The sequence below is a fragment of the Vibrio sp. SCSIO 43155 genome, assembly GCF_023716605.1.
GTDB classification, from domain to species: domain Bacteria; phylum Pseudomonadota; class Gammaproteobacteria; order Enterobacterales; family Vibrionaceae; genus Vibrio; species Vibrio harveyi.
Window position 1 is genome coordinate 2,590,529 of the sequence record NZ_CP071852.1, and the last position, 115,343, is coordinate 2,705,871.

A 115,343-nucleotide genomic window follows, 5' to 3' on the forward strand; every position below is an offset into this window, starting at 1 on the left:
GTTAGCAACACTCCAAACGATCATGATCTTTCCTACGCTAAGCCCACTTCTACCAACATGCGTTCCGCAATGCGGTCGAGAGGTAAATCTTCTGTAGAGATGCCCGCTTTCGCAACCGCTTGTGGCATACCGTAAACCACACAGCTGTCTTCATCTTGAGCCCAAATTGTTGAGCCTGCTGATTTCAACATGCGTGCGCCTTCACGACCGTCAGCCCCCATACCTGTCAGTACCATCGACAATACTTTGTCACCGTATACTTTTGCAGCAGAGCCAAACGTAACATCCACACAAGGTTTGTAGTTCATGCGGTCGCCGCCATCGATAATGCGCAGACGAGCAGCACCTGCACGACCGTCGATCATCATTTGCTTACCGCCTGGCGCCAAATAGGCAACGCCAGCTTGCAATACATCACCATCTTGAGCTTCTTTTACTTGGATCTTACAAAGCGTATTTAAACGACTTGCAAAAGCAGCAGTAAAAGTAGCTGGCATATGTTGGATCAACACGATTGGGTGCGGATAGTTTACGGGTAAACGAGTCAGAATTTTTTGCAGAGCAACAGGACCACCAGTGGAAGTACCGATAGCTGTTAACTGATATTTCTTACCTGAAGCGCGGTATTTTGCTGCCACAGGGCGACTTGCAGTTGCTGCGGCAGGCGCAGTATTGCGTGATGCTAATGGGCGAGTTGTTGAGCTCGCTGCAGTCGCAGCAGGTTTCGCCATTGGGCGACGCATAAATGCGCGCTTAGAAGCAATTTGAATGACACGTTGTTGGAGTAGCGATACCGCTTCATCACGGTTACGAGCAATATCTTCAAATTTCTTCGGTAAGAAGTCCAATGCACCAGCGTCTAGTGCGTCAAGCGTAGCCTTCGCCCCATCATGAGTCAGGGACGAAAACATTAGGATTGGCGTAGGAGACGTAGCCATAATTTCACGCACGGCAGTAATACCGTCCATGACTGGCATTTCAATATCCATAGTGATGACGTCAGGTTTTAGAGTTTTGGCTTTCTCAACCGCTTCTCTGCCATTAACCGCAACGTCTATCACTTCTAGGCGCGATTCTGAGTTGATGATTTCGCTAACGCGACGACGGAAAAAACTCGAATCATCAACGACTAGTACTTTAATCGCCATCTTATTCCTTTTTTCAACTCCAGCTTCGCTTAAATGCGCGAAGCTGCAGCGTATTGCTTAAGTAGATCTGGCACATCAAGAATCAATGCGATGTGACCGTCACTGGTAATCGTTGCACCTGCCATACCTGGCGTGCCTTGCAATAGGTTATCCAGTGGTTTGATAACCACTTCTTCTTGACCAATCAATGTATCCACCACAAAGCCGACACGTTGGCTACCAATTTGAACGATAACAACATGACCATGACCAATGCGCTCTTCTACACGTGGCGACTTAGAAGCTAACCAGTTTTGTAGGTAGAACAGTGGGATAGACTTATCACGTACGATAATGGTTAGTTGACCATCAACAACGTTGGTACGGCTAAGATCTAAGTGGAAGATTTCATTAACCGATGCAAGAGGCAGTGCGAACGGATGACCGCCAACACCAACCATTAGTGTTGGTAGGATCGCAAGCGTCAATGGTACTTTGATGGTGATCTTAGTGCCTTTACCCAATTCTGAATCGATATCGATAGAACCATTCAAGGTGTTGATCGCCGTCTTAACCACGTCCATACCTACACCACGACCAGAGATATCAGAAATCTTCTCTTTGCTCGAGAAGCCTGGTGCAAAAATGAGGTTGAAACACTCTTTATCCGATAAGCGTGCTGCTGCGTCTTCGTCCATCATGCCGCGTTTTACTGCGATACCACGGAGTTTATTTGGATCCATACCGCCGCCATCGTCAACGATAGCCAGTTCAATATGGTCACCTTCTTGCGATGCAGACAGAATCACTTTACCAGTACGAGATTTACCCGCTTTCGCGCGATCGTCTGGCATTTCGATACCATGGTCAACCGAGTTACGCACCAAGTGGATCAATGGATCTGCAAGTGCTTCTACTAGGTTTTTATCAAGATCGGTTTCTTCACCGCGCATTTCAAGCACGATGTCTTTATTTAGGTTACGCGCCAAGTCACGAACAACGCGTGGGAAGCGACCAAACACTTTCTTGATTGGCTGCATACGCGTTTTCATTACCGCACCTTGAAGGTCTGCGGTAACAACATCTAGGTTTGCTACTGCTTTCGACATTTCTTCGTCGTTGCTATTTAAACCAAGACTTAGTAGACGGTTACGCACCAATACAAGCTCACCCACCATGTTCATGATGGTGTCTAGAGTTGAAGTATCAACACGCACTGTGGCTTCTGCTTGTGGTTTCTTAACCGCAGGCGCTGCTGCTTTTGCTTCTTCTTTTACTGCAACCGGTTTTGCTTCTGGCTTAGGTGCCGGAGCTGGCGCTGGAGAAGGCGCAGCCGCTACTGGAGCAGGCTGAGGTGCTGGAGCTGCTTTTGGCGCTTCAGGCGTAATATTTTCTGATGCTGGTTTAGTCGCAAAATCTAACTCTTCGATAGATGGACCTTTACCCGAACCATGTAATTCGTCGAGAAGTTTTTCAAACTCTTCATCGGTCATCAGATCGCCGTCAGTTGATGCTGACGCAGCAGGAGCAGCCGGCTCTGGCGCTTTAGGCGTTTCTACTGGTGCCACTTCTGATGCCGATGGGCTCTTACCTACGCCATGCAGCTCGTCAAGAAGACGTTCAAATTCATCATCAGTGATATCACCACTGTCTAATGAAGGTGCACTTACTGGCGTTGGAGCCGCTGGTGCTGCTGGCGCAGATGCACCCGGAGCAGAACCTTTACCGTGTAATTCATCCAGCAGTTTCTCAAACTCGTCTTGAGTGATTTCATCAACAGAACCCACGCTAGAAGGTGCTGCTTCTACTGGCGCTGCTGGTTGTTCGATAACTGGCTCTGGAATAACTGGTTCTGGCTCAGCAACTGGCACTTCAACCGCCGCAACGACTTCGTCTTCAGACTCAGGTTTGCATAAACGATGAAGTTCTTCCAACAGTGCAGGATCGGCTGCATCCAGTGGTTCACGGTCTTGAACCGCTTGGAATTGATGGTTAACCGTATCAAGCGCTTTTAGCATGGTGTCCATCAAACTTGGCGTGACTGAACGCTGACCGTTTCGCAATACGTCGAACACGTTCTCAGCACCGTGACAAGTGTCAACCAGCTCTGCCAATGATAGGAAGCCTGCACCACCTTTTACAGTGTGAAAGCCGCGGAAAATCGCGTTTAGGAGATCTTTGTCTTCTGGATTATTTTCCAGTTCAACCAACTGCTCAGACAGCAGCTCAAGAATTTCCCCAGCCTCAATTAGAAAGTCCTGAAGAATATCTTCGTCTAAATCGTAGCTCATACGTTACCTTTAAAATCCAAGACTGGACAACAAGTCGTCGACTTCGTCCTGCGATGAAACCGCATCTTCCCTGAGTTCAGGGTGAAGAATCGGGCCTTCTGCTTCGCTTGATTGTTTAATCTTTTTATCTGACGGTTCTGGCAAAACTTGAGTCTGTTCTTCTGGTTTATTTCCAGAAAACACGGTCAAGATCTCAACCAGGCGATCTTCCACTTCATTGACAAGCGTGATCACGCGGCGAATGATTTGACCCGTTAAGTCTTGGAAGTCTTGTGCCATAAGAATTTCGGTCAACTGACCACGCAATTCAGTGCTATCACCTTCGACTTGAACTAACAGCCCATCGATACGGTGGCAAAGTGCTTTGAAATCGCTTAATTCGATGCGTCCGTGCATGAGTTCGTTCCACTGAGGGCGAACTTGTTGAAGGCACTCATGCAGGTTGTCGGCGATAGGTAAGCAGCAATCAACCGCATCCATCGTTTTATTCGCTGCCAACTCAGTTTTATCAATCACGTATTGCAGACGGTCCCTTGCGTCCGGGATTTCTGCTTTCGCAATTTCTGTCATGCGTTGATCGATGTTGAAGTGCTTAAGTGAATCATGAAGGTCGCGGGTTAATGTTCCGATTTCTTTTAGCATCGGATTCCCATCGCTTTCATATATCGAGGCAACAAGCTCATTGGCTTGGTCCTGTTCCCCGTTTTCTAGCATCTGAACGAGCGACTTCGCCTGCTCTAGTGAGATCATCCTGAATAGACCCTTTTTTACGTTTAGTTCTTTCTTATCGCTTTTTAAACGTCAAGCGAGCCACCCTTTAGTAGTAGGTATTAGAAGTGATGACTCGATTAACAAAGAGAAAGAGAGAGTTATAAACGTTCGAAAATTTTATCTAATTTTTCTTTAAGCGTTGCAGCTGTAAATGGCTTAACGATGTAGCCGTTAACGCCTGCTTGCGCTGCTTCGATGATCTGCTCACGCTTTGCTTCCGCTGTGATCATTAGCACAGGCAAGTGCTTCAGTTCAGCATCAGCACGGATGTGTTTCAGCAAGTCGATGCCTTGCATACCTGGCATGTTCCAGTCGGTTACAACAAAGTCGAAGTCACCTTTTTTCAGCATAGGTAATGCAGTTAAACCATCGTCCGCTTCTTGAGTGTTATTGAAACCCAAGTCACGAAGCAGGTTTTTAACAATACGGCGCATTGTTGAGAAATCATCAACAATAAGGATCTTCATGTTTTTATTCAAAATTGCCTCCACTGAATCGTAAAATCAGTGTGTTTAGTCATTTTGTGTCCACGCACTGAGCTTGGTGCGTAAACGTTGCATCGCTTGACTCAGTATTTGGCTTACGCGAGATTCGCTCACACCCAACACATCGCCAATCTCTTTCAAATTGAGTTCTTCGTCATAATAAAGCGAAAGTACTAAAGCTTCACGCTCTGGAAGCTGTTTTATTGATTCAACCAGTGCTTTTCTGAACGATTCATCAGCTACGCCCTTAAACGGGTTGCTGTCATCGGTCTCATCAGCCGGTGAAATCACATCATCAGAGACGCCTAAATCTTCAATTCCCACTAATTTTGAACAGTTTATATCGGTAAGAGCACTATGATATTGGTCTAGTGTCATACCAAGATGCGCTGCTACTTCAGCATCAGATGGGTCGCGATTTAGTACACCTTCCAGCTCTGCGATCGCTTGGTTAATTTCGCGATTGTTCTTATGAACAGAACGAGGTACCCAGTCGCCTTTGCGAATGTCATCTAACATTGCACCGCGAATACGGATACCCGCATACGTTTCAAAGCTCGCACCTTTAGAACCATCATAATTCTGCTGAGCTTCGATAAGACCGATCATGCCGGCCTGAATTAAATCCTCTACCTGAACACTCGGCGGTAAACGGCCTAACAGGTGGTGAGCAATACGCTTAACCAACACCGAGTAACGTTCAATGAACGCCTGCTGGCTATTAAATTTGCCATGTTGGTTATAGGTAATCGCTTTATTCACCAAAAGGGTCCTCTGCGAATTCAGTACGATTTAGCAACCTTTCCACAAAAAACTCTAGGTGTCCACTTGGTGTTTTAGGTAGTGGCCACGTTAGTGCTTTGTTCGCTAATGAGCTGATCGCTAAAGCCGCAGGAGAACGTGGGAATGCGTCCACAACGATCTTCTGTCTTTTCACGGCTTGACGTACTTTGTCATCCAATGGAATACATGCTACGAGTTCAAGGCTGACATTCAAGAAGCGCTCTGTGACTAGAGTCAACTTTGCGAATAATTCTCTGCCTTCACGGTAGCTTCTGACCATATTTGCAACAACTTTGAAGCGCTGAACCTGGTGTTCTTTACTCAACAGCTTGATTAATGCATATGCATCAGTGATTGAAGTTGGCTCATCGCAAACCACAACCACAACATCTTGAGCTGCTCGTGAAAAGCTAATCACCATGTCAGAAATGCCCGCAGCTGTATCAATCAACAGTACGTCCATTTCCTCTTCAAGACTACCAAATGCACGGATGAGTCCAGCATGTTGAGCATGAGACAGCTCGGTCATGCTTTGTGTGCCAGAAGTTGCAGGGACTATCTTTATACCATAAGGGCCTTCAACAATCGCATCTTTTAGCTCACATTCACCCGCAAGGACATGCCCTAGGTTACGTTTTGAACGAATTCCGAGCATAACGTCCACATTAGCTAGACCTAAATCTGCGTCGAGAACCATCACTTTTTTGCCTTGGCGTGCCATGCAGATCGCCAGACCCAGTGTTACGTTTGATTTACCCACACCACCTTTGCCGCCAGTAACAGCGATTACTTTAGTCAATGATGGTTGTGTTAAGCGACGGAGGCCGCTTGCTTGATCGTGTATCATATTCTCAGTCATAGTAGTCCGCCGCCCTAGAGTCCTTCGTTATCACTATTCCAAAAGTGAGGTTCGTTCTCTGTCGACTTCTCTAACAGTTCATTTGCTTTCGCAATCATGTATTTTGGTTGTGCTATCACAATGTCTTCTGGTACGCGCTGACCGTTGGCAATGTATGCCACTGGCATCGCGTTCTGAATCACCACGCTGATGAATTCGCCTAGACTTAACGACTCGTCAAGCTTAGTCAAAATACAACCCGACAGCGGAATGCGTCGGAAGTGATCCAGAGTTTCCTGCAGAACTCGACGTTGTGCAGTAGCTGGCAAAACAAGGTAGCTGTGAATCACTTCTCCGCTTTCTTGCATTAAGGTATCGAGCTGCTCAGAGAGTCTTACGTCTCGTTGCCCCATCCCTGCCGTATCGACCAAAATCAGTCTTCTGTTTCGTAGCTGATATATAACATCGGCTAACTCGTTAGAATCTTTAGCAACTCTTACAGGACAACCCATAATTCTTCCGTAAATTGAGAGCTGCTCATGTGCACCTATACGATATGTGTCCGTTGTCACAAGGGCAACATTATCGGCACCAAACTCCATTGCCGCACGTGCCGCTAACTTAGCCACCGTGGTCGTTTTACCCACTCCAGTTGGACCAAGTAATGCGACGACACCGCCACGCTTCAGAATGTCTTGTTTCGGAATGTTGATCTGATCCGCCACAAGAGACAGCAGAGCTTTCCACGCTCGCGCTGGTTTCGTATCTTCTGGAATGTAGCAAGCCATTTGGTCGGCAAGTTCAGGTGAAACACCCATACGCTCCAAACGCTTAATCAGCATTGCTCTTAATGGCTCGCGGCGTTCTACCTCTTGCCACATCAAACCCGACACTTGATGTTCCAACAAACGACGAATCGACGTCATCTCTTCACGCATGTTCTCTAGCTCATCGGCAGAGTCATCGCGTTCATCCGATGGACGGCGACGGTCATAGCGCGTTGGATCCAACTTAGGAGTTGGGCGGTCAAATCGGTTGTCTTGCGCAATCAGTTTCGCCAGTGGCGAGTCTGGTTGGTAAGGCGCAGGTTTCTCTTGGTTATAGCTTTCACGGTGCTTATTTTGGCGCTGCAGCAATGCGGACAAAGAATCTTCATTCTCTGCGACATGGTCATCTGACTCGGCTGCACCGCTGCTGTATTGCTTGAGCATGTTCGCGAAACGTTGCGTCATTGAGCCTGATTTATCTTTGTTCGCGTTTAGGCTAATTCTGTCATCATCTAAACGGCGATCTTGGAAACGCTCTGAAGCAGATGACGGCATTTGACGTTGTTCGCTATAACGATTTGATTGAGCTGCGCCACGGTTAGGAAGCGATTGCGCTTGTGAGGTTGGTGCTGCGTTAGACTCACCGTCAATCGCTGCAACGATCTCTACACCGCCCGCCACTTTCTTGTTCGACATGATCACCGCTTCTGCGCCAAGTTCTTCTTTCACTTGGAGCAACGCAGTTCGCATGTCTTTGGCAAAAAATCGTTTAATTTTCAAACTATGAATCCATTAATGATGCGAAGGGCTTAGTTGCCCACCGCTTGCACAATTCTGATCTGTTTCTCGTCCGGTATCTCTTGGTAAGACAGTACGCGGAGGTTAGGTATTGTGTTCTTAACGAACTTAGCCAGTGTTGAACGCAATACACCAGATGTCAGCAGAACCGCAGGTTCCCCTTTCAGTTCTTGCTCTTGTGTCGCTTGGCTCAGAGAGGACTGAAGTCGCTCTGCCAATCCCGGTTCGATACCGGCAGATTCGCCACCTGATGCCTGCATTGTTTGATGCAATATTTGTTCCAGTTCAGGTATAAGCGTTATCACTGGTAACTCTGGCTCTATACCATTGATTTCCTGAACAATTAGACGTTTCAAACTGATACGAACGGCAGCAGTCAAAATGTCAGGTTCTTGACTCTTGCTTGAGTACTCCGCCAAGGTTTGCACAATGGTTCGAATATCACGAATCGGAATGGCTTCGTTAAGTAAGTTTTGCAGTACTTTCACTACCACACCAAGCTGAAGTTGGTCTGGGACAAAATTCTCAACCAACTTAGGTGCACTGCGCCCTAGCATTTCCAATAGGTTCTGTACTTCTTCGTGACCAATCAATTGCGACGCGTTATTGGTAAGCAATTGGCTTAAATGCGTCGCTAGCACGGTTGAAGAGTCAACCACCGTGTAACCTAACGCTTGAGCATGTTCACGCTGCTCTTCACGAATCCAAACCGCTTCCAGACCGAATGCCGGGTCCATGGTTGGCTCACCTTCGATCATGCCGTAAACCTGTCCAGGGTTAATCGCCAGCTCTTGGTCTGGGCGAATTTCTGCCTCACCAACGGCAACTCCCATTAGGGTTATACGATAGCTATTAGGTGTCAGCTCAAGGTTGTCACGAATATGAACCGCAGGGATCAAGAAACCAAAATCTTGCGAAAGCTTCTTACGTACCCCTTTTACACGTTCTAGCAACTCACCGCCTTGGTCACGGTCAACTAAAGGAATCAAACGGTACCCAACTTCTAGACCAATGATATCGACGGGTTGCACATCATCCCAAGACAGTTCACGTTGAGAGATCGGCTCACTGCCATCTTCAGCTTTCGCTGGTAATGCTGGCTCTTTGGCTTTTTGTTTCTGTTTTTTGTCCAGCCAATAGGCACCACCACCCGCGATTGCCGCCAGTGACAAGAACGAGAAGTGCGGCATGCCCGGAACGATACCCATCACGCCAAGGATAGCAGCAGTAATCATCAATGCTTTTGGGTTGTCGAACATCTGAAAAATCAGCTGCTCACCCATATCTTCATCAGTATTTTGACGCGTTACCATCATCGCCGCAGCGATAGAAAGTAATAGCGATGGAATTTGCGCCACCAAGCCGTCACCAATGGTCAGCAAGGTATAGATTTGCATCGCTTCAGAGAAGCCCAAACCGTATTGCGCCATACCAATCGACAGACCGCCAATAATGTTGATAAACAGGATTAAGATACCTGCAATCGCATCACCTTTTACGAATTTTGACGCACCATCCATTGAACCGTAAAAGTCGGCTTCTTTGGTAACTTCAAAACGGCGTAAACGCGCTTGGTCTTGGTCAATCAAACCGGCGTTCAAGTCCGCATCGATCGCCATCTGCTTACCCGGTAAGGCATCCAAGGTAAAGCGAGCACTTACCTCAGAAATACGACCAGCACCTTTGGTAACAACCATAAAGTTAATGATCATCAAGATGAGGAAGACCACAAGACCGACGGCGTAGTTACCACCGATAACTACGTTACCAAACGCTTCGATAACGTTACCCGCAGCGTTACCCCCTTCATGACCATAAAGCAGTACCACACGAGTAGATGCAACGTTCAACGCCAGACGTAATAAGGTTGCAATAAGCAGCACCGTTGGGAAAGCCGCAAAGTCGAGTGGACGACGTGTGTAAACGGTCACTAACAACACCACCATGGCTAAGGCGATGTTAAAAGTGAAGAACAAATCCAACAGAAACGCTGGTATGGGTAGTACCACCATTGCAAGGGTGGCCAATACCATAACAGGCGCACCAATGGCAGGCATGGAGCGCTGTGGGATTCGTGGTAATTTATCTGCAAAAGGCAGGCTTAACTTCATACTGCGAGGTGTCTCAATCGGTCTGGAGCATCACGTTAGTACAAACATACTATTAGTATTACGCGACAGCTTTCGCCTAAAAGTTTAGGTATTGTTGTTGATTAGGGCGATATAAGCAATGTGTGTACCATGATTAACGCCAAAATAATGACTAGTTGCTCAAAGAAATTACAATCCTTTGATCTAATGTGAATTTTTGTCTAATCCATCAATGCAATTATTTTCATTAGTGGCGATGTTCAGGAGGGATAGGCAGGTCATAATCTTGAATCTTAGGTCGTTGACCGCCACGTTTGCGATACTGCTTAAGTTGGAACACAAACGCGAGCACTTGTGCTACGGCAGTAAACAGTCCATCTGGGATTTCTTGTTCCAACTCTGTGGTGTGGTAAAGCGCACGCGCCAAAGGTGGAGCAGGAACAATAGTAATGTCATGTTCGCACGCCACTTCTCGAATCTTCATCGCCATATGGTCGGTACCTTTGGCGATCACTACAGGCGCACGGTCGGTTTTCTGTTTATAACGCAGTGCGACGGAAAAGTGCTCCGGGTTGGTAATGATAACGTCCGCCTGAGGGACATCAGCCATCATTCGACGCTGAGCCGCTTCTCGTTGCAGCATACGAATACGACCTTTGACCTCCGGTTTACCTTCGGTCTCTTTGTATTCGTCTTTGACTTCTTGCTTGGTCATTTTTAGTTGATCGGCGTGCTGCCAAATCTGAAACGGAATATCGATCGCAACAACGATAAGCAACGAGCAACTGATCAGTAAAATAAAGTTAAGCAAGATATCCAGCGCATGGAATATGTTCTGCGGATACACGTCCATACTAAGTTGAATCAAATCCGCTTGTGAGGCTTGGATGAGGTATATCGCCATTCCCGTCACAAGTGCGACTTTTAAGATGGACTTGATAAGCTCTACCCAACTCTGCATGCCCACCATACGCTTTAAGCCGCTAAGCGGGTTCATTTTGGAGAGTTTTGGCATCGCCGCTTCAGCAGAAAAGCTAATGCCCCCCACGCCAGCCGCGCCAATCATTGCAGCAATAAACAAGGTAATGAGGATAAGAAAAAGCGGAAACAGCAGATCGCCCATCGCACCAAATGCAATGTCGAACAACTTAGCCGTATCAAAAATCTCATCGCGTTTGAGATCAAATAAGCGGCTCATAATGGAAAACAACGAGCGTGCCAAAGACTCGCCAAACCACATTAAGGCGATAGCACCAACAATCAATACCGATGCTGATGCGAGCTCTTTAGACCGAGCAACCTGCCCCTTTTCTCTAGCTTGTTGTAACCGTCGGGGCGTGGCTTCTTCGGTGCGTTCTTGACCGTCTGACTCTGCCAATCCAGCCTCCTAGCAATCTAAGCGAATGAGGTTACAAATCTGCTCCTCACCCACTGCCCAGAACAATTCATAATGACTGTACAAACCCGCCAAAATGTACCAACAAAGTAATAAACCGACCATCAAGGCAAACGCAAAACCAAGCGAGAAGATATTCAACTGAGGCGCGGCACGGGTCATTACACCAAATGATAAGTTAATCGTAAGCAGCGCGATAATGCCGGACAACGACATACTCAAAGCGGTCTTAAACATGATGCCAAGCCAGCCCGCCATTTCGCGAAAATCCACCGCATTAAGCGAGCCAGAACCTATCGGCAAGGTTTTAAAACTGAACACCACCAATTGCAGCATTTTCAAATGCCCATCGGTAGCAAGGAAGAACATGGTCGCTAAAAACATGAACAACTGACCAAGCAAAGGTGTGTTTTGGCCGTTTGCTGGGTCGACCATGGACGCAAAACCCAAGCTCGATTGCATACCCAAGATCTGACCAAGTAGAACAAAGGTTTGAATCATAAACTGGGTCACCATGCCCATCGCAACACCAATTATGATTTGTTCCGCAATGGTCATGAAACCACGAAAAGAGAGCAGCTCAATATCCTGCGGCACAGCTGGAATCGCCGGAGCAACGGCAAAAGTGATCGCTAAACCGAGGTAGAGTCGAATTCGAGGCGAGACAAAACGTGCCCCTGTCACCATCATCACCATCAACATGGCAGAGATACGTGTGTAGGGCCAGAAGTAATTCGCGATCCAGTCGAGGACTATATCGGTAGGATACTCCATATGCGCCTCTAGTAGAGCACCTGTGGAAGACGTTCAATCAGACCGAAGAAATATTCCATCAACATCTGCGTCATCCAGTGACCAAATAACATCAACGCCAATAAAGTCACAATCAAACGAGGTAAGAAACTCAACGTTTGTTCGTTGATAGAGGTTGCCGCTTGGAAAATCGCGACAACAAGGCCGATAAGCAAGCTTGGGATAATAATGGCACAGACCATGATCAGCACCATCCAAAGTGCATCACGGAAAAGCTCGACAAACATTTCAGGAGTCATGTCTTACCCTCTTCTCTCTGTGCCAATCTAAAGGGCAAAACTGCCGGCGAGTGTCGACAATATCAGGTTCCACCCATCCACCAGCACAAACAGCATCAGCTTAAATGGCAGCGATACGATCATTGGTGATAGCATCATCATACCCATTGCCATCAACACCGACGCAACAACTAGGTCGATGATCAAGAATGGTAAGAACAGCATGAAACCAATTTGGAAAGCGGTCTTAAGCTCAGAAGTAATGAAAGCAGGAATCAACACCGCCATCGACACATCTTCTGGGTTTGTCACCTCTTCGCCAGACATATTGACGAAAGTTTCCAAATCTTTGATTCGAGTCTGCTTGAGCATGAACGCTTTCATCGGCACTTGAGCCGCATCAAAGGCTTCACGCGCCGTCACTTGTTCATTCAAATAAGGCTGAACCGCTTTATCGTTGATCTCATTTAACACCGGTGACATAACAAAAAAGGTAAGAAAGAGCGCAATACCGATGATGACTTGGTTGGAAGGCGTCTGTTGCAAACCCATGGCTTGCCGTAAGATCGACATCACGACCACAATGCGAGTGAACGAGGTCATCAAGATCACCATCGCTGGCAAGAAGCCAAGCATCGTCATCAACGCAAGGATTTGTAAGGTAACCGAGTAATCTTCGCTGCCATCGGCGTTGGTGGTCATAGTGAAAGCAGGAATACCGCCCCCATTGGTCACTGACATAGTGCGACTTGAGCCTGATTCACTTTCCATCGCTTTCACGGTCACGCTGTCACCTTGAGCGAGGTTAGCAGGTAACGGCGACTCCTCTGCCTGAGCAAACGAAAGTGAAGAAAACAGCATTCCGACCATCAGCACAAACACGCTGAACATCAGGCGGATTGAATTATCCTTTGTCATGTTTTTTTATTAGCTGGCTGAACTGGCTAGCAAAAGCACCGGTGGCCAACTCTTCCTCTTTCAGTGGCGTTTCAAGTTTGGCAAGCGTTTGAATGGATTGGCTAGTAATACCAACCAAAAACTGCTCTTCTCCTACTTGAACAACCGCAATTCGTTCTTTAGTACCAACCGGTAACTGGCTAATAATACGCAGCCCTTTTTGTTGACCCAATGCTGGCACTTGCATGCGTTTTAGCATCCAAGCGAGCAGAAGAATCACACCAATAACCAGCACCAAAGAGCCCAGTGTCGTCGCCAAATCTAAGTTGCTTGGCGCGGCAGCAAATGCATAAGGAGCACTTAGCATTAAGCCAAGTGCTCCCGTGATTTGCTTCAATCGAGTTTTGATTGAACTGCTCATATTAGCGCAGCTTTTTAATGCGTTCAGTTTGGCTGATCACGTCAGTAAGACGAATACCAAACTTATCGTTGACGACCACGACTTCACCGTGAGCAATCAAAGTACCGTTAACCAATACATCGAGCGACTCACCAGCCAATCGGTCCAACTCCACAACCGAACCTTGGTTCAATTGCAATAGGTTACGGATGCTGATCTGCGAACGACCGACTTCCATCGAAATAGTCACGGGGATATCCATGATGGTGTCGAGTTTACGACGCTCATCATCAGAGATTGGGCTAGAGGTGTCTTTCAACTCTTCCAGTGGCGCTGCCAATACTTCATCAACATCAATTGAAGGCGCAGACGGGTCCTCGCCAAGAGCGGCTGCCCATTCGTCTGCTAGCTTTTGATCGTCACTCGGTTCCATTTTTCTGTCCTGTGTTAAACCTTACTTGCGCACTGTGAGCTTGCTTTGTCCCTGTTGTGTGAGTACTAGCAGCTGTTGCGACTTAGGGAGTAAGGATTTCTTAATCGTCTGTATCGTCGTCATTCTCAAGCTCAGACATAATGTCTTTACCTAAGAAGGCTAAATCGGTTTTCACTACGTGTGGGCGTTCAATTTCTTCAGAAACTTGCACCGCAAGCTTGTCGTCAGAGCGTCCCATCTTCACGCGGTAAGTCGGTAAATCTTCGATGAACATGGTCGCATGTTCTGGCATTTCAATCGGGATCACGTCGCCCGGTTGCAACTCCATCAAGTCACGTAGGGAGATGTCTTTCTCAAGCAGATTGACGCGGAAGTTAACCGGACAATCCATGATCTCTTCACGCAGTGCAGAGCTCCAACGAACGTCGGTTTCCATCTTGTCAGATTGAACACCAGCATCGAGCAACTCTCGAATAGGCTCAACCATTGAGTACGGCATCACCACATGGAAGTCACCACCGCCGCCATCCACTTCAATATGGAATGAGCTTACGACAATCACTTCAGTCGGGCTGACAATGTTCGCCATGCTTGGGTTTACTTCTGAATCAAGGTATTCAAATTCCACCCCCATGACCGGCGACCATGCTTCTTTGTAGTCTTCGAAAACAATCTTCAATAGAAGCTGGATGATGCGACGTTCAGTTGGGGTAAATTCACGACCTTCAATTTTGGCGTGGAAGCGACCATCACCGCCAAAGAAGTTTTCTACCAAGATGAAGACTAAACGCGCTTCCATGGTGATCAATGCCGTACCTTTTAGTGGACGGAAACGCACCATGTTCAAACTGGTTGGAACGTACAGAGTATTTTGGTATTCACCAAACTTCATCATCTGTACGCCGTTAATCGAGACCTCAGCGGTTTTACGTAACATGTTAAACAGGCTGATACGCATGTGTCGTGCAAAACGCTCGTTGATAAGTTCGAGCGTCGGCATTCGACCACGTACAATCCTGTCTTGAGACGAGAAATCGAAATTGACGGCACCTTCGGTGTCGTTATCTATGGGTTCATCAACGTCATCGACATCGTCAACCCCATGCAGAAGCGCATCAATCTCGTCTTGGCTTAATAGATCGGTCACGTTTTACCTATTGAATCACAAAATCTGTAAACAGTACTTTTTCAATCACTGGCTTACCAACAGCAGCATTGAGTGCAGCTTTGATATCGTCAGAAGCGCGGTCACGCAGCTCAACACGTCCCGTAGGGGAACGAAGCTGTTCAACGGTTGCCGATGCAAAAGTTGACAACAATGAACTCTCAATCAACGGAGAGTGGTAACGAGCTAATTGCTCATTTTCACTGCCACGCACCATCAATTGCGCTTTGATTTGTACCAGTCTGTCACGACGGTCGCCCGTCACATTAAAAATAAAGGGTTGTGCGATATTCACATAAGCGATCGGCTCAGCCGCTGTTTGCGCTTGTGCTTGCTCGGTCTGCTCCGCTTGCGCTGGCTCATCAGAGCCCATTAAGAAGAAAGCGGCGGCACCACCACCAACCAGCAAAACCACCACTGCGATAATGATGATCAGTAATTTACTTTTTCCTTTTGGCGCATCCGCACCTTGTAACTGTTCTTCTGCCATTACTGTCTCTTATTGTTCTGCTTTTTCTAGACCGCTATTTTATGCGTAAAAACTAATTCCATCACGCTTTGAAACGACATTCAAATCAAGATTCGTGTCGGCATCAAAGTTTTCATCTGACTGACCAGAAAATCCACGACCTTGCCCGCCTTGACCATTCTGTTCAGCATTTGCGTAACCACTTTGCTGCTGTCCACTGCTCTGCTGCTGTACAGAAGAATCCGCCAACTGCATACCTTGTTGTGCCAGCATCTCTCGAAGGCGTGGCATTGTCTGTTCGATCAAATCACGAGCCTGTGGATTCGCCACTGTAAAATGCACGTTAGCGAGATCGTTGTTCATTGTCATGCGAATTTGCATGCGCCCTAACTCAGGTGGGTCAAGACGAATATCGAGGTTTTTCAAGTTCTTCGACATCATCATTTGTACTTTTTCTGCCACCTGGTCATTAGCGAGCTCTTTGGTAAGCTGCAAAGGCAGTTGGGCTTGTTGAGCTGCATCCACTCGCGCTTGTTGCTGAGCCGTCACACCTTGTTGACCTGCTGCTGCTTGAAGTTGCCCCGCCAGTCCATGTTGTGGTTCTGGCTTATCTTGTTTACTGCTTGCTCCTTTTAGCGCACCGGCCGCAAGGCTCGCGTTCATAACTTTCTTACTTAACTCTGCGCTTGATGTTGCGTGCGCGGTCGGATTCATGCTTGCAGCAACCAAAGCTTCTGGCATAGCTGACATAGCAGCTTTATCAACATTGGTCGCCACGGCTGGCTGCGCAGTGGCTTGTGCGGCTGCGTGTTTAGCGTCCTGAGCAACAATATGATGTGCTTGCTGAGCCGCCACTGCTGATGCTGTAACACGAGCCGGAGTGTGGGCCACCTGATGCTCCACCATCGCAGCTTTAACATCACTTGGCAAGGCGACAAACTGAGCAAGATCTTGTTCTGGAATATCCGCAACCAACTCACCCGTTTTTAACCCTTCAATCACATCAATTTCTTGTTTTGAAAGTGGTTTACCTTGTGCCAGTTTGGTATCGATGATGTGTAATTCATCAAGCGTAATTCGTTTAACAGGTACCGCTTCTGCGTCACCAGATAAGCCTTGTTGTAGTGCAGCCGAAGCGGTTAGTGCTTCAGCACCAGCAAATACTTCAGAGCCTTGCATTGTTTGAGGTTGCACGCCTTGCGCAACGACTTGACCATTCACTGCGGCTTGCGTAGTTGCATTCACCGTTGCTTCCGTATGGGCAGCTTGCGCACTAGGTGAATTCCAATCAATTTGCGCAGAAGCTTGAGCACTTGTTTGTTGTTGCACTAGGTTTGAGGCTTGTTGCTCAGTCATGTCTTTAGAAGCAACGACGACAGGCTTACCATTAGCATCGAATACGACCTTCTCATTACCAGTCGAAGAAACTGCTTCCCCTTGCTGGACAGACCCAGCAGCAAGAATCGCCTGCTGCTCAGGAGTGAGTGGTACACTTTGCGCCTTATCGTTCCCTGTTTGTGTAACATTAAGTTCTGGTGGCAAGGCTTTGCCGCTATCAACTGAAGACTCAGTAGGTTTAAGAGTCTGGTTGGCCTGTTCTATACGACCAAGAAGTTGCTCACCTTCTCCCATCGCGTTTTTTACATGAGCACTTTGAGCTTGTTCTGTATCAGCAACTTTTACGTTTTGAGTTTGGCTTGTCGTTGATGATGTAGCCTGAGCCGATACAGACTCAGACCCGTCTTCACTTTTCACAACATGCCCGTCTACCGACGAATTTACCGCAGCCACTGTTGCTGCCGAGCCTGGTTTTTCTGAATTGGCAGCTTGCTCATTATCTGCCCCCTCTGACGACTTCGTTGACTGATTATGTGTCAGCAGCGCATCGGTGGACTCTGACGATGTTGTTTTTTCACCGTCTGCCACGACTTTTTCTTGGCTCTCACCTTCTGAGCTTACCGATGCTACCTTTGCAGCGTCATCTGTGGTTTCTGCCGAAGCTTCTGACGCATCAGGTTTTGCGACGGCTTTTTCTGATTTTTGTGAATCGGTAAACACCCCTGCTAAGGTTTCAAAAAAACCTTTGCTTTCAGGGTCTTCTGCAGCAACTTTATTCGAAGAATCGGAAACCGAGACCTTACTGGTTGCAGAAACATTGGATAAATTCACATTCATATAGAAACTCTCGTTATCGGCAGCGTTGAGCATGGCGCTGTCGGATTGCTCATTGGCGGCAAACTTGGGTCATGAGACCCGTTACTGTCGGTTAAATTGCAAAAATCACGCCAACCTATAGTGTGGAATTTCTGACGGAGCAAAGAAGGGATACGGATGGAACAAAGATCAAACTTGCCGTAAATCTAGTGGTTTTATTAATTTGACTGCGGAGTCGTTGAGGAGTAAATAAAAAACCTCGCTCAACCTTTAAGGAATCGCTTTGAAAGTCACAGAATTACGCCAATACAAAATCAAAACTGGCAAAACAGAGCAATGGTTAATGTGGATGAAGAACGAGTTACTTCCCTATCAACGCTCCAAAGGCATGCGCGTATTAAACACGTATGTTCATACAGGCGAAGATGGACATGACTACTTTGTTTGGCTGCGCGAATTTGACAGTGAACAAGCACGCCAATCACTTTACGCCGAAACCTACAACGAGTGGTGGATTCGAGAAATTCGACCAAAAGTGTTTGAGTTAATTGAGCAAGATTCCGTCAAAGTGACCTTGTTGGAATCGGTAGAAATGTAATCTACGCCAACATCGAGAGTAAGAACATTTAGAATCGTTGCGGTTTCCGGCTGTACAGTAAGGTAGAAAACTCATCCATCTGCTTTTGTTCGCGCTTGGCTTCCGCAATTTGCTTTTCCTTCTCGCGCTTTTCGATCATCCACTCATAAGACATACGCTCTTTACGCATGTTTAACCAGTAATCTTGGCAGTTAACCACCTGTTCTTTAAAGTGGCTTTCAGCTTGCTTTTGTTTGGAAAGCGTTTCATCAAGCTGGGTTAAAAAGCGATTCAAGTGACCGTATTGGCTCGCAGTGAGTCCTGCCATACCACGATCTACCAGTTGCTGGCAGTAATCTAAACGGTACTTTTCAATCTGCTCAACTTGGCGGTAATAATCTTCTAGCTCTGTGCGGGCTTTATTGAGCGCTAATACTGCTTGGTCTTCGCGCTCTTTTGCCTGATCAAGTAAGAACTCCATGGCGTTATTCATGCGCTATTACCCACCCAAGATGCTCTTCAACATATTGACACACATGTCATAAGGCACAGACTCTTTCATGCGTTGCTGCAAGTATTCATCCAATTTTGGCTTAAGGGTAAACGCGCCATCGATAGCAGGATCAGTACCCGGTTTGTAAGCGCCAATCGATACCAGATCTTGGTTCTTACGGCAAATCGACAACACCTGACGGACCGCTTTCGACATCAATACATGCTCTTCAGTGGTGATTTGCGGCATAACACGGCTCACCGATTTCTCTACATCAATGGCTGGATAATGACCTGCATCCGCCATTTCACGAGACAACACAATGTGACCATCTAGGATCGCACGTGATGCATCGGCGATCGGATCTTGCAGATCGTCGCCTTCGGTCAAAACAGTAAAGAAAGCGGTAATTGATCCTTGATCATCACCACCATTACCAGCGCGTTCCACCAGCGCTGGCAGTTTAGCAAATACCGAAGGCGGATAACCTTTGGTTGCAGGCGGCTCACCCACAGACAATGCAATCTCACGCTGTGCTTGAGCAAAACGCGTCAGAGAGTCCATTAGTAGGAGAACATCTAGTCCTTGGTCACGGAAGTATTCGGCAATCGTCAGTGCCGTTTGACAGCCTTTCAAACGCATCAAAGGAGAAGCATCGGCAGGTGCAGCCACCACCACAGAACGGCGGCGTCCATCTTCACCCAAAATCTCTTCGATGAATTCTTTTACTTCGCGTCCACGTTCACCAATCAGACCAACGACAACGACTTGTGCTGTCGTGCCTCGCGTCATCATACCGAGTGTGACCGATTTACCAACACCCGAACCAGCAAACAGACCGATACGTTGGCCTTTACCTACGGTCAACAAACCGTTAATGGCTTTTAAGCCGACATCAAGCGGCTCAGAAATAGGTTTACGTGCTAGGGGGTTTATTGGTTCGGCATTGAACGAAGCTCGATGCTCCGTGTAAAGAGGACCAAGACCATCAAGTGGGTTGCCCACACCATCAATCACACGCCCAAGCAGTTCCATTCCGACTGGCAAACCGGCTTCACTGGTTAACGGCGTCACTTTCGCGCCCGGTAAAATGCCCGTGATTTGCTCACTCGGCATTAAGAAAAGGTTATCACCAGAAAAGCCCACGACCTCTGCTTCCATATGACCGGACATGGTCTCGACTAGACACAAACTACCAATCGGAGCACGACAGCCTGTCGCCTCTAAGGTCAAGCCTACAACGCGAACGAGCTTGCCTGAAGCAACTGGGCGCGTGGTTAGCCCTTCGATTTTGTAGTTTTTTAAACGGTCAGCCAAGGCTTGCATGGATTACTCGCCCCCTTGATGGCGGTTTGCACCACAGAAGCTGTTCAACACACTTTTCACGCGTTCTTCCATACGATAGTTGATGCTCGATTCGCCAGCAGCAATCTGTACGTCGCCACGGTTTAATGACGGCTCAGCCACCAAAGTCCAGTTACGACAATCAAGTTCTTCTTCACCGTATGCAGAGCGAATGATCGCAACATCATCAGGGTTCAGGTGCAAGGTGATTGGGTGACCAGAAATTGGAAGTGCTTCAACTGACTGCTTTACGGTATCGAGAATAATTTGAGGGTTGGTTTGCACTTCCACGTGCACCACTTCTTTAACTAGGCATAGCACCATGTCGACCAATTGTTTTTCAACCTGAGCATTCATCAACTCCAAAGGTTGAGCGAACTGGTTTGCCAAGTTCATAAAGGTTTCCACTTGCTGCTGGATATATTCTTGTCCAGCCGTTACACCTTCGGCTTTGCCCAGTTCCAGACCTTCTGCATGACCAGCTTGAACGCCTTCTTCTTTACCTTTGTCGTAACCTTGCTTAAAACCCGCTTCTTGACCTTGATAGAGACCTTCTTGATAAGCGCCTTGCTTGATCAGTTCAATCTGTTCTTCTGTCAGTTCAAGCGCTTGTTCTTCTTCCGGCTCGTCAAAGTTTGGTACCCAACTCGGATCGTAGTTAAACGCAGTTTGCTTGGCTTGCTTTGCTTTTGGCTCGCCATAATCAGGCAAGCCCCAGCGCTGAGGTTCGATCATCGCATCGTCTTCATCAGGACGGATAAATCCACGTTTTCTATCGCCAGCCATGCTTAACCTACAATCTGTTTATGTTGAAACTTATGTTGAAAATAAAGTGCGTTATTTAAGGAAGTGCTTGCTCCTTTTCTCCCCAGCTTGAAGGAAGAAAAGGAACGAAGAAATGATTATAAGAACTCGTCCGCGCCACCAGATAGCATGATCTCGCCAGCATCTGCCATACGACGAGCAATTGCCAGGATCTCTTTTTGCGCCGCTTCTACGTCTGCTACGCGAACTGGCGGCATTGCTTCGATATCGTCGCGCATCATCTCAGCTGCACGTTTAGACATGTTCTTGAAGACTTTCTCACGTAGAGAGTCGTCGGCACCTTTAAGTGCACGCTGTAGGACATCTTGAGGAACGTCACGCAGCAACTTCTGAATGCCTTGGTCGTCCACTTCCACCAAGTTCTCGAATACGAACATAAGATCTTGAATTTGTGTCGCCATGTCTTCGTCTTGGTCGCGAATTTGCTCCATCAAGATACCTTCGACGTTGTTGTCTAGGTAGTTCATGATTTCTGCTGCTGCCTTCAGACCGCCAATCTTCGCGGCTTGCGCACCCGCTTGACCTGCGAACTGTTTCTCCATGATCTCGTTCAGCTCTGCCAGTGCCGATGGCTGAACTTCTTCTAGGTTGGCAATACGCATCATCAGATCTAGACGCACACGCTCTGGGAACTGAGAAAGAATTTCTGCAGACTGATCCGCTTCCAAGTACGAAAGCACGATGGTTTGGATTTGCGGGTGCTCGTTGACAATGATGCTTGCCACTTGGCGAGGGTCCATCCATTTAAGTGAATCCAGACCTTTCGAGCCTGTACCCAGTAGGATTTGATCAACCAAGTTGTTTGCTTTGTCTTCACCCAGAGCAGCCACCAGCGCATTACGCATAAAGTCTTCGCTGCCCATACCGATGTTGGTGTATTTCTGGATGTCTTCTAAAAACGCGCGGTGCACACCAGACACTTTGTCTTGGCTTAGATCTTTAGCACGTGCCATCGCACTACCAACACGTTGAACTTGTTTTGGTTCTAAGTGACGAATAATGCCGGCGGCATCACCTTCATTCAGGCTGAGCAGCAAGATCGCCGCTTTTTCTTCGCCTGTCATGCTAGAGACATCAAACTCTGCAGGAACGCCTGCGCCGTTTTCATCTTGAGGTACGATATCGTTAGCCATTTTCGTTCATCCAGTTTTTCACAACTTGAGCAGCAAGCTCTGGCTCATTCGCCACCAGAGCACGCACTGCTTTGAGTACATCTTCATCTTTGTGAAGGTTAGGTAAATCGATGCTTGAGCCAAACTCAAACAGTTCACCGCTTTCGATGTCGCTACCAATTAGGCTGGTTTCGCCATCCGCACCAATTGGCAAGCCATCTGGTCCGTACATTTCGTCTTCGTCGTTGTTGGCTGGGTTGAGCAGTTTCTTCATTGCTGGGCGAACCAGTACCAAGATAACCACGATGATCACCAACGCGCTTGCAAACCAACGAACCCAATCGTTGAAGTTTGGATGCTCCCAAATTGGTGGATCAACCATTTGCTCAAGCTCTGGTTCAGCAAACTTGACGCTCAGAACGTTGAGTAAGTCACCACGACTTTGATCGAAACCAACCGTGCCGATCAGAACTTGGCGAATTGCATTAATTTCAGATTCAGACAATGGTGTATAAGTCACTTCACCAGTATCAGGATTCACGGTACGGCGGTCTTTGATCGCAACAGAAACCGTTTGACGAGCCAGCGTACCGGTTTGCTTACGTTCATGACTGATCGTGGTATCAAGCTCAAAGTTACGCGTTGATTCTTTACGTACCGAACCCTGACCAGTCAATGTGCCGTCTTTCATTTGCGCCACATCTTGAGGAATAGACGCATCCGCTGGCGGCTGGTTGCTCAATGCACCAGGAATGCCCGCGACCATGTTGCCATTGTTGTAATCTTCTAGCGCGTATTCGCTACGGGTTGCCGGAGTATTCGGATCGAAATTCTTACGGGTTTGCTCAACAGTACTGAAATCCATTTGGATATCCACCTGAGCGGTGTAGTTACCGAAGCCCAAAATAGGCAGAAGCACAGAATCGATTTTCTCACGCAGGGCTTGCTCTTGGCTTCGCTCTAGCTCTTGCTCTTTACGACGAGCCGCAGACGCAGGGTCTTGAGAACCCGAGCTAAGCAGGCGACCGTGTTGATCGGTTACCGTAATACGAGAGGTCTTCATGCCCGGAACAGCACTCGCGACCATATCGACGATAGAATCCACTTCTTGCTGTTTAAGGTTCGCACCTGTGGAGAGCGTCAAAAATACCGAAGCAGACGCTTCTTGGTTGTGGCGAACAAACACACTGTGTTTTGGCAGGGCAAGCAGCACACGAGCTTTACGTACCTGCTTCATCTCTTCAATCGCTTGAGCCAGTTGGCGTTCACGGCTGAGCTTCAAACGTTCTTGTTCCAAACGCTGTGATACACCAAAGCCCATATCTTGCAACAGAATATCATCGCCCGCCGCCGTCGCTTGGTTTACACCAGCACGCACCATGCCGAGCTTGATCGAGTTATAATCACTCGCTTCTACCGAAATGGTATTACCATCTAGCTTGTAATTGATTTTTTGCTGGTCGAGGTAGTCCAGCACAGGGATCAGTTCTTCCGTTTCGTAAGCACCTAATGGGCGCATTTCCGGCTCTTTCACCCAGAAGAACAGCATCACGATCAGCGCAACACAGATAGAGATAGACAGCACTAACACGACCTGACGAAGTAAATCGAGGTCGCCTACTGCCATATCGAATTTTGACGCACTGCGCTCTTCAAGATCTGGGTTTTGGCTTTCCACATCCAGATCTGAGCCAGCAATCAGTGCACCATCTGCGCCGCCATCAGTGACGGTTAAATCTGTAGACTTGTCTGCCACACTTATTACCTAAATTACACTGGCATATTCATGAGATCCTTATAGGACTCAACGAGCTTGTTGCGGATTTGAACAGTGGCATCGAAAGCAACACTGGACTTGTTACGAGCAATCATAACGTCAGAAAGGGAAACATCGGCATCACCACGATCAAAACGCGTTTGCAGGTCACCCGATGCTTTTTGAAGTGAGTTTACGTTATTGATGGCTTTTGTTAGGAGATCACCAAAATCTGCACCAACTTTCGCGCCTGTCGCCGTAGGAGCAGTGTTACTCGCTTCCACCATCATGGCGCGCATTTCTGCCTGAATACCATCAACCTTCATTGTCACCTCTAAGCCAAAAGTTTGACTATTAACTAAAACTGATTATTGACACAGCAATTACTGTGCCATAAGACAATAGTGCCGTAGTTTACCCACACTTTCGTCTTATGGCTATTTATGTGATTACTAAGCCGGAATATCGATACCAGCGTCACGCATTTTAGCAAGTTTGTAGCGCAGAGTTCGTGGGCTAATACCCAGTTTTTCTGCCATTTCTTTACGACGTCCGTTACATTCGATCAATGTTTCCAAAATAATGGCGTATTCTTGGTCACGGAGTTCCCCGCCTAGACCTTCACCACCAGACGCTACTCGGTTGATTGGCTCAGCTTGTGCGACTGGCTTGACATCCGGTACGACCATTTCTGCATTCTGAACAACATGTTGCAGACTGTTTGCATCTTGCCAATCTACACCTTCTAGCAAAATATGTTCAGCATCTATGTCACCGTTTTCACTCAAAATCAACGCACGTTGAACCACATTATCCAGCTCACGAACGTTACCCGGCCATGGGTATTGAAGCAGCTTATCTAATGCAACTTGAGAGAACTTAGGCACAGGCATACCCATCTTGCTGCAATGGCGCTCAGCAAGATGCTGCGCAAGTGGCGAGATGTCACCTTTACGTTCGCAGAGTGCTGGCCATGCGATTGGGAAAACATTCAAACGGTAGTACAAGTCTTCACGGAAGTTTCCTTCTGAAACGTACTGTTTAAGATCGCGGTTGCTGGTTGCAAGTACGCGAACATCAAGCTTGATACTCTTACGACTGCCCAGACGCTCCACTTCACGCTCTTGTAAAACACGTAGTAACTTCGCTTGCAGACTCAAGTCCATCTCGCTGATTTCATCTAGCAAGATGGTACCGCCTTGTGCTTGTTCGAATTTGCCTGGACAAGCTTGAACTGCCCCAGTGAAGGCTCCTTTTTCGTAGCCAAACAGCGTCGCTTCAAGCATGTTATCTGGGATCGCAGCGCAGTTAATGGCAACAAATGGACCATCTTTACGGTTTGAAGCGTTGTGAATGTAACGCGACATAACCTCTTTACCAGAACCGCTAGGACCTAAGATCATAACGTTGGCATCAGTGCGCGCTACTTTGTCAGCTAGAGCAAGCAGACGCAGACTTTTCTCATCTGCAACTACCGCGTCACCATTGTCGTCACTTTTAATTGGCGCGTAGCGACTTACCATGTTGAGCAAGACTTCTGGTGCAAATGGCTTCGCCATGTAATCAATCGCACCTTCTTTCATTGCCGACACGGCGTCTTCAATGTTTGCATAAGCCGTCATAAGCAGAACGGGCATATTTGGCCAATTCTGTTTGATATTACGGAGCAGCGCTAAGCCACCCATACCTGCCATTTGTACATCTGAAACTACGATGTCTACCGCGTTCGACTTCAGTTTCACCAAAGCGTCTTCTGCACAATCGGCTTCTAACCACTCATACCCAGCCAGAGCCAGAGTATCCACTAGGGCTTCACGAAGACCTTCATCGTCTTCTACGATCAGCACTTTGCTTTGCGCCATTATGATTCTCCAGTATGTGCTTGCACTCGCTCTAGCGGAATGCACATGGTAAAGCAGGCTCCATCACCCTGCTCTGAAATGAGTTCCAATCGACCGTCATGGGCACGGCAAACCATTTGAACAACAGCAAGTCCCAACCCCGTTCCTTGAGAACGCGTGGTAAAGAAGGGCTCCATAATTTTGGCTTGTAGTTCTTTTGGTATACCCGGTCCGCTGTCTTGCACAGAAATGCGCAGTTCACCGTTTACCGGGCGGAAAAAGACATCAATTTGCGATTCTTTGCCTGACATCTGAATCGCGTTCATCACTAAGTTACTCAATGCTGAAGCAATGGCATTCGCGTTACCTAATAGCTCAGTCTGCTCTTCCTCAACTTCTAGGAAGTAATCGATGCTGTTGTTTTTCAGTGCGGTTTCCACCATGGGCTGATATTCAGCCACCAGCTGAGCAATGTTAAATGGCTTAATGACTTTATTATCACCACCTTTGGCAAAAAGCAGCATATCATTAACCTGCTTCTCCAAATCGTGCAGTCGATCCATTAATTTGCTCTGAAATCGCTCTCTTGTCGCAGGAGGGAGATTCGGCGCACCTAAATTTGATGCATATAACATCGCACTTGATAAAGGCGTTCTAACTTGATGAGCGAGCGACGCCACCATACGACCGAGTGATGACAAACGTTGTAAGTCACTCACGCGAGATTGCAGTAAGCGGGTTTCTGTTAGGTCAGTGATCAGGATAAGCTGACCCGTCGCCGAGGCAGAGATGGCCAAACGCACTTTGCGACCATTGCGCAGTGAAATTTCATGACCATCATCTTCACGCGGATCAAAAACCGCTTGGATGATGTTGAACCATTTCTCGTTGACTAATGGAATCTCAAGAATTCGATGCGCTTCCGGGTTGGCTTCACGGACCACTCCGTGCGTGTCTAACAAGATCACGCCAGCCGGCATTACGTCCAGAACCTGTTTATAACGCTCTACCTGATTCTCTACTGAGTCTAAATGGGATTGGTTAGTGTTGTTGTCCATTCACTGCCTGTCGAATTGTCGCCACTTACAAACTAAAATAGCTTGGTAAGCAATTAGCGTACCAAGCTATTTTCTATATTTATCATAGCGTTATGCGAACGACAAGAAGTTGACACTAGGAAAATGGTGCTTTCGTTATCAGAAAAGATAACCAATCACCGTTGAAAGTGTGAACTTTGGCTATCAGATAAACCTAGCGCTGTAGGTTGTATTTACGCATTTTCTCAACCAATGTCGTACGACGCATACCGAGCATATCTGCCGCTCGTGCCACTACACCGCCTTGCGCTTCTAACGCTTGGCTGATCATGTTGACCTCCATATCGGCTAGCAACTCTTTCAAGTTGACTCCTTCCGGTGGCAGTGCTTGAGGAGCATTCATGTTGTGGTCAAGATCGCTCTGCTCTTCAAAGCTGAAGTTTTCAGAGAAGATATCTTGGAATACATCACGCTCTTGCTCTTCCACTGTTGTGAATGGGTTCCCTTCAGGTTGGAACTCAGGAATATCACTGTAGCGGTATTTAGTCGGAAGATGATTCACGTCGACCAAGCTATTCGGGTATAGGATCACCATACGCTCAACAAGGTTAGCAAGTTCACGTACGTTACCTGGCCAGTTGTGTTCCATCAGCGAGTTGATAGCACGAGGAGTGAAGCAAATTGGTTGTCCGCCTTCAGCTTCAAGACGCGTCATTAGCTCTTGCAGCAGCAAAGGAATGTCTTGCTTACGCGCTTTTAGCGCAGGCATTTCAATTGGGAATACATTCAAGCGGTAAAAGAGGTCTTCACGGAACGTGCCATCGTCGATCATGGTTTCTAGATCACGGTGAGTTGCAGCTACAACACGAACGTTTACTTTGATCGTCGTATTGCCACCAACACGCTCAAAGCAGCGCTCTTGCAATACGCGCAACAGCTTCACTTGCATAGACATTGGCATATCACCAATCTCATCAAGGAAGATCGTGCCACCTTCTGCTAATTCAAAACGACCTTTACGTGCCGTTAAAGCTCCGGTAAATGCACCTTTTTCATGACCAAACAGCTCACTTTCTAAAAGCTCTGGTGGGATCGCACCACAGTTAATTGGCACAAACGGACCGTTGCGGTAAGCAGAATGATAATGGATATTGCGCGCCACCACTTCTTTACCTGTCCCTGATTCACCCAAGATCAAGACGTTTGCCTCTGTACCTGATACTTGTTCAATCAAATGACGAACTTCTTGGATACCACGGCTTTGACCAACGAGACTGCGGAAAAGAGTGTTTTTGCGAGCACTTGCAACAACGTTCACACCTTTGCGACCAAGAAAGTCTTTGCAGTGACGTAACGCTTCGCTAAGTTGCGGGTAGTTTAGAGGTTGCTCTAATTCACCGACAAAATTTGGCAAGTCATCAACAGGCAATGGGAAAGAGCCCATGACGAGAAGAGGGATATGGTACGCTTCGTTGAGTTGTGTCATTACTGCTGTCGCAGCCTGACCGGCAGAGATGTTAGCCACAATACAACCTGACCAAACACTAGACCAGTCTACATCGCCTAGCTGATCAGAACTGACAGCTTCGCAACTTTCTCCAACAAATTCCAATATATTGCTTATATTTAAACGACTTGGTGCGTCGTCATCGATTACAAGCAGCTTTGCCAAACCTTGCATAAGTAAGAATGATTGCCTTTATTATGGGGTTGTTGCGGCCAGACCTTGATTTGCGCAATTGAGTGTCAGAAAAGGTGGGACCACTCTCAATTAACGATAGACAAAATAGGAAAATCAGCAACAAAAAAAAGCCATTAGGGCCACTAATGACTTCTATTTTATTTGAATAAAAAAATAAGGCAACCAAGCAATAAAGAGGTGTGAGCTTGATTGTAACTTTGCTGAACGACTTGATGTGCAATCAGACACAATACCCTACCAAATCAGTAAGGTATTGTTTTCTTTATTAAATGCCTACTTCTGCAGCAGTTAGGTTGTGGAACTCAGTTGGGATCTGGTCCCACGCTGATTTGATCTCACGGATGATGTCGATAACGTCGTCGATCGGTTGAGGATCGTTTTGGTGGTTCGCGGCAGAAATCTGAGTGATCATAAACTCGTAAAGTGAATCTAAGTTTGAAGCAATGTCACCACCATCGTCCATTGAAAGGCAGCTGCGTAGCGCAATGATGATGTCTAACGCTTTACCTAGACGCTCGCCTTTTGCTGGAATGTTACCTGCTTGCATTGCTGCTTTACCTTGGATCAGACGCTCAATCGCACCTGCCATTAGCATTTGAATGACTTTGTGCGGAGACGCCGCACTCAGCTGGCTGTCGACTGATACCTTTTTGTATGCTTGCAAAGAACCGCGCATAGTATTCCTCTTTTATATAAATTTTTTGTACTGCTGAAGCGAACGCTTACCATAACGGAACTTATGTAGCTCTTTACCAACGTTCGTGGTTTCGTTTTGCATCAGCTCAACAATTCTTTTGGTACGAGTGAGCAAGTCTTGCCACTCTGCTTCCTGCTTCACCAACGGATTGCTCTCGACAATGGGTAGCAGGTTTTGCAATAACCGTTCCCTGATATCGACCAAGCGAAGAATTTCTTCAGCATTAAAGTCGACTTTTTCTAGTTCTTGCGCAATTAGTTGATCAATATCACTAATTTCAATGAGTTCACTTCGCATCTATTGACCCAACGCGTTCATCAATGCGCCCAACTGCCCTTGCATCTTACCCGTGGCATCTTGCATAGCGGCAAACTTAGCGTGGGTGCGTTTTTCAAGGCTATCCATACGGCGATCTAATGCCGCTTGGTCATCACCTAAACGATAGTTCTGCTCAGTTAAGCTTTTTTCACGAGTACGAATACTGCCAGTAAACCCTGTAATGCCCTGAATCGCGTCTTCCACGCGTTTGGCAAAACCGGTATTACCACCAAAGAACTTTTCCAACTCGTTAAAGTTGCTGTTCAACTGGCGATCCAGCATGTCGTAGTTAATCTCTAATGTGCCCTGGCGTGTGGTCGTGATACCGAACTCAGTCAGGGATTTTAAATCTTCTGGTGCTTTGTCAATCGCCGTTGAGAATACCGCTTTCAGCCTCGCATCGGCATTACGCACTGTACTGTCGCCCGCAAGCGGTCCTTTCTGACCAGTGGTAGGGTCAACACTCGATAGTGCTTTCGATGTTTGGTAGAACGAGTTGTAAGCAGAGACAAAGTTTTCAATGTCATTACGCACGCTGCCGCGGTCGTATTCTACGCCGATTTCAGCAGGAGGTTTACCTACTTCGGACTTGCCTTTAAGGGTCAAGTTGACACCTTCAATAGCATCTTCAATCACGTTGTTGTGACTAGATAGCTGTGCAACGCCATCAAGCATCACTTGCGAGTCTTGCCCAGCTTGTACTTCCATCATGCCCGAGTACGCTTCAAAAGACTTCTCTGCTTCTGCGATTTTGGCTTCTGCTACGTCTATTTTTTCAAGACGTTCGCGCTCCTCTGGCTCAAGCTTGGCTCGATGAATTTGTTTTGCTTGCGCTTCAGTTAGCTCACCTCGTTCAACTTTTTGGTCAAGCTCTTGTTTTTCATCCGCAATCTTTTGCTCGATTTCCGCTTTTTCTTGTTCGAGCTGTTGTTTCGCTTCTTTCGTTGTTACGTATGAATCGGTGAGTGTGCCTGAGGCGGTGTTATCCCACCCAGGAACATCTGGCGCTTTCTCAATCGCTTTCTCATCCAGTTCGAGTTCCGGTGGACGGTAAGAATCGAGAAGTGTTCCTGAAGCCGTTTCAGTCCAACCGGGAATGCTGTCTTGTGGGCGCATACTTGCACGCTTGTTAGCGGCATCAATCGCTTCTTGTCCAGCTTTCGCCGCAGCAGCGCCGGATGCAGAGATCGGTTCATCGGATGCGCCATCTTGCGCACTTTCTGCCGCTTTTTGTTCTTCAGGAGGTATAGGATTGCCGTCTGCATCCACCTGTTCTGGTTGGTCTGCATCGGTTGTTGATTCTGGTTCTTTTAGAGGTCCAAGTACGGCTTCAGCCGCTTCACGAGCTTCTTCAAGCGCGTTCACTCGGTCTTCTAGAGTTTTGTATTCGAAATGTTTCAGCGGGTTACCTGCATCGGCATCCACACTGACTTTAATTTGATGGTCCTTGCCCGATAGATTCGAAGCAAGGATCAAACGCGGCCCTTCTACGTCGTTAATAACGGAAGCACGTACGCCAGGGTTATCCTTAGCGCCGTTAATTCCACGAACGACATCAACTAGCTTAGAACTAGAACGGACATTAACGTCGAAGGTGTCATCACCAAGAGAAATCTGCAGCTTACCAGGTCCAAACTTAGCATCTTCTGGCAAAACGTCAGAAGCCACTTTATGACTCTGTGCAAGCTGCAACACATCGATAGCATACTTACCGGCTATAGCGTCTGTTGTTGCGGTCGCAGATACCACTGCATCGTCGGTAGTATCTACCGTACGAACAGCAAAAGCCTTCTCCTGACGAAAGTTCGTCATGAGATTCTTCATCGTATCCAACGATTCTCTGAGTCGCCCGTAGGCACTGATGCTGGCGTCAATTGTCGCACGCTCGTTGTCGATGCGTTGCTGCTTTGGCACACGCTCGGCATCCACAATTTTGCTGACCATGGAATTGATATCCATGCCGCCAGACATCCCCAAAGGGCCTAAACTCATCAAATCACCTCAAAAACGACTTACACCTTTTCAACTAACAAACCGCTGTTAGCTGTGTGTTCAGCTAGGCGACGCAAAACCACTAGCATTTCTTCATCAGGAATTTGACGAATAACATCACCGGTTGTGGCTTCGTATATCGTCACGACGTCTCGACCCGATTCTTCATCAACACGAAACGCCACTCCCTTATTCATGGCGTCGACAAATTCATTCATTTGCTTAACCATTTTTTCGCGTTCTTCTCTGTTCAGCTCTTGGCGGGTATCCGCCATTTCAAGTGCAGCTTGAACAGAGAGATCGCGTTCGGCATCGTTCGCTTTTACAGGCGAAGCGGTACCGTTTGAACTTGCTGTGCTAGGCGCGCCTACGCCATTTTCTTTAGCAACTTTTGTGCCACTCGGTGTGCCGTAAGGCTGGATGTTCGATGTGTAGGAGGATATTTCCATTACAATCTCCCTTCCACCTTATGGGCTAACGATAGGTCTATCGCTTTGGTGACGTAATCACTAGGCTGAGTCGACCCGATTAGCCCAACAAGCTTAGCGCTGCAGATGGTGACTGCTTCGCTTGAGCCAAGATTGAAGTACTTGCTTGTTGAAGGATTTGCGACTTAGTCATTGCCGTTGTTTCCTTCGCGTAGTCAGTATCTTTAATACGGCTGTTAGACGCATTAACGTTCTCGTTAATGTTGTCTAGGTTGCTGATAGCGTGGTTGAAACGGTTTTGGAATGCACCAAGAGACGCACGTTGGCTGTCTACTGATTTTAGTGCGCCATCAATGATAGCTACCGCTTCTTGAGAGCCTGCAACGCTTGTTACGTCGATGTCTTTAACCGTTACGTCTTTTGCGTCACCGAAGCCGATCTCACCCGCTAGGTTACCAGAGAACTCAACGTCACCCGTTACTTTTTGAGAAGAAGCAAATACTTGTAGTTTGCCATCTTCACCAACAGACGCTTTTACATCTTCGCTTTGACCGTTGATGTAAGTCGCTAGCTGCTCAATATCGTCGCCTTGTTTTGCTTGGACAGTAAGCTCTTGCTCTTCGCCTTGCTTGTTGGTGTACGTCATTTTAAGTTCAGTTTTATCGCTCACTGTCCATGACGCATCTTTACCGTCTTCTGCTGCGTAGCTCTTACCACCCATTGCAGAAGTATCAGAACGTAGGTTACCCATAGAAAGCATTACTGCTTCACCAGAGTCCGCACCGATTTGGAAAGATTGAGTACCATAAGTACCGTTTAGAAGCTTGTTACCACCGAAAGAGGTTGTTTCAGCGATACGGTTTAGCTCGTCGTTAAGCGCTGTTACTTCTTCTTGGATCGCTACACGTTCTGATTTTGAGTTCGAACCGTTCGCAGATTGAAGCGATAGGTCACGCATACGTTGTAGGATGTTGGTAGATTCATTCATTGCACCTTCAGCAACCTGTGCAATAGAAATACCGTCGTTCGCGTTTTTCACAGCCATGTCTAGACCACGGCTCTGTGCGTTCAAACGGTTAGAAATCTGTAGACCTGCAGCATCATCTTTCGCGCTATTGATTTTATAACCCGAAGACAAACGCTCCATTGATTTTTGTTGACCTTCAGCCGCTTGGTTTAGGTAACGCTGTGCGGTCATCGCAGAAACGTTAGTATTAACGTTAATCGCCATAATTGATCTCCTTAAGGCTTTAGTTGATGCACCGTCGTGTCTCTCACCTCACTTAGGTACATCTCATTTCTCTCAGTCCCTTTAACGGCGACCTATAAATATCCTTTAGGAGAAATTTTCAATTTTTTGCGATTATTTTCTTTAGCTTACTGAAGTGTGATGAATCTCTAATATTCAATGGGTTGGCTAGCTGCTGGGTTATTAGGGTCAGTTTATCTTTCGTGGTTAAATTTTGTTCGGATGGGGACACCTAGTCAAAAGCGTTTTAATCGCGGCGAGTCGATTTAAACCTAGTGGTTCTAAGTAAAATTGACTCAACAAAGAGTAAAACGCTTTTAGCCGGGGGCGCCCAGCCGAACCCTTTGGGCAGCGTTTGTAGGTGCTTTCTACTGCGTTATCGGCTTATCAGGTAGAATAGCTACATATCAAAGCCTCTGCCTTGTATAAAACACCTACAAATTGCTGCAAAAATCATCACGAAAGGTCAACAGACCCTAATCCAAAACAGGCAGAAAAAAACCCAGCCGAAGCTGGGTTTACTCGCTCATCTCTCACCACGAGCCAATGAGGTTCTTGCCTTTAGGTTAAAAATTAACCTAGTAGGCTTAGCGCTGAGTTAGGCGCTTGTTTCGCTTGCGCAAGGATTGAGCTTGACGCTTGCGATAGAATTTGTGACTTAGTCATTTGAGTCGTTTCTTTCGCGAAGTCGGTATCTTTAATACGGCTCTTCGACGCGTTCACGTTCTCGTTGATGTTGTCCAAGTTGCTGATTGCGTGGTTGAAACGGTTTTGGAAAGCACCTAGCTCTGCACGGTGGCTATCTACGTATTTCAACGCCGCATCAATGATAGCGACAGATTCTTGTGCGCCACCTACTGATGTTACGTCGATGGTATCAACCGTTACTTTCTTACCGTCGCTTAGACCTAACTCACCAGAAAGACCGCCAGAAAACTCCACTTCGCCTTCTACTTTGTTGTTACCAGCGAAAACTTGCAGTTTACCGTCTTGGTCTACTGACGCTTTCACTAGGTCTGTTTGACCGTTGATGTAAGTCGCAAGCTCTTCGATATCGTCACCCGCTTTTGCGCTGATGTTGATTTCTTGCTCTTTACCGAAGCTGTCTGTCAGACTGATTTTTAGGTCATTTTTGCCCGCTTCAACACCCCAGTCTTTATCTTTGCCTTTTTCAGCTTGGTAGCTCACGCCGCCCATCATTTGTTGTCAGAGCGCATGTCTTTTAGGTTTAGCATCACGGCTTCACCGTTATCTGCACCGATTTGGAAAGACTGAGTACCGTAAGTACCGTTAAGTAGACGGTTACCACCGAATGATGTTGTTTCAGCGATACGGTTTAGTTCGTCGTTTAGTGCCGTTACTTCTTCTTGAATCGCAACACGCTCAGATTTTGAGTTAGAACCGTTCGCTGATTGAAGAGATAGGTCACGCATACGTTGTAGGATGTTGGTTGTCTCGTTCATTGCACCTTCTGCTGTTTGTGCAATCGAGATACCGTCGTTCGCGTTACGAACAGCCACATCCAAGCCACGGCTTTGTACGTTCAAGCGGTTCGAGATTTGAAGACCCGCAGCGTCATCTTTCGCGCTGTTGATTTTGAAACCTGAAGACAAACGTTCCATTGAAGTTTGTTGTGCTGAGTTTGCGTTGTTTAGGTAACGCTGAGCGGTCATCGCTGATACGTTAGTGTTTACATTCACTGCCATGGTGATTTCTCCAATTGATTTTCCGATGTAGCGGTTTCCGACGTCTCGGAAAACCAAGTAGTTCTCTCAAAGTTACTTTTATTAACGGCGCATACCCTGATTTCTTTAGGAAAAAATTTAGATATTTTTTAAAAAATTTCATTTGGAGGGGTAATCGTGACGAAGCAGATAAAAAAGCAAAAAAACTTCAAATTATCGCTAAAGCTTCTTTTCTCGCTGTCGATACAGGCTGATTTTGTCTTGAAATTACGAAGTAGAATGCCTTAGCCAAGTAAGGTTAAAGCAAGGTTTGGGGCTTGTTTTGCTTGTGCAAGAATAGAGGTGCTTACCTGCTGCAGAATTTGTTGCTTCACCATTTGCGTGGTTTCTTTGGCGTAGTCAGTATCTTGAATGCGGCTGTTCGATGCTGCTAGGTTTTCGTGGATGTTATCCAGATTATTGATCGCATGATTAAAGCGATTTTGATACGCGCCTAGCTCTGCACGATGGCTATCAACGTACTTCATCGCAGTATCAAGGACAGCCACAGCTTGTTGAGCGCCACCGACAGACGTAATGTCAATGTTATCAACCGCATCGTACCCTTTCAGCTGTAAACCCAGCTCACTAGCTAAATCACCTGAGAACGATAAAGTTCCCGAGGTTTCTTCACCAGCCATAAACAACTGCAACTGACCCTTTTCATTCACTGACGCCGTAACTTTGTCCGTCTGACCATTGATATAAGTCGCAAGCTCCTCGATATCATCACCAGCTTTAGCATTAATTTGGATGGTTTCCGTTTCACCAAAACGATTATTAAATGACATGCTAAGTTCATTTGCACCATCTTTTACTTGCCAATCAGAACTTGCGCGTCCGTTTGCAATGTAACTAAAACCGCCCATATCAATGCCATCACTGCGCATCGACTTTAATTCAACTTGCACGGCTTCACCTGACGCAGCGCCAATTTGAAATGCCGACTTGCCAAAGCTGCCATTAAGCAGTTTACGACCCCCAAAAGAGGTAGTTTCTGCAATGCGGTTTAGCTCATCGTTAAGTGCAGAAACTTCTTCCTGCAGTGCTGTACGTTCTGCTTTGCTGTTTGAACCGTTAGCAGATTGGAGTGACAAATCACGCATGCGCTGCATGATATTGGTCACTTCATTCATCGCGCCTTCCGCTGTTTGCATGATAGAAATGCCGTCGTTCGCATTACGCACGGCAACATCTAAACCACGCATTTGCGATTGCAGACGGTTGGAGATTTGCAGACCCGCAGCGTCATCCTTTGCACTGTTAATACGCTTCCCTGAAGACAAACGCTCCATGGATTGGTTCAGCATGTCAGTTGCACTGGTCAAATGACGCTGTGCGACAAGTGCTGCCACATTGGTATTAACGGTGATCGCCACAAATATTGGTCCTGAAATTAAGGCTTTGAATACTTATCGACCAAATTAAATAAAGGTTTAGTGTTTTTTGAGAAAAGAGATGGAGAAATAAAAAGGCGGAGCGTTGTGCTGATAGGTCAGCGTAAACAATAAGCTTACGCTGACTGTGTAGGATTAGAGTGCTTCTGCCGGCTTGGCAGATTTACGCGTAAGGTCTTTTGACGTCTCTTGCGTCGTAATATGGTCGTATTTCTCGGTCAGATGGTCCTGAATTTTTTGGTGGTAAGCACCGTTGAGTTTGTAGAAGCGGAAGTACACAACCAAAGCGATAGCGAAGAAGAAAGCTGGCAGCCCAACCATGATGCATTGCATGCCAAAGACGGTTTCAGGGCTTTGTTCCATGTTCGGTACATAATCCACTGCGGTCAGTGCGATACCAATGAAGAAAGCCGCAAAAGCTGAACCTGCTTTAACCACCAGCGTTTGTACTGAGTAAGCAATACTCTCGCAGCGTGAACCTAGCTTGTACTCACCATAGTCCACTGTATCCGCCACCATAATGACGTTCAGCACCCAAAATAGCGCCGTACCGATTTGCAATAACACGCCCGCTGTAGAAATCAGCAGAATGCTTTGTTTGTCGTACATGCCTACGTAGATAAGGACTGCACTGCCTAAGATTGGGAAGCTAGACGCACATGCCCATAACACTCGACGTGAAAACATTTGCGCCAATTTAGGGAACAACACCAGTGTAATTAGGTTCGCGATACCAGCGTAAGCCATGTAGTAAGGGAAAAGTTCCTCATTTCCGACCACATACGTGAAGTAGTAAACCGCAAATGCTGTGATGATGTTGGTAGCGAGGTTGTATGACAGTGCCATACAAAGCACGCTCGTTAACTGGTCATTTTTGTAGATAAGCGAGAGGAGCTTCTTCAGTGAGACTTTTTCTTCAGGTTTCGTCACGTCAAGGTTGCTGGTTGAATAGCGCTCTTTGACGTTACGTAGCGTGATAAACGTTGAGACAAGGAAACAACCGACAAGCAAAATGGCAAACACTTGGAAGCCAAATCCTTTGTCGTCGCCACCGACATAATTGACGAACGGCATTGCGATTGCGGCGGTAACAATCCATGCAAGGCTAGCGAAGAATCGAGGGTATGGCACAAGCTCTTCACGCTCACGTTTGTCCAGAGTGAGTGTTGGAACCAGTGACCAGAAAGGAATATCCATTAAGGTGTAGGTCATGCCCCATAAAATGTAAGTCACTGCTGCATAAGCAATAAGCCATGGTCCTTCGATGTGATGCGCACTAAACAGCATGAGCAACACCACTGAGTTGGTGATGGTGCCAATTAAAATCCAAGGTTTAAATTTACCCCAACGTGTGCGGGTATTGTTCACGATCCAACCCATAATTGGGTCATTCACTGCATCCCAAATACGCGCAATTAAGAAGATGGTTCCCACCACGGCAGCCGAAATACCAACAACATCGGTGTAGTAGAACATCAAGTACATGTAAACGATGGTGATAGCGAAGTCTTTACCAAATGCGCCAAAGCCGTAGCTTAGCTTGGTATTCATAGAGATACTCATTTGTTACTCCTTACGCCCCCTCATCGAGAAGGCGCAGTATATTCACGTTATTGTCGTTTTTATTGATATTGGTTTTGTGATTCAGGATTTACTGATGCACCCACGCTGGCAACCAACCTTCGTGTGCTTCAATCAAGTCATCAACAAGGGCATAAATCTCTTCGAGTCCAAGCACTGCCGCGGTATGAGGATCAAGCATGGCAGCATGATAGATACGATCTCGGTTCTCAGTGAGGATGGCTTCCGTCAGAAGAGTCTGAACATTGATGTTGGTCTGCATTAATGCCGCTAAGTGATTTGGTAATCGACCAGCTTTGATAGGTTGAATGCCGTTTGCGTCCACCAGACAAGCCACTTCCACACAACAACCTTGTGGCAAGTTGTCAATTAACGCTTCATTCTTCACGTTGCCATAGATAACACTTGGCGTGCCTGTCCAAATCGAGTTCATGATGGTGCTCGCGTATTCATGCGACTCTTTGACGGTGATTTGATCCGCGTTTTTGAAGTCTTCGAGGTCTTTTTTCCAATCAGCAATTTGTTCTACACAACGTTTAGGATATTCATCAAGTGGCACTTTATAACGTTCAATCAGATCTGGGCGATTTGGTTTGATGAAATATGGGGTGTATTCAGAAAAATGTTCTGATGATTCCGTCACAAAGTAGCCCAACTTCTTAAACATCTCGTAGCGGACTAGGTTGGTGCAGCGACCGTTGTGATGTAAACCCGGCTTCGGCGCTTTGCCTGATTCAAATGCCTCAAGCAAATCAGGATAAATGTCGACATATTCCCCCTGCTCGTTTTTCTTTTCGAGTGTCAGGTAGTACGCCATGTGGTTGATGCCTGCACAGGTGTAACGAAGGTCTGAATATTCGATATCAAGGTCGCGAACCAGCTCCTCCGCCGTCCCTTGCACGGAATGGCACAAGCCCACTTGTTTGATGTGAGGGTATTTCTCATACATCGCCCATGTGTTCATCGCCATTGGGTTAACGTAGTTGAGCATGGTGGCATTTGGACACACTTCAGTCATGTCTTCACACACGCTCCAAAGATGAGGAATCGTGCGCAGTGAGCGCATGATGCCGCCTGGGCCTAAGGTGTCGGCGATGGTTTGCTCCAAACCGTGACGCTTACAAATCTCAAAGTCCGTTACAGTGCATGGCTCATACCCACCGATTTGGAATGCGATAACGACAAAGTCTGCGCCTTGCAATGCTTCTTTTTGGTTTAAGTGACAAGTGATCGTACCCGTCGCACCGGATGATTCCATCAACTTGCTTACTACTAGGTGTGATTCCTCCAAGCGGATTTCATCAATATCCATCAAGGCAATTTGCGCCCCTTTGAAGGCCGGCTTATGAAACACATCGCCAAGAATGTTCTTCACAAAAATCGTAGAACCCGCACCGATGAATGTGATTTTAGGGCTTTTCATAGTTGAATCCTTTTTGCTTTCATACTTTTGTTTCGATGCATTTAAGTTACACCTGTCGCAAGGCCGAATTCGTCTCAGATAAACCAATCACTCTCCCGTTTCCTAATATTTAAAATCAACCAATAAAAAATCTTAGGAAATGGGATATTTTTGTGTAAATCACGGATAAAGAAGGTGGGAAAATACGCTGAGACTAGTTATTACGGCGATTTAAGTCACATAACCAAAATCTTATAAAACAGAGTAATTGGTGTTTTTGAAGCTGTTCTGAGTTTTGTTTCAACAGATTTAGTACAAATAACTTATACAGTTTCCTAAGAGGTGGGCGATGGAGAAGGTAGAGTCCAAGGCAGAGTTAGATACATTAAAAGTGGTGATTCAAGATAAGTATTCTTCCGAAACGGTTTCTGTAAGCCCACTTTCGCTGTACTCATCCTATGAAAAAATCGATATCGAGCTTAGACCGCCCCACTCTATGCCGGGTTATCACTGGCACGGACAAGTAGAGGTCAACATTCCTTTTGGTGATGATGTCGAGTACATCATTAATGGCAGTCCAGTCGTGGTGAAAGCAGGCTCGATAGGATTGTTTTGGGCGTCAGTTCCTCATCGGCTCACCAATCCGGGCAAAAGTCATAATATGGGGATCATCAATATTCCGATTCACCACTTTATGTCTTGGACGCTAAATCGAGACTTCGTCAATCAGATCACCCATGGTTGTGTGCTGCAATCAAACGCCAGTTCATTAGTCAGTGAGTTTGAGTTAGCACGCTGGGCAGAAGAAATAAACCACTCTTCGGAAAGTCGCCAGCAATTAGCGATTGATGAAATTGGCTTGATGTTAAAAAGAATGTGTTTAGATGGCTGGCAACAACTGAGTATCAATCGACAAGAAAAATCGACCAAGAAAGGCGTCTCCAAACACTCGCAGTTTTACGTCAGTCAAATGCTGGAATACATTGCCACCCATCATAACCAGCCGGTCACGATAAAAGACATAGCAGAGCACATTGGGCTGCACACTAACTACGCGATGAACGTGTTCCAACGAACCATGCAGATGACCATCAAGCAATATATCACGGCAATGCGGATTAACCACGCCAGAGCACTGTTGAGTGATACTGACCGGACAATTTTAGATATTGCTTTAACGGTAGGTTTTAATTCTAGCAGCCGATTTTATGAGACTTTTCAGAATTATATTGGTGTAACGCCAACGCAATATCGCAAGAAGTCACGCGAAGATCATCGCTGGAGCAGTCACAGTACTAGCCCACTTTACGAACTAGAGAAAGGCGCTATTGATGGCAAAAGACCACTGACGGTCCGTTAGTCTTATCAGGCAAGAATGAGGGGAAACAAAAAAGGCAGATCACTCTGCCTTTTTAATCATTGGAGGGTTGGCGAAGAATTACTTAATCGCCAATTCCGCTAGCATTTCTTGTGAAGGAGCGAAGAAATATGCACCTGTTACTGCTTTGGTGAAACGAAGCAGTTGGTCAGTCTTACCATCGGTAACACCGTACATGCTCTCTAGCATCACTTTGATGTTGTGGATAGTGTTGCAATAAGAGATGAACAGAAGACCATGTGCGCCAGTTACTGTGCCGTACGGCAAGCTGTGACGAACGATCTTAAGACCTTTGCCTTCTTCTTTGATGTCTACACGACCTACGTGAGAAGCCGCTGGCACGTCTTCTAGCTCAATAGAATCTGGCTTAGTACGACCAATGACTTTCTCTTGTGCAGATACGTTCAAACGGTTCCATGCAGGCAAGTTGTGCTCAAAGCGTTGAACCATCACGTAGCTACCACCAGCGAAAGCGCCGTCTTTGATCAATGCAACGTCAGCACGCGCATCACCTTTCGGGTTTTCTGTGCCATCAACGAAATCCGTCATGTCACGAGCATCTAGGTAACGGTAACCGTAAGTTTCATCCACTACCGTCACATCTTCTGCAGTTTCAACTAAGAATTTACGCAGTACATAGAAGTGCAAATCGTGACGAGTTGAGTGACAGTGAATCAAGACATCCACGTCTGTTGCTGGCGCAAATACGTCACCTTCCCCCAACTCAGGGAAGTCGATCAACTCTTCTGGCATTTGCATGTTTAGGTGCTGCCAAAAAGATTTCGTGAATGCGATAGAAATCGTTAAATCAGCACCTGGTTGGTTCGCATTGAGCTCATTTACTAGCTCAGGTAGCGCTTTTAGTTTTGCCAGTACGTTTTCACGGTTTTGGTTCACTTTTAACTGAGTGTAAAGTGCAAATGGTCCTGCTTCAGGCACAATCGCCGTTTGAGCTTGTGACATTGAGATATCCTCTATACATTGCCCCATGCGGGAATTATTGTTTTTAATTTTTTGATGGCTGTTCTTCTTTGTGCTCAACTTGTGGCACGTTAAAGCAGTCTTTTACCCATCTTCCATTTAGAAGATAGATCATAAACCAAGTTAACAAGGTAATTGTGAGCGCATTCGCCCAATTGAATACACCATGTTCGAGGTAGACATGATACATGGTCTGAGCCAGTTGAATACCGCACAAGATCAAAGTCATGGCACGACCATGCTGGGTAATTTGATTCACCCACCCTCGCTCTGGATGCCGCAAGCCCATTAACCACATCAATAATAGACTTGGGATACCCATCGATAGTCCGAGGTATAACGTATTAGAATCGGGGTACACAATCGATAGTATCTTGCTACCGCTGTCTCTACTCACTCCTGCCATGGCAAACACCACCCAAGAGCGCGCTAGGAACATCCATCCTAGCCATAACATAATCGGCGCTTTTAAAAATCCATGAGCGTCATATTGATCAAATGAGTAACGCACAATCTCGTCTTCTTAGTTTCATAAAAACGCCACTTTAACCGATCGTTTCAGAGTTGCAACCTAGCAAAGCTGAGAACTAAAGTTCATTTCATCATCGTACGCAGGTAAACTAGGTTTAGATTTACAGCGACGTCGATAAGAAACATGAAAAAGAAAAACACAGTAGCACCCGTTCCTTCCCAAGAAACGCAAACTGAAGCGATGAAGATTGCAAAGTCCACTCAAAAACCCGGTCAAACGAAAGAGCAAACCAAACTGATTGCTCAGGGCATTGAGAAAGGCATCGCGCAGTATAAAAAACAGCAGAAAGAACGCAATCGACAAGCAGACAAAGCGAAGAAGAAACAACAGAGAGAAAAACAGCGTCAACGTGATGACGTCGTTGAACAAGAATCAGCAAATATTGAAGCACCAACGAGCAAACCAGCTGTATTACCTTGGGCACTATTGGTTCTGAGCTGGATTGGTTTCGCGGCTTACATCATGATGGGGAAATAATATGCAGCGTTATGTGATGATAGGAGGCATCGCATTGGCTTTGATGGGTTGTTCGTCACCATCAACGCTACCAACGGCATCAAGTGATGACGTTCAGATTCGCTTTGATAGCCAGTTCAATCCGGATCAATGCGAGTATTTAGGTGAAGTCACTGGCAGCGAAGGTCACTGGTACAGTTACTTGTTCTACACCAATGACGCCATGATGCATGGAGCCATGGTCGACCTAAAAAACAATGCAGTATTGCTCAATGCCGATACGGTTTACATGATCGCCCCACAAGACTTTGCTACTTCCTTCAGTGTGCTTGGTACTGCCTACCGCTGCCAATAAGCGTTTCCCAGACGTAAAAAAAAGCCAGCAATTGCTGGCTTATGCACGAAATCCAAGACTGCTAGCGATATCTCCCTCTCGCTCAAGAACCCATTGACTGTCAAAAGGTCCCCAATCCGAAAGTTGGTAATAGCCGTCGTTATGACGTCGACCATCTTGAACGAAGATGAGTTCGATGCCGATCCCCGGTAATGCCTTGAGTACATCTTGAATAGTACGACGAGGCCACCCCGTTCTTTCGATCAATTTTGGTACATTTGGCCTTTCTAGGTTTTCCACCAACAAGGCCAAATATAGCCGCCTTGCAAAAACAGGACTCAATTCCATTGACACCTCCTAAAATTGTGCTGATTCATTATTTCTTTTTTGCTCAGCAAGATGTTGCGTTTGATCAATAACTCGACTTTTCCGTGCTATTTAGCCAAGTTTTTTATCATTCTTATCGCTGTTTGGTGGAGGAATGAACGACTGAGCACGGTCCAATAGAGCACTGACCTGTGAAATATTCGCCGCATGATTTTGTCACAGTGGTTGCTTCTTGATAGGATGCTTGAACAGCCAAAAACAATGCAAAATCGGGCGTTCCATAGCGCAAACCGATAAGTAAAGCACAAAGAGAAAAGGAAATAATATGACGATCACCATGTTCGGCATCCCAAACTGCGACACGATTAAAAAAGCCAAGAAATGGCTAGAAGCGGAAAACGTTGCTTTTGATTTTCACGACTACCGCAAACAAGGTATCGATGCGGCAATGGTGACTGAATTTTGTAACGCGCTGGGTTGGGAACAAGTATTGAATAAACGTGGCACGACTTTCCGACAGCTGACTCAAGAACAAAAAGATTCTCTTAACGAAGAAAACGCAATCGCGCTGCTAGTAGAAAACCCAGCGATGATTAAGCGCCCAATCTTGAAAGTTGAAGACCAACTTCATATTGGTTTCAAAGCAGACCAATACGCGACCATTTTTAACTCTTAATTAAAGGAACAATCAAGGATGACAGACAGTCCAGTACTGGCACTCGCTAAAGACCTGATCAGCCGCCAGTCCGTAACGCCTGAAGATGCAGGCTGTCAGGAAGTAATGATCGAGCGATTAAAAGCGCTTGGTTTTGAAATCGAAGTGATGGTGTTTGAAGACACAACAAACTTCTGGGCTCGCCGAGGTACAGAAGCACCACTGTTTGCTTTCGCCGGACACACAGATGTCGTGCCAGCAGGCAAATTGGAGCAATGGGACACACCTCCTTTTGAACCAACCATTATCGACGGTTACCTTCACGGGCGTGGCGCAGCAGACATGAAAGGCTCTCTAGCTTGTATGGTGGTCGCGGTTGAACGCTTTATTGCAGAAAACCCAGACCATAAAGGTTCGATTGGCTTTTTGATCACTTCAGACGAGGAAGGTCCTTTCATTAATGGCACCGTTCGCGTCGTTGAAACGCTCATGGCTCGTGGCGAGAACATCGACATGTGCATCGTTGGTGAGCCTTCAAGCACTGAAGTTGTGGGAGATGTAGTTAAGAATGGTCGTCGTGGCTCAATCACGGGTGATTTAACGGTAAAAGGAACACAAGGTCACGTGGCGTACCCTCACCTTGCTAATAATCCGGTTCATCAATCACTATTAGCCATTCATGAACTTGCTACGACAGAATGGGACCAAGGCAACGATTACTTCCCACCGACAAGCTTCCAAATCCCGAATGTCTCTGCTGGTACTGGTGCATCGAATGTGATTCCTGGCGAATTTAACGTGCAGTTCAACCTGCGCTTTAGCACAGAACTCAGCAACGAAATCATTGTTGACCGCGTGACCCAAACACTCGACAAACACGATTTAAACTACGATCTGAAATGGACATTCAATGGTGACCCGTTCCTCACCGATACTGGAGCATTGCTTGACGCAGTCGTTGCTGCCGTCGATGAAGTCAACAGCACGAAGCCTGCGTTGCTCACCACTGGCGGAACGTCTGATGGTCGATTTATCGCACGCATGGGCGGTCAGGTGGTTGAGCTTGGTCCGGTGAACGCGACTATCCACAAAGTGAACGAATGTGTAAAAGTCGATGACCTTGAGAAATTAACGGACATGTACCAAAACACGTTGAAACACTTACTCGCACAATAGTGTCATAACGAAACATGCAACAATTAACGAGAGTGCCATGACGCCAGAGCAACTTACCGGAATGACCGATTCCCATCTGCAATCCACATTAGTGGGTCAAAAAGCCTTTCTGCTTCACCCTGAAGTGGCTGACGACTTACTAAACATGATTGAAGCCGCCACACAATCAGGCTTTAAGATGGAGATCGCCAGTGGGTTCCGTGACTTTAACCGTCAGAAAGCAATCTGGAACGGTAAGTTTGCAGGTGAACTGAAGATCCTCGATTCCGATTCGCAACCGCTCGACAAAACTCTACTCAATGACGAAGAAAAGCTCACTGCGATTCTTCGTTGGTCCGCCTTACCCGGAGGCAGTCGCCATCATTGGGGGTGTGATTTTGATGTTTATGCGCGTAACTTATTACCCGCTGATACACAATTACAATTGGAACCATGGGAGTATCTCGAAGGTCATCAGCGTGCTTTCTATCAATGGTTAGTCGATAACCTCGATAGCTTTGGGTTCTTTTTCCCTTATCAACAAGACTTAGGCGGTGTCGCCATCGAACCTTGGCACATCAGCCACAAATCTGTAGGGCAACAATGCCTGTCATTGTTAACACCAGAGTTGCTGAAAACTCAGTTAATTAAGCAAAATCAGATCGACAGCATTGCAGGGATGGATGTCATATTGAATAATTTGGATAAGGTTATCACCCAATTTATTCACAACATCACGCCGCCGGAGGCTCTATGATCGAAATTCTCACCAACCCCTGGGTCATTATCATCATAGTGCTCAGTATCGTGGTTGGTAACATTGCTGCGCTTAAGTACACCGCAAAAATGAAGTTTGGTCAGATGGATAAAAGTCGAAAAAACGATTTAGATAAGCTGAACGAACTAGACAAAGAACGCTATGGAGAGGAAAGCGAGAAGAAAGACGAAAATCGCTAATCTCTCGCACTTGATGCACTCTTCAACATTTGACATCAAGTAAGCAATCAAAAAGGGACCATTGCGGTCCCTTTTTTACTATTCAAATCTACTTATTTGTAGCGAAGTTAGTCTTTCACAACCGCAGCCAGTACTGGCGCAAGTGATTTCAAGAACTCTTCTTCTACTGGCTTACCAGACGAATCAGTAATGTTGATAGAAGTACGGTTACCTAGATCACCAAGCAAGAAGGTGTAAGTACCAGAGTTTAGATCGATTGGCTTAACACCAATGTCATTCCAGAACGCATCATCCGGTGACGCGTATTTCGCAGTCACTGTACCTTGCGACTGACTGCGCTCTTCAATCTTGAAGCCCATCTTCGGCATGATATCAGGCAGACGGTTCCACACGACATTGTATTGTGCACGAGCAATGATAACTGGCAGACCACTGCGGTCTTTACCCATGGTAATTGGGATGTGTTTCACTAGCTCTTGTGCTTTACGTTGCGCTTCTTCACGTACGTGTTGGTCGTAGCGTGCCGTTACCAAGTTGGTCATGAACACGTTGTAACGCTCACGGTTGGTACGTGTCACTTCTTTGACTTGGTTGCCTTCACGCCAGTCAATCAAGCTTACCTTGAAGCCATGACGACCATTCATCTCACCGCGAGTAATCTCGTAGCGGCTGCCGATTTCCATCTCTTCATCAGGAGAGTTCCAAGTCACCCAACCTGTTTCGATGCGGTTATCCGTTTGGCTTTCAACTGGGATCTTGTTCTCTGCAACCATCTCTTGAACGGTCTTCCAAACTTTATCCAGTTCATCCTTACGAAGCAGCCATAGTGTTACTTCACCGTCGCTACTGCGATCTAGGCGAGCACCAGGGATCAATTCCAATACTTGCTGAGGCGGACGAATATCAACATCTTTACCAATACCACCAGCGTAGTTTCCTTCAGGAATACGGTAGTTCGGGTAAAACTGAGGTTGAGCACCTGCCGGTACACTCCACTCTTCAAGAGCAGGCGTGTTCAAATACTCGAAGTCGTCCTTTGCTTGACGACGCTGATTGGCACCACCTGAACAGGCAGTCAATACGAATACAGCTAGTGAGCTTAACACTAACTGGCTTGAAAGCTTCATTTATACTCCTAAAACACTGAGGGCTTTACCACCCTCAGCATGAACTTCAATCCTAGTAAATACCGGCGTCTGTTAGCGCTTGTTCCACAACTGGCTGCGATTTTTCAGAAAGTGGGGTTAAAGGAAGACGCAGCTCACCCTCTTCAATCAAACCAAGCTTATGTGCTGCCCATTTCACTGGGATCGGGCTTGATTCAACGAATAGGTTTTTATGCAGAGTCATCAGACGATCGTTGATCGCTTCTGCTTCTTCAAATTTACCTTCACCTGCCAAATGGAACATGTCTGCCATGTCTTTAGCCGCGATATTGTTCGTTACTGAGATAACGCCGTGACCGCCTAGTTTAACAAATTCTAGACCCGTCGCATCATCACCACTTAGTAAGATAAAATCTTCGCCACAAAGTTCACGGTGAAGTGCAATTCGGCTTAAATCACCCGTCGCATCCTTCAATGCCACGATATTATCAAGCTTTGATAGGCGTGCCACTGTCTCAGGCGACATATCTACCGCAGTGCGACCCGGTACATTGTACAAAATTAGAGGTACATCACTCGCTTCTGCGATTGCTTTGTAGTGTTGGAACAAACCTTCTTGAGTTGGTTTGTTGTAGTAAGGCGTTACACTCAGGAAGCCAGCAATACCAGAATCAGCCAATAATTTGCTAAATGTAACTGCTTCGTGGGTTGCATTTGCTCCCGTACCAGCAATCACTGGGATACGACCGTTTGCGAATTCAACGGTTTTATTTACGACCTTTACATGCTCTTCAATGGTTAGAGTCGCTGACTCACCAGTGGTGCCAACTGCAACAATACCGTCTGTACCAGCTTCAACATGGTACTCAACAAGCTTTTGTAGACTATCAAAGTCTACTTCACCATCTGCTTTTAGTGGTGTAATCAGCGCTACGATACTTCCTGAAAACATGTTTATCTCCCTCATTTAACTCTTTCTGCATGGTACTGTAATGCGATTGAAAAACACAAGAGCGTAAACTCGCTTACAAAGTACAAATGAATGAATAATTATCAGTTGTTAGAGGTCTAGCAACTAAAATGTGAATTTTGTTCTCAATCCTAGCCATTCTGATAATCGTGTTCGTTGCAGCAAGGATTTCTCACCGCTTTCAATTAGGCGCGGAATATACTCTCTCGCCGAGAAGCTCAAGTCAGCGTTGAGTGAATTAATAGTGCACGCAATCAGCAAACTGTTCACTAAATCAACAAAGCGTTTTAACAAGTTTAAAAAAAGAACTGACTCGACATTTCTACTCCATATCTGTGCTAACATCTCTCTATTGAAGAAAGGACAAGAAGCTCATTTATGAAGCAACATCTGGTACTTACAGCGGTTGGAACGGATCGTCCGGGCATATGTAACCAAGTGGTTAAGCTCGTCACACAAGCTGGCTGTAACATTGTCGATAGCCGTATCGCTATCTTTGGTAACGAATTTACCCTTATCATGCTGCTTACTGGTAACGCCAGTAATGTCACTCGTGTCGAAACGCAATTGCCACTTCTTGGGCAAGAACACGACCTCATCACCATCATGAAACGCACATCAGCCCATGAGTTGCTCGATAACAGTTACACCATGGAAGTGTTTATTGAATCAGAAGACCGCATCGGTTTAACCGAGAAGTTTACGCAATTCTTTGCCGATAAACAGATTGGCCTACAATCACTTAGTGCGCAAACAATCAGTAAATCAAAGATCCAGCTGGATGCCGACCAATTCCACATTGCAATCACCGCTTCAGTAAGTGCAGATTGTAACTTGATGCAATTACAAGAAGATTTCGATGAACTTTGTAACACGCTCAACGTACAAGGTTCTCTGAATTTCATTAAAAACAATCTATAAGTAAAGGAAATAATGATGAATACGCTGACAGCAGGCACGCCAGCGCCAGCCTTCTCTTTGCTCGACCAAGATGGCAACACCGTTTCTCTCGGTGACTTCAAAGGTAAGAAAGTACTGTTTTACTTCTACCCAAAAGCGATGACACCAGGTTGTACGACTCAAGCAAAAGGTCTGCGTGATGTAAAAGCAGAACTAGACGCACACAACGTTGTGGTATTGGGTGTGAGTATCGATCCAGTAAAACGCCTAGGTAAGTTCATTGAGCGCGACGAGCTAAACTTCACGCTACTTTCTGACGAAGACCATGCCATTGCTGACCAGTTTGGTGTTTGGGGCGAGAAGAAGTTTATGGGTAAAGTCTACGATGGTCTTCACCGCATCAGCTTCTTGATCAATGAGGAAGGTGTTATCGAACACGTGTTCAACAAGTTCAAAACCAAAGACCACCATGAAGTGGTTGTGAACTACTTGAAAGAAAACGCGTAAACCTAGCTTTCAATCAAGCATCAAAAAGCCCAGCGATCGCTGGGCTTTTTATTGGATTCAATTTCTATTCTTGTATTGGTTCGCTTTCTTCCGTACTTGGTAGCGCGTTCCATACTGCTTTTACAAGCGTCGCCAATGGGATAGCGAAGAAGACCCCCCAGAAGCCCCACAAACCACCAAATACCAACACGGCAACAATGATCGCTACTGGGTGAAGGTTAACCGCTTCAGAGAACAGTACCGGAACCAACACATTACCGTCTAGCGCCTGAATAATGCCGTAGGCAACAAGTAACCAATAGAACTGAGGCGTTAAGCCCCATTGGAACAAGCCGACAATCGCGACCGGAACCGTCACCGCAGCCGCACCGATGTACGGGATAAGCACTGACAAACCCACCGCTACAGCAAGCAATGCAGAGTAGCGCAGGTCAAGAATCGCAAAAGTCACGTAACTCACGCCACCCACGATCAAGATTTCCAGCACCTTACCACGAATATAGTTCGAGATTTGTTCGTTCATCTCGTGCCATACTTTGTTCGCCAGCTTACGGTTCTTCGGTAAGATGCCACTTGCCATGCTGAGCATCTCATCTTTGTCTTTTAGTAAGAAGAACACCAATAATGGAACAAGAATCAAGTAAACCGCTAGCGTTGCTAAACTCACTAGAGAAGCCAGTGAGCCTTTTACGACGCTCTCACCTAAGCCAATCGCTTGGTTCTTCGCGTTAGTCACCACGGTTTCAACAATTTCTAGGTTCGCCAGCTCAGGGTAACGTTGTGGCAAGGTTGCAATGAACTTTTGTAGTCCAGCATACATGTTCGGAATATCGTTGATTAAATTCCCCACCTGAGTCCAAATCGTTGGCACTAAACCAAATACCGCGATCAACATTAAGCCAATAAAAATCAGTATGACAGTGATGACAGAAAACGTACGTGGGATACCCAAACGGCACATCTGCGTTACTGGCCATTCAAGTAAATATGCAAGAACAATCGCCACCAACAATGGCGCAATCAAATGCCCGAAAAAGTAAATTGTAATAAAGCCGAACAGCAGTATCGCCACGAGGCTCACTGCATGTGGGTCTGAAAAGCGTCGCTTATACCAACGACTTACCATTTCAAGCATCGTACGAAGATTCCTTATTGAATACGGTCAAAGTGAAGTGTTCAGGAGAAGCTTGGCAATCCACTGTGTAGCCTTGGTTACGCAAATACTTCACGATATCGTGCTTAGAGCTTTTATCCACCACTTGAATAACAAGCTGATGATCTTGTTGTGTTTCTTCCTGAAACACCTCAGCAGCGTGACGCTTGGCAAGTAACAGTGCCATAGGGCAGCGTTCCTTACGCAAATCAAGTAATATGGATTCCATTGTATTGCTCTGCACTTGTGATAGGGTTGTATTGTAACGGCTTTTTGAGCTGGTGCTAGCATTTCTCACATGATTTAAGAGTAGACGCGCAGGACTTTTAGATTGACAATTTACGAAACCAATTCGTTTATCTTCGGTCTTATTGCTAGCATATTCATCCCACAAGGATGACCATAAAGTCTGTGCTGATGTTGAATGGATTTCGCCCCTCAAGCACACACTCGGTATTTTGGAGAATCTTTAAACCGTATGTTAAAACGCACTCGCTCGCTAGTTTGTTTATGCCTTGCTGCTGCATTGAGTACACCAACGCCAGTTTATGCCAATAGTCCCGACCTCCCAGATATTGGTACGGCAGCCGGAGGCACTCTAACGATAGATCAAGAGTTGATTTATGGTGACGCCTATATGCGTATGCTGAGAGCCAGCAAACCTATCGTCAATGACCCTGTTATCAACGAGTACATCGACTCACTGGGTCACCGTTTGGTCGCGAATGCCAATGACGTAAAAACCCCATTCCACTTTTTCATGATCCGAGATCGCAACATCAACGCCTTCGCTTTTTTCGGCGGCTACGTTGCCCTACACTCAGGTCTCTTTCTCCATGCCCGCACTGAAAGTGAGTTAGCCTCCGTTGTTGCTCACGAAATCGCGCACGTTACTCAGCGCCACCTTGCACGAAGCATGGAAGAACAAGCTCGTCGTTCACCAGCAACCATGGCAGCACTTGCTGGCGCTCTTCTGCTTGCGATAGCCTCTCCTGAGGCTGGTATGGCAGCGGTGACGGCAGCAACCGCTGGCAATATGCAAAGCCAAATCAACTACACTCGCTCCAACGAGAAAGAAGCAGACCGCTTTGGTATCGCAACACTGGCAAAAGCGGGCTTTGATGCACAAGCGATGCCACGCTTTTTTGGTCGCCTAGCGGATGAATATCGATACGCAAGCAAGCCGCCACCAATGTTGCTCACTCACCCGTTGCCTGAAGATCGTATTACAGACAGTCGTGCTCGTGCTCGTGCTTACCCACCAATGCGGGTGATGCCTTCTATTGATTACCATTTAACCCGAGCTCGCATTGTCGCACGTTATGCCGGAATTGATGGTCAAGCAGCAATGAGTTGGTTTGACCGAACTCAAAAGAAAGCCTCACCTGATATTGTGCCATCATTTGATTATGGTCGAGCCTTGGTACACCTAGACAACAAGCGTTTGAGTGAAGCGGAACCTTTATTGAAAAAGCTCCTTCAGCAAGACCCAGGTAACCCGTTTTATCTGGATGCAATGACCGATCTTTATATTGCTCAAAAGCAACCACAAAAAGCAGTGGATATGTTGAGTAGCGCACTCAAACGCAACCCACAAAACAAAGTCCTGACCATCAACTATGCAAACGCATTACTTGAGGCGAAAAAGGACCAAGAAGCGGTGCGTATTCTGCAGCGCTACACACACGATAACCCAGAAGACACGAATGGCTGGCACCTGCTTTCACAAGGCAGTCATGCGCTGGGTAAAAGTGATGAAGAACTCGCCGCACGTGCCGAAATTTTGGCATTGCGAGCCAACTGGAACAAAGCCATCCAGTATTACAGTGAAGCAAGTAAAATTGCTAAGTTAGGTAGCTTACAACAAGCTCGATATGACGCTCGTATCGACCAACTGATGATCCAAAGAGATCGATTCATGGCATTACAATAACGAAATGGAGAGAACCATGTCAGTCGTGATTTATCACAACCCTCGCTGCTCAAAGAGCCGTCAAACACTTGAACTGCTTGAGCAAAATGGCGTAACACCGGAAGTGGTTAAATACCTTGATACACCGCTTAATGTTGAACAACTGAAAGCGCTTTATGCTCAACTTGGTTTCTCTTCCGTACGCGAAATGATGCGTACCAAAGAAGACATCTACAAAGAGCTGGCACTGGGAGAAGCCTCTGTCAGTGATGAGCAACTGTTCGAAGCGATGGCACAAAACCCGAAACTGTTTGAACGCCCAGTAGTAGTTGCAAATGGGAAAGCAAAAATCGGTCGCCCACCAGAACAAGTTTTGGAAATTCTGTAAATGGATTGCCAGATCCTCATTTTGTATTTCAGCCGTCATGGCTCGACAAAACAACTGGCAAGACAAATAGCAAGAGGAGTCGAGTCGACTCCTCATTGCGAAGCGATTTTACGTACAGTTGAAGAATTGTCATCTCACTCACATACCCCTTCTGATCCAATTGCTACTCTAGATGAGTTGAAGCAGTGCGACGGTCTCGCATTTGGCAGCCCAGTTTGGTTTGGCAACATGGCAGCGCCGCTCAAGCACTTTTGGGATCAAACCACACCTTTGTGGGTGAATGGCGACCTTATCGATAAGCCAGCTTGTGTGTTTACCTCTTCGTCTTCCATGCATGGCGGTCAAGAAACCACGCTACAAAGCATGATGACCCCATTATTGCATCACGGCATGATGGTATTAGGAATCCCTTATTCAGAGCCAGAACTGCACACCACGCAATCAGGAGGCACACCCTACGGTGCAAGCAGTGTAGGACAAGAGCCAAGTCTCACGGCAGAAGAGATTCGTCTCGCACAACAATTAGGAAAACGACTGGCAACCACAGCGAAAAAGCTCAAAGGAAGTCAGTAAGCTCAAGGATAAGTAAATCGATGTCTGACATTATTGACCAACCACCTCTTAGCACACGCGCTCAAACCTATCGCTACATGGCGCTGTTTGGCAATTTAGCGTTATTGGCTTGGGTTGCGATCTGGCAACTGGCGTTGTCCCCTCACCCACATCTAAGCAGCACTACATTGGCGATTGCTTGGTGTATTCCTCTATTGTTACCACTTCCTGGTATTTTAGCGGGCAAACCCTACACACACGCTTGGGCAAACTTCGTTCTGATGCTGTATTTTTTGCATGCGTTGACGATTTTGTATGTTGACGATGGTGAGCGTTGGTTGGCCGCAGTAGAGTTGCTCCTTACCTCACTCGGCTTTGCTGGTAACATTTTGTTTGCCCGAGCACGTGGTAAAGAGTTGGGTCTGAAGTTAAAACGCTTATCTCAAGTCGAAAAAGAAGAAAAAGCGAAGTTCAATAAATAGAAGCGAAACCATTACGGGGACATGGCGCTTCAAGCTGAACTAGCTTCATCACATCTCCAGCCATAGAACCACTAAAAAAAAGAGTCGCACTAAGCGACTCTTTTTTGTTTTGAATAAACCTTAACTTAGGTTTTCAACCACATCCGTTTCCAATACTGGCGCGATTTCAGAATCTTGTTCTACTGGCTCGGCTTTCGTGCGAACTGGAGCATTCCATTTGTAGATCAGATCGTACTGCTTTGGCGCTGGTTGTAGTGCAACAGCAGGTGTGATTGATGCCGGCTCAGTTGCCACATTTGTTTCCGTTGCCGTATCGAGCTCAACGACTTGAGCGGTTTGATCTTCTGTTGTTTCCGCTGGCAATTGCGTTGGTTGAACAACTTCCTCAGGAAGCTGGGCTGGTGCTGACGGCTCTACATTCTCAAGCGGGTCTTCGGTAATCTCAAGTGAACGGATAGAAGACGCTTCTTGTTCAAACGCTTGTTGAGATGCCAACAAGTGAATCGTTAACGTCACTTGATTGCCTTGAATTCGTTTGATTTCAGTACCCGCCACTGAGTTTAGCTTCGTCAATGAGTTCTCAAGATTAAAGAATTCCACCGCTGATGCGACATCTAATACCTTCACATCAATCGCTTCAGATGATTTGCTTGATACCACAACAGCACTCTTCTTCGCGTAGTAGTCTGCGATACCACCCATCATGGCGGAGATTGCATTTGCACCAGACGCTGAGCCACTGCGAGGTGACTGTTGCGATTGAGCAAGTTGCGCTGGTGATTGGTCATATAGCGTCCAGCGAATTTTATCGCCTTGCACACGCACCACTAGCACAGCATCAACAGGGTAACGCTGACTCGCTTGGCTGATTGGGTCTACAAAGCCCCCCCACAAATCAGACACGTTAACACCCGTAACATCATCAAAGTCCCCCACAGGCATAGTGACTGGTAGGCCTCGAGATTCAGCCGCAGCGCGCAGTGCAGCAGCACTGGTTGAGTCTGAATGCTCCCAAGTGATCGTACGATCATAGCCCTGCTCTTCTACCATCCAAACTAAGATGTTGGCACGGTTTGGAGACCATAATGGTAATTGCGCTTGAGTCAGTAGTGAACGAATCTGACCACTATTAAACAGCATCTTTAAACTGCTTTGACCATCAAGCTGACCATAACCAAGCTGAGAAATGTAGCGAGAACTTGAACCCACTGCTTTCTTTATTACCGGGTTGCTAAGGGAAGATTGGCTACCTGTCGCACGCACAATCACATCTTGCATACCTTGTTGACGAGCGAGCTCTTCGCCGTCTTTTTGCTCACCGTCGATCGCCACTTCGGCACGATAGATATCTACCTGAGTTAATGCATAAACTGGCAGAGACAACCAACCTATCAATAAGAGAGCTAAATAGCGCATAGTTTTCATAATCCTCTGAACAAGAACCCGCATGATAAGCAACTATCAAACCGTGAGCAAGAAGAGTACTGAGTGAATTGTCTGTATTCTGACCAAGTTAAAACACGTAAGTGAAACTAAACATTCGTCGACCTTATAAATCCACACAAAAGTTTGATCTAGGCAACATTGCAATCGATTGCCAGATGATAAGATTCGCCGGATTTGTCTGCGTATCTTTGAAATAGGGAATTATTATGAAAAACGCGTTACAAGGCGCTCAGATGCTCTTTGTCGCTTTTGGTGCTCTCGTATTAGTACCACTTCTTACTGGTCTTGACCCAAACGTTGCTCTGTTTGGTGCTGGTGTCGGTACTCTTCTTTTCCAACTAATAACTAAACGTTCCGTTCCTATCTTCCTTGCCTCTTCTTTTGCGTTTATTGCTCCTATTATGTTCGGTATCCAAACTTGGGGTATCGGTGCGACTATGGGCGGCTTAATGGCGGCGGGTTTGGTTTATGTCGCGCTTGGTGCGATGATCAAAGTGCGTGGTGTCGGCTTCATCCATAAAATTTTACCACCAGTTGTGGTAGGTCCGGTGATTATGGTCATTGGTCTTGGTTTGGCACCAACAGCAGTAAACATGGCGGTAGGTAAAACCGGTGACGGTGCCATCCAACTCGTAAATGGTGATGCTGCAGTTATCATTTCAGCAGTGTCATTACTAACGACCATCGCACTGAGTGTATTCGCGAAAGGCTTCCTAAAACTGGTGCCTATCGTCGGCGGTATCTTAGCGGGTTACTCTGTTTCGCTTTTCTATGGTGTGGTTGATTTCACTCCAGTAGCTCAAGCAGCTTGGCTAGCCATGCCAAACTTCACAGCGCCAGAGTTTAACATCAACGCTATCTTATTCATGATCCCAGTTGCGATCGCACCAGCGGTAGAGCACGTAGGAGACATGCTGGCTATCTCAAACGTAACGGGTAAAAACTACCTGAAGAAACCTGGTCTTCACCGCACGATTGCGGGTGACGGGGTGGCAACAATTGCGGCTTCTATGGTTGGTGCTCCACCAAATACAACTTACAGCGAAGTAACGGGCGCAGTGATGCTGACTAAAGCCTTTAACCCTGTGATCATGACATGGGCGGCGATCACGGCAATCGTACTTGCCTTAGTGGGTAAGCTCGGAGCCATTCTACAAACGATCCCTGTTCCGGTTATGGGTGGCATCATGATCCTATTGTTCGGTTCTATCGCAACCGTCGGTCTAAACACGCTCATCAAAAACAATGTGGACCTGCACAAATCACGTAACCTAGTGATCGTCGCAGTAACACTGGTATTTGGTATCGGTGGCATGGCTTTCGGTATTGGCGAGTTTAGCCTACAAGGTGTGAGCCTGTGTGGTATCGTGGCTATCATTCTTAACCTTGTGCTACCACACGATCTTGGTGAAAACCACGTGGTGGATAATGCACAGATGGAAGAAGACAACGCGAAGTAATTTATCGTGCGGCTTAATTGATTTGAGTCGCGCGGTTATCACTTTCATATCTAACTTCTAGCTTCCACATAGCAGAGACAAAAAAGGCTTGGTTTTCACCAAGCCTTTATTTATTCAATTCAGTAAAAGCAATAACGCTTATTTAGTACCGAAGATCTTGTCACCAGCGTCACCTAGACCAGGAACGATGTAACCTTTGTCGTTTAGCTTCTCATCGATTGCAGCTGTGTATAGCTCAACGTCTGGGTGAGCTTTTTCTAGCGCTTCGATACCTTCAGGAGCAGCGACAAGAACAAGTACTTTGATTGCCTGACAACCTTTCTCTTTTAGAAGGTCGATAGTCGCGATCATAGAACCACCAGTTGCAAGCATTGGGTCAACAACTAGAGCAATACGCTCATCGATGTTAGAAGCAAGCTTGTTAAAGTATGGTACTGGCTCTAGTGTTTCTTCATCGCGGTAGATACCAACAACACTGATACGCGCGCTTGGCATGTGCTCTAGAACACCATCCATCATGCCTAGACCTGCACGCAAGATTGGCACAACTGTTACTTTTTTACCCTTGATTTGGTCAACTTCTACAGGACCATTCCAACCTTCAATGGTTACTTTCTCTGTTTCAAAGTCTGCAGTCGCTTCGTAAGTAAGTAGGCTACCGACTTCTGTCGCTAACTCACGAAAACGCTTCGTGCTGATGTCACCTTCTCGCATTAGACCGATTTTATGTTTTACTAGAGGGTGTTTAACTTCAACAACTTTCATTTCCATCTCCGGCTTTATTGGCAATATTTAAACAAACCTTCAGATTATACATGATTTTTGCAGGGATATCAGGATAGATCACTAAAGAAAAAAACCGACGCAAACGTTTGCTATCTGTATTTAACCACTGGTAGAATAGCGCCGTTTTCATATCCAACTTAAAAACCGAGGACTTCCCTGTGAGTGGTAACAACTCTTCTCTTAGCTATAAAGACGCTGGTGTAGATATTGATGCAGGCAACGCGCTTGTAGATCGTATTAAAGGTGCGGTTAAGCGTACTCGTCGCCCTGAAGTGATGGGTGGTATCGGCGGTTTTGGCGCATTGTGTGAACTACCAACTAAATACAAACAGCCTGTACTGGTTTCTGGTACTGACGGTGTTGGTACAAAACTTCGCCTAGCGCTGGATATGAACAAGCACGACACTATTGGCGTTGACCTAGTGGCAATGTGTGTAAACGATCTAATCGTTCAAGGTGCAGAGCCATTATTCTTCCTAGATTACTACGCGACAGGCAAACTGGATGTAGACACAGCGGCAGACGTAGTTTCTGGTATCGCTGATGGCTGTGTTCAAGCAGGCTGTGCACTTATCGGTGGTGAAACCGCTGAAATGCCAGGCATGTACGAAGGCGAAGACTACGACGTTGCAGGCTTCTGTGTTGGCGTAGTGGAAAAAGAAGATGTGATTGATGGTACTAAAGTAGCTGCTGGTGATGCACTTATCGCAGTTGGCTCTAGCGGTCCACATTCGAACGGTTACTCGCTTATCCGTAAGATTCTAGAAGTTTCTGGCGCAGATAAGAACGAAGAGCTAGCAGGTCGCACTATTGGCGAACACCTTCTAGAACCAACTAAGATTTACATCAAATCAGCACTTAAGATGATTGAGAAACACGATATCCACGCGATCTCTCACATCACTGGTGGTGGTTTCTGGGAAAACATTCCACGCGTACTGCCTGAAGGAACCAAAGCCGTTATCGATGGTAACAGCTGGGAATGGCCAATCATCTTCAAATGGCTACAAGAGAAAGGCAACGTTGAAACACACGAGATGTACCGTACGTTCAACTGTGGTGTTGGTCTAGTCGTTGCACTACCAAAAGACCAAGCGGACGCAGCAGTTGCACTTCTTAAAGAAGAAGGCGAAAACGCATGGGTGATTGGTGAAATTGCTCAAGCAGAAGCCAATGAAGAGCAAGTTGAAATCCAATAACTTGCGAATCAAGCTCAAAAAATAAAAAGAATGAGGATGTTATCCCCAAATAACTTCTAAATGCAGGTTCAGCGAGAATGAACTGGTTTGTAGGCGCGACAACGATTTGAAGATCTAGTGGTTCTAAATCAAAAATCGTTAACAAAGTATACAAGCCAATACAGCTCGCCCTTCGGGAGCATGTCACCAATACGATTTCATCGTCAAACAACTTGGAAAAAGCTTACTATTCCACTGCGTTGTTTTCCTTGAACTAGAATTGGTGACAAAGCTCTGAATCCAGCCTAATGAAGTCATTTGGGGATATAGTCCTCATTCTGCTATCTGGAACATCGAAAACCATTCTAATAGTAGGTAATTTAGCAATTACGCACGTCAAACCTACAGTATCAAGGCAGTCTCAATATCATGAAAAACATAGTGGTCCTCATTTCAGGTAACGGCAGTAACCTGCAAGCTATCTTGGAAGCTTGCGAAGACAACATGCCAAATGCACAAGTCGCAGCCGTATTCTCCAACAAAGCTGACGCTTATGGTTTAGAACGTGCAAAGCAGTTTGATGTGAACGACCATTTTGTCGATCCAAAAGCATTTGATTCACGCGAAGACTTTGATGCTGAACTGATGCAGCAAATCGATGAGTACCAACCAGACGTCATTGTGCTCGCAGGCTACATGCGTATTTTGAGCAGCGCGTTTGTTTCCCACTATCTGGGCAAGATGATCAACATCCACCCTTCTCTTCTGCCAAAGTACCCGGGGTTACACACCCACCAGCGCGCGATTGATGCAGGCGACAAAGAACACGGCACCAGTGTTCACTTTGTGACAGAAGAATTAGACGGCGGACCTGTGGTATTGCAAGCAAAAGTGCCAGTATTTGAAGACGACGATGCCGATACTCTAGCCGCTCGCGTTCAAACTCAAGAGCACAAGATCTACCCAATGGTGACTAAGTGGTTAGTAGAAGAGCGCTTAACCATGAAAGATGGCAAAGCATTTCTTGATGGTTTTGAGCTTGGTGAACACGGCTACGCTGACGAGTAATTCTGAATACCAAATTCCAAACGCAAAAAGGCAGCCATCAGGCTGCCTTTTGTTATTTTAAATCTTATAAGCTTGGCTCAATGAAGCCGTTGTCAAACTAGAAACCAAAACTAACAACCTAAAAAGTCCCTGACACCACCTTAGCAATACAACTCTCGGATAGTAGATTCTGAATCTGACTCGTTCCTCGTCGTTCAGAATGACGCTGCAGGCAAAGAAAAATCAATTTCACTTCAATCATTTACGTCATTCCAGCGAGCCTTAGCGAGACTAGGAATCTATTATCAATACGCTAGGAAGTAAAAATGCTCATCTGTACCCGCCTTCGGTTTAAGACGCATAAAAATAAAGCTCGCGATTAAGCGAGCTTTATCTAGATGTTCATTGTCAAAAACCATCACTCCAGCGGCTCAGTTGGCGCTTGGTTACCCGGCTTCGGTGCAGCAAATGGAACACCTTCCAGAGCTTTGGCATTGTTCAATACCAATTCCCCAACGTGAAACAAACCGTACTCGCCCGGCTTCATACGATGCCATGTTTCATTGCCAGTAAGCGGCTGAGTTGCAATCACAGAAACCACATCATTTGGTGTCGTCTCTTCTTGGAAGTTGATTTCTACATCTTCATCCAACAGAGCAGCCTTGCCAAATGGAGCTCGACGGGTAATCCAATACAAATGGTTGGTACAGTAAGTCATCACAAACTCACCGTCGCTGAGCAGCATGTTGAACACGCCTTTATCTTTTAGCTTGTCGCAACATTCAGCGACATAGATAAAGACCGCTTCCATATCCTGAGGAGGCTCAGGATACTTATCTTCCATCTGCTTTAATAGCCAGCAAAATGCCATTTCACTGTCAGTTTGCCCTACCGGACGGTGACGCCCTGTGTACAAATCTTGGTAATCGGTCAGCTGACCATTGTGTGCAAAAGTCCAGTAACGCCCCCAAAGCTCACGCGTAAACGGATGGGTGTTTTCCAGATTCACACCACCTCGGTTAGCTTGGCGAATATGACTCACTACTGCGCGACTTTTTATCGGGTAGTTTTGCACTAATTCAGCAATCTTTGAGTCACAACTTGGGTTTGGATCTTTGAAAGTGCGGAATCCCTTTCCTTCATAAAAAGTGATTCCCCAACCATCACGATGCGGACCAGTACGACCACCGCGCTGCATCAATCCAGTAAAACTGAAACAAATATCGGTTGGAACATTTGCGCTCATGCCGAGCAATTCACACATGGTTTAACGAACTCCTTACCTTAAAACACAACTAAGCCATCATTCAGCTTAGTTGTAAATCTTATTCCATCTCTTTTTCGATCAATTGAATAATGATGTGAATGATCTTGATGTGTACTTCTTGGATACGGTCTGCATAACCGAAATGCGGTACGCGAATCTCGATGTCTGCAAGACCGGCCATCTTACCGCCATCTTTACCCGTTAGCGCAATCGTCTTCATGCCTTTTGCTTGGGCTGCTTCAATCGCTTTTAAGATGTTACCTGAGTTACCAGAAGTCGATAGACCGAACAGAACATCACCTTTGCGACCCACTGCTTCTACGTAACGTGAGAAGACAAAGTCATAGCCAAAGTCGTTACTTACGCAAGAAAGGTGGCTTGGATCTGAAATAGCGATGCCAGCATAACCTGGACGGTTTTCACGGTAGCGACCTGTTAGCTCTTCTGCAAAGTGCATTGAGTCACAGTGCGAACCACCGTTACCACACGACAGCACTTTACCGTCTTGCTTGAAAGAATCAGCAATCATTTTCGCTGCTGCTTCGATTTGCGCGATGTTGTGATCATCACTTAAAAACTTGTTCAGAACTTCAGCAGCTTCGTTTAATTCACTTCTAATCAGATCTTGGTACATAAGACGTTCTCTTTATTATTTCGGCCAAAACAGTGAGGTTGAGCCTCTCGCTTAGCAAATTGTGCTGATGAGGCAATTGCCTTGCACATTTCATTACTCTGAGTTTACCCACAAACGAGAATTAGTGTCGATAGCGAACCACAAGATTTGGATTCTTCACGGTAATAAACTTGCTAACTTGCTTATGAAATCATCACCCAACTCTCAACTTTAGAATTTTAACTCTACTTAGATCACTTTTTGCTCAATGTTGTGTTTTACATTTCTTTAATATTTTGATTACACTTATGAGAACTGGTTAGACCTCTTACCAAAATACAGACGTACAACATAATTAAAGTCTGAGAAGGAAAAAACATATGGACATCTTGCTCTCAATCGTAGCGATGACAGTTGTGTTAGGCATTACGCTTTACCACAGAATGTCACTCGTGAAATCCGTCAGCCTGCTAACAGCTGCCATGCTAGCACTGACTATCGCAGGCTCAGTTGGTTTTATTGGCTGGGTACTATACGTTCTTGCCGTTGCAGTGTTCGCGGTTTCTAGCATTCGCCAATCCCTCATTAGCCGCAAAGCACTTGCTCTGTTTAAGAAAGTCCTACCTGCTATGTCTCAAACCGAAAAAGAAGCATTAGACGCAGGTACAGTGTGGTGGGAAGCAGAACTATTTAAGGGCAAACCTGAATGGCAAAAACTTCATGCCATCAAAGCTCCTAAATTAAGTAAAGAAGAGCAAGACTTCTTAGACGGTCCTGTAAACGAAGTGTGCGCTATGGTTAGTGACTTTCAGGTAACACACGAACTTGCAGATTTACCACCAGAAGTGTGGCAATACCTTAAGGACAATAAGTTTTTCGCCATGATCATCAAGAAGAAATACGGCGGTCTTGAGTTCTCTGCATACGCTCAATCTTTGGTATTACAAAAACTAACCGGCGTTTCTGGCGTTTTGTCATCTACAGTTGGTGTTCCAAACTCGTTAGGTCCCGGTGAACTACTGCAACACTACGGCACTGAAGAGCAGAAAAACCACTACTTACCCCGTCTTGCTGAAGGTAAAGAAATCCCATGTTTCGCATTAACTAGCCCAGAAGCAGGTTCCGATGCAGGCTCAATCCCAGATTACGGTATTGTATGTAAAGGCGAATGGGAAGGCGAAGAAGTGCTTGGTATGCGCTTAACATGGAACAAGCGCTACATCACTCTTGCTCCTGTCGCAACGGTACTTGGTCTTGCTTTTAAACTGCGTGATCCTGATGGCTTGCTAGGCGACCAAAAAGAGTTGGGCATCACCTGTGCGCTTATTCCAACGGACCTAAAAGGCGTTGAGATCGGCAATCGTCACTTCCCGCTTAATGTACCATTCCAAAACGGTCCAACCCGCGGTAAAGACATTTTCGTTCCGATGGATTTCATTATTGGTGGCGAGAAAATGGCAGGTCAAGGCTGGCGTATGCTGGTTGAATGTCTGTCAGTTGGTCGAGGTATCACACTGCCTTCTAACTCAACAGGTGGCATCAAAACTGCCGCGATGGCGACAGGCGCTTACTCGCGTATTCGTCGTCAGTTCAAACAACCTATCGGTCATATGGAAGGCGTAGAAGAACCATTAGCGCGCCTAGGCGGTAATGCTTACGTTATGGATGCGGCAAGCAACTTAACTGTAGCTGGTATTGACCTTGGTGAAAAACCTTCGGTTATCTCGGCTATCGTGAAATATCACTGTACTCACCGTGGGCAGCAAAGCATCATCGACGCGATGGACATCGTAGGCGGTAAAGGTATCTGTATGGGTCCTTCTAACTTCCTAGCGCGTGGTTACCAAGGTGCGCCAATCGCGGTAACGGTAGAAGGTGCAAACATCTTAACTCGTTCAATGATCATCTTTGGTCAAGGTGCGATTCGTTGTCACCCGTATGTTCTTGAAGAGATGAACGCGGCTTACTCTGACGCAGGCGATGCGGTTGAGAAATTCGACAAAGCGCTAGCGGGTCATGTCAGCTTCACCATGAGTAACCTCGTTCGCAGTATCTGGTTTGGTCTAAGTGACGGTCTAGGTTCTTCATCACCAACCAAAGATGCAACCAAACGTTACTACCAACAATTGAACCGTTACAGTGCAAACCTTGCTCTGCTATCGGATATCTCAATGGCGGTGCTAGGTGGCTCATTAAAACGTAAAGAGCGTCTGTCTGCACGTCTTGGCGACATTCTAAGTCAGCTGTACCTTGGCTCTGCAACCCTAAAACGCTTTGAGCAAGATGGTCGCCCGGTTGAAGACCTACCACTAGTACACTGGGGCTTACAAGACAGCTTGAAGCAGACTGAAGCAGCGATTGATGAGTTCCTAGCGAACTTCCCTAATAAAGTGATCGGTCGTGCACTGCGTGTATTGATCATGCCATTTGGTCGTGTACGTAAAGCGCCAAGTGATAAGCTAGACAGCAAAGTAGCTCGTATTCTACAAACACCAAGTGCAACACGCTCACGCATTGGTCGTGGTCAGTACCTAGAACCAACTGAGCACAATGCAGCAGGTAAAATTGAGCTAGCACTGTCTGTGATTCTTCAAGCTGAGCCTGTGTTCGACAAGGTATGTAAAGCGCAAGGCAAACGCCGCCCATTCCTACGTTTGGATATGATCGCTCAAGAAGGTTTAGAGCAAGGTGTAATCACTCAAGAAGAAGCGGATCTGTTGAGAGAAGCAGAGCAGCATCGTCTAGACACCATCAACGTAGACGACTTTGAGCCAGAGCTATTAGCCGCAAAGCCGCTTTACCCTCAGATGGAGCACGTCGCTTAAGCAGGTAATCACTTAAACGAAAAATAGAAAAGCAAAACGGGAGCTAAGGCTCCCGTTTTTTATTGAATCTCTGCTTCGCACAACACGGCGCTCGCAAAGTCCTAGAGCGCTGATAGCAGATTCTTAGTCTCGCTGAAACTCGCGAGAATGACGGTTTACTTTGAGTTGTCAGGTTACTATACACACAGTGTTCCTAGGTTTTCGTCATTCTGAACAGTGAGGAACGAACGTGATTCAGAATCTATTTACCACGTGTTCCTTAGATAATGACGCCCCAAGGTCCTAGAGCGCTGATAGCAGATTCTTAGTCTCGCTGAAACTCGCGAGAATGACGGTTTACTTTGAGTTGTCAGGTTACTATACACAGTGTTCCTAGGTTTTCGTCATTCTGAACAGTGAGGAACGAACGTGATTCAGAATCTACTTACCACGTGTTCCTTAGATAATGACGCCCCAAGGTCCTAGAACGCTGATAGCAGATTCTTAATCTCGCTGGAGCTCGCTAGAATGACGGTTTACTTTGAGTTATCAAGTGACTACACGCACAGTGTTCCTAGATTTCCGTCATTCTGAACAGTGAGAAACGAACGTGATTCAGAATCTACTTACCACGTGTTCCTTAGATAATGACGCCCCAAAGTCCTAGAACGCTGATAGCAGATTCTTAGTCTCGCTGAAGCTCGCTAGAATGACGGTTTACTTTGAGTTATCAAGTGACTACACGCACAGTGTTCCTAGATTTCCGTCATTCTGAACAGTGATGAACGAACATGATTCAGAATCTACTTACCACGTGTTCCTTAGATAAGGACGCCCCAAAGTCCTAGAACGCTGATAGCAGATTCTTAGTCTCGCTGAAGCTCGCTAGAATGACGGTTTACTTTGAGTTGTCAGGTTACTGCACGCACAGTGTTCCTAGGTTTTCGTCATTCTAAACAGTGAGGAACGAACGTGATTCAGAATCTACTTTCCACGTGTTCCTTAGATAATGACGCCCCAAGATCCTAGAAAGCTGATAGCAGATTCTTAGTCTCGCAAGAGCTCGCTAAAATGACGGTTTACTTTGAGTTATCAAGTGACTGCACACACAGTGTTCCTAGATTTCCGTCATTCTAAACAGTGAGGAACGAACATGATTCAGAATCTACTTTCCACGTGTTCCTTAGATAAGGACGTCCCAAAGTCCTAGAGTGCGGATAGCAGATTCTTAGTCTCGCTGAAGCTCGCTAGAATGACGGTTTACTTTGAGTTATCAAGTGACTACACGCACAGTGTTCCTAGATTTCCGTCATTCTGAACAGTGAGGAACGAACGTGATTCAGAATCTACTTACCAAGAGAGCCTAGCTAGACAGATAAAAGATCCGGTTTGGAAAAACATCCACCAAACACTCTGACTCCGTAATAGATGTAGGAAGCCCTAAAATTCGACATGCCGTGTTCGAGACAAATTTGACGCAGAAGCCTATCCGCTTGCTCTCGACTGCTTTGCGGCAATACTTCCTCCCTCATGAGCTGGTACAACGCGTCATGCACCAAAGACGCCTTGAGGATGTTTTGAGTATCAATAGCAGGACCACTCGCCCCATCCCATGAATAGCCTTTCTTAATCGTCAGCACCCCTTGCTCGGATAGGCTGAGAAACGGGCTGTCAAAAGGCTGCGCGAGGGCGATACCAGTTTCAATCTGTTCTTCGGAATGAAGGTTATATTTGTACGTCCGACGTTTTTTGTACTTCATAAACACCTCCTAGTCACCAAGCGGCTTGTAAGACACTATACCTAGAGCTTGTCTGCGAGTTTCTTGAGGTAGTTTTTTGCCAACTCATTGTTGTTGCGACTCAGCCATTTTATACAGTCAAACAGCTCCCAAATCAGACCTTGGTCTCCACTTGTATAAACGGGAAAATCTTCATGCTTTGGGGCTGGCTCATCGGTTACTAGCTCATCGATGATATCAGCTTTATCGAATAGAACTTTGAAGGGTCTTGAAAGTTGGAAAGGTTCATTAAGATCCAAGCAATGAATCTCTGCACTGGTCAGATCGTTAAAGATGTACTTTTTAAAGCAAGCATTCTCATTGTGATCGCCTTCAAGACGATAGAAGATCTCTTTGCCTTCCTCAAACAGAGCAAAGCAAGGTGTGACATTTTTATGGAAGTTATTTTTGGTAAACACGATAACATCCGCATCCGAAACACGATCCCCTTTTCCTGAAGACAATGAGCCAAGCAATACTGCGGCTACCACCTCTTCTTCGTGCACAAAGGCGTTGCATGCAGATTCCACTAGCGCTCTTTGCAAAGGTAAATGATCTAGATTTAATAATTTGATTGTCACAGCTAAAGTCCTCAATTTAAGCGCAGCACACAATGTAAATATCAGTTTTTAAACCAAAGTATACCCAAGTGACTTCAAGATACAGGATTCAGAGCGTTGTCATTGATTCGAGAGTAAGGAAAACAACGCAGTATAATAGCCAGCTCTTTCCAAGTTGTTTGGTGCAGCCATTGGTTTAATAAAAAAGCGAGTTCATGACACACTCTCAAAGGGCACTCTTTACAAATAGTAAGGGCCTTGGCTTGTATACTTTGTTGCCGATTCTTGATTTAGAATCAAGATCTTTAAATCGCCGCAGCGTCTACACATCAACTCATTCTCGCTGAACCCGAGTATCTGAGTTACTTGGGTATAAAACTCTAGTAAGACGATCTAACAAAAACGGAGCCAATCGGCTCCGTTCTATAATCTCATTTCTTTGCCCTACTTCTTAGGGACTTCCAATTGCATCTCTGGCATAGCTTGACGCTTGGCTTTTACCTTGCTCCATATGATCCAGAATAGCACCACTAGAATCAGTGCGATGACGTTTCCGATACCTATGATGATCATGCTGCGCTTACGTTCCGCTTCGCGCTCAGCAATGATGCGTTTTTCCATTTCAATACGACGCTGCTCAGCGAGTTCCGCCTCTTTCGCGACACGAGCCGCTTCAAGATCCACCTCCTCAACAACACTAAATGACTGTTCTTTGATTGGGAAGACTAATGAACGCTTAGTCGCTAAGTCAGTTGCAAACACCTCACCGTGCCATGAGTATTTACCTAGCTCTGGATCGTTGTCCATTTTGAGCGTAGTTTTCGTGCCATCAGCCGACACTTGACCTTGGCTATAACTGATAAAACCATCGGGCGCTTCCTGCTCAATGTTCACCGCAATAGAGCCCGGAGTGATCATGCCTTGTTCACCACTGACCACCAGCTGATGCGGTTGGTCTGCATGACGTGATTGAATAAAGGTGCGCGTAATTGGCGATGGATAGACCAGCACGATTTGTTCTTGCGCTCTCAGGAAAACCCCGTTACCTGATGTAATGCGTGCGCGGTACTTACCCGGCTCAACATCAATTGGTAGCTGAACCGTAAATACACCATCACCTGCTTTTTCATCCAAACCACGACCATCATCGGCAAACTCACCGATCACCATAGGTACTGGTCGCGCTTCTTTGATCAGTTCGTCTTCATTCTCAACAAATTTGGTGAAGGTGACGCGCAGATTGACGCGGTCTAGAAAATCTCTCAATACCAACGGTTGATCGTCTGAGGTTAAACGCGCGGTGAACTTAAGCGCCTCACTGTGGTAAAGGCGATTAGGGAACACATCGGTACTCAGCTTGAGATGTGAAATCAGACGGATGTTGTTTTTAGGAGTGACCTTACCCACAGCCTGCCAAGGACCTGGCATTGGATTATCAATCGATATGATGTCCAGAGAAGGCTCTTGGTACCAACGCACATTGTCGTAGGTACCCCATGCATAATATTTTTTGCCATCAGGACGGACAAGAACAACGGGCTGAGAGCTCTGTTCGCGATAAACCAGAAAGGTAATTTGTTCGATGGTTGGGTCGACACGAAATCGGTTATCTAACAAAGACATGGCGGACTCGCTCGCAGAAAACGCGAAACAACTCCAGAACGCTAAAATAGCGACTGACAAAGCCCTCAACATAGTCTCTCCTATTACTGCCAAATACTGTCGTTCACCAGTTCCAATCTTTTCTGGTGTGCTTCTACTTCATCGGCAGTTGCACGCAAAACCTTTAGCGCTTTTCTTCCTTCAACACGACGAATACCTTCTGCACCACCGTCACTCTTGTTAGAGTTGAATTCTAGGCTTGTTTGTCCACCAGTCATCAGTAGGTAAACGTCAGCTAGAATCTCCGCATCGAGCAATGCCCCGTGGAGCGTACGGTGTGAGTTATCAATGCCGTAACGTTCACACAAAACGTCGAGGTTGTTCCGTTTGCCTGGGAAGATTTTCTTCGCCATGGCAAGGGTATCAGTCACCTTACAGAAGTCATCCGTTTTACCGATCGTCGGATCGAGCATTTCAAACTCGTAATCCATAAAGCCGGTATCGAAGGGCGCGTTGTGGGCAACTAACTCGGCACCTTTGATGAAATCTAAAAACTCTTGGTGGACATTTGCATAGTCCGGCTTGTCGACAAGAAACTCATCGGTGATACCGTGTACTTCAATTGCATCTGGCTGAATGTCACGGTCCGGTTTTAGGTAAACGTGGAAGTGACGACCAGTTAGCTTACGGTTGATGATTTCCACGGCACCGATCTCGATAATGCGGTGACCCATGTAGTGCGGACCGCCTTCGAGGTTCATACCCGTGGTTTCGGTATCGAGTACGACAATACGATTATGTTCAGAATTGCTGCTGGTATTCATAAGGTTATGTGTGTCAGACTATGCTTTATTAAATGTTTCGGCTAATAGTACCAAAAATATGACCAAACACGTTGAGATTTTCACTGATGGATCTTGTTTAGGCAATCCTGGTCCAGGTGGTTACGGCATTGTTCTGCGTTACAAGCAAACAGAAAAGACGCTAGCAAAAGGCTACACATTGACGACCAACAACCGTATGGAAATTTTGGCAGCAGTAGTGGCACTTCAAACGTTAAAAGAGCCATGCCAAGTAACGTTAACAACGGATAGCCAGTACGTGCGCCAAGGCATTACGCAATGGATACACAACTGGAAAAAACGTGGCTGGAAGACCGCAGATAAAAAGCCGGTAAAGAACGCCGATCTATGGCAAGCACTCGATAAAGAAACCGCTCGCCACCAAGTAGATTGGCACTGGGTGAAAGGTCATGCGGGTCATCGTGAAAACGAAATCTGTGATGAGCTAGCACGCGCAGCCGCAGAAAACCCAACCGAAGAAGATACAGGGTACCAAGCGTCTTAGTTTTTACCGCTTGAGACCTTTTTCACTGCACTGCCCTCTCTGTTCATCACGCCCAATGGTGTTAACTTTCTCTTCAAGCGCCAATGCGGCTTGATCGGTTTGAGAGGGTACGTTCGTTTACGAGCAACGATATAGTACAAACTTCCTGCCGGTGATGCCCAATCGCCTAAGCTATTTTCTAGCCACGTCCACATAGTTTTGTAACGCGTCATAGGAAACAGCGCGTAACGGTCACAATGAATCACTTGATAGTTCAATACACCTAACCAGTCTTTGATACGGTTGGCGGTGAACATACGTCCGCTCCATGGTAAGTTGTTTCTGCGCCAAGGCAACAAACTTGCTACACCAGTGAGACTGATCGGATTAAACCCCGTAATAATAAGATAACCATCATCCATCATGACGCGGTCAACTTCACGTAGCAACCGATGGGGATCACTTGCATAGTCAAGCTGATGAGCCAGCACAACAACATCAAAGCTTTTCTCTAAAAAGGGTAATTCGTAACCATCTGCGATGACATTATGCAACGGGTTCTGGATATCTACGTTGACTTGGTGTTGAATGTTACAACTACAGCTGGTTAGCTCACAGCTCAAGCCACCCAATTTCAACATGTGGTAACCGAACAGCTTCGGACACCACTCATCAAGGCGGGTTTGGATTGACTCAAGTACCCATGGGCCATTATTCATTTCTGACCAAGTCGACGGGTGCTGTAAAGTTTTGTTGCTGAGTGCTGGTTTCATTAACCACCTGACTATTAAAAGGGTGACGGAGAACGAATCGTGTTAGAGATCAAAAGCATACCCGCATTTAATGATAATTACATCTGGCTGATACAAAATAGCGACAAGCGTTGTGCGGTGGTCGATCCGGGCGATGCTAAGCCAGTGTTAGAATATTTGCAGGCTAACGAGTTAACTTTAGAAGCGATCTTAATTACGCACCACCACAACGATCACATTGGTGGCGTTCCAGATTTAGTTCATGCTTTTCCACATGTTTCTGTGGTAGGCCCAAAAGCGGAGCCTATTCCAACTTTAACCAATGCGATGGAAGAAGGCGACAAACTAGAGTTGTTTGGCGAAATCTTTATGGTACTTGGCTTACCAGGTCACACTTTGGGTCACATTGGCTATGTCGGCGACGGTAAGCTTTTCTGCGGCGATGTGTTGTTCTCAGCTGGTTGCGGTCGCATTTTTGAAGGCACACCAGAGCAGATGTTCGAATCCCTAAGTAAGCTTTCCAAGCTTCCTGAAGAAACCGAAGTATTCTCCGCTCATGAATACACCGCAAGTAACGTAGCATTTGCCCTTGCCGTTGAGCCGGATAATGAACACTTGCGCCAGTACCGTGACGACGTAAATCGCCTACGTGGGCTGAACATTCCAACTCTCCCGACAACGCTGCGTAAAGAGAAACTCATTAACCCATTCCTTCGTGCGACCAACGCGGAAGTTATTCAATCCGTCGCAAACCGTATTGAAAATAGCGATCCATGCTCGGTTTTTACAGCTCTACGTGAGTGGAAGAACGAATTTTAACCAATTTCTGCTTGTAAACTTGCTCGACGCAAGTATTATCGTGAGCTGATTTTCATAGAAGCGCCTCTGGCGCTTCTATTGCGTTTAGGGGCTGATATAAAGCAGTTTGTATTTCACCCAAACGCATACAGTAGCGGCTATGTGCCCTACTTTTAGTTAGTGTTACAAGATGTCTATTATCTTGCGACTGCCACGCACCTTAGCTGCGCGACAGGCAGGAGAAGATAAACAGGCCCTAAATAGGCTGAATCCATGCGTTTAAAGTACAGTTGGGCGTTGGCGTTATTACTTTCTGGCTGTCAATTGACTCAGTCAGATTCAACAAACACTCCAGCACCAGAAACCAATAAGTCCGAGCAAGCAGTAAAACAAGATGCGGCTCAAACGGACTCCGAGAAAAAGCAATCAATAGCAAAGAAATCTGCTAAAGAGACCCCAAAAGCCCTTTCTCCTCAGGAACAAAAAGATGTATGGCGACGTATCGGCATGCAACTTGAGATGGACATCCCAGACAACAAGAAAATTGCTTACTACCGCACATGGTATTTGAAGCACCCTAGCCACCTGCGCACCGTTTCAGAACGTGCACAGCCGTTTTTGTACATGATTACAAAACGCATCGAAGAACGTGGACTGCCAATGGAGTTGGCGCTTTTGCCTGTGGTAGAGAGCTCGTTTGATGCGTTTGCATACTCGCACGGCAGCGCAGCAGGGCTTTGGCAGTTCGTGCCTGGTACGGGCAAAATGATGGGACTAGAGCAAAACTACTGGTACGACGGTCGTCGCGACGTGTACGCGTCAACTAATGCTGCACTCGATTACCTAGAGCAACAAAGCAAGCGCTTTGATGGTAACTGGGATCATGCTATCGCGGCGTACAACAGTGGTGGTGGTCGTGTATCAAGTGCCATTCGTAAGAACAAAAAGCTTGGTAAGCCAACAGACTTCTTCTCTTTGGATCTTCCAAAGGAGACAAGCAGTTACGTTCCTAAGCTCCTTGCTCTTGCCGACATCGTCGCTAACCAAGATAAGTACGGCATCGAGATCCCACCGATCCCAAACAAACCAGTACTGACACTTGTTGATCCGAAAGAGCAACTCGATCTTGCGATTGCTGCTGATTACGCAGGCATTGGCGTAAAAGAGCTACAAGGTTACAACCCTGCTTACAACCAATGGTCTACCGCCCCAGAAGGACCACATCAACTTCTTATTCCTATTGAGAAAAAGGATCAGTTCCTTGCCCAAGTGAAAAAGAACCGTGGTAAAGGGGTTAAAGTAGCACGCTACAAAGTGAAGTCTGGTGACTCACTCAGCGTGCTCGCCCAAAAGTACGGCACGACAACGAAAGTTATCCAACGTGCTAATGGTTTATCAAACAACAATATCCGCGTTGGTCAGTACCTGATGATCCCAACGTCAACAAAAGACGATTCTAAGTACGCTTTAAGTGCTGAAAATCGCCTCAACAAAATGCAATCTCAAGCTCGTGGTCAATACAAATTGACGCACACCGTCCAATCTGGCGAGAGCTTGTGGTCTATCGCGCGTGAGAACAAGGTCTCTCATAAATCCCTTGCGAAATGGAACGGTATGGGACCAAAAGACACACTGCGCGTCGGTCAAAAACTGGTGATTTGGAAGAACTCAGACAAAGGTGCGGTAATTCGCACTGTGTTCTACAACGTACGCTCAGGCGACACCATCAGTGGTATTGCAAGCAAGTTTAAGGTGAAGAGTAACGACATCGTGAAATGGAATTCTCTTCAAAAGCAGAAGTACCTGAAACCAGGTCAGAAGCTTAAGTTGTATGTTGACGTAACTAAGGTAAGTGTATGAACCCATCGAGTAACCCGCTTGTAATGTTGTTGGATATTTTCCGATCTCCAACATCGTGCTTCTTGGCGCTGTATCAGCGTGGAGGCTGGGGGTGGCAACCGTTCATCTTCTTGATGATCAGCCCATTCCTGTTTTGGGGTGCCTATTTCTCGAATGTGGATTTCACTTGGTTGAGTGAACAATTAACCGCTCAGTTCCAACAGATCGATCCTAAACAGATTGAACTGTTGGAGCCGAACACGCTGATGGCAAGTGCCATTATCAATGACGTGTTTAACCGTTTTGCAACGCTACTTCTACTGTCGCTTTGGTTCCTTCTAGCGACAAAAGCGAGCAAACAACAATACGGTTACTGGAAATGGTTTGCCGCTTCAAGCGCAATTCTATTCCCTGCTGTACTGGGTGACATTGCCAGCTACGCGAGCCTACTTTTGAAACACGGTGAAGTGATGACTTACGCTGCAGACCTAAACAGTCTTAACGGTCTGTTGAAACTGCCGTTAACCAACGAATGGTCACATTTTGCAAGCTCACTACCGCTATTGCTGCCTTGGTACATTGTATTAGGTTATGGCGTGGTTCTAACTTGGACTGAGTTTGAACGCGGACAGGCTCTTGTGATTTCGAGCCTGCCTTGGATTGCATTCTACGTGATTTGGGCACTGTACATCGTTATTACTTAAGTCCTCAAGCGAACTTAACGCTGTCAGCGCTCATCGTTGAGCATAAATGACACCAACAGTGGATTATGATCGGAAGCGTCGCTCTGCGGCGCTTTCGCATTTTTGAGGGTCAGACCACGATAAAAAACATGGTCAAGTGGCAATCCCGTAATGAATTGAGTTCGGTCATCTTGGTTAAACTTAGCCTCTTGAAGATGCGCTTTTTGTAACGCCTTTTTCATCGCAGCGACACGTTCTTCACTCCAGCTATTAAAATCCCCAGCAAACAGAATTGGACCTTGGTGCTCCTTCAATACCATCTCTAACGCAGACAACTGCGATGTGTATTCATCAGTGCCCACGGTAAAGTTAATTGCATGAATGTTCACGACTGCCAAAGTTTGACCATTGCTCAGCTGATATTTGCTGTACAGCGCAGATTTCGGCAAACGCAGCCACGGCTCTTTCGATGTATACGCACAAGCTCGGATTGGCGCTTGCTGAGCAATGCTAATCACACCAGCACCGCTGCCCAATGCTTTGAACGCACTGACTTGATTACTCACCCAATGCCCTTCTACCAACCAATTCTTAAACTCATCTGTTAAGCTCGCTTCTTGTAGAAGCAACAGTTGTTTATTGGCAGAAAACATATCCAATGCTTGTTGCCAGTTATCACGGTTCTGTTTATAGATATTCCACACCAAGACATTTAATTCACCGTCCTTATCGAGCGCTTGCGGTTTATCAAACTCCATACAACGGATGTTTTGAGTAATATTCGCCCCTGTTTGAGTAATAATTTGCGGCTGTTCTGGCACGGTGAAAATGACCTGAAAACTCACAAACCCAGCGATAATGAGAAAAACTAACGCAAAAGCAAAACGCTGATACATAAACCTACCTAAACACAAAAATGTCACATATATACCCGAGTGGCTTCAAGATGCAGAATTCAGAACGTTGCCGCTTCTACAAACCAAGTCACTTTCGCTGAACTACGCATCTCGAGGTTACTTGGGTATAAAATGCGAATAATAAAAAAGGAGCCATGCGCGGCTCCCTTTTAGCTTACTCAAATTTTCACCACATAATGAAGTGAAATCTTAATTCTATCTCGACGGAGTTAGATTGCGTCTTCGTCTTCTTCACCTGTACGGATACGTACTACGCGTTCTACGTCGGTCACGAAAATCTTACCATCACCAATCTTGCCCGTTTGCGCTGTTTCGATGATAGTTTCTACGCACTTGTCTGCAACGTCTTCAGTCACAACGATTTCTAGCTTCACTTTAGGCAGAAAATCCACCATGTACTCTGCGCCACGGTACAACTCAGTGTGCCCTTTTTGGCGACCAAAGCCTTTCACTTCAGAGACGGTCATCCCTGTAATGCCTACTTCAGCCAATGCTTCTCGAACATCATCCAATTTGAATGGCTTGATAATCGCTTCAATCTTTTTCATGTTCATCCCTTAAGCTTCAATCGTTTGCGCATATTATCGGTTAGCGTCCCACAACATTCAATCCTTGTTATTACCAAGCGACTGAAAATCCTGACACTGATGGAGTTTATTTGACGAAGAACGCAACAAAATACAAAGTGACTGAGACCATACGTTGTGTTCGTCAATAGCAAAAAGCCAGAGCAAAAACTCTGGCTTAACGTAACTTATTGTTCGTACCTATTTTAAGCTCGCATAGTATGCCGCCAAGTTCGCAATATCCTCGTCAGAGAGCAAGTTCGCTTGTGCTTGCATCACAGGCGCAAGACCGCCGGTACGTTGACCCGCTTTATACGCTTTGATCGAGCTTTCAATGTATTGCTCGTTCTGCCCTTTCAGATTTGGATACCCCGGAATCACCGCGATACCATCCGCGCCATGACAAGCGGCACACACAGCAGCTTTCGCTTGTCCTGCCGCTGCATCTCCAGCAGCCAGTGCTTGCCCACTCAACATGGTTAGCGCCACCATTGCGCCCATGATTGTTTTCTTCATTGCTTCACCTAATCGTTTTTATTTAAGTATCTGTTTTTTATATTCGATATTGTGGCATGAATTACAACGACTTGCGCCAGATAAGTTCACAGTCTTGGCCACTGAAAGCCTGATCAACAAACAAATCTCCAACGGCGACTACCTGATTTTGGTACATCAAAATCGGAATTTGACGACGTAGCCAACTTGGCACATTGTACTCTTGAAACAACTTTTTCAGCTTACGACTGTGATTCCGCGTGGTTGGGTGCACAGAAAGCCCCTCTGGATTAAACGTCACTCTGAGCAGATCTGGCTGAGACGGTAACGCTATTGTCGCGTTATCTGAGCTTGTGCTTAGCATCAACTCTCCTAAATGTTCGGGCAGTACCAACCGTGTATCGAGCTGAATTTCGCTGTGCCATGTTGTGACATCGACACTTTCTTTCACCCAGTAAAGACGATGTTGAAAGCGGCGCACTTCGCCTTGTTTGAGCTTGAGCTTTGGGTTGGCATCTTGTTGCGCCAAAGCGACTTCACTCCAAATCAGATTGAGTTGCACCTGCGTCGGCATGTTGACTGCAAGTTTTGCTAGCCACATTCGGATAAGCCTTGCCCGCGCGAGTTCACTGTGTTCATTGAGTGCTTCAATACTCACGCTGAGATCAGTTTGCAAAACACACTCAAATGCCGCTCCTAGCAGTTCATCCAACAAGGCTTCTTGTTGCGCGCATAAACTCGCACTGCGCTGAACGGCTTGATGGACACTCGGCCAACGTTCAGATAACTCAGGCACAATTCGATGACGGAGGAAGTTACGGTCGTAACGAATATCTTGGTTACTTTCGTCTTCTACCCAGTCCAGTTTTTGCTCTCTGGCTGCCGCTTCGATTTGCTCTCGTTTAACGGTCAGCAACGGACGAACTAATATGCCACCAGCAAACGGCATGCTTTCAGCCATTGCTGATAACCCCTTTGGTCCACTGCCTCGTTTAAGTGCTAACAAGAAGGTTTCCACTTGGTCATCGGCATGTTGCCCTGTCAGCAATAAGTCACCCATTTGGATATGCTTTTCTAAGGCTTGGTAACGAGCTTCACGTGCCAACAACTCGATACTTTCACCGCTGTTGATGTCTAACTCAACCCGTTCAACAGTGCATGGAATGTTCACATGTTTTGCCCATAGCAAGCATTTGTCTGCCCAATCATCGGCATTCGAACTTAAACCATGATGAACGTATACCGCCTGACACCTGAGTAACTTAGATTCAGTTGAGTTCACTTGCTGATAACGACTGAGTAGCTCAAGTAGCAGACGCGAATCAACCCCGCCGCTAAACGCCAAGACAATCTTTGTATCTGGTTGAAAATAGCGGTCGAGAACTTGAGCAAAATGCGAGTAAAGCGATTCCATAAGCCATCCGATAGAAACAAAAAAGGGTTAGGCATATGCCCAACCCTTTCTATTTTATCTGTTATCTTGCGAGATATCAGCTAGCGCTTAGCAGTAACCGTAGTTCATTAGACGTTGGTAACGACGCTCTAGTAGCGTTTCGTGGTCTAGTTGCTCAAGGTCTTCTAGCTGACGAAGCAAGTTAGCTTTCATGTTTGCAGCCATTTGAACGTGGTCGCGGTGCGCGCCACCTAGCGGCTCTTCAATGATTTCGTCAATAAGCTCAAGCTCTTTTAGGCGCGGAGCTGTTAGACCCATTGCTTCTGCTGCTTGAGGCGCTTTGTCTGAATCACGCCATAGAATTGAAGCACAACCTTCCGGAGAGATTACTGAATACGTTGAGTACTGAAGCATGTTTACGTAGTCACCAACACCAATAGCGAGTGCACCACCAGAACCGCCTTCACCAACAACGTTACAGATTACTGGTACTTTAAGACCAGACATCACTTTAAGGTTCTTCGCGATAGCTTCTGATTGACCACGCTCTTCAGCGCCAACACCTGGGTATGCACCTGCTGTGTCGATGAAAGTGATGATTGGCATGTTGAAACGCTCAGCCATTTCCATCAAACGCAGTGCTTTACGGTAACCTTCAGGCTTTGGCATACCAAAGTTACGTTTTACTTTTTCTTTAGTTTCACGACCTTTTTGGTGACCAATGATCATCACAGGACGACCTTCAAGACGTGCAATACCACCAACGATCGCTTTGTCGTCTGCGAACGCGCGGTCACCCGCAAGCTCATCAAACTCTTCGAATACGTGCTGAATATAGTCTAGCGTGTATGGACGTAAAGGGTGACGAGCCAGTTGAGCTGTTTCCCATGCACCTAGGTCGCTGAAGGTTTTCTTCTTAAGCTCTAGGCTCTTCTTCTCAAGCTGTTCGATTTCTTTATCAAGGTCAATTGCAGAATCACCACCGTGACGAGATACGTCACGTAGCGCTTCAATTTTCGCTTCTAGTTCTGCAATTGGCTTTTCAAATTCAAGAAAGTTTAGGCTCATCTATGAATCCTTTTTGACTCAGCGTCTTACGTATTGCGCTGAATTTTTTAGTTAAATTCGAGTTCTACTTGGCTCTTACCAAGTAACTGTTTTAAATCGTCTAGTAATGTATCACTTGGCGTTACTCGCCATTCGGTGCCCAATGTTAACCGCGCTCTGGCGTCGGCACGCTGGTAGTATACATTGACAGGTACGGTTCCGGCTTTGTGCGGTTCTAAAATACGAGTAAATTGCTCAAAGAATTTATCGTTAATCTGTTTAGCATCAATTGATACTGACAAACCACGTGCATATTTCTCACGCGCAGTACCCAGATCCATAACTTCACGCGCCGACATTTTAAGGCCACCGTTGAAGTCATCAAAGCTGACCTGTCCAGAAACAACCAAAATTTTATCTTTTTCGAGAAGTTCTGCATACCTATCAAGCGCATCCGAGAACAACATCACCTCCATTCGACCACTTCGGTCGTCCAGAGTCATGATACCGATTCGTGTACCGCGCTTGGTTGTCATAACACGAGCTGCAATCACCAAACCCGCGACTGTCACGGATTGATCACGACGAGTTGGGGTTGCGTCTTTTAGTCGACAACTAACGTACTTATTTAGTTCCTTTATGTATGCGTTAACTGGGTGCCCGGTCAAATATAAACCGAGCGTCTCACGTTCACCCTCTAACCATACTTTCTCTGGCCATGCTGGCACCTGAGTATATTTGTGCTCCACCTCTTCCGGAGCATCGGTCAATACACCGAACATATCCGTTTGACCAAATGCTTCCGCTTGGTGGTGTTGGCTTGCCGCTTTCACCGCGTCATTAAGCGATGCCATTAGTGCCGCACGGTGTGGACCCAGTCTATCGAGTGCGCCTGCGTAAATCAGCTTTTCGATGACACGTTTGTTGACCTTTTTCAGGTCGATTCGCGCACAAAAATCAAATAGGTCGATGAAGTGACCGCCTTTGTTGCGCGCTTCCAAGATCGCATCGATTGGACCTTCACCCACACCTTTAATCGCGCCGATGCCATAAACAATCGCGCCATTCTCGTCTACGTTAAAGCGGTACAAGCCGGCATTGATGTCAGGCGGAAGCACGGTGAGCTTCATGCGGAAACATTCGTCAACTAAGCCAACCACTTTCTCAGTGTTATCCATATCGGCAGTCATTACCGCTGCCATGAATTCCGCTGGATAGTGCATCTTCAGCCATAGCGTTTGGTACGAAACCAGTGCGTAGGCTGCCGAGTGAGATTTGTTAAAGCCGTAACCCGCGAACTTCTCTACCAAGTCGAAGATCTTCATCGCCAACTCGCCATCGACGCCGTTGGCAATTGCCCCCTCTTCGAAGGTAGCACGCTGTTTCGCCATCTCTTCCGGTTTTTTCTTACCCATCGCACGACGAAGCATGTCCGCACCACCAAGGGTGTAGCCAGACAGTACCTGTGCGATCTGCATTACCTGTTCTTGATACAGGATGATGCCGTAAGTCGGATCCAGAATCTCTTTAAGCGATTCGTGTTGCCACTTTTCATCAGGATAAGAGATCGCCTCACGACCGTGCTTACGGTCGATAAAGTTATCTACCATGCCCGACTGAAGCGGCCCTGGGCGGAACAGTGCCACCAATGCGATGATGTCTTCAAAACAGTCCGGTTGCAGACGTTTAATCAGCTCTTTCATACCGCGCGATTCAAGCTGGAATACCGCAGTGGTTTCTGAGTTTTGCAGCAAACGGAATGACGCCGCATCATCCAGTGGAATCGATTCGATGCGAACAGGATCTTTGCCTTCACGTTCTAGACGCGGGTTAATCAGACCCAACGCCCAGTCGATGATGGTTAAGGTACGCAGACCCAAGAAGTCAAACTTAACCAAACCAGCGGTTTCAACGTCGTTCTTATCGAACTGAGTAACTGGGAAGTGACCTTCCGAGTCAGCATAAATCGGGGCGAAGTCTGTAATTGTGGTTGGTGAGATTACAACACCACCCGCGTGCTTACCTGCGTTACGTGTACAACCTTCTAGGATGCGACACATATCGATCAGTTCTTTAACTTCTTCGTCAGCATCATACAACTCAGGCAGTGCTGGCTCAGCTTTAAACGCTTTCTCCAGAGTCATACCCGGATCAGGCGGTACCAGTTTGGAGATGCGGTCTACAAAACCAAACGGATGCCCCAGTACACGACCTACGTCGCGAATTACCGCTTTTGCCGCCATGGTACCGAAGGTGATGATCTGTGATACCGCATCACGACCGTACATTTCTGCTACGTGATCAATTACTTGGTCACGTTTATCCATACAGAAGTCGACGTCAAAATCGGGCATGGATACACGTTCTGGGTTCAAGAAACGTTCGAATAGAAGGTCATATTCTAACGGATCAAGATCGGTGATTTTTAATGCGTATGCCACCAAAGAACCAGCACCCGAACCACGACCCGGACCTACCGGAATCGCGTTGTCTTTCGACCACTGAATGAACTCCATTACGATCAAGAAGTAACCTGGGAATCCCATTTGGTTGATTACGTCGAGTTCGATTTGTAGACGATCATCGTATTCAGGACGACGTTGCTTGCGCTCTTCCTCATCTGGGAATAGGAACTCTAGACGCTCTTCCAGACCTTCACGAGACTTCATGACCAAGAAATCAGTCTCTTCCATACCCTCGGTTGGGAAAGCAGGGAGGAAGTATTCGCCAAGACGTACTGTGACGTTACAGCGCTTGGCAATTTCGACACTGTTTTCTAGTGCTTCCGGAATGTCGGCAAACAGCTCGCACATTTCCTCTTCAGTACGCAGGTATTGTTCTGGGCTGTAGTTCTTTGGACGGCGCGGATCTTCTAACGTATAGCCGTCATGGATCGCAACGCGAATTTCATGAGCGTCAAATAAATCTTCGCTGATAAAGACCACTTCGTTGGTCGCGACTACTGGCAATTGCGTTTCTTCTGCCAATTCGATGGCAAAGTGCAGGTAAGTCTCTTCGTCGGAACGACCAGTACGAACCAACTCTAAATAGAAACGGTCTGGGAAATATTCTTGGTAGAACGCTACACAGCTTTCCACCACTTTGCGGTTACCCTTAAGTAACGCTTTACCAATTTCACCATTTTTCGCGCCAGACAATACGATCACACCTTCTGACAGCTCGGCTAACCAAGCTTTATCAATCACAGGTTGGTGTTGTACGTGACCACGAAGGTAGGCTTTAGAGATCAATAAGGTCAGGTTTTTGTAACCTAAGTTATCTGCAGCTAATAGGGTCAGTTGCGTCAGTTCCTCACCAAACTCATCCGATTGCATTTTGAAATCTGCGCCGATGATTGGTTTCACACCACTGCCGTGCGCAGTGCCGTAGTATTTCACCAAACCACATAGGTTAGTGAAATCGGTCAACGCCATTGCTGGCATGCCGAGCTCGGCGACTTTCTTAACGAGCGGTGGAACTTTGTTGATACCATCCACCATCGAGAAATCACTGTGGATTCGAAGGTGAATGAACTTAGGATCTGACATTAACAGGTACCGTAAAACTAAATCTTGTTTGGGATTCTAACCTAAAGCGGGCATGGTTTATAACACCGATATGCCCGTTATACTACTTTGGCTTATTCTTCGATGCCGAGCGCTTTCTTTACTGGTTTGAAGCTCTTACGATGCTCACTGATCACACCGTGTTGTTCAATTGCTTCAAAGTGCGCTTTGGTTGGGTAACCTTTGTGCTTAGCAAAACCAAATTGTGGGTATTGCTTGTCTAACTCTTCCATTTCTTGGTCACGAACGACTTTCGCAATGATAGAAGCAGCACTGATTTCAGCAACACGCAAATCGCCCTTCACGACGGCTTGCGAGTCCATCGGAAGTTGCGGGCAACGGTTGCCGTCGATAAGAGCTAAGTCTGGCTGCACTTCCAAACCAGCGATCGCACGTTGCATAGCAACCATCGTCGCTTGCAGGATGTTTAGCTCGTCAATTTCTTCTGGAGAGCAGCGCCCTACTGACCAAGCCAACGCTTTCTCTTTGATTTCTGGCAGCAGCGCCATGCGTTTTTTCTCGCTCAGTTTTTTAGAATCGTTCAAACCCTCAATTGGGTTATTCGGATCTAAGATCACTGCCGCAGTCACGACATCGCCAACCAAAGGACCGCGTCCTACCTCATCAACACCGGCAACCAATTGATAGCCTTGTGGATATTCAAACGGTGGTAGTTCAACTTTGGTTTTGGTCGCTTTTGGTTTAACAGCCATGATAAATCTCTATTTTTCAATCAATTTTAGAACCGCATTTGCGGCTTGTTGGTCCGCATCTTTACGGATCCAGTGGTGCATTTCAGTGAACTTATCCAACATTTCTTGGTTGTCACTTTCTAGCAAGCGAGACACTTCGTTGAATAAATTATCCGGTGTGCAATCCTCTTGCAGATATTCTTTGACCAATTCGGTATCAGCCAAAATATTCGGTAGCGATACGTATTTCGTCTTCAGCAAGCGTTTAGCAAGAAATGCCGTCATAGCGTTCACACGATAACCCACCACCATCGGACGCTTAAGTAACATGCATTCTAAGGCAACGGTACCGGAAGCCAACATCACCGCGTCTGAAGCCGTAATTACGTTACGCGCTGTATCATCCACCAACTTAAAGTCCAATTCTGGAGCGTATTCTTTCCACGCTTGTTCGAATTGCTCACGACGTTTTTGATTTACTAACGCAACGACAAAACCAAGATCTGAGAATTTCTGATGGAGTTTTTTACACGTTTCAATGAAGGGTTGAGAGAGCATTTTCAGCTCACTACCACGACTCCCCGGAAGCACCGCTAGCCATCGCTTATCTTGTTCTAGACCCAATAGCTCGCGAGCAGGCGTTTTGTCTGATTGCAGTGGAATCGCATCTGCGAGAGTATGACCAATGAATTCACAAGGTACATTGAATTTGTCGTAGAACGCTTTTTCAAACGGAAGGAATGCCAGCACTAGATTGGTTGCTGCTTCAATTTTGAAAATACGCTTCTGACGCCAAGCCCAAACTGAAGGGCTCACGTAATGCACGGTTTTTATCCCTGCATTTTTCAAATCCAGTTCAACACGCAAGTTAAAATCTGGTGCATCGATACCAATAAAGACATCTGGCGGGTTATCAGTAAAGTACTTAACAAGCTCAGCTTTGACTTTTAGCAGTCTTGGTAAGCGTCCTAGAACTTCTACTAAGCCCATTACAGCAAGCTCTTCCATATCGAAGAGAGACTCACAACCTTGAGCGATCATCTTTGGACCGCCAATACCAACGAACTCCGCGTCAGGGTATTGTTGTTTCACCGCTTTGATAAAGCCTTCACCTAGCGTGTCGCCAGACAATTCTCCGGCAATAATGCCGATACGTAATGGTCTTTCCATATCTACTTCGCTATTTTTCCTATGCGCTATGGATAACGGTTTGCACTTTCTCTCACATAAACCGTTATCCATAAAACACAAAAAGACCGCAGCCCTGCTTGGGCGCGATCTTTTCTATTTAACCGCTCACTCGTTGATTAACGAATGATGCCACGTTCCGTCGTTTCCAGAATGTCTGAGAAACGTTTCACTGCTGGCCACTCTTGTGCCATTTCAGCTAGGATTGGTTTTACTTCTTCCAGAGTCTTACCTGAACGGTAGATTTCTTTATACGCTTTCTGTAGTGCACGAATCTCTGGTTTTTCAAAACCATTACGCTTCAAGCCAACCAAGTTCAAACCAAATGGCGTCGCATGGTTACCTTGCGCGAGTACGTAAGCTGGTACGTCTTGAACAACGGCAGAACAGCCGCCAACGTAAGCATAAGCACCAACAGTACAGAACGGATGAATCGCAGAAAGTGCCATAACACCAGCATGATCATCAACCGTTACGTGACCACCAAGGATCGCGTTGTTGCCAATGTGAGTGTGGTTACCTACGATAACATCGTGTGCGATGTGAGCGTTAACACACAGCAGGTTATCATCACCAATCACTGTTGTTGCTTTATCTTGAACCGTACCACGGTGAATTTGAACCGCTTCACGAATCACGTTGCGGTCACCAATAACCACTGTTGTATCTTCGCCACCGTACTTCTTGTCTTGGTTCTCTTCACCAATCACAGCATGTGGGAAAATGCGGTTATCTTTACCAATTTTGGTGTGGCCTTTGATCACTACGTGAGACATCACTTCAGTGCCTTCACCAATCTCCACCGTAGAGGTGATGTAAGTGAAAGGACCAACGGTCACGTTAGCGCCAATTTTCGCGCCTTCTTCTACCACCGCTGCTGGGTGGATTTTAGCGGTTTCATGAATCATATTAAAACTCTCGACGAGCACACTTCAGCTCAGCTGAACATACCACTTCGCCGTCAACTTTTGCTACACCGCTAAATGCAGCAATGCCACGGCGCTCTTTCAGAAATTCTACTTCAATAATCATTTGATCGCCTGGTACTACTGGCTTACGGAACTTAGCACCGTCTACACTTGCGAAGTAGTACAGTTCGTTTTCCGTTGGTGCACCAAATGATTTAAATGCAAGTAGGCCTGTCGCCTGAGCCATCGCTTCCAAGATCAATACGCCTGGGAATACTGGTAGCTGTGGAAAGTGACCTGTAAACTGAGGTTCGTTAACCGACACGTTTTTAATTGCGTGAAGGTACTTCTCTTCTTGGAAGTCAATCACACGGTCGATCAATAAGAATGGGTAGCGATGAGGTAGTAGCTCTTGAATTTCAGAGATGTTCATCGTTTTCTTTTCAGTAGTCAAAGTCGTCTTCCTATATCAATTCTCAACAACCAAGATGGCAAGGCAGCGGCAAATGCCACTTATTCAGGAATTGCCTGCAAAGTGTATACCAGCTTGGTGATAAATCTACTTATAGCGCGTCATTATAGAAGAAAAAGACCCGCATTTCGCGAGTCTTTGTTCAGAATGTGGAACTAAGATTCTTCTTTCTGTTCCAGCTGCTTTTCAACAGCTTTCAGGCGTTTGTTCATCTCGTCAATACGGTGAACTCGAGTCGCCGTTTTACGCCACTCTCGGTTGGTTTGCAGCGGAATGCCTGATGAGTACAGACCTTTCTCTTCGATACTCCGCATCACCATGCCCATACCGGTGATAGCTACGCCATCTGCAATCGTGATGTGACCATTAAGAACCGACGCGCCGCCGATCTGACAGTACTTACCAATTTTCGTACTGCCCGCCACAATAGTACCACCTGGCATCACAGTACCATATCCGATCTGCACGTTATGAGCGATTTGAAGTTGGTTATCAAGAACTACGTTGTCTTCGATGATGGTGTCTTCTAGCGCACCACGGTCAATAGTGGTACATGCACCGATCTCGACACGGTTACCGATACGCACAGAACCCAGTTGAGGAATCTTGATCCATTCGCCTTTGTCATTTGCATAACCGAAACCATCAGAGCCAATAACTGTACCAGATTGAACTAGACAATCATCACCCAACGATACTTCATGATAGATCGTCACATTAGCCCAAAGCTTAGTATTGTTACCTAGCTTTGCGTTTTTACCGATAAAGCAACCAGCGCCAACACTTACGTTGTCGCCTAGTTCTACACCCGTTTCAATCACTGCGTTAGCACCGATTGTCACGTTAGTACCCATCTTTACATCCGCTGCGATCACTGCACTTGGTGCAATCTCATCAGCGGGCTTTGGCGTGGTGTCCATCGCTTGAACAACACGAGCGAAAGCAATGTAAGGGTCAGCAACAACCAGAGCGTTACCCGCACACTGGTCTTTGTGTTCTGGTTTCACCATTACCACAGTTGCTTGGCACTCAGATAGGTGTTTCGCGTATTTTGGGTTAGACAAGAAGGTCACATCGCCTTCTTGTGCTTTATCCATTGGAGCTACGCGGTTTACAACGAGAGACTCGTCACCAAATAGCTCACCCCCGGTAATTGTTGCCAACTCGGCTAATGTCAATTTCTTCATAACTTCTTATTTTAGAGCTTTAATTACGTCTTCAGAGATGTTGTATTCTGGCTTACCGTACTGAAGCGAAGAGATGTCGATAACTAGGTCGTAACCTTTTTTCTCTGCTACTTTCTTCACTGCGTCTTGGATAGTTTTGAATAGTTTTGCTTTCTCTTCAGCTTCGCGACGTGCACTTGCTTTCTCAAGCGCTTGTGCTTTCACTTTGTATTCGCTGTCTAGTTTAGCGATATCAATACGCAGTTTTTCGATCTCTTCTTGACCTAGAAGCTCGCCGTCACGCTGCAGTTTTTCAATCTTTGTCTTAGCTTGCGCTTGGATTGATTTCAGCTCATCAGCTTTGCTCTTAAAGTCTTTCTGCATTTTTTGTAGAACCACTTCACGTTGAGGAAGTGCTTGGAAAACTTGAGCAGTGTTGATGTAGCCAATTTTCTGAGCAGCTTCTGCCGCGTTTGCAAACATTGAAGAGCTAAGTACAAGAAGGCCAATGCCTGCCGCTTTGATCATTTTATTCAAAATATTTTCCTCTTTAGAAGGTTCTACCGATAGTGAACGTGAAGAACTCTTCATCGTCGCCATCAAATTTCTTAATTGGTTTCGCTAGTGAGAATACTAGTGGTCCCATTGGAGACATCCATTGCAACGCCGCACCATAAGATGAACGGTAGTTGGTTGGATCTGAGTAATCGTAGTAGTAACGGTCGCCGTATTCAGCACCAGAACTGCGGTAATCGAATTCCGTATCCCAAACACTTGCCATATCAAAGAAGATACTGGTACGAATTTGGTTACGAACTTCATCCGAAGCAAATGGGGTTGGTACGATCAACTCGATACTTGCAAGCGCTACCGCGTTACCACCAACAGAATCATCTGTTGCGGTGTCAGCACCGTTGTTTGAGCCTGAGTAATCACGGTAAACCGCTTTCGGACCTACTGAGTTAGAGCCGAAACCACGTAGTGTTGTAAAACCACCTGCGTAGTAGTTTTCGTAGAATGGGAACAAGTTATCGTTGCCATCCGTTTGACCATAACCGTTACCATAACCTAGACGACCACGGAACAAGAGCGTGAACTCATGCTTCTTGGTTAATGGCACGTATTGACGAACATCATACTGCATCTTGAAGTATTGAACGTCAGAGCCAGGTACGGTCATCTTGTAGAATGCACGTTGGTGGTTACCTGCTGTCGGGAAGTAACCGCGGTTCAGGTTGTTACGTGTCCACGAGATGTTGAAGTCAAAGTCATTAGTATTCAATGCGCCGCTAGAATCAATGTTATCAGCTTGCGCTTGTAGGAACTGTTCTACCTGTAGGTAAGGTGACAAGTTACCGATCTTGTTGTGGGTGTAACCAACACCGAACTCAAAGCGGTTCAGTTCGTCAAATGGGAAGCCCCATGTCAAACTTGCACCATAGCTTTGGTTGGTATAGTCAACGATACCCGCTTCAGATGCTTCGAACTCATCGTAGAAGATCTTACCACCCAAACTTACACCATCTAGGTTCCAGTATGGGTCACGGTAGTCCAAGCTCACGTTTTTCTGGTAGTCGTTCATCATCGCGTTAATACCAACGCGGTTACCACTACCAATAAAGTTGTCTTGTTGTAGACCAACTTGGAAGCTCACACCTGATTCAGTACCGTAACCGACACCGAAGTTTACGCTGCCTGAGTTAGCCTCTTTTACGGTATAAACAAGATCAACTTGGTCATCGCTGCCAGGTACACGGACCGTTTGAACCTCTACATTTTCGAAATAGCCAAGACGGTTTAGACGCGTTTTACCCGTTTCGATAGATTTCGAGTTTAGCCAGCTACCTTCCATCTGACGCATTTCACGACGCAATACTTCATCTTTCGTCGAGTTGTTACCCGTAAAGCGAATATCTCGTACATAAATACGGTTGCCTGGGTCAACGTTCACAATCAAAGAAACTTGCTTGTTCTCGTCATCAAACTCAGGGATGGTATTGACTTGTGGGTAAGCGTAACCAGATTCACCAAGTACGCGCTTAATGCCTTCTTCCATCGAAGTCACACGAGAACCATTGTATGTCTCGTTATCTTCAAATGGCACAAGCTTTTCGAATTCCGCCTCTTCACCAATCAGGTTGCCACGGAATTTTACGTCCTTAACGGTGTAAACGTCGCCTTCTTCAAGACCAAGTGTAATGTATACGCCTTTTTTGTCAGGAGAAATCGCCACTTGTGTCGAATCAACGTTAAATTTCAGGTAACCACGGTCTAGGTAGTAAGACTTCAGAGCTTCGATATCACCAGCAAGCACTTGCTTTTGGTATTTTTCGTCCGCTAGGAAGTTCCACCATGGCACATCAACATTTAGGTTGAAACGAGAAAGAAGTTCTTCGTCAGAAAAGACTTCATTGCCGATAAAGTTGATTTGTTGAATTTTCGCCGAAACACCTTCGGTGAAGACGAATTTCAAGTCAGAACGGTTACGAGGCAATGGAGTAACAACCGCTTTTACCGTTGCGTTGTATTTACCAACACTGTAGTAAAAGTCTTCCAAACCTTTTTCGATGTTGCTTAGCGTTGTACGGTCAAGCGCTTCACCTTCACGAACACCAGAAGCATTCAGGTTTTCTTGTAGCTGCTCGTCCTTGATTGCTTTGTTACCCGAGAATGAGATGCTCGCAATAGTTGGACGTTCTTTCACTTGAACAACCAGAACATCACCATCACGCAGTACTTTTACATCTTCGAAGTTACCCGATGCGTACAATGCACGAATGATCTCTGCAACATCGCCTTGGTCAACGGTGTCACCGACACGTACAGGCATTTTCAGCAACGCGGCACCTAGTGCGACGCGCTGCAATCCATCGATTTCAATATCTTTAACTACAAAGTTCTCTGCTCCATTTGCAGATACACTGGTCGCCAGTAAACTTGCAAACAGAATTCGCTTAATCGCCATACTTGTTCTAATTATTCCTTGCTACTACTTTTGTCTCTGAACTATCACAGACGAGTAAAATCATTAAATAGCGCTAACGCCATGAGCGAGAAGATAATCGCACCACCAATTCGATACCCCATTTCCTGTACTTTCTCAGGAACTGGGCGTCGGATGACCGCTTCAATTGCGAAAAATAGCAGATGACCACCATCCAACATTGGTAAAGGAACGAGGTTAATAATACCTAGGTTAACACTAATTAGTGCCAGAAAACCTAAAAAGTAAACCAGACCGTAGTCTGCTGTCGCCCCTGCTCCTTTGGCAATCGAGATTGGTCCACTCAAATTGTTCAGACCAACATCACCTACAATCAGTTTCTTAAGCATACTGATTGTAAGTCCAATAACTTGACCAGTTTTGTCAATCGCTTTGCCAATAGACTCGAATACACCAAACTGTAATTCGAAGCGATAACTTTCTGGCCATTCTGCGACTTCAGGTGCGATACCCGCAAAGCCAACGACTTGTTTGTTAGCTAGCTCACGACTACCCGGTGTCAGTGTGAATGATTGCTCCTCACCTTGACGCAACACCGTCAGTTCCATTGGCGTATCTGGGTTAGAACGAATGGCTTCTACCACTTCATCCCATTTAGAAATCTTATTTCCATTAATCGCAATGATCTTATCGCCAGCTAGTAGACCTGCTTTCTCTGCAGCACCACCTTCGCTTACTTGCGCTAACTCCGTAAAAATCTCTGGAGTATATGGCTTGAAGCCCAACGATTGCATCGCTGATTGTGTTTCTGGATCAAACTTCCAATCACGGATATCAAGTGTCTTCGTGACTTCTGAACCCACTTCGTTTGCAGAAGAGAGTGTCACTGTCATCGAATCATCACCAATATGAGAAACTAATCCCATGTTGACTGATTCCCAGTCCGGAGTTTTGATGCCTGAGATAGATTTTAGTTCCATCCCTGATTCAATTCCTGCTTCTGCAATGATTGAATTGGGCGTAACTTCACCAATTACGGGTTTAACCGCTGGAACACCGATCAGGAAAACCAGCCAGTAAGCCACAATGGCAAAAAGGAAGTTAAAAATAGGACCTGCCGCCACGATGGACGTGCGTTTCCACAAAGGCTTTTGGTCGAAAGCTAAGTGCTTTTCATGCTCTGGGACTTCATCAACACGGCTATCCACCATTTTGACGTAGCCACCCAGAGGGATCATAGAGATGCTGTATTCTGTTCCATCTTTGCCTACCTTGCTCCAGATAGACTTGCCAAAACCGATGGAAAACTTTTCAACTTTTACACCACAACGACGCGCGACCCAAAAGTGACCATACTCGTGCACGGCAACTAAAATGCCCAATGCAACGATAAAAGAAACCAAATTCCACAAGATACCAGTCATTAGCTACGCTCGCGTAAAAAGTCTAAGGCGATAGTTCGTGACATTCTATCTAGCTCTATCAAGCTTTCCAAGCTATTCACATTCTCAGTTGTATGGCTTGCAGTGATTTTGTTCAAAACTGATTCATTGATGCGAGCGATATCTGTGAAACCAAGGCGGTTATTTAAGAAGGCATCAACAGCAACTTCGTTCGCTGCATTCAATGCCGTTGTTGCATGTTGCCCTTCGTAACAAGCATCAATCGCTAGCTTTAAACAAGGGTAACGAGCAAAATCAGGCTGAAGGAAAGTTAATTCTCCAACTTGAGTAAAATCGAGTGGTTTCACCCCAGCATCCACACGCGATGGGTAAGACATTGTCAATGCGATTGGTGTTGCCATGTCAGGCTCCCCCATTTGCGCTAACACAGAGCCATCACGATATTGCACCATAGAATGAATAACCGACTGAGGGTGAATGATCACTTTCAACTGCTCACGAGCAGCATTAAATAACCATTTCGCTTCAATGTATTCGAGACCTTTGTTCATCATGGTTGCAGAATCAACCGAGATTTTTGGTCCCATTGACCAGTTCGGATGAGCAATAGCTTGCGCTGGGGTTACGTTTTCTAACTCTGCAATATCGGTATAGCGGAATGGACCGCCTGATCCGGTAAGAAGAATCGAAGAAATACCATGCTCTTCAAGATTGCAACGACCCAAGTTGGTTTGAACTTGTTGCGGAAGACATTGGAAGATTGCGTTGTGTTCACTGTCGACAGGAAGCAGCTCTGCACCATGTTCTGCAACCGCATCAATAAACAGTTGACCTGACATCACTAGCGCTTCTTTGTTCGCTAACAGCACTCGCTTGCCTGCTTTTACCGCTGCCATCGTCGGCAACAGGCCTGCGGCACCGACGATTGCTGCCATTACGCTATCCACTTCCTCTAACGCAGACACATGGCAAAGCGCATCAACACCACCTAACACTTCTGTGCTTGGAGAAACTGAAGCTAGCTCACTTTGTAGAGCCACAGCCGCCGCTTTATCCGCCATTACCGCGTACTTAGGTTGCCATTTACGACAAAGTGCGACCATCTTTTCAACGTTCGTGCTTGCCGCTAATGCGACGATAGAAAACAGCTCAGGGTTTTGTTCAACCACTTTTAGTGTGCTTGCACCAATTGAGCCTGTTGCACCAAGAATCGTTAACTTTTGCATGATGTAAGACCGTTAGAAAAATTCAGGAGCGACGATGCCGCTCCCGATAAATTAGAATACGTAGTAAAGAAGAGCAAATACTGGGAATGCAGCAGTTAGGCTGTCGATACGGTCAAGAATGCCACCGTGTCCCGGAATGATGTTGCTGCTGTCCTTGATACCTGAAACACGTTTGAACATGCTTTCGACTAAGTCACCAAGAACAGATATCACAACAGTAATCAGAGTAATCATCACCATATGAAGTGGGCTGGTGAATTGGATATCGAACCAACCTGCGAATAACCATCCGACAACTAGTGCTGCGATGATGCCGCCAACCAAACCTTCAATTGTCTTATTTGGGCTCACATGAGGCGCCATTTTGCGTTTACCCATGCTTTTACCAGCAAAGTAAGCGCCGCTGTCTGCAGCCCATACCAAGAAGCAAACGTACAGCACAAGTTTTGCGCCGTGGTATGGATCTACTGAAATATCAGAAGCTCTAAGAATGATCACACTCCAAAGAAAAGGGATCAATGTTAGAAAACCGAATACATGACGAAGGGCTTTGCTACCTTGCCATAAATTGGTGGTTTTAGGGTAAGTGATAGCCATCCCACTTGCGATAATCCACCATACAAAGCCAAGCGATAATACTGCGTAGTGTGGCATTGCTAGTTGATTTAAGCTGGTTGCGTCTGGCGAAATGAATAGAAAACTTAGTCCGGTTACAACGGCTGCCGGAACAAGCGCAGCAATACGTGAATTGCTTTCTGTAAACTGGGTCCACTCCCAAAAGCCTAATAGCGTTACCGCAGTCAAAGCGATAATGAAGCCAATTAGGGGTAATTTAAAAATACCTAAAATAACCAGGGGAGCTAAAATTAGTGCTGTTATTATTCTCTGTTTCAAACTAACTAGTCCTTATTGAGCAGCCATTAATGCCTTTACTTGTTCACCAGTACAACCAAAACGACGCTCTCGGTTAATAAACCAAGTCACAGCCTCTACTAAGCTGTCTTCGTCAAACTCTGGCCAGTACTCGGGAGTAAAGTACATTTCTGCATACGCCATTTGCCACAGCATAAAGTTACTGATGCGGCACTCACCACTCGTACGAATCAATAGATCCACTTCAGGTAAGTCTGACATCGTCAAATGCTGGGAAATTAACTGCTCGTTGATATCCTCTACACGGATCTCACCGTTGCGAGCTTTGAGCGCTAACGTTTTTGCCGCCTCTGTGATGTCCCATTTACCGCCATAGTTAGCAGCAATGTTGATCACCATCCCCGTGTTGTTCGCCGTCAGTGCTTCTGCTTCGACAATTTTACCTTGTAAGCGCTCGCTAAAACGGCTGGTATCGCCAATAACGCGCAAGCGTAAATTGTTTTTATGCAGCTTTTTTACTTCGCTCGATAAAACAGAAATGAACAGCTCCATCAGTAGCCCCACCTCTTCTTCAGGTCGACGCCAATTTTCGCTGCTAAAAGCGAATAAGGTCATGGCTTTAATGCCGAGTTTAGAAGCGGCTGCAACGGTCTTACGAACGGCACTAACGCCTTTTTTATGACCGAATACGCGAGGTTTTCCTTTGGACTTAGCCCAACGACCATTACCGTCCATGATGATGGCAATATGCTTAGGGAGGGAATCAGAGAAGGCTTGAGAATTTTGCATAGGGAGTTAATTGAGTTCCATCAGTTGGATAGACTAACACAAAAAAACGCTGCACTGTGAGCACAGCGTTTTCCAACAGTGATGTGGGTGGGAGTATTAAACTTCCATCAACTCTTTTTCTTTTGCAGCAAGAACTTCGTCGATCTTCTTAACTGCAACGTCTGTCAGTTTTTGGATCTCGTCTTGTGCTTTGCGATCTTCGTCTTCAGAGATTTCTTTATCTTTTAGAAGACCTTTTAGGTCGCTGTTTGCGTCACGACGGATGTTACGAACTGCAACACGTGCGCCTTCAGCTTCACCACGAACGATCTTAACTAGGTCTTTACGACGCTCTTCTGTTAGCGGTGGAAGTGGAACACGGATGATTGTGCCAGCAGACATTGGGTTTAGACCAAGATCTGACATCATGATTGCTTTCTCAACTTTTTGAGTAAGCTCTTTGTCGAAAACTGTGATTGCTAGAGTACGAGCGTCTTCAGCAACAACGTTTGCTACTTGGTTAAGAGGAGTAGCAGCACCGTAGTACTCTACAGAGATACCAGATAGTAGGCTTGGGTGCGCGCGGCCAGTACGAACTTTAGAAAGGTTGTTCTTTAGCGCTTCAACGCTTTTGTCCATGCGCTCTTGCGCGTCTTTATTGATTTCGTTAATCACGGTTTCACCTTAAAAATGTCATCTTTCCTGAAGAAAGCCTAAAAGGGTTGAGCAAAGCGAAACGCCATCCAACCTAGCGTGGGTGGCGTTTAGGATTATGCGTCAGCGTTGATCAGCGTGCCTTCAGCTTCACCCATAACCACGCGACGTAGTGCGCCTGGCTTGTTCATGTTAAATACACGGATTGGCATTTTGTGGTCACGAGCTAGAGTGAACGCTGCCAAGTCCATTACTTTCAGCTCTTTATCCAGAACTTCTGCGTAAGATAGCTTATCATACAGCTCTGCGTCTGGGTTTGCTACTGGGTCTGCAGTAAATACGCCATCAACTTTCGTTGCTTTTAGAACTACGTCAGCTTCAATTTCGATACCACGTAGACACGCCGCTGAATCTGTTGTGAAGAATGGGTTACCAGTACCTGCAGAGAAGATTACCACTCGGCCTTGACGAAGTTCGCGGATAGCGTCTGCCCAATTGTAGTCGTCACACACACCTTTTAGAGGAATTGCAGACATTACACGAGCGTTTACGTATGCACGGTGAAGTGCGTCACGCATTGCCAAACCGTTCATTACCGTTGCAAGCATACCCATGTGGTCGCCTACTACGCGGTTCATACCAGCTTCCGCAAGACCAGCGCCACGGAACAGGTTACCACCACCGATTACCACACCAACTTGAACACCCAGTTCAACCAGCTCTTTAACCTCTTGAGCCATACGGTCAAGAACCGCTGGGTCAATACCGAAACCTTCTTCGCCTTGAAGAGCTTCACCACTCAGTTTTAATAGAATACGTTGATATGCTGGTTTAGGGTTCGTAGTCATGGAGTTTACCTTCCAAAAGAGAGTTGTCGATTAACAGTCATGAATAGACACAAGTTTGCTGATGACTATTCATCACGGCTAATTTTTTGCCGCTCTTTTCGTAAAAAGACCGCAGCCAAGGCCACGGTCTAATCTTTGCACAAATCTCTAAGGATTAACCTTTTTGAGCTAGTGCTACTTCTTCAGCGAAGCTCATTTCAGCCGCTTTCTCGATACCTTCACCTACTTCTAGACGAACGAAAGTCGATACTGATGCACCTTTCTCTTTTAGCATTTCGCCAACAGATTTCTTAGGTTCCATGATGAAAGCTTGACCAGTTAGAGAGATTTCGCCAGTGAATTTCTTCATGCGGCCGATAACCATTTTCTCAGCGATCTCTTGTGGCTTGCCTTCGTTCATAGCGATTTCAACTTGAACTTCTTTCTCTTTAGCAACTACGTCAGCTGGAACGTCTTCTGGGTTAACGAACTCTGGCTTAGAAGCAGCAACGTGCATTGCAACGTGCTTAAGAGTTTCTGCGTCGCCTTCACCAGCAACAACAACACCGATTTTCTCACCGTGACGGTAAGAAGCGATAGCAGTACCTTCTACGTATGCAACGCGACGGATATTGATGTTTTCGCCGATTTTAGCAACTAGAGCTACGCGCTCTTCTTCGAACTTAGCAACTAGCTCTTCAGCAGTAGCTTTAGTCGCTAGAGCGTCAAGTGCTACTTTGTCTGCGAATGCAGTGAAGTTACCGTCTTTAGCAACGAAGTCAGTTTGGCAGTTAACTTCAAGAAGAACAGCAACGCCGTTTTCTTCTTTGATGATGATTGCGCCTTCAGCTGCAACGTTACCAGCTTTTTTAGCTGCTTTCGCTGCGCCTGATTTACGCATGTTTTCAATTGCTAGTTCGATGTCAGCGTTTGCTTCTACAAGCGCTTTCTTACATTCCATCATGCCAGCGCCAGTGCGCTCGCGAAGTTCTTTAACTAGAGCAGCAGTTACAGTTGCCATTCTCTATTCCTCGTTTGATTCGAAATAAGGTAAAAAACAGGGGCCTACATTGTCGGCCCCCATTGCTAACTATAACTCAGTCTATGCTACAACAAGGTTTCACATAGACTAAGTGTGACACAGAGCCGCTATTATTCAGCTTCTACGAAACCGTCTTTTTCAGCAACTGCTGCAACGTCTTTGTTGCGACCTTCAGTTACTGCAGATGCAGCAGCGTTTAGGTATAGTTGAACTGCGCGGATCGCGTCGTCGTTACCTGGGATGATGTAGTCAACGCCGTCTGGGTTAGAGTTAGTATCTACCACAGCGTATACTGGAATACCTAGGTTGTTAGCTTCTTTAATTGCAATGTGCTCGTGATCAGCGTCGATTACGAATAGAGCGTCTGGTAGACCGCCCATATCTTTGATACCACCAAGAGATTTCTCTAGCTTCTCCATTTCACGAGTGCGCATTAGAGCTTCTTTCTTAGTTAGCTTGTCGAAAGTACCGTCTTGAGACTGTGCTTCGAAATCTTTTAGACGCTTGATAGACTGACGAACTGTTTTGTAGTTCGTTAGCATGCCGCCCAACCAACGGTTGTTTACGTAGTATTGGTTGCTTGCGATTGCAGCTTCTTTAACAGCTTCAGATGCAGCGCGCTTAGTACCTACGAAAAGAACTTTACCTTTTTTCTCGCCAATTTTAGCAAGCTCAGCTAGAGCTTCATTGAACATTGGTACAGTTTTTTCTAGGTTGATGATGTGAACGCGGTTACGAGCACCAAAGATGAATGGCTTCATTTTTGGGTTCCAGTAACGAGTTTGGTGACCGAAGTGAACACCAGCTTTCAGCATATCGCGCATTGATACAGTTGCCATTTTAAAATCCTCTATGGGGTTAGGCCTCCACATCCCCCATAATTCCGACCAAGCTTCTGCTCAGCACCCCGGAACATGTGACGGAATGTGTGTGATTTAAAGATAAAAAGTTAATCGGAAGAAGCCTGCTTCGCCACTTCTCTAACGAAAAGTAAAGAGAACAGTCCTCGATTCCGGCGCGCTTTATACCATATTTTAGCCCAACATGGCTAGTAAAAATTGTTTCTTACCATTCTAATTTACCTATCACAGTCCCCCCTACTCTCTCTTTAATTACATAACTAAACTACAAGTAAGAATGACTCATATTCTTAACTGGCTTGGGTTAGCCACTCGATATCTGATAGAATGCGCGCATTCGCACGTTTGCGTGCTTACGAATAAGTAGAGAAAGCCAATGTCAATCAAGATTAAAACTGCTGAAGAAATCGAACGCATGCGCATTGCGGGCAAGCTAGCCGCAGAAGTTCTAGAAATGATCGAACCGCACATCAAAGCAGGTGTGACAACAGAAGAGCTAAACCAAATCTGTCACGATTACGCTCTAGAGAGAGGCGCTTACTCTGCACCGCTTGATTACCATGGATTCCCTAAATCAATCTGTACGTCGATCAACCACATCGTTTGTCACGGTATACCGGCAACCCAAGATGAAAAGGGTGCTAACGGTCAAATGAAACCTGCGGTCCTAAAAGACGGTGACATCATCAACGTCGATATCACAGTGATTGTTCCAAACGATGAAAACGCAGACCTAAGCGTTCGTCCACAAGGCTACCACGGTGATACGTCTAAGATGTTCCTAGTTGGTGATGTTTCACCAGCAAACAAGCGTCTATGTATGGTTGCACAAGAGTCACTTTACATCGGTATGCGTCAAGTTAAGCCTGGTGCAACTGTTGGTGACATCGGTACTGCAATCGAGAAGTACATTAAAGAAAACAACAAGAACAACCCACGTAACAAGTTCTCTATTGTTAAGGACTTCTGTGGTCACGGCATCGGTGATGAGTTCCACGAAGAGCCACAAGTGGTTCACTACAAGAACAAAGACCGCCGTGTACTAAAAGAAGGCATGTGCTTTACGATTGAACCAATGATCAACGCGGGTAAATTTGGCTGTACTGTTGACGCGCAAGACGATTGGACAGTTTACACCGGCGATGGTAAAAACTCAGCGCAGTGGGAACACACTATCGTGGTAACTAAAGAAGGTTGTGAAGTGCTTACACTTCGTAGCGACGATACCATTCCACGAATGATGAAAAACGTTTAATCGCCCATCACTTTCCCTATCCCCGCTCATGCGGGGATATTTTTTATCTGCTTCAAATTTGTTAGATTGCTAATAGTTTAGCTTGCACGGATAGCAAATATGACCCTTCAGTCTCCTCTTACGTTTACCGATGAACAAATCAATATCGGAGAACTTAAGCAAGAACTTGAAAAATTCAGTTCATACCAAAAAGAAGAATTTCTACAGCACCACCCTGTGACCAACCTTGTTTTGTCACGAGCCGAGTACATGGACTTACTCCTCAATCGTTTGTGGCAACACTTTGGTTTTAAAGATATCCATAATATTTCTCTGGTCGCGGTAGGTGGTTATGGTCGTGGTGAATTGCACCCCCTTTCCGACATCGACATTTTGATTCTGTCGAACAACAAACTGCCTAATGCACTGGAAGCCAAAATCAGTGAGTTCATTACGCTACTGTGGGATTTACGCCTTGAAGTAGGTCATGCGGTTCGTACTGTCGAGGAGTGTGCTGAAATTGGGCGTTCAGATTTAACTGTCGCCACCAATTTACAAGAAGCTCGTTTGCTCTGTGGCAGTGAAGACACCTTCCAAGCGCTGAAGAAAGTGGTGCTATCTGATTCTTTCTGGCCAAGCGAGACCTTTTATCGAGCCAAAATTCAAGAACAGCGCGAACGCCATGCTCGGTACCATGACACGACCTACAATCTTGAACCAGACATCAAATCCACACCAGGTGGTCTACGTGACATTCATACATTAAGTTGGGTGGCACGCCGTCACTTCGGCGCGACTTCATTGTTGGAGATGAGCCGCTACGGATTCTTAACAGATGCCGAATACCGTGAGTTGGTTGAATGTCAGGATTTCCTGTGGCGCGTGCGTTTTGCGCTGCATATTGAACTACGACGTTACGACAACCGTTTGACCTTTGCCCACCAAGCGCAGGTCGCGGAGCACCTTGGCTATGTGGGTGAAGGTAATCGCGGCGTCGAAATGATGATGAAAGAGTTCTACCGTACCCTTCGACGTGTGGCAGAGCTCAATAAGATGCTACTCAAGCTGTTCGATCAAGCCATCATCAATGGTGGTGCAACAGAAGATGCAGAAATCATTGATGAAGACTTCCAACGTCGTGGCGCCTTAATTGAGGCACGTAAGCCCGCTTTGTTCCAAGCTCGCCCAGAGACGATTCTGGATATGTTTCTGCATATTGCCAATGATTCAAGCATCGAAGGGGTTAGCCCACCAACATTGCGTCAGTTGCGTACTGCGCGTCGTCGATTGAATAAATTCTTACACACCATGCCAGAAGCGCGTGAAAAGTTTATGGCATTGTGTCGCCACCCGAACGCCCTGCATAAAGCGTTCAGTCTGATGCACAAACTTGGTGTCCTCGCGGCATACCTTCCACAATGGAGCCAAATTGTCGGTCAGATGCAGTTCGACCTATTCCATGTGTATACCGTAGATGAGCACAGTATTCGCCTGCTCAAACACATTAATACCTTCAGCTACGCAGAGAACCACAGTAAGCATCCGATTTGCTGTGAGGTTTACCCTCGCATTCAAAAGAAAGAGCTGCTTATCCTAGCCGCGATTTTCCATGATATTGGCAAAGGCAGAGGTGGTGACCATTCGGTGATAGGCGAAGGTGAAGCGTACGACTTCTGTATTGAACACGGCTTGTCTAAACCAGAGGCGAAATTAGTAAGCTGGCTGGTAAGGCATCACCTATTAATGTCGGTGACTGCACAACGCCGTGATATTTACGATCCAGATGTGATCACAGAATTCGCCAAGCAAGTACGTGATGAAGAGTACCTTGAGTATCTTGTTTGTCTAACGGTAGCTGATATCTGCGCAACTAACCCAGAGCTTTGGAATAGTTGGAAACGCACCTTGCTCGCGGAATTGTTCTATTCCACCCAACGTGCACTGCGTCGCGGCTTAGAAAATCCCGTCGATGTGCGTGAACGTATTCGCCATAATCAACAAATGGCGTCTGCCCTACTACGTAAAGAGGGCTTCTCGGCACGAGAAATTGAGGTGCTGTGGCAGCGCTTTAAAGCTGATTACTTCTTGCGTCACACCCATAAGCAAATTGCGTGGCATTGCGAGAATTTGCTGCGTATGGAAGACCCAGCAAAGCCACTGGTACTTATCAGTAAAAAAGCGACACGAGGTGGTACCGAAGTATTCGTTTACAGCCCTGACCAGCCCGCGTTGTTTGCTACCGTTGTTGCTGAGTTAGACCGTCGTAACTTCAACGTGCACGACGCACAAATCATGACCAGTAAAGATGGCTATGTACTCGATACTTTTATGGTACTTGACCAACATGGCAAAGCGATTGAAGAAGGTCGCCACGGAGCCGTTACTAAGCACATTACTCATGTATTGGAAGATGGTCGCCCAACCAAGATCAAAACACGTCGCACACCAAATAAACTTCAGCATTTTAATGTAAAAACCAAAGTCGACTTCCTGCCAACCAAGAGTAAGAAACGCACTTTGATGGAGTTTGTCGCTCTAGATACTCCGGGGCTTCTGGCCAAAGTTGGTCGTACATTTGCTGACTTGGGAATTAACCTCCACGCTGCGAAAATCACTACCATTGGTGAACGAGCAGAAGACTTGTTCATTCTAACCAGTGAAGCGGGTGGTAGGCTAAGCGAGGAACAGCAAGCAGAGCTGCGTGAGAAGTTGATTGAGAACTTGTCTGAGCCAGTCTCAGCTTAAGAGAAACCTTCCTTTCATCAATAACTAACGTGGGCAAGAACGATAGCGATCTTGCCCACAAGTTGAGCAATTTGGCTAAATATCAGCTATCTAGCTCATTAATGGGCTGCTACAGTTATACGGAAACTAATTCTAGTTATTAGATAGAGGTAGCCTATGTATCCACACCTCACTGGTTTGGGCATCCATGACCCGAAACAGATTGAACGTTACTCCCTGCGACAAGAAGCACACAAAGACGTCCTAAAGATCTACTTTCACAAACAGAAAGGCGAGTTCTTCGCGAAAAGTGTTAAGTTCAAATACCCGCGCCAAGTTAAAAATGTACTGGTCGACAGCGGCAGTCACAAGTACAAAGAGGTCACGGAGATCAACCGCAACCTGACGCTTGTGATCGATGAGCTGAACAAGATAACCAAGCCTGTGAAAGTGGCTGAAGTGGATGTGAAAGAGAAGATACTTTCTGATCTTCGTCATCTAGAAAAGGTGGTTTCAAGCAAGATCGCCGAGATCGAAGCGGATCTGGAAAAACTCAAGTAGCCCGCTCAATTCCTCAAGAATAAAAAAGGGGGGTGATACATATACCCAAGTGACTTCAAGATGCAGGATTCAGAGTGTTGTCATTGATTCGAGAGCAAGGAAAACAATGCAGTGTAATAGCCAGCTCTTTCCAAGTTGTTTGACGCAGCAATCGGGTCAATGACACGCTCCCAAAGGGCGAGCTGCCTTGGCTTGTATACTTTGTTGCCGATTCTTGATTTAGACCCACTAAACCTTTAAATCGCCGCCGCGTCTACAAACCAAGTCAGTCTCGCTGAACCTAGCATCTTGAGGTTACTTGGGTATATACCACCCCTCCTATCTTTCGACTTAATAAAGATAGCCGTTTATCTTACCAACGATTCATCCCATGCAAATCGAGCAAACAACTGCTGCCAAGTCTCATCGATATTGGCTTTCATCACGATTTCTTCATCAGTGAACGGATGCACAAAGCGCAGCACTGATGCATGCAACAATAAGCGATGGGAATCAAATTCCGTGCGATAAAGTTTGTTGTGTTTACCGTCACCATGCGTCGTATCCCCAACAATTGGATGACGCAGGTGCGCCATGTGGCGACGCAATTGATGCTTACGCCCTGTCTTTGGCTTCATCTCCATCAAACAGTAGCGTGTAGTTGGAAACTTACCCGTAGAGTATGGCACTTCCACTTTCGCTAACGGTTTGTATGCCGTTACGGCGTCTTGCGCTTCTTTCTCTTGTGAAGCGAACTTATCAGCGATCTTATCAAGCTCAACTTTCAAGGCGTAATCAAGAACACCTTCTTCTTCAATCCAGCCTCGAACAATTGCATGATAGGTTTTCTCCATTTTATGCTCAGCAAACATAGGCATCACTTGCGATGCGACTTCACTGGATAAAGCAAAAACCAGTACACCTGAAGTTGGGCGGTCCAACCGGTGCAATGGAAAAACATGCTGACCAATTTGATCGCGCAATGTTTGCATCACGAACTGAGTTTCGTGCTTATCCAACCAACTTCGGTGTACCAACATACCCGCAGGTTTATTAACCGCGACAAAATACTCGTCCTGATAAACGATCTCTAGTACCACTGGCTCAACCGATGGTGATGTTTCTTGTTCTGACATTGAGGTTACTTACATAGTTCGTCGATGGTTCGAATGGTTACCAGTAGCTCGGCGTAATGCGGCTCTTGTTTCCATACTTCTGCAAAATACGGCTCGATAGAAAAGCCTCGAGGTAAAGGTTGATTATCTTCAACTAACGCACGCATACGGGCAATAAAGATCCATTGTAACCACTCATGTGGATGCAGCGTGTCAATCGCGAAAGGTTCTGTACTCTGTAGCGCTTCTGCAGAGGGCATAGTTTGTTGCCACAACTCATGATGCTGCAGTTGTGCCTCAAGTTGTTGAAGTAAGTCGACCAATTGGATGTTTGTTGCCATTAATTCCGTCTCGAACCTTGAATTAGCCAAGAATGATACCATTTCTTGTGAAAAGAACATTAGGATGTCGTATTTAATGGAAAACATTCAAACCCTCACTCAGTTGCTAAGCAACAGTCAGTGTGAGTATCAAATCTTCGACCTTGGTCGTCGTATCAAGACCATCGAGCCACAAGTATTTGCTGACGTGGAAAAAGGTCAATGCCCATACCCATTCCCAATGCAGAGAAAAGCACACTTGGCGATCGCATACTGGAATGAGCAAAAGCAACCTTGGATTTGGTTCTTAAAGTTCGAGCTGGATGAGCGAGGTCTGCTAAAGCAAGCGGATATCGGCAACTTCATTAAATACGTCGTAGAAGCGATGGGTACTCGCCTAAGTGAAGAAATGACAGAAGAGCAGCAACAAAAGCTCTCTAACAACCCATACACCTTCAAACCCGCAGAAGAAAAGATGGCAGTCTTCCATAGCCAAGTTCGCGCAAACTTGGACTTACCCACCAGCCAATACTACGAGCATACTCAGCACTACTTTACGGGCGGTTTAGGCTGGGAAAACTGGCAAACAGTTGGTCTGCAAGGTATTACTGATATGGCGGCTCGTCTGGGTAAAGAACAAAATGCCGTGACTTTGCGTAAAGCCCTTAACTACTTACCCAATGAACCACTATACGCCCTACTTGGTGCGTTAGAGCATGTTGATTTGCAAGAACGTTTGGCTAAGCGCATTGCAGAGAAAGCGCAGCAAGAGATCGAAAGTAACGAGCCCGATCTGTTCTTACTCTCAGCTTTAATCCGCTCTCTAGCAGGCGCACCAACCGAGATTTCCTTGCCAATCTTGAAGGCAATTTTACAAAGCCCACGCTTAAGCCACCAAGAAGTACTAATCGGTATTGCAGGTCGTACGTGGCACCTACTGGCTGATGCTAGCATTGCTGAACAATTTTTATTGCGCCTCGCACAAACTGGTAATCAGGCTTTATTTAATCAGCTATTTGCCGATTTAGTTATGCTGCCAGAGCTAAGAATGGTATTGCTGCCTTTGCTGCACTCTAGCCCATCGGAAGAGCTAGCGACTGCATTGGTGAAACTGCAGCAAGCAACAAAGGGATAATGAAGGATTAGGGATGATCGGTGACCTATTAGCCATTTTAGGACTGTGCTTTTTCTGCTTTTTGTTTTGGCAACAACGACGTCAATCAGAGTTGGCAAAAGCGGCGATTACGCGTAAATGTGAGCAGTTAGATCTTCAACTGGTAAGTATCGCTTTTGGTGCCCATAAACTGAAAACGCCAGACGGAATCTGGCGTTGGCATACAGTGTATCAATTTGAGTTTTCATCTCTTGGTGATGATTGCTACCAAGGTGAATTGACGATGATCGGGTTTAGGCCGCTGAACTTTCACCTACCGCCACATCGCTTGTAAATTCCATTTCAAAGTAAGGGCCGTAAAGGTCCTTACTCTCTCTCGTCTTTATAAATCCTAGTTTTTCCAGTACTGCCATGGATGCTTTGTGATGGCTATTCACATTTGCTTTGACTTTGTGTAGCCCAAGCTCACGGCATGCTTTCGGGAAAAACGCCTTTAGCGCTTCTGTCGCTAACCCTTTACCCCAATAAGCTTTATCAAAGATAAACCCTAGCTCAGGTTCATGATCTAGGTTTGAAATGAACACGTGTCCCATATAATCACGGCTGGTACTTTCAAGCACCGCCATACTGTGGACATTCTCATCATCCAGAATCTTCTCAAACAGTTGTTTGGCAGAAGACACCGTATGAGGTCCATTCATCTCTGCGCGATTTTTAGCACAGCAATTCAACATCACGAACTCTAGTTGCAACGACTCATTGTAGGGTAGAAGAAGCATTCTTCTGGTTACTATGGTCACATCTGTTCCTTGATTACAGCAAACTTAATTTATCCACATAACAAAAGTTCAATAGCTTTGAACATGTTATGCGGCACATAACGCCTTTTTGAGAAGCCGAAAGTTAAACCAACTGATTGGAAAGGATATTGATCTGGATTGTTTTTTATTCAGTGTTATGAGGAATTTATAAATAATGTGATATTGCCACTTTCAATCATCCCAAAATATGAAAGGGCTTAAATAAGAAAGACCCCGACACAAGCGTATCGGGGTCATAGTCTTACTCGCAGCAGTCCGGCTACTAATTAGTGCTCCATGCATCATCCATAATAGTGGCTGATTCCGTCAGCTTAGTCCTTACGTCGCCGTCCTAGCGGTGTCCTTATCATCCTGATAGCTAACATTCCCCGTTAGCGCACATCACTTGTTCCTTGAGCGGTGTCCCTTGCATCATCCTGATGCTGTCCCTACCTCAATCCTATGAGGGGTCCATTGTCTATCCTTAGTCATCAACATCCTATTGATGATTGTGTCCTTACAATGTCCTACGCTCCTTGCTTGATCATTCATCCTGAATAACCAAATCGTCTTCCTGACGATAACCAAATCCTTGGTGCTTTCCTGTTCCATGTCTGCTTCCTGCCGACAAGGTTTAATTTACGCTTTTCCCTTTAAATCACAATCTACCCTAGAAAATCTTTTGGCAAAAAACTTAGTTAAAAACATGTTAAAACCAAATTTTTCAATAGCTTAGATTAAATATTTTCTATTTAACTGATGACGAAATCGTTTTCTCTCACAACCACTGTGAGAGATCTCGCACAAGGCTCTGCCGAAATTGCTATTCGCTAAAATCGACCGTGCAAAGTATGATGATAGAAGTCATTTTAGTATGGATAAATTATGTTAACTCAAGACGTCACTAAAGAGCTGGAAGCCGTGATGGAGCAACTGCAACAGCAGGGTAAAGAACCCACTGTGGCTCTGGTAAAAGCTCGCATGAAAACACCTGTGCCTATGCCAGCACTGATTGCGACTATTAAAAGTTGGAAGAGCGCAAACCGCATTCCGAAAGTTGAAGTCGCGGTCCAAAAACCAAAAGAAGAGAATCGCATTGCTGCACTTGAAGAGACAGTAGCCAAATTGACTGCTCGTGTTGAAGAACTCGAAGCGAAATTGAGTGAGAAAACGTCATGAAATTATGGGTAGATGCGGATGCCTGTCCGAAAGTTATTCGCGAAACAATCGTACGCGCGGCTGAACGTACTGGTGTTGAATGTACATTTGTGGCAAACCATGTAGTGCCAGTACCCAAGCGTGCCAATATTCACTCTTTGCAAGTACCGGCGGGCTTTGATATTGCCGACAATGAAATCGTTCGTCGTGTAGAAGCCAATGACTTAGTGATTACCTCTGATATTCCATTGGCAGACGAAGTGATCAGCAAAGGAGCTCAAGCATTAAGTTCACGAGGCGAGTTATATACTAAAGACACCATCAAAGCGCGTTTGAACATTCGTGATTTTATGGACACCATGCGCTCAAGCGGTATTCAAACAGGCGGTCCTGCGGCTCTATCTCAAACTGAACGCAGAGAGTTTGCTAACCATTTGGATCGTATTTTAGCCAAATTTAAGAAGTAAAACTCTCACCTTTTAAATTGAGCCAGTTGATCAACACCTGGCTCATTAGTGAATATTTTGTACTCAGTCTTGCATACAAAGCGTGTTATCGCTCCCATTCGCATTGTCTCACTTATTTTTTTAACCTTTTCGATATAGACCCAATATGCAACTTAAATTATTTTGAACGGCGTTTTTAATAACTTTGTAGAAAATAATGGGCTTTAATATCCTTTCCAGTGGAAGCTATCTGCCAGTCAATCAATGGTCAGATCGGGAGATGGATCACTTCCTAAAATTACCCTCAGGGACTTGTCGAAACAAATTTGATGTTGAATATCGTCATGTAGCCAGCACGAAAGAAACCGCTGTATATATGGCAATGCAAGCGATAATGCAATGTCTCGGCAACACACACTCGCTAAGTTCTGTTGACCTCCTTATTTATGCCAGTGGCACACATCATCAGGCTTTACCTTATGATGCTTCAGCAGTTTTAGCTGCATTAGACGCCCCGACATCGCTAGAAAGTTTTGATTTAAACAGTACCTGTTTGTCTTTTCTCTCAGCTCTCAATCTTGCTCAGAACCTTTTCATAGCAAAACGCTACCAACGTATTATTATTGTCACCAGTGAGCTTGCTACGGGCATCACACTGAATCGCAGCTTCACACTCAAACCTGAAGTTGCAACCTTATTTGCCGATGGTGCAGCAGCGTTTTTACTAGAGCAAACAGAGAATGAAGGGCTGATCACAAGCCACTTTGAAACGCATCACGCTGGGTATTCATTCTGTCAAATTAAGGGGGGAGGCAGTCATATCAACCCGCATACTTCAGAGCATCAAGCCTATTTGAAAAACTGCCAATTTGAGATGGAAGGCAAAGCACTGTTTAAGCATGTGCGCAAAACTTTGCCAGCGTTTCTTGAAAAAGGCTTTAGCTCCTCTCCAGTCACTCTTCGCGATATTGACTACTTTCTTCCACACCAAGCGAGTGCTCACGGTTTAAAGAAGTTACCCTCACTTGTCGGTTTACCAAAAGAGAAAACCGTTAATCACTTTTCTACTTTGGGTAACCAAGTCGCTGCGTCACTGCCGATAAATTTGCACTGGCTACGCAACCAACCAGGCACACAAGGGAAACATGTGTTATTGGCGGGCACTGCTGCTGGGCTCTCGTTGGGGATGGGCGTACTTAAATTATGAGAATATTAGTCACAGGTGGCAGTGGTATGCTGGGTAGTGCGATTCTACGAATGTTTCACCAGCAACATGAACTGCACTTTACTGCGCGAAATACTGTCATCGCAAAACAACTCACAGACCAATTCAATGTCACACCGCATTTAATCAATTTAGAGGATAAATCAGCGGTTCATGAAGTATGCCAAGGTATGGATGGGATCATCCATTGCGCTGCACTCTCAAGCCCTTGGGGTAAGTGGGAAGCATTTTATCAATCCAATGTAGATGCCACAAAAAACCTTATCTGCGCAGCGAATGCACATCAGGTACCACGTTTTATCCATATCTCCTCCACCAGCGTCTATTTTGACCACAAAGACAGGTGGAACATCCGAGAAACAGACGATATTGCTTCGCGTTGGTGTAATGATTACGCGCACACTAAATACTTATCTGAACTTGAAGCCATACAAGGGCACAGCAAAACGATCATTTTAAGACCTCGTGGTATTTTCGGTCCGAACGATCGCGCGATTATCCCAAGGGTACTTAAAGCGATAAAAAACGACACACTACTTCTGCCATCCGGGCGAAATCCAGTTGTTGATCTGACTTATGTCGATAATGTTGCCCATGCTGCCATGCTTGCTTGTACTCAAGCGGAACAACTTCAACATGGTGACATCTTCAATATATCCAATAATGAGCCAATGCCGATTGAGACCGTGCTAAGAGCTTTATGTGAAGCATTGGACATAAACGTTAAATTAACATCACTCCCATACCGCTTTGTGTTGCCGTTATTAAAACTCAGTGAGCAAATACGGATGCGCTTACCACACCAACCGGAGCCAAAGCTCACTTCATACAGCGCAGGGCTATTTAACTATCACCAAACTCTAGATATCAGTAAGGCGCAACAAAAGCTGAATTACCAACCACTTTTTTCAGTTCAAGAAGGAATCCAACAGTATGCAGACTGGTCTAAAAATAAAAATCTTTGAGGCTGGGCACTGCGTACACCCTGGTTTTGTCGTCAAGCCCGGCTCTGGGTTAAAACCAAGATCGTTTCCAGCGGCTGTCGCGTTAATTCAACACCCAACTCAAGGTAACATTCTGTTTGACACGGGGTATCACGAACATTTTTTCCGTGCCACTCGCCCCTTCCCTGAACGCTTTTATGCTTGGACAACGCCATGCCACTATCAAAAAGAGCACGGAATTGTGGCTCAGTTAGCAAAAGAGAAAATCGGACCTCATGAGATTGAACACTTGGTTCTTTCTCATTTCCATGCCGATCACATCGCTGCCGTGTCTGAGTTTGCGCACTCTCAACTACATTGCCAACAAAAAGGAGTGGACGCCCTAACTAAGAGTGGTCGAGTGGGAGGCGTAAGAAAAGGATACCTAAAAGCGCTACTCCCTCAACAACTCGAATCCAACTTGGTCATGCACCGTGATTTTTCCATACCAATTGGTGAAATCCTTCCCCATTGCCAAGGCGTTGATCTGCTTTGTAAAGATATGTTCAACGACGGCTTAATTTATATGGTGAGTTTACCCGGGCATGCTGCTGGTCAAGTAGGGCTTTTAGCGAAGAGAGAACAAGGTTGGCTGTTCTTATTAGCAGATGCCTGTTGGTTAATCGAGAGCTTGAGTGAAAACATCGATCAACATTGGCTCGCGAACATGCTTTGCGATGATACCCAAGCTTACAAACAAACACTCTCTGAGTTGAGAAATTGCTACCAGAATACCCATCACTTTGTGCGCTTTGTGCCTTCTCATTGCCAAGCGACAATCCAGCAGTTAATTACAGAAGGATGGATAGTGTGAGAACTTTTCTCTCTGAGTTTTGGCGTACACGCTACCGCCCTTTTAGCTCAAGAACACATGTTGAAAAGTGGCAACAAAAACAGATAACACAACATCTGGATTGGGTGTGTCGTCATTCTCCTTATTATCATTCATTTCAAGGAGCGTCACTCTGTGATTTCCCAATCATGAATAAGCAAACCATGATGGAAAATCTTTCTGAGTTAAACACAAAAGGTTTGGATGCAAACTCATTAATGCAACAGGCGTTAGAGGCAGAACAATCACGTAATTTCGCAGCTTCAAAAGTTGGCAATGTAACTGTTGGATTGTCTTCGGGCACCTCTGGTATGCGTGGATTGTTCCTCGCGGATAAACAAGAAACGCAACTCTGGGCAGGCAACATTTTGGGTCGCCTCTTACCCGGCTTGTGGGGAAAACATCGAATTGCTCTTGCCCTGCGAGCCAACAGCCCGTTGTATAAATCCGTAGCAAAAGGTCCCGTTACGTTCTTTTATGCTGATTTAAACAAACCTTACCAAGAGTGGATAAAGGAACTAGATGAGTTTCAACCCACGCTTTTGGTTGGTAGCGCTCAAGCCCTTCAACTCTGTGCTCAATTCAGTGGTCAATTTGGTCAGCCAGCGATCCAGCCAAAGCGGATCATTTCTGGAGCAGAGGTGCTAACCGAGAGCGACCGTCACTATATTTCTCAAAAATTCGATAGTGAATTGCATGAAGTCTATCAATGTACTGAAGGTTTTCTTGCGTGCACGGACCAACAAGGACAAATGCGATGGAATCAAGATATTGTCTATATTGAAAAACATTGGCTAAACGCTGAACGCACTCATTACAGCCCTATAATCACTGATTTTCGTCGCAAAACTCAGCCAATTATTCGCTACCAACTTGACGATATCATTGAGAGCAAACAGGACGACGGCGTATTTGAACCACTCGGAGCGATTGCTGGGCGATGTGGCGACTGCCTAACATTGAACGCAAGCCAAGTACCAGTGTCGGTGCTGCCTGATCTTATTTACCGATCCATCACTTTAGAAATTCAGGATCGTGTCGATTACCGAATCACCCAAACCGGAGCGCAGGCTATTCAAATCGAGGCGGATGTTTACCACCACCCAAGCATTTATCGAGCCCTAGTAAAACTGTTTGATCAACTAAAGCTTGATCCAGTCACATTCAATTATCGCCCCGCTCCGATTTGGACTCCGATGAACAAACAACGACGAGTGGTGAATACATGCGGATTTTAATCACTGGCGCCCGAGCCCCCGTCGCATTAGAGTGGGCAGCAATGTGTATGAACCATGGACACGATGTCGTTCTCACTGATTCATTAGCACAACCTCTGGGGGCGTTTTTACGAGGCATTGAGCATTACGTAAAAACGGCTTCACCTCGATTTTCGTTTCCTACTTACCAGCAACAGATCCTCAATTTACTAACTCAGCAGCGCATTGATATGGTGATACCGACTTGTGAAGAAGTGTACTATTTGGCACACATCGCCCAACAGTGTCCGAGAGTCCATTTTTTTCTACCCAATTCGACATTACTGCGCTCACTGCACAACAAGTTTACCGTCTTTGACCAACTTCGAGATTTACCCAAGATTTCCCTACCTAAAACTCGTTTGGTTACCGATAAACATGACATTGAGATTGATGCTGGCTCAGTACTCAAACCAGTTTACTCTCGATTCGGCGGTGAAGTGATACGAGATATTACCCGTCAGTCTATTTCCACTCTCACGATGTCGACTCAACACCCTTGGGTACAGCAAGAAAAAATCCACGGAGCACCTATTTGCAACTACGCGATTTTTGAACATGGTCAAATGAGAGCGCACCAAGCTTATTTACCCAAAAACTGCGTAAATGGCTCTGCCGCTAGTGCATTTCAACCAGTATTTGATGATCGATTAGATGCATTTATGACTGCTTTTGGACACCGGCATCGCTACCATGGTCAAGTTTCATTTGATTTTATCCAGACAAACAATGAGCTATATATAATCGAGTGCAACCCAAGAGCCACTAGTGGTTTACACCTGCTCTCACCGCAATGTATTCAATTGTTTCCCGAACTTGCGTTCTCTTTTCCTACAAAACCGCAGTTACACCATTTAGGTGCGGTTTCGCTTATCGCACAAGGCTTATTATCTCTCTTCAAAACAAATACTTGGCAGGATTGGCTATCTGGCGTCAACGTAATGCAGCAACACAACTTACCAATCAGGAGCCAAATGTTGAGCGTTTTTGAACTGCTTCAATTAGCAAGGAAGAACAAAGTGAAATTGGCTGCGGCTTCGACTGTTGATATAGAGTGGAATGGTGAAGAATTGCCTTCATAATGCCTTTCCATCAAAACAGGTTATCAAGTGAGGAAATGGTCTCGCCAGTTCAAACGAAGAAGTGAGGCACGCTCTTCAGTTGACTCCTTATCAAACGTCAAGCAACACCTACTTCTCCGTTGTAATAATTCACCAATGAAATATAAATCCGAAAACTCCGTTCTCTGTAGTTATAACAAGAATGGAGTTTTATTTATGAATGCACGGATCGTCCTTCCCCTATCATTACTTTTTGTCTCTGCCACTTCACTTGCCAATCAAGAATCTTTTGGCATTGTGGGAGGCAGCGTTACCTATGGCGAAAACGTCTTTTCCGTCAAAGACAAGCCTCAGTTTGGTGCCACCCCTAACTTGTTCTATTCCGGTCCTATCGGTTTTGTCGATGGTAGCTTAGCAAACTGGCAAGCGTTACCTTATGTGGGGCTATCAGCAAACTGGCGCTTCGCGGAAGTCTCCGATACGTTTGCCGATCTGCCAAACGGTATTGACGATCGTGATGGGAATGGTGAACTTGGTATTACTTTAGGCACTGTTGGCGCGAGATTGACTTATCTGCATGATGTCACCTCAGAACATAATGGCTACGAAGTTCAACTGCATCTCGGTCGGACGCTAGAAACTTGGTTACCACCGTTTACCCTCACCCCCTTTCTAGAAGTCGATTACCGAGATAAAAAACTCTCTAACCATCTGTACAGTGTTTCAGCACAAGAAGCGGCAGCATCAGGACTAAAAGAATTTAAGGCCGATTCTACTTTTGTTTATCAAGCCGGAGTTATTGGTTTGTATGAGTTCACACCATCTTGGATAGGCATTACAAAGGCTGAATTCATTCATCATGATAGTGAGAGTCCTTTGATTCAGCGTGATGTCGGTTGGTCATTTGAAGTCGGGCTGACGTATCGTTTTGCAGGGCTATAAGTAGACAAAAGCCTGCGATAAACGCAGGCTTTGATTGAGCTGAGTGAAGCTCCTAGTTAAGGCGTGTAGTACGTTGCCGCACCTGGACCTACTGGTAGACCGAATACGAATACCCATAGGTAGAATAGAACGCTCCAGCCAACAATGAAGACAATTGAGTAAGGTAGCATGGTAGCAATCAGCGTACCGATACCTAAGTTCTTCATGTAGCGTGTTGCTACCGCAAGGATAAGACCGAAGTAGCTCATCATCGGTGTAATGATGTTCGTTGTTGAGTCACCAATACGGTAAGCCGCTTGAATAGTTTCAGGTGCGTAGCCCACCAGCATCAACATAGGTACGAAGATTGGCGCTGTTACTGCCCACTGTGCTGATGCCGAACCAATCATCAAGTTGATGAAGCCACACATTAGGATGAAGGCGAAGAACAACATTGGACCAGTTAGACCAATTTCCTGCAGGAAGCTTGCGCCCGCAACCGCAAATACCTGACCAAAGTTTGTCCACTTGAAGAAAGCAACAAATTGAGCGGCGAAGAATACCAAAACAATGTACATACCCATTGAAGACATTGACTTCGACATTGCATCAATCACATCGCGATCATTTTTCATGGTGCCTACAACGCGACCATAAACAAAGCCTGGTACTGCAAAGAAAACAAAGATAAACGCAACAATACTCTTTAGGAATGGAGAGCCCGCAACCGTACCTGCATCAGAACGCAGAACACCATCAGCCGGAACGATAGTCCATGCCAGTAGTGCAGAAACGACCAGTACTGCGATACCCGCCAGCTTAAGACCTTTCTTCTCTACGTCAGTCAAACCACCCATTTTATCTTGAGATAGGTCTTCTGCCGCTTCTTCATCATTGTATTTGCCAAGTTTTGGCTCAACGATTTTTTCAGTTACAAATGCGCCTGTAATCGCGATGAAGAAGGTAGAAACAAACATGAAGTACCAGTTTACTTCTGGACCAACGGTGTAAGTTGGGTCAATCATCTGCGCTGCTGTTTCAGTAATACCAGACAACAGAGGGTCAACCGTACCGATAAGTAGGTTGGCAGAATAGCCGCCAGATACACCAGCAAACGCAGCGGCTAGACCAGCAAGTGGATGACGACCTAAAGAGTGGAACAGCATCGCCGCTAGCGGAATCAGTACCACGTAGCCAAGCTCAGAAGCCGTGTTTGAAATGATACCAGCGAAAACAACCGTTACTGTAACCATGCGCTGAGATGCGCCCATTACAAGACCGCGCATTGCAGCAGAAAGTAGGCCAGAATGTTCTGCAATGGCAACACCAAGCATCGCAACCAGTACGGTACCTAACGGTGCGAAGCCTACGAAGTTTTTCACTAGGTTAGTTACAATCAGTTGTAAACCTTCAGCATTTAGCAAACTTACAACTTGGATCATGCCATCTGCAGCGCGACCCGGAGCACCTTCAGGGCGAGGATCAACAACGGAAACTTCAAAGTAACCAGCAATGCCGGACATAACTAGGATTGCAAGACAGAAAATGGCGAAAAGTGTGATTGGGTGGGGTAATAGGTTCCCCAAATATTCAACTGTATCTAAGAAGCGCGTAAATAGTGGCTTCTTTGGCGAGTTTTGTTTCATTGAAGCAGATGAACTCATCTGTTCCCTCCTTGTATTTATTCCTGCGCGTTTGTGACAAAAATGTCACAAAGCTTGCGCAGGGTACTCGACACAAGGGTTAAGTGAAAGTTCAAAACGTTACAGAATGTAACGAATAGTCGAACTTATGACCTATAATCGACAAAAATATAGTTATATCACCCACATATAGATCATAAATCAGAATTATAACTCATCGCATTCCATAAATTACCACCATATTTATGGTTATTTCTGCACCGCCTTAAAACGTGGATTCGTTTTGCAAATCACGTATAAACGCCCTCTTCTTTTGACGATTTGACAATCAGGATGGCGGTTTTTTGCACTCTTTAATGACTTAACGACTTTCATCTCTTAATCCTTATCTTTGCCAAATTGCCCAAAACGACGATTGAAGTTCGCAATACGACCTTCTGCTTGTACTACACGTTGCTTCCCGGTATAGAACGGATGAGACGCAGACGATACATCGAGTGTGAAATATGGGTAAGTTTTGCCATCTTTCCATTCAATCGTTCGGTCGGTTTGCAACGTTGAACCCACAACAAAATATTCATCTACGCTAGTATCATGAAATACCACAGGTCGATATTCAGGATGGATACCTGGTTTCATATAACTTGTCCTTTTAATTAACTGCTATGTTATAACATTTTAATTAATAATCATTCTCAACAAGAAAAGCAAGCAAAATTTGTGATACTTTGCTCTTTAAACCCCAGTTAAAGATCCTACTCATGTATTCCATTGAGCCGATTGGCATTATCGAAAGCCCTTATAAAGAGAAATTCGCCGTTCCTCGCCAGCCTCGTTTGGTACCCGCAGCACGCTCGCGCGTTAAACTACAAGGTGCGGCAAATAGCCCCGAAGCCGTGCGTGGATTAGA

114 protein-coding genes and 1 pseudogene (2 of these 115 running past the window's edge) are annotated in these 115,343 nt (G+C 46.0%); 36 read left to right on the forward strand and 79 right to left on the reverse strand.

Annotation, left to right across the window (positions count from 1 at the left end):
* The 18 genes from J4N44_RS12375 to J4N44_RS12460 form a co-directional block, all read right to left on the reverse strand.
* A protein-coding gene (locus J4N44_RS12375) for a ParA family protein (protein WP_005448395.1) crosses the window boundary here: on the reverse strand, nucleotides 1-24 show its beginning. It extends 756 nt beyond the left edge of the window; only the first 24 of its 780 coding nucleotides appear in the window; its start codon is at nucleotides 22-24; the stop codon falls past the left edge of the window.
* Between the two features lie 8 nt (nucleotides 25-32).
* Nucleotides 33-1,148 (reverse strand): protein-glutamate methylesterase/protein-glutamine glutaminase, encoded by a 1,116-nt coding sequence (locus J4N44_RS12380; protein WP_049536912.1) that lies wholly within the window; start codon nucleotides 1,146-1,148, stop codon nucleotides 33-35.
* Between the two features lie 29 nt (nucleotides 1,149-1,177).
* A complete protein-coding gene (locus J4N44_RS12385; RefSeq protein WP_005448393.1) occupies nucleotides 1,178-3,418 on the reverse strand; it encodes a chemotaxis protein CheA in 2,241 nt (746 codons plus the stop codon).
* 9 nt (nucleotides 3,419-3,427) lie between these two features.
* Nucleotides 3,428-4,168 (reverse strand): protein phosphatase CheZ, encoded by a 741-nt coding sequence (locus tag J4N44_RS12390; protein WP_005448392.1) that lies wholly within the window; start codon nucleotides 4,166-4,168, stop codon nucleotides 3,428-3,430.
* A gap of 119 nt (nucleotides 4,169-4,287) precedes the next feature.
* On the reverse strand, nucleotides 4,288-4,656 hold the full coding sequence (cheY, locus tag J4N44_RS12395; protein ID WP_017635949.1) for a chemotaxis response regulator CheY: 369 nt from the start codon (nucleotides 4,654-4,656) through the stop codon (nucleotides 4,288-4,290).
* A gap of 45 nt (nucleotides 4,657-4,701) precedes the next feature.
* Nucleotides 4,702-5,436, reverse strand: coding sequence for an RNA polymerase sigma factor FliA (locus J4N44_RS12400; RefSeq protein ID WP_005448391.1), 735 nt, complete (start codon nucleotides 5,434-5,436; stop codon nucleotides 4,702-4,704).
* A complete protein-coding gene (locus J4N44_RS12405) occupies nucleotides 5,429-6,316 on the reverse strand; it encodes a MinD/ParA family protein (RefSeq protein WP_009696006.1) in 888 nt (295 codons plus the stop codon). Before J4N44_RS12405 ends, J4N44_RS12400 begins: the two co-directional genes overlap by 8 nt.
* Nucleotides 6,317-6,330: 14 nt before the next feature.
* Complete coding sequence (gene flhF, locus J4N44_RS12410; protein ID WP_005448389.1) at nucleotides 6,331-7,842, reverse strand: flagellar biosynthesis GTPase FlhF; 1,512 nt, start codon at nucleotides 7,840-7,842, stop codon at nucleotides 6,331-6,333.
* 29 nt (nucleotides 7,843-7,871) lie between these two features.
* Entirely contained in the window at nucleotides 7,872-9,971 is a 2,100-nt protein-coding gene (flhA, locus tag J4N44_RS12415) for a flagellar biosynthesis protein FlhA (RefSeq protein ID WP_005448388.1), read from the reverse strand.
* Nucleotides 9,972-10,197: 226 nt separating this feature from the next.
* A complete protein-coding gene (gene flhB, locus J4N44_RS12420; RefSeq protein ID WP_252044508.1) occupies nucleotides 10,198-11,328 on the reverse strand; it encodes a flagellar biosynthesis protein FlhB in 1,131 nt (376 codons plus the stop codon).
* Between the two features lie 9 nt (nucleotides 11,329-11,337).
* Nucleotides 11,338-12,120, reverse strand: coding sequence for a flagellar biosynthetic protein FliR (gene fliR, locus J4N44_RS12425; RefSeq protein ID WP_252044509.1), 783 nt, complete (start codon nucleotides 12,118-12,120; stop codon nucleotides 11,338-11,340).
* An 8-nt stretch (nucleotides 12,121-12,128) separates the two neighbouring features.
* Complete coding sequence (fliQ, locus tag J4N44_RS12430) at nucleotides 12,129-12,398, reverse strand: flagellar biosynthesis protein FliQ (RefSeq protein WP_005433008.1); 270 nt, start codon at nucleotides 12,396-12,398, stop codon at nucleotides 12,129-12,131.
* A 27-nt stretch (nucleotides 12,399-12,425) separates the two neighbouring features.
* Nucleotides 12,426-13,295 carry a flagellar type III secretion system pore protein FliP gene (fliP, locus tag J4N44_RS12435; RefSeq protein ID WP_017817802.1) on the reverse strand — a complete coding sequence of 290 codons (870 nt, stop codon included), beginning with the start codon at nucleotides 13,293-13,295 and terminating at the stop codon, nucleotides 12,426-12,428.
* Complete coding sequence (gene fliO, locus J4N44_RS12440) at nucleotides 13,282-13,695, reverse strand: flagellar biosynthetic protein FliO (protein WP_005448379.1); 414 nt, start codon at nucleotides 13,693-13,695, stop codon at nucleotides 13,282-13,284. The genes fliP and fliO overlap by 14 nt, the downstream gene beginning before the upstream one ends.
* A gap of 1 nt (nucleotide 13,696) precedes the next feature.
* The gene (fliN, locus tag J4N44_RS12445) at nucleotides 13,697-14,107 is read right to left on the reverse strand and encodes a flagellar motor switch protein FliN (protein ID WP_005448377.1); all 411 of its coding nucleotides are present in this window, start codon (nucleotides 14,105-14,107) and stop codon (nucleotides 13,697-13,699) included.
* Between the two features lie 100 nt (nucleotides 14,108-14,207).
* Complete coding sequence (fliM, locus tag J4N44_RS12450) at nucleotides 14,208-15,254, reverse strand: flagellar motor switch protein FliM (RefSeq protein WP_005448375.1); 1,047 nt, start codon at nucleotides 15,252-15,254, stop codon at nucleotides 14,208-14,210.
* A gap of 7 nt (nucleotides 15,255-15,261) precedes the next feature.
* A complete protein-coding gene (gene fliL / locus J4N44_RS12455; protein ID WP_009696009.1) occupies nucleotides 15,262-15,762 on the reverse strand; it encodes a flagellar basal body-associated protein FliL in 501 nt (166 codons plus the stop codon).
* Between the two features lie 39 nt (nucleotides 15,763-15,801).
* Nucleotides 15,802-17,916, reverse strand: a complete 2,115-nt coding sequence (locus J4N44_RS12460; protein ID WP_239969956.1) for a flagellar hook-length control protein FliK — start codon at nucleotides 17,914-17,916, stop codon at nucleotides 15,802-15,804.
* 262 nt (nucleotides 17,917-18,178) lie between these two features.
* Here J4N44_RS12460 and J4N44_RS12465 point away from each other — a divergent pair, with 262 nt between their 5' ends.
* Entirely contained in the window at nucleotides 18,179-18,493 is a 315-nt protein-coding gene (locus tag J4N44_RS12465) for an NIPSNAP family protein (protein ID WP_114092353.1), read from the forward strand.
* 28 nt (nucleotides 18,494-18,521) lie between these two features.
* Here the strand turns inward: J4N44_RS12465 and fliJ are convergent, their stop codons facing one another.
* The 18 genes and pseudogenes from fliJ to J4N44_RS12555 form a co-directional block, all read right to left on the reverse strand.
* Nucleotides 18,522-18,965 carry a flagellar export protein FliJ gene (fliJ, locus tag J4N44_RS12470; protein ID WP_005448369.1) on the reverse strand — a complete coding sequence of 148 codons (444 nt, stop codon included), beginning with the start codon at nucleotides 18,963-18,965 and terminating at the stop codon, nucleotides 18,522-18,524.
* 6 nt (nucleotides 18,966-18,971) lie between these two features.
* Nucleotides 18,972-20,291 carry a flagellar protein export ATPase FliI gene (fliI, locus tag J4N44_RS12475; RefSeq protein WP_005448368.1) on the reverse strand — a complete coding sequence of 440 codons (1,320 nt, stop codon included), beginning with the start codon at nucleotides 20,289-20,291 and terminating at the stop codon, nucleotides 18,972-18,974.
* 3 nt (nucleotides 20,292-20,294) lie between these two features.
* Nucleotides 20,295-21,095, reverse strand: a complete 801-nt coding sequence (fliH, locus tag J4N44_RS12480; protein WP_005448367.1) for a flagellar assembly protein FliH — start codon at nucleotides 21,093-21,095, stop codon at nucleotides 20,295-20,297.
* Between the two features lie 116 nt (nucleotides 21,096-21,211).
* Nucleotides 21,212-22,267 carry a flagellar motor switch protein FliG gene (fliG, locus tag J4N44_RS12485; RefSeq protein WP_005448366.1) on the reverse strand — a complete coding sequence of 352 codons (1,056 nt, stop codon included), beginning with the start codon at nucleotides 22,265-22,267 and terminating at the stop codon, nucleotides 21,212-21,214.
* A complete protein-coding gene (gene fliF, locus J4N44_RS12490; RefSeq protein WP_005448365.1) occupies nucleotides 22,260-24,002 on the reverse strand; it encodes a flagellar basal-body MS-ring/collar protein FliF in 1,743 nt (580 codons plus the stop codon). The genes fliG and fliF overlap by 8 nt, the downstream gene beginning before the upstream one ends.
* Before the next feature lie 14 nt (nucleotides 24,003-24,016).
* Nucleotides 24,017-24,328, reverse strand: coding sequence for a flagellar hook-basal body complex protein FliE (gene fliE, locus J4N44_RS12495; protein WP_005448364.1), 312 nt, complete (start codon nucleotides 24,326-24,328; stop codon nucleotides 24,017-24,019).
* Nucleotides 24,329-24,454: 126 nt separating this feature from the next.
* Nucleotides 24,455-25,864 carry a sigma-54-dependent transcriptional regulator gene (locus J4N44_RS12500; RefSeq protein ID WP_005448355.1) on the reverse strand — a complete coding sequence of 470 codons (1,410 nt, stop codon included), beginning with the start codon at nucleotides 25,862-25,864 and terminating at the stop codon, nucleotides 24,455-24,457.
* Nucleotides 25,864-26,901: a sensor histidine kinase gene (locus tag J4N44_RS12505; RefSeq protein WP_005448353.1), complete on the reverse strand. Its 1,038-nt coding sequence runs from the start codon at nucleotides 26,899-26,901 to the stop codon at nucleotides 25,864-25,866. The genes J4N44_RS12500 and J4N44_RS12505 overlap by 1 nt, the downstream gene beginning before the upstream one ends.
* A 193-nt stretch (nucleotides 26,902-27,094) precedes the next feature.
* The gene (locus J4N44_RS12510) at nucleotides 27,095-28,561 is read right to left on the reverse strand and encodes a sigma-54 dependent transcriptional regulator (RefSeq protein ID WP_005448351.1); all 1,467 of its coding nucleotides are present in this window, start codon (nucleotides 28,559-28,561) and stop codon (nucleotides 27,095-27,097) included.
* A 286-nt stretch (nucleotides 28,562-28,847) separates the two neighbouring features.
* Nucleotides 28,848-29,258 (reverse strand): flagellar export chaperone FliS, encoded by a 411-nt coding sequence (gene fliS, locus J4N44_RS12515; RefSeq protein WP_005438665.1) that lies wholly within the window; start codon nucleotides 29,256-29,258, stop codon nucleotides 28,848-28,850.
* A gap of 12 nt (nucleotides 29,259-29,270) precedes the next feature.
* Entirely contained in the window at nucleotides 29,271-29,576 is a 306-nt protein-coding gene (gene fliT, locus J4N44_RS12520; protein ID WP_005448349.1) for a flagellar protein FliT, read from the reverse strand.
* On the reverse strand, nucleotides 29,577-31,589 hold the full coding sequence (gene fliD / locus J4N44_RS12525; RefSeq protein ID WP_005448347.1) for a flagellar filament capping protein FliD: 2,013 nt from the start codon (nucleotides 31,587-31,589) through the stop codon (nucleotides 29,577-29,579).
* A gap of 20 nt (nucleotides 31,590-31,609) precedes the next feature.
* Nucleotides 31,610-32,038 carry a flagellar protein FlaG gene (flaG, locus tag J4N44_RS12530; RefSeq protein ID WP_005448345.1) on the reverse strand — a complete coding sequence of 143 codons (429 nt, stop codon included), beginning with the start codon at nucleotides 32,036-32,038 and terminating at the stop codon, nucleotides 31,610-31,612.
* Nucleotides 32,039-32,117: 79 nt separating this feature from the next.
* Nucleotides 32,118-33,248: a flagellin gene (locus J4N44_RS12535; RefSeq protein WP_005448343.1), complete on the reverse strand. Its 1,131-nt coding sequence runs from the start codon at nucleotides 33,246-33,248 to the stop codon at nucleotides 32,118-32,120.
* Nucleotides 33,249-33,839: 591 nt separating this feature from the next.
* Nucleotides 33,840-34,972 (reverse strand): annotated as a pseudogene (locus J4N44_RS12540) (flagellin).
* A gap of 263 nt (nucleotides 34,973-35,235) precedes the next feature.
* Nucleotides 35,236-36,369 (reverse strand): flagellin, encoded by a 1,134-nt coding sequence (locus J4N44_RS12545; RefSeq protein ID WP_017189303.1) that lies wholly within the window; start codon nucleotides 36,367-36,369, stop codon nucleotides 35,236-35,238.
* A 153-nt stretch (nucleotides 36,370-36,522) separates the two neighbouring features.
* Nucleotides 36,523-37,950, reverse strand: a complete 1,428-nt coding sequence (melB, locus tag J4N44_RS12550; RefSeq protein ID WP_252044510.1) for a melibiose:sodium transporter MelB — start codon at nucleotides 37,948-37,950, stop codon at nucleotides 36,523-36,525.
* 88 nt (nucleotides 37,951-38,038) lie between these two features.
* Nucleotides 38,039-39,391, reverse strand: a complete 1,353-nt coding sequence (locus J4N44_RS12555) for an alpha-glucosidase/alpha-galactosidase (RefSeq protein ID WP_252044511.1) — start codon at nucleotides 39,389-39,391, stop codon at nucleotides 38,039-38,041.
* 328 nt (nucleotides 39,392-39,719) lie between these two features.
* On the opposite strand from J4N44_RS12555, the gene melR reads away from it, so the two are divergent.
* On the forward strand, nucleotides 39,720-40,730 hold the full coding sequence (gene melR, locus J4N44_RS12560; protein WP_061065326.1) for a transcriptional regulator MelR: 1,011 nt from the start codon (nucleotides 39,720-39,722) through the stop codon (nucleotides 40,728-40,730).
* 78 nt (nucleotides 40,731-40,808) lie between these two features.
* Here melR and J4N44_RS12565 read toward each other — a convergent pair whose 3' ends face one another.
* Together J4N44_RS12565 and J4N44_RS12570 are read right to left on the reverse strand one after the other, a co-directional pair.
* Nucleotides 40,809-41,711, reverse strand: coding sequence for a Dyp-type peroxidase (locus J4N44_RS12565; RefSeq protein WP_005445353.1), 903 nt, complete (start codon nucleotides 41,709-41,711; stop codon nucleotides 40,809-40,811).
* 43 nt (nucleotides 41,712-41,754) lie between these two features.
* Entirely contained in the window at nucleotides 41,755-42,240 is a 486-nt protein-coding gene (locus J4N44_RS12570; RefSeq protein WP_005445352.1) for a DUF2919 domain-containing protein, read from the reverse strand.
* A 144-nt stretch (nucleotides 42,241-42,384) separates the two neighbouring features.
* Here J4N44_RS12570 and J4N44_RS12575 point away from each other — a divergent pair, with 144 nt between their 5' ends.
* Together J4N44_RS12575 and J4N44_RS12580 are read left to right on the forward strand one after the other, a co-directional pair.
* Complete coding sequence (locus tag J4N44_RS12575) at nucleotides 42,385-42,738, forward strand: DUF2956 domain-containing protein (RefSeq protein ID WP_252044512.1); 354 nt, start codon at nucleotides 42,385-42,387, stop codon at nucleotides 42,736-42,738.
* Between the two features lies 1 nt (nucleotide 42,739).
* Nucleotides 42,740-43,072, forward strand: coding sequence for a DUF4156 domain-containing protein (locus tag J4N44_RS12580; protein WP_005445350.1), 333 nt, complete (start codon nucleotides 42,740-42,742; stop codon nucleotides 43,070-43,072).
* Nucleotides 43,073-43,111: 39 nt separating this feature from the next.
* Here J4N44_RS12580 and J4N44_RS12585 read toward each other — a convergent pair whose 3' ends face one another.
* Nucleotides 43,112-43,399, reverse strand: coding sequence for a winged helix-turn-helix domain-containing protein (locus J4N44_RS12585; protein ID WP_005445349.1), 288 nt, complete (start codon nucleotides 43,397-43,399; stop codon nucleotides 43,112-43,114).
* 304 nt (nucleotides 43,400-43,703) lie between these two features.
* Between J4N44_RS12585 and J4N44_RS12590 the strand changes: the two genes are divergently transcribed.
* The 4 genes from J4N44_RS12590 to J4N44_RS12605 are packed head-to-tail and all read left to right on the forward strand — an operon-like array spanning nucleotide 43,704 to nucleotide 46,145.
* Nucleotides 43,704-44,054 carry an ArsC family reductase gene (locus tag J4N44_RS12590; RefSeq protein WP_005436871.1) on the forward strand — a complete coding sequence of 117 codons (351 nt, stop codon included), beginning with the start codon at nucleotides 43,704-43,706 and terminating at the stop codon, nucleotides 44,052-44,054.
* A gap of 18 nt (nucleotides 44,055-44,072) precedes the next feature.
* Entirely contained in the window at nucleotides 44,073-45,209 is a 1,137-nt protein-coding gene (gene dapE, locus J4N44_RS12595; RefSeq protein ID WP_005445347.1) for a succinyl-diaminopimelate desuccinylase, read from the forward strand.
* Nucleotides 45,210-45,246: 37 nt separating this feature from the next.
* Nucleotides 45,247-45,945, forward strand: a complete 699-nt coding sequence (locus tag J4N44_RS12600) for a M15 family metallopeptidase (protein ID WP_017189298.1) — start codon at nucleotides 45,247-45,249, stop codon at nucleotides 45,943-45,945.
* Entirely contained in the window at nucleotides 45,942-46,145 is a 204-nt protein-coding gene (locus J4N44_RS12605; RefSeq protein WP_005445345.1) for a DUF2897 family protein, read from the forward strand. Before J4N44_RS12600 ends, J4N44_RS12605 begins: the two co-directional genes overlap by 4 nt.
* 107 nt (nucleotides 46,146-46,252) lie before the next feature.
* On the opposite strand, the gene bamC is transcribed toward J4N44_RS12605, so the two are convergent.
* Both bamC and dapA read right to left on the reverse strand, forming a co-directional pair.
* Nucleotides 46,253-47,272, reverse strand: a complete 1,020-nt coding sequence (gene bamC, locus J4N44_RS12610; RefSeq protein ID WP_005445344.1) for an outer membrane protein assembly factor BamC — start codon at nucleotides 47,270-47,272, stop codon at nucleotides 46,253-46,255.
* Nucleotides 47,273-47,324: 52 nt separating this feature from the next.
* Entirely contained in the window at nucleotides 47,325-48,203 is an 879-nt protein-coding gene (gene dapA, locus J4N44_RS12615; protein WP_005445343.1) for a 4-hydroxy-tetrahydrodipicolinate synthase, read from the reverse strand.
* 396 nt (nucleotides 48,204-48,599) lie between these two features.
* Here dapA and J4N44_RS12620 point away from each other — a divergent pair, with 396 nt between their 5' ends.
* Together J4N44_RS12620 and bcp are read left to right on the forward strand one after the other, a co-directional pair.
* On the forward strand, nucleotides 48,600-49,142 hold the full coding sequence (locus J4N44_RS12620) for a glycine cleavage system transcriptional repressor (protein WP_005445342.1): 543 nt from the start codon (nucleotides 48,600-48,602) through the stop codon (nucleotides 49,140-49,142).
* Between the two features lie 15 nt (nucleotides 49,143-49,157).
* A complete protein-coding gene (gene bcp, locus J4N44_RS12625) occupies nucleotides 49,158-49,628 on the forward strand; it encodes a thioredoxin-dependent thiol peroxidase (RefSeq protein ID WP_005445341.1) in 471 nt (156 codons plus the stop codon).
* A gap of 64 nt (nucleotides 49,629-49,692) precedes the next feature.
* On the opposite strand, the gene J4N44_RS12630 is transcribed toward bcp, so the two are convergent.
* Entirely contained in the window at nucleotides 49,693-50,763 is a 1,071-nt protein-coding gene (locus J4N44_RS12630; RefSeq protein ID WP_005445339.1) for an AI-2E family transporter, read from the reverse strand.
* Nucleotides 50,756-51,010: a sulfurtransferase TusA family protein gene (locus tag J4N44_RS12635; RefSeq protein WP_017189245.1), complete on the reverse strand. Its 255-nt coding sequence runs from the start codon at nucleotides 51,008-51,010 to the stop codon at nucleotides 50,756-50,758. Before J4N44_RS12635 ends, J4N44_RS12630 begins: the two co-directional genes overlap by 8 nt.
* 249 nt (nucleotides 51,011-51,259) lie before the next feature.
* On the opposite strand from J4N44_RS12635, the gene bepA reads away from it, so the two are divergent.
* Genes bepA through J4N44_RS12655 form a run of 4 tightly spaced genes read left to right on the forward strand, consistent with a single transcriptional unit; the run spans nucleotide 51,260 to nucleotide 54,115 of the window.
* Nucleotides 51,260-52,714 carry a beta-barrel assembly-enhancing protease gene (gene bepA / locus J4N44_RS12640; protein WP_005445335.1) on the forward strand — a complete coding sequence of 485 codons (1,455 nt, stop codon included), beginning with the start codon at nucleotides 51,260-51,262 and terminating at the stop codon, nucleotides 52,712-52,714.
* A 16-nt stretch (nucleotides 52,715-52,730) separates the two neighbouring features.
* On the forward strand, nucleotides 52,731-53,081 hold the full coding sequence (arsC, locus tag J4N44_RS12645; protein WP_005445333.1) for an arsenate reductase (glutaredoxin): 351 nt from the start codon (nucleotides 52,731-52,733) through the stop codon (nucleotides 53,079-53,081).
* A complete protein-coding gene (gene wrbA, locus J4N44_RS12650; RefSeq protein ID WP_047517786.1) occupies nucleotides 53,082-53,654 on the forward strand; it encodes an NAD(P)H:quinone oxidoreductase in 573 nt (190 codons plus the stop codon). It abuts the gene before it with no gap.
* 20 nt (nucleotides 53,655-53,674) lie between these two features.
* Nucleotides 53,675-54,115, forward strand: coding sequence for a DUF2069 domain-containing protein (locus J4N44_RS12655; protein ID WP_252044513.1), 441 nt, complete (start codon nucleotides 53,675-53,677; stop codon nucleotides 54,113-54,115).
* 120 nt (nucleotides 54,116-54,235) lie between these two features.
* Here the strand turns inward: J4N44_RS12655 and J4N44_RS12660 are convergent, their stop codons facing one another.
* The gene (locus J4N44_RS12660; protein WP_252044515.1) at nucleotides 54,236-55,531 is read right to left on the reverse strand and encodes a DUF2066 domain-containing protein; all 1,296 of its coding nucleotides are present in this window, start codon (nucleotides 55,529-55,531) and stop codon (nucleotides 54,236-54,238) included.
* 236 nt (nucleotides 55,532-55,767) lie between these two features.
* Between J4N44_RS12660 and J4N44_RS12665 the strand changes: the two genes are divergently transcribed.
* Entirely contained in the window at nucleotides 55,768-57,021 is a 1,254-nt protein-coding gene (locus J4N44_RS12665; protein WP_005433047.1) for a uracil-xanthine permease family protein, read from the forward strand.
* A 138-nt stretch (nucleotides 57,022-57,159) separates the two neighbouring features.
* Here J4N44_RS12665 and upp read toward each other — a convergent pair whose 3' ends face one another.
* The gene (gene upp / locus J4N44_RS12670; RefSeq protein WP_005445324.1) at nucleotides 57,160-57,786 is read right to left on the reverse strand and encodes a uracil phosphoribosyltransferase; all 627 of its coding nucleotides are present in this window, start codon (nucleotides 57,784-57,786) and stop codon (nucleotides 57,160-57,162) included.
* Between the two features lie 179 nt (nucleotides 57,787-57,965).
* On the opposite strand from upp, the gene purM reads away from it, so the two are divergent.
* Together purM and purN are read left to right on the forward strand one after the other, a co-directional pair.
* Nucleotides 57,966-59,006 (forward strand): phosphoribosylformylglycinamidine cyclo-ligase, encoded by a 1,041-nt coding sequence (gene purM / locus J4N44_RS12675; protein ID WP_017189240.1) that lies wholly within the window; start codon nucleotides 57,966-57,968, stop codon nucleotides 59,004-59,006.
* A gap of 408 nt (nucleotides 59,007-59,414) precedes the next feature.
* Nucleotides 59,415-60,053, forward strand: a complete 639-nt coding sequence (gene purN, locus J4N44_RS12680) for a phosphoribosylglycinamide formyltransferase (RefSeq protein WP_005445321.1) — start codon at nucleotides 59,415-59,417, stop codon at nucleotides 60,051-60,053.
* A 397-nt stretch (nucleotides 60,054-60,450) separates the two neighbouring features.
* On the opposite strand, the gene J4N44_RS12685 is transcribed toward purN, so the two are convergent.
* Nucleotides 60,451-61,296, reverse strand: a complete 846-nt coding sequence (locus J4N44_RS12685; protein ID WP_252044516.1) for a class II glutamine amidotransferase — start codon at nucleotides 61,294-61,296, stop codon at nucleotides 60,451-60,453.
* 61 nt (nucleotides 61,297-61,357) lie between these two features.
* Entirely contained in the window at nucleotides 61,358-61,933 is a 576-nt protein-coding gene (gene lpcA, locus J4N44_RS12690; protein ID WP_005436835.1) for a D-sedoheptulose 7-phosphate isomerase, read from the reverse strand.
* 359 nt (nucleotides 61,934-62,292) lie between these two features.
* On the opposite strand from lpcA, the gene fadE reads away from it, so the two are divergent.
* Nucleotides 62,293-64,737 carry an acyl-CoA dehydrogenase FadE gene (gene fadE, locus J4N44_RS12695; protein WP_017189239.1) on the forward strand — a complete coding sequence of 815 codons (2,445 nt, stop codon included), beginning with the start codon at nucleotides 62,293-62,295 and terminating at the stop codon, nucleotides 64,735-64,737.
* A 1,346-nt stretch (nucleotides 64,738-66,083) separates the two neighbouring features.
* On the opposite strand, the gene J4N44_RS12700 is transcribed toward fadE, so the two are convergent.
* From J4N44_RS12700 to dnaQ, 4 genes are all read right to left on the reverse strand, one after another.
* On the reverse strand, nucleotides 66,084-66,476 hold the full coding sequence (locus J4N44_RS12700; protein WP_017189238.1) for a DUF1353 domain-containing protein: 393 nt from the start codon (nucleotides 66,474-66,476) through the stop codon (nucleotides 66,084-66,086).
* A 41-nt stretch (nucleotides 66,477-66,517) separates the two neighbouring features.
* Nucleotides 66,518-67,024, reverse strand: coding sequence for a nucleotidyltransferase domain-containing protein (locus J4N44_RS12705; RefSeq protein ID WP_038899082.1), 507 nt, complete (start codon nucleotides 67,022-67,024; stop codon nucleotides 66,518-66,520).
* A gap of 474 nt (nucleotides 67,025-67,498) precedes the next feature.
* Entirely contained in the window at nucleotides 67,499-68,749 is a 1,251-nt protein-coding gene (locus tag J4N44_RS12710) for a TIGR03503 family protein (RefSeq protein ID WP_009698629.1), read from the reverse strand.
* 11 nt (nucleotides 68,750-68,760) lie between these two features.
* A complete protein-coding gene (dnaQ, locus tag J4N44_RS12715) occupies nucleotides 68,761-69,480 on the reverse strand; it encodes a DNA polymerase III subunit epsilon (protein ID WP_029789635.1) in 720 nt (239 codons plus the stop codon).
* 58 nt (nucleotides 69,481-69,538) lie between these two features.
* On the opposite strand from dnaQ, the gene rnhA reads away from it, so the two are divergent.
* A complete protein-coding gene (gene rnhA, locus J4N44_RS12720) occupies nucleotides 69,539-70,003 on the forward strand; it encodes a ribonuclease HI (RefSeq protein WP_252044517.1) in 465 nt (154 codons plus the stop codon).
* Here rnhA and J4N44_RS12725 read toward each other — a convergent pair.
* Nucleotides 70,000-70,755, reverse strand: a complete 756-nt coding sequence (locus tag J4N44_RS12725) for a class I SAM-dependent methyltransferase (protein WP_005446141.1) — start codon at nucleotides 70,753-70,755, stop codon at nucleotides 70,000-70,002. The genes rnhA and J4N44_RS12725 overlap by 4 nt on opposite strands.
* Nucleotides 70,756-70,794: 39 nt before the next feature.
* Between J4N44_RS12725 and gloB the strand changes: the two genes are divergently transcribed.
* From gloB to J4N44_RS12740, 3 genes are all read left to right on the forward strand, one after another.
* The gene (gene gloB, locus J4N44_RS12730; protein WP_009703865.1) at nucleotides 70,795-71,553 is read left to right on the forward strand and encodes a hydroxyacylglutathione hydrolase; all 759 of its coding nucleotides are present in this window, start codon (nucleotides 70,795-70,797) and stop codon (nucleotides 71,551-71,553) included.
* Between the two features lie 252 nt (nucleotides 71,554-71,805).
* Entirely contained in the window at nucleotides 71,806-73,392 is a 1,587-nt protein-coding gene (locus tag J4N44_RS12735) for a lytic transglycosylase (RefSeq protein WP_005446145.1), read from the forward strand.
* Nucleotides 73,389-74,075 carry a YIP1 family protein gene (locus tag J4N44_RS12740; protein ID WP_005446147.1) on the forward strand — a complete coding sequence of 229 codons (687 nt, stop codon included), beginning with the start codon at nucleotides 73,389-73,391 and terminating at the stop codon, nucleotides 74,073-74,075. Before J4N44_RS12735 ends, J4N44_RS12740 begins: the two co-directional genes overlap by 4 nt.
* A gap of 23 nt (nucleotides 74,076-74,098) precedes the next feature.
* Here J4N44_RS12740 and J4N44_RS12745 read toward each other — a convergent pair whose 3' ends face one another.
* From J4N44_RS12745 to rpsB, 21 genes are all read right to left on the reverse strand, one after another.
* Nucleotides 74,099-74,950 carry an endonuclease/exonuclease/phosphatase family protein gene (locus J4N44_RS12745; RefSeq protein ID WP_239923277.1) on the reverse strand — a complete coding sequence of 284 codons (852 nt, stop codon included), beginning with the start codon at nucleotides 74,948-74,950 and terminating at the stop codon, nucleotides 74,099-74,101.
* Between the two features lie 230 nt (nucleotides 74,951-75,180).
* Nucleotides 75,181-75,519, reverse strand: a complete 339-nt coding sequence (gene glnB, locus J4N44_RS12750; RefSeq protein ID WP_005436810.1) for a nitrogen regulatory protein P-II — start codon at nucleotides 75,517-75,519, stop codon at nucleotides 75,181-75,183.
* 219 nt (nucleotides 75,520-75,738) lie between these two features.
* Nucleotides 75,739-76,053, reverse strand: coding sequence for a c-type cytochrome (locus J4N44_RS12755; protein ID WP_005446152.1), 315 nt, complete (start codon nucleotides 76,051-76,053; stop codon nucleotides 75,739-75,741).
* A 61-nt stretch (nucleotides 76,054-76,114) separates the two neighbouring features.
* On the reverse strand, nucleotides 76,115-77,446 hold the full coding sequence (gene tilS, locus J4N44_RS12760; protein WP_252044518.1) for a tRNA lysidine(34) synthetase TilS: 1,332 nt from the start codon (nucleotides 77,444-77,446) through the stop codon (nucleotides 76,115-76,117).
* A gap of 87 nt (nucleotides 77,447-77,533) precedes the next feature.
* The gene (gene accA / locus J4N44_RS12765; RefSeq protein WP_005446156.1) at nucleotides 77,534-78,493 is read right to left on the reverse strand and encodes an acetyl-CoA carboxylase carboxyl transferase subunit alpha; all 960 of its coding nucleotides are present in this window, start codon (nucleotides 78,491-78,493) and stop codon (nucleotides 77,534-77,536) included.
* Between the two features lie 47 nt (nucleotides 78,494-78,540).
* A complete protein-coding gene (dnaE, locus tag J4N44_RS12770; protein ID WP_049535657.1) occupies nucleotides 78,541-82,020 on the reverse strand; it encodes a DNA polymerase III subunit alpha in 3,480 nt (1,159 codons plus the stop codon).
* 92 nt (nucleotides 82,021-82,112) lie between these two features.
* Nucleotides 82,113-82,751, reverse strand: coding sequence for a ribonuclease HII (rnhB, locus tag J4N44_RS12775; protein ID WP_005446160.1), 639 nt, complete (start codon nucleotides 82,749-82,751; stop codon nucleotides 82,113-82,115).
* Between the two features lie 9 nt (nucleotides 82,752-82,760).
* Nucleotides 82,761-83,900 (reverse strand): lipid-A-disaccharide synthase, encoded by a 1,140-nt coding sequence (gene lpxB, locus J4N44_RS12780; protein WP_005446162.1) that lies wholly within the window; start codon nucleotides 83,898-83,900, stop codon nucleotides 82,761-82,763.
* Between the two features lie 137 nt (nucleotides 83,901-84,037).
* The gene (gene lpxA / locus J4N44_RS12785) at nucleotides 84,038-84,826 is read right to left on the reverse strand and encodes an acyl-ACP--UDP-N-acetylglucosamine O-acyltransferase (RefSeq protein WP_005446164.1); all 789 of its coding nucleotides are present in this window, start codon (nucleotides 84,824-84,826) and stop codon (nucleotides 84,038-84,040) included.
* Between the two features lies 1 nt (nucleotide 84,827).
* Entirely contained in the window at nucleotides 84,828-85,280 is a 453-nt protein-coding gene (fabZ, locus tag J4N44_RS12790; protein WP_005430234.1) for a 3-hydroxyacyl-ACP dehydratase FabZ, read from the reverse strand.
* Between the two features lie 173 nt (nucleotides 85,281-85,453).
* The gene (gene lpxD / locus J4N44_RS12795; protein ID WP_005446166.1) at nucleotides 85,454-86,485 is read right to left on the reverse strand and encodes a UDP-3-O-(3-hydroxymyristoyl)glucosamine N-acyltransferase; all 1,032 of its coding nucleotides are present in this window, start codon (nucleotides 86,483-86,485) and stop codon (nucleotides 85,454-85,456) included.
* 6 nt (nucleotides 86,486-86,491) lie between these two features.
* Complete coding sequence (locus J4N44_RS12800; protein WP_005446168.1) at nucleotides 86,492-87,001, reverse strand: OmpH family outer membrane protein; 510 nt, start codon at nucleotides 86,999-87,001, stop codon at nucleotides 86,492-86,494.
* Nucleotides 87,002-87,014: 13 nt separating this feature from the next.
* Nucleotides 87,015-89,429 carry an outer membrane protein assembly factor BamA gene (bamA, locus tag J4N44_RS12805; protein WP_005446169.1) on the reverse strand — a complete coding sequence of 805 codons (2,415 nt, stop codon included), beginning with the start codon at nucleotides 89,427-89,429 and terminating at the stop codon, nucleotides 87,015-87,017.
* 44 nt (nucleotides 89,430-89,473) lie between these two features.
* On the reverse strand, nucleotides 89,474-90,832 hold the full coding sequence (gene rseP / locus J4N44_RS12810) for a sigma E protease regulator RseP (RefSeq protein ID WP_009698640.1): 1,359 nt from the start codon (nucleotides 90,830-90,832) through the stop codon (nucleotides 89,474-89,476).
* On the reverse strand, nucleotides 90,832-92,037 hold the full coding sequence (gene ispC / locus J4N44_RS12815; RefSeq protein WP_005446171.1) for a 1-deoxy-D-xylulose-5-phosphate reductoisomerase: 1,206 nt from the start codon (nucleotides 92,035-92,037) through the stop codon (nucleotides 90,832-90,834). Before ispC ends, rseP begins: the two co-directional genes overlap by 1 nt.
* Nucleotides 92,038-92,088: 51 nt before the next feature.
* Nucleotides 92,089-92,931 (reverse strand): phosphatidate cytidylyltransferase, encoded by an 843-nt coding sequence (locus J4N44_RS12820; protein WP_005446172.1) that lies wholly within the window; start codon nucleotides 92,929-92,931, stop codon nucleotides 92,089-92,091.
* A gap of 12 nt (nucleotides 92,932-92,943) precedes the next feature.
* On the reverse strand, nucleotides 92,944-93,699 hold the full coding sequence (gene uppS, locus J4N44_RS12825) for an undecaprenyl pyrophosphate synthase (RefSeq protein WP_005446173.1): 756 nt from the start codon (nucleotides 93,697-93,699) through the stop codon (nucleotides 92,944-92,946).
* Between the two features lie 96 nt (nucleotides 93,700-93,795).
* Nucleotides 93,796-94,353, reverse strand: a complete 558-nt coding sequence (gene frr / locus J4N44_RS12830) for a ribosome recycling factor (protein ID WP_005446175.1) — start codon at nucleotides 94,351-94,353, stop codon at nucleotides 93,796-93,798.
* A 95-nt stretch (nucleotides 94,354-94,448) separates the two neighbouring features.
* A complete protein-coding gene (gene pyrH / locus J4N44_RS12835; RefSeq protein WP_005446177.1) occupies nucleotides 94,449-95,180 on the reverse strand; it encodes a UMP kinase in 732 nt (243 codons plus the stop codon).
* A 154-nt stretch (nucleotides 95,181-95,334) separates the two neighbouring features.
* Entirely contained in the window at nucleotides 95,335-96,180 is an 846-nt protein-coding gene (gene tsf / locus J4N44_RS12840) for a translation elongation factor Ts (protein ID WP_005446179.1), read from the reverse strand.
* A gap of 131 nt (nucleotides 96,181-96,311) precedes the next feature.
* Complete coding sequence (gene rpsB, locus J4N44_RS12845; RefSeq protein ID WP_005446181.1) at nucleotides 96,312-97,040, reverse strand: 30S ribosomal protein S2; 729 nt, start codon at nucleotides 97,038-97,040, stop codon at nucleotides 96,312-96,314.
* Between the two features lie 397 nt (nucleotides 97,041-97,437).
* Here rpsB and map point away from each other — a divergent pair, with 397 nt between their 5' ends.
* The 3 genes from map (at nucleotide 97,438) to J4N44_RS12860 (ending at nucleotide 101,580) form a co-directional block, all read left to right on the forward strand.
* A complete protein-coding gene (gene map, locus J4N44_RS12850) occupies nucleotides 97,438-98,316 on the forward strand; it encodes a type I methionyl aminopeptidase (RefSeq protein ID WP_005446183.1) in 879 nt (292 codons plus the stop codon).
* Nucleotides 98,317-98,415: 99 nt separating this feature from the next.
* Nucleotides 98,416-101,040 (forward strand): bifunctional uridylyltransferase/uridylyl-removing protein GlnD, encoded by a 2,625-nt coding sequence (gene glnD, locus J4N44_RS12855; protein WP_009701987.1) that lies wholly within the window; start codon nucleotides 98,416-98,418, stop codon nucleotides 101,038-101,040.
* A gap of 156 nt (nucleotides 101,041-101,196) precedes the next feature.
* On the forward strand, nucleotides 101,197-101,580 hold the full coding sequence (locus J4N44_RS12860) for a DUF3461 family protein (RefSeq protein ID WP_005436760.1): 384 nt from the start codon (nucleotides 101,197-101,199) through the stop codon (nucleotides 101,578-101,580).
* 347 nt (nucleotides 101,581-101,927) lie between these two features.
* On the opposite strand, the gene truC is transcribed toward J4N44_RS12860, so the two are convergent.
* Both truC and J4N44_RS12870 read right to left on the reverse strand, forming a co-directional pair.
* Nucleotides 101,928-102,695 carry a tRNA pseudouridine(65) synthase TruC gene (gene truC / locus J4N44_RS12865; protein WP_009701984.1) on the reverse strand — a complete coding sequence of 256 codons (768 nt, stop codon included), beginning with the start codon at nucleotides 102,693-102,695 and terminating at the stop codon, nucleotides 101,928-101,930.
* A 5-nt stretch (nucleotides 102,696-102,700) separates the two neighbouring features.
* Nucleotides 102,701-103,015, reverse strand: a complete 315-nt coding sequence (locus tag J4N44_RS12870; RefSeq protein ID WP_009698643.1) for a YqcC family protein — start codon at nucleotides 103,013-103,015, stop codon at nucleotides 102,701-102,703.
* A gap of 76 nt (nucleotides 103,016-103,091) precedes the next feature.
* Between J4N44_RS12870 and J4N44_RS12875 the strand changes: the two genes are divergently transcribed.
* Complete coding sequence (locus tag J4N44_RS12875; protein WP_005446188.1) at nucleotides 103,092-104,129, forward strand: DUF3549 family protein; 1,038 nt, start codon at nucleotides 103,092-103,094, stop codon at nucleotides 104,127-104,129.
* Between the two features lie 13 nt (nucleotides 104,130-104,142).
* The gene (locus J4N44_RS12880; RefSeq protein ID WP_005446190.1) at nucleotides 104,143-104,442 is read left to right on the forward strand and encodes a DUF3301 domain-containing protein; all 300 of its coding nucleotides are present in this window, start codon (nucleotides 104,143-104,145) and stop codon (nucleotides 104,440-104,442) included.
* Here the strand turns inward: J4N44_RS12880 and J4N44_RS12885 are convergent.
* Nucleotides 104,402-104,887 (reverse strand): GNAT family N-acetyltransferase, encoded by a 486-nt coding sequence (locus tag J4N44_RS12885; protein WP_005446192.1) that lies wholly within the window; start codon nucleotides 104,885-104,887, stop codon nucleotides 104,402-104,404. The genes J4N44_RS12880 and J4N44_RS12885 overlap by 41 nt on opposite strands.
* 906 nt (nucleotides 104,888-105,793) lie before the next feature.
* Between J4N44_RS12885 and J4N44_RS12890 the strand changes: the two genes are divergently transcribed.
* From J4N44_RS12890 to J4N44_RS12925, 8 genes are all read left to right on the forward strand, one after another.
* Entirely contained in the window at nucleotides 105,794-106,087 is a 294-nt protein-coding gene (locus tag J4N44_RS12890) for a hypothetical protein (protein WP_005446195.1), read from the forward strand.
* On the forward strand, nucleotides 106,084-106,533 hold the full coding sequence (locus tag J4N44_RS12895) for a YaiI/YqxD family protein (protein ID WP_005446198.1): 450 nt from the start codon (nucleotides 106,084-106,086) through the stop codon (nucleotides 106,531-106,533). Before J4N44_RS12890 ends, J4N44_RS12895 begins: the two co-directional genes overlap by 4 nt.
* Nucleotides 106,534-106,729: 196 nt before the next feature.
* Complete coding sequence (locus J4N44_RS12900; RefSeq protein WP_252044519.1) at nucleotides 106,730-107,719, forward strand: ketoacyl-ACP synthase III; 990 nt, start codon at nucleotides 106,730-106,732, stop codon at nucleotides 107,717-107,719.
* Nucleotides 107,716-108,702 (forward strand): NAD-dependent epimerase/dehydratase family protein, encoded by a 987-nt coding sequence (locus J4N44_RS12905; RefSeq protein WP_101904550.1) that lies wholly within the window; start codon nucleotides 107,716-107,718, stop codon nucleotides 108,700-108,702. Before J4N44_RS12900 ends, J4N44_RS12905 begins: the two co-directional genes overlap by 4 nt.
* On the forward strand, nucleotides 108,671-109,534 hold the full coding sequence (locus J4N44_RS12910) for an MBL fold metallo-hydrolase (protein WP_009698648.1): 864 nt from the start codon (nucleotides 108,671-108,673) through the stop codon (nucleotides 109,532-109,534). Before J4N44_RS12905 ends, J4N44_RS12910 begins: the two co-directional genes overlap by 32 nt.
* Nucleotides 109,522-110,790: a F390 synthetase-related protein gene (locus J4N44_RS12915; protein WP_029790436.1), complete on the forward strand. Its 1,269-nt coding sequence runs from the start codon at nucleotides 109,522-109,524 to the stop codon at nucleotides 110,788-110,790. The genes J4N44_RS12910 and J4N44_RS12915 overlap by 13 nt, the downstream gene beginning before the upstream one ends.
* Complete coding sequence (locus J4N44_RS12920) at nucleotides 110,778-111,890, forward strand: ATP-grasp domain-containing protein (RefSeq protein ID WP_239923269.1); 1,113 nt, start codon at nucleotides 110,778-110,780, stop codon at nucleotides 111,888-111,890. The genes J4N44_RS12915 and J4N44_RS12920 overlap by 13 nt, the downstream gene beginning before the upstream one ends.
* Nucleotides 111,891-112,085: 195 nt before the next feature.
* Nucleotides 112,086-112,811, forward strand: a complete 726-nt coding sequence (locus J4N44_RS12925; protein ID WP_009698651.1) for a MipA/OmpV family protein — start codon at nucleotides 112,086-112,088, stop codon at nucleotides 112,809-112,811.
* 56 nt (nucleotides 112,812-112,867) lie between these two features.
* On the opposite strand, the gene J4N44_RS12930 is transcribed toward J4N44_RS12925, so the two are convergent.
* The 3 genes from J4N44_RS12930 to J4N44_RS12940 form a co-directional block, all read right to left on the reverse strand.
* Nucleotides 112,868-114,454, reverse strand: a complete 1,587-nt coding sequence (locus J4N44_RS12930) for an AbgT family transporter (protein WP_005446209.1) — start codon at nucleotides 114,452-114,454, stop codon at nucleotides 112,868-112,870.
* A 228-nt stretch (nucleotides 114,455-114,682) separates the two neighbouring features.
* Nucleotides 114,683-114,808 carry a type B 50S ribosomal protein L36 gene (gene ykgO / locus J4N44_RS12935; RefSeq protein ID WP_004744821.1) on the reverse strand — a complete coding sequence of 42 codons (126 nt, stop codon included), beginning with the start codon at nucleotides 114,806-114,808 and terminating at the stop codon, nucleotides 114,683-114,685.
* 3 nt (nucleotides 114,809-114,811) lie between these two features.
* Nucleotides 114,812-115,072, reverse strand: coding sequence for a type B 50S ribosomal protein L31 (locus tag J4N44_RS12940; RefSeq protein WP_005446212.1), 261 nt, complete (start codon nucleotides 115,070-115,072; stop codon nucleotides 114,812-114,814).
* A gap of 122 nt (nucleotides 115,073-115,194) precedes the next feature.
* Here J4N44_RS12940 and tsaA point away from each other — a divergent pair, with 122 nt between their 5' ends.
* Nucleotides 115,195-115,343, forward strand: partial view of a tRNA (N6-threonylcarbamoyladenosine(37)-N6)-methyltransferase TrmO gene (gene tsaA, locus J4N44_RS12945; RefSeq protein WP_252044520.1) — the 5' end (the start) only. 547 nt of this gene lie beyond the right edge of the window; 149 of the gene's 696 nt are visible here — the first part of the coding sequence; its start codon is at nucleotides 115,195-115,197; its stop codon lies beyond the right edge, outside the window.

What these genes read in the sequence shown, in the direction of transcription:
- J4N44_RS12380 (WP_049536912.1), bottom strand. Translation starts at nt 1,148, where the DNA reads ATGGCGATTAAAGTACTAGTCGTTGATGATTCGAGTTTTTTCCGTCGT.
- J4N44_RS12385 (WP_005448393.1), bottom strand. Translation starts at nt 3,418, where the DNA reads ATGAGCTACGATTTAGACGAAGATATTCTTCAGGACTTTCTAATTGAG.
- J4N44_RS12390 (WP_005448392.1), bottom strand. Translation starts at nt 4,168, where the DNA reads ATGATCTCACTAGAGCAGGCGAAGTCGCTCGTTCAGATGCTAGAAAAC.
- cheY (WP_017635949.1), bottom strand. Translation starts at nt 4,656, where the DNA reads ATGAAGATCCTTATTGTTGATGATTTCTCAACAATGCGCCGTATTGTT.
- J4N44_RS12405 (WP_009696006.1), bottom strand. Translation starts at nt 6,316, where the DNA reads ATGACTGAGAATATGATACACGATCAAGCAAGCGGCCTCCGTCGCTTA.
- flhA (WP_005448388.1), bottom strand. Translation starts at nt 9,971, where the DNA reads ATGAAGTTAAGCCTGCCTTTTGCAGATAAATTACCACGAATCCCACAG.
- fliR (WP_252044509.1), bottom strand. Translation starts at nt 12,120, where the DNA reads ATGGAGTATCCTACCGATATAGTCCTCGACTGGATCGCGAATTACTTC.
- fliQ (WP_005433008.1), bottom strand. Translation starts at nt 12,398, where the DNA reads ATGACTCCTGAAATGTTTGTCGAGCTTTTCCGTGATGCACTTTGGATG.
- fliP (WP_017817802.1), bottom strand. Translation starts at nt 13,295, where the DNA reads ATGACAAAGGATAATTCAATCCGCCTGATGTTCAGCGTGTTTGTGCTG.
- fliO (WP_005448379.1), bottom strand. Translation starts at nt 13,695, where the DNA reads ATGAGCAGTTCAATCAAAACTCGATTGAAGCAAATCACGGGAGCACTT.
- fliN (WP_005448377.1), bottom strand. Translation starts at nt 14,107, where the DNA reads ATGGAACCGAGTGACGATCAAAAGCTAGCAGACGAATGGGCAGCCGCT.
- fliL (WP_009696009.1), bottom strand. Translation starts at nt 15,762, where the DNA reads ATGGCAGAAGAACAGTTACAAGGTGCGGATGCGCCAAAAGGAAAAAGT.
- J4N44_RS12460 (WP_239969956.1), bottom strand. Translation starts at nt 17,916, where the DNA reads ATGAATGTGAATTTATCCAATGTTTCTGCAACCAGTAAGGTCTCGGTT.
- fliJ (WP_005448369.1), bottom strand. Translation starts at nt 18,965, where the DNA reads ATGAATAACGCCATGGAGTTCTTACTTGATCAGGCAAAAGAGCGCGAA.
- fliI (WP_005448368.1), bottom strand. Translation starts at nt 20,291, where the DNA reads ATGCAAGCCTTGGCTGACCGTTTAAAAAACTACAAAATCGAAGGGCTA.
- fliH (WP_005448367.1), bottom strand. Translation starts at nt 21,095, where the DNA reads ATGGCTGGCGATAGAAAACGTGGATTTATCCGTCCTGATGAAGACGAT.
- fliG (WP_005448366.1), bottom strand. Translation starts at nt 22,267, where the DNA reads ATGGCTAACGATATCGTACCTCAAGATGAAAACGGCGCAGGCGTTCCT.
- fliE (WP_005448364.1), bottom strand. Translation starts at nt 24,328, where the DNA reads ATGAAGGTTGATGGTATTCAGGCAGAAATGCGCGCCATGATGGTGGAA.
- J4N44_RS12500 (WP_005448355.1), bottom strand. Translation starts at nt 25,864, where the DNA reads ATGGCGCAAAGCAAAGTGCTGATCGTAGAAGACGATGAAGGTCTTCGT.
- J4N44_RS12505 (WP_005448353.1), bottom strand. Translation starts at nt 26,901, where the DNA reads ATGGACAACAACACTAACCAATCCCATTTAGACTCAGTAGAGAATCAG.
- J4N44_RS12510 (WP_005448351.1), bottom strand. Translation starts at nt 28,561, where the DNA reads ATGCAAGGTTTGGCAAAGCTGCTTGTAATCGATGACGACGCACCAAGT.
- fliS (WP_005438665.1), bottom strand. Translation starts at nt 29,258, where the DNA reads ATGCGCGGTTCTTTGCAAGCATACAAAAAGGTATCAGTCGACAGCCAG.
- fliT (WP_005448349.1), bottom strand. Translation starts at nt 29,576, where the DNA reads ATGCGAAGTGAACTCATTGAAATTAGTGATATTGATCAACTAATTGCG.
- fliD (WP_005448347.1), bottom strand. Translation starts at nt 31,589, where the DNA reads ATGAGTTTAGGCCCTTTGGGGATGTCTGGCGGCATGGATATCAATTCC.
- flaG (WP_005448345.1), bottom strand. Translation starts at nt 32,038, where the DNA reads ATGGAAATATCCTCCTACACATCGAACATCCAGCCTTACGGCACACCG.
- J4N44_RS12535 (WP_005448343.1), bottom strand. Translation starts at nt 33,248, where the DNA reads ATGGCGATTAACGTTAATACTAACGTTTCTGCGATGACCGCACAGCGT.
- melB (WP_252044510.1), bottom strand. Translation starts at nt 37,950, where the DNA reads ATGAGTATCTCTATGAATACCAAGCTAAGCTACGGCTTTGGCGCATTT.
- J4N44_RS12555 (WP_252044511.1), bottom strand. Translation starts at nt 39,391, where the DNA reads ATGAAAAGCCCTAAAATCACATTCATCGGTGCGGGTTCTACGATTTTT.
- melR (WP_061065326.1), top strand. Translation starts at nt 39,720, where the DNA reads ATGGAGAAGGTAGAGTCCAAGGCAGAGTTAGATACATTAAAAGTGGTG.
- J4N44_RS12565 (WP_005445353.1), bottom strand. Translation starts at nt 41,711, where the DNA reads ATGTCACAAGCTCAAACGGCGATTGTGCCTGAAGCAGGACCATTTGCA.
- J4N44_RS12575 (WP_252044512.1), top strand. Translation starts at nt 42,385, where the DNA reads ATGAAAAAGAAAAACACAGTAGCACCCGTTCCTTCCCAAGAAACGCAA.
- J4N44_RS12580 (WP_005445350.1), top strand. Translation starts at nt 42,740, where the DNA reads ATGCAGCGTTATGTGATGATAGGAGGCATCGCATTGGCTTTGATGGGT.
- J4N44_RS12585 (WP_005445349.1), bottom strand. Translation starts at nt 43,399, where the DNA reads ATGGAATTGAGTCCTGTTTTTGCAAGGCGGCTATATTTGGCCTTGTTG.
- J4N44_RS12590 (WP_005436871.1), top strand. Translation starts at nt 43,704, where the DNA reads ATGACGATCACCATGTTCGGCATCCCAAACTGCGACACGATTAAAAAA.
- dapE (WP_005445347.1), top strand. Translation starts at nt 44,073, where the DNA reads ATGACAGACAGTCCAGTACTGGCACTCGCTAAAGACCTGATCAGCCGC.
- J4N44_RS12600 (WP_017189298.1), top strand. Translation starts at nt 45,247, where the DNA reads ATGACGCCAGAGCAACTTACCGGAATGACCGATTCCCATCTGCAATCC.
- J4N44_RS12605 (WP_005445345.1), top strand. Translation starts at nt 45,942, where the DNA reads ATGATCGAAATTCTCACCAACCCCTGGGTCATTATCATCATAGTGCTC.
- bamC (WP_005445344.1), bottom strand. Translation starts at nt 47,272, where the DNA reads ATGAAGCTTTCAAGCCAGTTAGTGTTAAGCTCACTAGCTGTATTCGTA.
- dapA (WP_005445343.1), bottom strand. Translation starts at nt 48,203, where the DNA reads ATGTTTTCAGGAAGTATCGTAGCGCTGATTACACCACTAAAAGCAGAT.
- J4N44_RS12620 (WP_005445342.1), top strand. Translation starts at nt 48,600, where the DNA reads ATGAAGCAACATCTGGTACTTACAGCGGTTGGAACGGATCGTCCGGGC.
- bcp (WP_005445341.1), top strand. Translation starts at nt 49,158, where the DNA reads ATGAATACGCTGACAGCAGGCACGCCAGCGCCAGCCTTCTCTTTGCTC.
- J4N44_RS12630 (WP_005445339.1), bottom strand. Translation starts at nt 50,763, where the DNA reads ATGCTTGAAATGGTAAGTCGTTGGTATAAGCGACGCTTTTCAGACCCA.
- J4N44_RS12635 (WP_017189245.1), bottom strand. Translation starts at nt 51,010, where the DNA reads ATGGAATCCATATTACTTGATTTGCGTAAGGAACGCTGCCCTATGGCA.
- bepA (WP_005445335.1), top strand. Translation starts at nt 51,260, where the DNA reads ATGTTAAAACGCACTCGCTCGCTAGTTTGTTTATGCCTTGCTGCTGCA.
- arsC (WP_005445333.1), top strand. Translation starts at nt 52,731, where the DNA reads ATGTCAGTCGTGATTTATCACAACCCTCGCTGCTCAAAGAGCCGTCAA.
- wrbA (WP_047517786.1), top strand. Translation starts at nt 53,082, where the DNA reads ATGGATTGCCAGATCCTCATTTTGTATTTCAGCCGTCATGGCTCGACA.
- J4N44_RS12655 (WP_252044513.1), top strand. Translation starts at nt 53,675, where the DNA reads ATGTCTGACATTATTGACCAACCACCTCTTAGCACACGCGCTCAAACC.
- J4N44_RS12660 (WP_252044515.1), bottom strand. Translation starts at nt 55,531, where the DNA reads ATGCGCTATTTAGCTCTCTTATTGATAGGTTGGTTGTCTCTGCCAGTT.
- J4N44_RS12665 (WP_005433047.1), top strand. Translation starts at nt 55,768, where the DNA reads ATGAAAAACGCGTTACAAGGCGCTCAGATGCTCTTTGTCGCTTTTGGT.
- upp (WP_005445324.1), bottom strand. Translation starts at nt 57,786, where the DNA reads ATGAAAGTTGTTGAAGTTAAACACCCTCTAGTAAAACATAAAATCGGT.
- purN (WP_005445321.1), top strand. Translation starts at nt 59,415, where the DNA reads ATGAAAAACATAGTGGTCCTCATTTCAGGTAACGGCAGTAACCTGCAA.
- J4N44_RS12685 (WP_252044516.1), bottom strand. Translation starts at nt 61,296, where the DNA reads ATGTGTGAATTGCTCGGCATGAGCGCAAATGTTCCAACCGATATTTGT.
- lpcA (WP_005436835.1), bottom strand. Translation starts at nt 61,933, where the DNA reads ATGTACCAAGATCTGATTAGAAGTGAATTAAACGAAGCTGCTGAAGTT.
- fadE (WP_017189239.1), top strand. Translation starts at nt 62,293, where the DNA reads ATGGACATCTTGCTCTCAATCGTAGCGATGACAGTTGTGTTAGGCATT.
- J4N44_RS12700 (WP_017189238.1), bottom strand. Translation starts at nt 66,476, where the DNA reads ATGAAGTACAAAAAACGTCGGACGTACAAATATAACCTTCATTCCGAA.
- J4N44_RS12710 (WP_009698629.1), bottom strand. Translation starts at nt 68,749, where the DNA reads ATGTTGAGGGCTTTGTCAGTCGCTATTTTAGCGTTCTGGAGTTGTTTC.
- dnaQ (WP_029789635.1), bottom strand. Translation starts at nt 69,480, where the DNA reads ATGAATACCAGCAGCAATTCTGAACATAATCGTATTGTCGTACTCGAT.
- rnhA (WP_252044517.1), top strand. Translation starts at nt 69,539, where the DNA reads ATGACCAAACACGTTGAGATTTTCACTGATGGATCTTGTTTAGGCAAT.
- J4N44_RS12725 (WP_005446141.1), bottom strand. Translation starts at nt 70,755, where the DNA reads ATGAAACCAGCACTCAGCAACAAAACTTTACAGCACCCGTCGACTTGG.
- J4N44_RS12735 (WP_005446145.1), top strand. Translation starts at nt 71,806, where the DNA reads ATGCGTTTAAAGTACAGTTGGGCGTTGGCGTTATTACTTTCTGGCTGT.
- J4N44_RS12740 (WP_005446147.1), top strand. Translation starts at nt 73,389, where the DNA reads ATGAACCCATCGAGTAACCCGCTTGTAATGTTGTTGGATATTTTCCGA.
- J4N44_RS12745 (WP_239923277.1), bottom strand. Translation starts at nt 74,950, where the DNA reads ATGTATCAGCGTTTTGCTTTTGCGTTAGTTTTTCTCATTATCGCTGGG.
- glnB (WP_005436810.1), bottom strand. Translation starts at nt 75,519, where the DNA reads ATGAAAAAGATTGAAGCGATTATCAAGCCATTCAAATTGGATGATGTT.
- J4N44_RS12755 (WP_005446152.1), bottom strand. Translation starts at nt 76,053, where the DNA reads ATGAAGAAAACAATCATGGGCGCAATGGTGGCGCTAACCATGTTGAGT.
- tilS (WP_252044518.1), bottom strand. Translation starts at nt 77,446, where the DNA reads ATGGAATCGCTTTACTCGCATTTTGCTCAAGTTCTCGACCGCTATTTT.
- accA (WP_005446156.1), bottom strand. Translation starts at nt 78,493, where the DNA reads ATGAGCCTAAACTTTCTTGAATTTGAAAAGCCAATTGCAGAACTAGAA.
- dnaE (WP_049535657.1), bottom strand. Translation starts at nt 82,020, where the DNA reads ATGTCAGATCCTAAGTTCATTCACCTTCGAATCCACAGTGATTTCTCG.
- rnhB (WP_005446160.1), bottom strand. Translation starts at nt 82,751, where the DNA reads ATGGCTGTTAAACCAAAAGCGACCAAAACCAAAGTTGAACTACCACCG.
- lpxB (WP_005446162.1), bottom strand. Translation starts at nt 83,900, where the DNA reads ATGGAAAGACCATTACGTATCGGCATTATTGCCGGAGAATTGTCTGGC.
- lpxA (WP_005446164.1), bottom strand. Translation starts at nt 84,826, where the DNA reads ATGATTCATGAAACCGCTAAAATCCACCCAGCAGCGGTGGTAGAAGAA.
- lpxD (WP_005446166.1), bottom strand. Translation starts at nt 86,485, where the DNA reads ATGAAGAAATTGACATTAGCCGAGTTGGCAACAATTACCGGGGGTGAG.
- bamA (WP_005446169.1), bottom strand. Translation starts at nt 89,429, where the DNA reads ATGGCGATTAAGCGAATTCTGTTTGCAAGTTTACTGGCGACCAGTGTA.
- rseP (WP_009698640.1), bottom strand. Translation starts at nt 90,832, where the DNA reads ATGACTGGTATCTTGTGGAATTTGGTTTCTTTTATCGTTGCATTGGGC.
- ispC (WP_005446171.1), bottom strand. Translation starts at nt 92,037, where the DNA reads ATGCAAAAGTTAACGATTCTTGGTGCAACAGGCTCAATTGGTGCAAGC.
- uppS (WP_005446173.1), bottom strand. Translation starts at nt 93,699, where the DNA reads ATGCAAAATTCTCAAGCCTTCTCTGATTCCCTCCCTAAGCATATTGCC.
- pyrH (WP_005446177.1), bottom strand. Translation starts at nt 95,180, where the DNA reads ATGACTACGAACCCTAAACCAGCATATCAACGTATTCTATTAAAACTG.
- tsf (WP_005446179.1), bottom strand. Translation starts at nt 96,180, where the DNA reads ATGGCAACTGTAACTGCTGCTCTAGTTAAAGAACTTCGCGAGCGCACT.
- rpsB (WP_005446181.1), bottom strand. Translation starts at nt 97,040, where the DNA reads ATGGCAACTGTATCAATGCGCGATATGCTGAAAGCTGGTGTTCACTTC.
- map (WP_005446183.1), top strand. Translation starts at nt 97,438, where the DNA reads ATGTCAATCAAGATTAAAACTGCTGAAGAAATCGAACGCATGCGCATT.
- glnD (WP_009701987.1), top strand. Translation starts at nt 98,416, where the DNA reads ATGACCCTTCAGTCTCCTCTTACGTTTACCGATGAACAAATCAATATC.
- J4N44_RS12860 (WP_005436760.1), top strand. Translation starts at nt 101,197, where the DNA reads ATGTATCCACACCTCACTGGTTTGGGCATCCATGACCCGAAACAGATT.
- truC (WP_009701984.1), bottom strand. Translation starts at nt 102,695, where the DNA reads ATGTCAGAACAAGAAACATCACCATCGGTTGAGCCAGTGGTACTAGAG.
- J4N44_RS12870 (WP_009698643.1), bottom strand. Translation starts at nt 103,015, where the DNA reads ATGGCAACAAACATCCAATTGGTCGACTTACTTCAACAACTTGAGGCA.
- J4N44_RS12875 (WP_005446188.1), top strand. Translation starts at nt 103,092, where the DNA reads ATGGAAAACATTCAAACCCTCACTCAGTTGCTAAGCAACAGTCAGTGT.
- J4N44_RS12880 (WP_005446190.1), top strand. Translation starts at nt 104,143, where the DNA reads ATGATCGGTGACCTATTAGCCATTTTAGGACTGTGCTTTTTCTGCTTT.
- J4N44_RS12885 (WP_005446192.1), bottom strand. Translation starts at nt 104,887, where the DNA reads ATGCTTCTTCTACCCTACAATGAGTCGTTGCAACTAGAGTTCGTGATG.
- J4N44_RS12890 (WP_005446195.1), top strand. Translation starts at nt 105,794, where the DNA reads ATGTTAACTCAAGACGTCACTAAAGAGCTGGAAGCCGTGATGGAGCAA.
- J4N44_RS12895 (WP_005446198.1), top strand. Translation starts at nt 106,084, where the DNA reads ATGAAATTATGGGTAGATGCGGATGCCTGTCCGAAAGTTATTCGCGAA.
- J4N44_RS12900 (WP_252044519.1), top strand. Translation starts at nt 106,730, where the DNA reads ATGGGCTTTAATATCCTTTCCAGTGGAAGCTATCTGCCAGTCAATCAA.
- J4N44_RS12905 (WP_101904550.1), top strand. Translation starts at nt 107,716, where the DNA reads ATGAGAATATTAGTCACAGGTGGCAGTGGTATGCTGGGTAGTGCGATT.
- J4N44_RS12910 (WP_009698648.1), top strand. Translation starts at nt 108,671, where the DNA reads ATGCAGACTGGTCTAAAAATAAAAATCTTTGAGGCTGGGCACTGCGTA.
- J4N44_RS12915 (WP_029790436.1), top strand. Translation starts at nt 109,522, where the DNA reads ATGGATAGTGTGAGAACTTTTCTCTCTGAGTTTTGGCGTACACGCTAC.
- J4N44_RS12920 (WP_239923269.1), top strand. Translation starts at nt 110,778, where the DNA reads ATGCGGATTTTAATCACTGGCGCCCGAGCCCCCGTCGCATTAGAGTGG.
- J4N44_RS12925 (WP_009698651.1), top strand. Translation starts at nt 112,086, where the DNA reads ATGAATGCACGGATCGTCCTTCCCCTATCATTACTTTTTGTCTCTGCC.
- J4N44_RS12930 (WP_005446209.1), bottom strand. Translation starts at nt 114,454, where the DNA reads ATGAGTTCATCTGCTTCAATGAAACAAAACTCGCCAAAGAAGCCACTA.
- ykgO (WP_004744821.1), bottom strand. Translation starts at nt 114,808, where the DNA reads ATGAAAGTCGTTAAGTCATTAAAGAGTGCAAAAAACCGCCATCCTGAT.
- J4N44_RS12940 (WP_005446212.1), bottom strand. Translation starts at nt 115,072, where the DNA reads ATGAAACCAGGTATCCATCCTGAATATCGACCTGTGGTATTTCATGAT.